85 protein-coding genes and 2 tRNA genes (1 of these 87 running past the window's edge) are annotated in these 115343 nt (G+C 28.9%); 53 read left to right on the plus strand and 34 right to left on the minus strand.

Annotation, left to right across the window (positions count from 1 at the left end; genetic code table 11):
• The first annotated feature begins 72 nt into the window (after window positions 1–72).
• The 5 genes from VS182_RS05780 to VS182_RS05800 all read left to right on the plus strand — a co-directional run bounded on the left by VS182_RS05780 (window position 73) and on the right by VS182_RS05800 (window position 6255).
• Window positions 73–387, plus strand: coding sequence for a hypothetical protein (locus VS182_RS05780; protein ID WP_479488583.1), 315 nt, complete (start codon window positions 73–75; stop codon window positions 385–387).
• Between the two features lie 478 nt (window positions 388–865).
• A complete protein-coding gene (locus VS182_RS05785; RefSeq protein WP_479492458.1) occupies window positions 866–1042 on the plus strand; it encodes a hypothetical protein in 177 nt (58 codons plus the stop codon).
• A gap of 1826 nt (window positions 1043–2868) precedes the next feature.
• Window positions 2869–3903, plus strand: coding sequence for a hypothetical protein (locus tag VS182_RS05790; protein WP_479492459.1), 1035 nt, complete (start codon window positions 2869–2871; stop codon window positions 3901–3903).
• Window positions 3904–3948: 45 nt separating this feature from the next.
• Window positions 3949–4932: a BclA C-terminal domain-containing protein gene (locus tag VS182_RS05795; protein ID WP_479492460.1), complete on the plus strand. Its 984-nt coding sequence runs from the start codon at window positions 3949–3951 to the stop codon at window positions 4930–4932.
• A gap of 45 nt (window positions 4933–4977) precedes the next feature.
• Window positions 4978–6255 (plus strand): alpha-helical endospore appendage domain-containing protein, encoded by a 1278-nt coding sequence (locus VS182_RS05800; RefSeq protein ID WP_479492461.1) that lies wholly within the window; start codon window positions 4978–4980, stop codon window positions 6253–6255.
• 830 nt (window positions 6256–7085) lie between these two features.
• On the opposite strand, the gene VS182_RS05805 is transcribed toward VS182_RS05800, so the two are convergent.
• Window positions 7086–7400 (minus strand): EthD family reductase, encoded by a 315-nt coding sequence (locus VS182_RS05805; protein WP_479484238.1) that lies wholly within the window; start codon window positions 7398–7400, stop codon window positions 7086–7088.
• Window positions 7401–7598: 198 nt separating this feature from the next.
• On the opposite strand from VS182_RS05805, the gene lipB reads away from it, so the two are divergent.
• The 5 genes from lipB (at window position 7599) to VS182_RS05830 (ending at window position 14108) form a co-directional block, all read left to right on the plus strand.
• Window positions 7599–8252 (plus strand): lipoyl(octanoyl) transferase LipB, encoded by a 654-nt coding sequence (lipB, locus tag VS182_RS05810; protein ID WP_479492462.1) that lies wholly within the window; start codon window positions 7599–7601, stop codon window positions 8250–8252.
• Between the two features lie 49 nt (window positions 8253–8301).
• Window positions 8302–9066, plus strand: coding sequence for a ClpP family protease (locus VS182_RS05815; RefSeq protein WP_479484236.1), 765 nt, complete (start codon window positions 8302–8304; stop codon window positions 9064–9066).
• Complete coding sequence (locus VS182_RS05820; RefSeq protein ID WP_479484235.1) at window positions 9063–9269, plus strand: YlzJ-like family protein; 207 nt, start codon at window positions 9063–9065, stop codon at window positions 9267–9269. Before VS182_RS05815 ends, VS182_RS05820 begins: the two co-directional genes overlap by 4 nt.
• 111 nt (window positions 9270–9380) lie before the next feature.
• Window positions 9381–11672 carry a DNA translocase FtsK gene (locus VS182_RS05825; RefSeq protein ID WP_479492463.1) on the plus strand — a complete coding sequence of 764 codons (2292 nt, stop codon included), beginning with the start codon at window positions 9381–9383 and terminating at the stop codon, window positions 11670–11672.
• Between the two features lie 1293 nt (window positions 11673–12965).
• Complete coding sequence (locus VS182_RS05830) at window positions 12966–14108, plus strand: BMP family lipoprotein (protein WP_479488579.1); 1143 nt, start codon at window positions 12966–12968, stop codon at window positions 14106–14108.
• Window positions 14109–14560: 452 nt separating this feature from the next.
• On the opposite strand, the gene VS182_RS05835 is transcribed toward VS182_RS05830, so the two are convergent.
• Both VS182_RS05835 and VS182_RS05840 read right to left on the minus strand, forming a co-directional pair.
• On the minus strand, window positions 14561–16261 hold the full coding sequence (locus VS182_RS05835; protein ID WP_479492464.1) for a hypothetical protein: 1701 nt from the start codon (window positions 16259–16261) through the stop codon (window positions 14561–14563).
• A 737-nt stretch (window positions 16262–16998) separates the two neighbouring features.
• The gene (locus tag VS182_RS05840) at window positions 16999–17577 is read right to left on the minus strand and encodes a hypothetical protein (protein WP_479492465.1); all 579 of its coding nucleotides are present in this window, start codon (window positions 17575–17577) and stop codon (window positions 16999–17001) included.
• A gap of 939 nt (window positions 17578–18516) precedes the next feature.
• Here VS182_RS05840 and VS182_RS05845 point away from each other — a divergent pair.
• The 7 genes from VS182_RS05845 (at window position 18517) to VS182_RS05875 (ending at window position 23932) form a co-directional block, all read left to right on the plus strand.
• On the plus strand, window positions 18517–19263 hold the full coding sequence (locus VS182_RS05845) for a polysaccharide deacetylase family protein (RefSeq protein ID WP_479484230.1): 747 nt from the start codon (window positions 18517–18519) through the stop codon (window positions 19261–19263).
• A gap of 17 nt (window positions 19264–19280) precedes the next feature.
• Complete coding sequence (locus VS182_RS05850; protein WP_479488576.1) at window positions 19281–20159, plus strand: YitT family protein; 879 nt, start codon at window positions 19281–19283, stop codon at window positions 20157–20159.
• Between the two features lie 21 nt (window positions 20160–20180).
• Complete coding sequence (ruvC, locus tag VS182_RS05855; RefSeq protein WP_479484228.1) at window positions 20181–20708, plus strand: crossover junction endodeoxyribonuclease RuvC; 528 nt, start codon at window positions 20181–20183, stop codon at window positions 20706–20708.
• Complete coding sequence (ruvA, locus tag VS182_RS05860; protein ID WP_479484227.1) at window positions 20705–21271, plus strand: Holliday junction branch migration protein RuvA; 567 nt, start codon at window positions 20705–20707, stop codon at window positions 21269–21271. Before ruvC ends, ruvA begins: the two co-directional genes overlap by 4 nt.
• Before the next feature lie 23 nt (window positions 21272–21294).
• A complete protein-coding gene (ruvB, locus tag VS182_RS05865; protein WP_479492466.1) occupies window positions 21295–22308 on the plus strand; it encodes a Holliday junction branch migration DNA helicase RuvB in 1014 nt (337 codons plus the stop codon).
• 326 nt (window positions 22309–22634) lie between these two features.
• Window positions 22635–23003, plus strand: coding sequence for a preprotein translocase subunit YajC (yajC, locus tag VS182_RS05870; RefSeq protein ID WP_479484225.1), 369 nt, complete (start codon window positions 22635–22637; stop codon window positions 23001–23003).
• Window positions 23004–23065: 62 nt separating this feature from the next.
• Window positions 23066–23932, plus strand: coding sequence for an undecaprenyl-diphosphate phosphatase (locus tag VS182_RS05875; protein WP_479492467.1), 867 nt, complete (start codon window positions 23066–23068; stop codon window positions 23930–23932).
• A 646-nt stretch (window positions 23933–24578) separates the two neighbouring features.
• Here VS182_RS05875 and VS182_RS05880 read toward each other — a convergent pair.
• Window positions 24579–25850 carry a hypothetical protein gene (locus VS182_RS05880; RefSeq protein WP_479492468.1) on the minus strand — a complete coding sequence of 424 codons (1272 nt, stop codon included), beginning with the start codon at window positions 25848–25850 and terminating at the stop codon, window positions 24579–24581.
• Between the two features lie 1723 nt (window positions 25851–27573).
• Between VS182_RS05880 and VS182_RS05885 the strand changes: the two genes are divergently transcribed.
• A complete protein-coding gene (locus VS182_RS05885) occupies window positions 27574–28104 on the plus strand; it encodes a transposase family protein (protein ID WP_479492469.1) in 531 nt (176 codons plus the stop codon).
• A 904-nt stretch (window positions 28105–29008) separates the two neighbouring features.
• Here the strand turns inward: VS182_RS05885 and VS182_RS05890 are convergent.
• Complete coding sequence (locus VS182_RS05890) at window positions 29009–29851, minus strand: hypothetical protein (RefSeq protein WP_479484221.1); 843 nt, start codon at window positions 29849–29851, stop codon at window positions 29009–29011.
• Between the two features lie 1667 nt (window positions 29852–31518).
• A complete protein-coding gene (gene dusB / locus VS182_RS05895) occupies window positions 31519–32493 on the minus strand; it encodes a tRNA dihydrouridine synthase DusB (protein ID WP_479485159.1) in 975 nt (324 codons plus the stop codon).
• A gap of 1368 nt (window positions 32494–33861) precedes the next feature.
• Here dusB and VS182_RS05900 point away from each other — a divergent pair.
• The 4 genes from VS182_RS05900 to VS182_RS05915 all read left to right on the plus strand — a co-directional run bounded on the left by VS182_RS05900 (window position 33862) and on the right by VS182_RS05915 (window position 38777).
• The gene (locus VS182_RS05900) at window positions 33862–34932 is read left to right on the plus strand and encodes a BMP family lipoprotein (protein ID WP_479492470.1); all 1071 of its coding nucleotides are present in this window, start codon (window positions 33862–33864) and stop codon (window positions 34930–34932) included.
• 167 nt (window positions 34933–35099) lie between these two features.
• Window positions 35100–36680, plus strand: a complete 1581-nt coding sequence (locus VS182_RS05905) for an ABC transporter ATP-binding protein (RefSeq protein WP_479484219.1) — start codon at window positions 35100–35102, stop codon at window positions 36678–36680.
• A 95-nt stretch (window positions 36681–36775) separates the two neighbouring features.
• Window positions 36776–37840 carry an ABC transporter permease gene (locus VS182_RS05910; protein WP_479485158.1) on the plus strand — a complete coding sequence of 355 codons (1065 nt, stop codon included), beginning with the start codon at window positions 36776–36778 and terminating at the stop codon, window positions 37838–37840.
• Window positions 37833–38777, plus strand: a complete 945-nt coding sequence (locus VS182_RS05915) for an ABC transporter permease (protein WP_479484218.1) — start codon at window positions 37833–37835, stop codon at window positions 38775–38777. Before VS182_RS05910 ends, VS182_RS05915 begins: the two co-directional genes overlap by 8 nt.
• 207 nt (window positions 38778–38984) lie before the next feature.
• Here the strand turns inward: VS182_RS05915 and VS182_RS05920 are convergent, their stop codons facing one another.
• Complete coding sequence (locus tag VS182_RS05920) at window positions 38985–39320, minus strand: hypothetical protein (protein WP_479484217.1); 336 nt, start codon at window positions 39318–39320, stop codon at window positions 38985–38987.
• A 345-nt stretch (window positions 39321–39665) separates the two neighbouring features.
• Here VS182_RS05920 and VS182_RS05925 point away from each other — a divergent pair.
• The 9 genes from VS182_RS05925 (at window position 39666) to VS182_RS05965 (ending at window position 46998) form a co-directional block, all read left to right on the plus strand.
• Window positions 39666–39749 (plus strand) — tRNA-Leu (locus VS182_RS05925).
• Between the two features lie 11 nt (window positions 39750–39760).
• A tRNA-Pro gene (locus tag VS182_RS05930) sits at window positions 39761–39834 on the plus strand.
• Between the two features lie 154 nt (window positions 39835–39988).
• Window positions 39989–40531 carry a uracil-DNA glycosylase gene (locus tag VS182_RS05935; protein ID WP_479484216.1) on the plus strand — a complete coding sequence of 181 codons (543 nt, stop codon included), beginning with the start codon at window positions 39989–39991 and terminating at the stop codon, window positions 40529–40531.
• A 7-nt stretch (window positions 40532–40538) separates the two neighbouring features.
• Window positions 40539–40994: a ribonuclease HI gene (gene rnhA, locus VS182_RS05940; protein ID WP_479492471.1), complete on the plus strand. Its 456-nt coding sequence runs from the start codon at window positions 40539–40541 to the stop codon at window positions 40992–40994.
• A gap of 752 nt (window positions 40995–41746) precedes the next feature.
• Window positions 41747–43078, plus strand: coding sequence for a hypothetical protein (locus VS182_RS05945; protein ID WP_479492472.1), 1332 nt, complete (start codon window positions 41747–41749; stop codon window positions 43076–43078).
• A gap of 526 nt (window positions 43079–43604) precedes the next feature.
• Window positions 43605–43838 (plus strand): hypothetical protein, encoded by a 234-nt coding sequence (locus VS182_RS05950; RefSeq protein WP_479484213.1) that lies wholly within the window; start codon window positions 43605–43607, stop codon window positions 43836–43838.
• A gap of 86 nt (window positions 43839–43924) precedes the next feature.
• Window positions 43925–44593 carry an amidase domain-containing protein gene (locus tag VS182_RS05955; RefSeq protein WP_479492473.1) on the plus strand — a complete coding sequence of 223 codons (669 nt, stop codon included), beginning with the start codon at window positions 43925–43927 and terminating at the stop codon, window positions 44591–44593.
• The gene (locus tag VS182_RS05960; RefSeq protein ID WP_479484211.1) at window positions 44593–45024 is read left to right on the plus strand and encodes a disulfide oxidoreductase; all 432 of its coding nucleotides are present in this window, start codon (window positions 44593–44595) and stop codon (window positions 45022–45024) included. Before VS182_RS05955 ends, VS182_RS05960 begins: the two co-directional genes overlap by 1 nt.
• 675 nt (window positions 45025–45699) lie before the next feature.
• The gene (locus VS182_RS05965; RefSeq protein WP_479492474.1) at window positions 45700–46998 is read left to right on the plus strand and encodes a hypothetical protein; all 1299 of its coding nucleotides are present in this window, start codon (window positions 45700–45702) and stop codon (window positions 46996–46998) included.
• A 125-nt stretch (window positions 46999–47123) separates the two neighbouring features.
• Here VS182_RS05965 and VS182_RS05970 read toward each other — a convergent pair whose 3' ends face one another.
• Together VS182_RS05970 and VS182_RS05975 are read right to left on the minus strand one after the other, a co-directional pair.
• Entirely contained in the window at window positions 47124–47405 is a 282-nt protein-coding gene (locus tag VS182_RS05970; RefSeq protein WP_479484209.1) for a spore coat protein, read from the minus strand.
• A gap of 15 nt (window positions 47406–47420) precedes the next feature.
• Window positions 47421–47615: a hypothetical protein gene (locus tag VS182_RS05975; RefSeq protein ID WP_479484208.1), complete on the minus strand. Its 195-nt coding sequence runs from the start codon at window positions 47613–47615 to the stop codon at window positions 47421–47423.
• 368 nt (window positions 47616–47983) lie between these two features.
• Here VS182_RS05975 and VS182_RS05980 point away from each other — a divergent pair, with 368 nt between their 5' ends.
• From VS182_RS05980 to VS182_RS05995, 4 genes are all read left to right on the plus strand, one after another.
• Window positions 47984–48979 (plus strand): MBL fold metallo-hydrolase, encoded by a 996-nt coding sequence (locus VS182_RS05980; protein WP_479488567.1) that lies wholly within the window; start codon window positions 47984–47986, stop codon window positions 48977–48979.
• 477 nt (window positions 48980–49456) lie between these two features.
• On the plus strand, window positions 49457–49699 hold the full coding sequence (locus tag VS182_RS05985; RefSeq protein ID WP_479484206.1) for a DUF1450 domain-containing protein: 243 nt from the start codon (window positions 49457–49459) through the stop codon (window positions 49697–49699).
• A gap of 72 nt (window positions 49700–49771) precedes the next feature.
• Window positions 49772–50398 carry a superoxide dismutase gene (locus VS182_RS05990; protein WP_479484205.1) on the plus strand — a complete coding sequence of 209 codons (627 nt, stop codon included), beginning with the start codon at window positions 49772–49774 and terminating at the stop codon, window positions 50396–50398.
• A gap of 287 nt (window positions 50399–50685) precedes the next feature.
• On the plus strand, window positions 50686–51597 hold the full coding sequence (locus VS182_RS05995; protein ID WP_479484204.1) for a hypothetical protein: 912 nt from the start codon (window positions 50686–50688) through the stop codon (window positions 51595–51597).
• 444 nt (window positions 51598–52041) lie between these two features.
• Here the strand turns inward: VS182_RS05995 and VS182_RS06000 are convergent, their stop codons facing one another.
• The gene (locus VS182_RS06000) at window positions 52042–52785 is read right to left on the minus strand and encodes a YheC/YheD family protein (RefSeq protein ID WP_479484203.1); all 744 of its coding nucleotides are present in this window, start codon (window positions 52783–52785) and stop codon (window positions 52042–52044) included.
• 373 nt (window positions 52786–53158) lie between these two features.
• Between VS182_RS06000 and VS182_RS06005 the strand changes: the two genes are divergently transcribed.
• From VS182_RS06005 to VS182_RS06035, 7 genes are all read left to right on the plus strand, one after another.
• Window positions 53159–53275, plus strand: coding sequence for an alpha-helical endospore appendage domain-containing protein (locus VS182_RS06005; RefSeq protein WP_479484202.1), 117 nt, complete (start codon window positions 53159–53161; stop codon window positions 53273–53275).
• A 2374-nt stretch (window positions 53276–55649) separates the two neighbouring features.
• On the plus strand, window positions 55650–56840 hold the full coding sequence (locus VS182_RS06010; RefSeq protein ID WP_479484201.1) for an alpha-helical endospore appendage domain-containing protein: 1191 nt from the start codon (window positions 55650–55652) through the stop codon (window positions 56838–56840).
• Between the two features lie 32 nt (window positions 56841–56872).
• A complete protein-coding gene (locus tag VS182_RS06015) occupies window positions 56873–57835 on the plus strand; it encodes a hypothetical protein (RefSeq protein ID WP_479488565.1) in 963 nt (320 codons plus the stop codon).
• 551 nt (window positions 57836–58386) lie between these two features.
• Complete coding sequence (locus VS182_RS06020) at window positions 58387–59538, plus strand: alpha-helical endospore appendage domain-containing protein (RefSeq protein WP_479488564.1); 1152 nt, start codon at window positions 58387–58389, stop codon at window positions 59536–59538.
• A 256-nt stretch (window positions 59539–59794) separates the two neighbouring features.
• Window positions 59795–59935: a hypothetical protein gene (locus VS182_RS06025; RefSeq protein ID WP_479484197.1), complete on the plus strand. Its 141-nt coding sequence runs from the start codon at window positions 59795–59797 to the stop codon at window positions 59933–59935.
• 580 nt (window positions 59936–60515) lie between these two features.
• Window positions 60516–60647, plus strand: a complete 132-nt coding sequence (locus VS182_RS06030; protein ID WP_479484195.1) for a hypothetical protein — start codon at window positions 60516–60518, stop codon at window positions 60645–60647.
• Window positions 60648–61430: 783 nt separating this feature from the next.
• Window positions 61431–62093: a hypothetical protein gene (locus VS182_RS06035; protein ID WP_479488563.1), complete on the plus strand. Its 663-nt coding sequence runs from the start codon at window positions 61431–61433 to the stop codon at window positions 62091–62093.
• A 51-nt stretch (window positions 62094–62144) separates the two neighbouring features.
• Here VS182_RS06035 and VS182_RS06040 read toward each other — a convergent pair whose 3' ends face one another.
• Together VS182_RS06040 and VS182_RS06045 are read right to left on the minus strand one after the other, a co-directional pair.
• Window positions 62145–63884: a hypothetical protein gene (locus VS182_RS06040; RefSeq protein WP_479492475.1), complete on the minus strand. Its 1740-nt coding sequence runs from the start codon at window positions 63882–63884 to the stop codon at window positions 62145–62147.
• 985 nt (window positions 63885–64869) lie between these two features.
• On the minus strand, window positions 64870–64992 hold the full coding sequence (locus VS182_RS06045) for a hypothetical protein (RefSeq protein WP_479488561.1): 123 nt from the start codon (window positions 64990–64992) through the stop codon (window positions 64870–64872).
• A gap of 931 nt (window positions 64993–65923) precedes the next feature.
• Between VS182_RS06045 and VS182_RS06050 the strand changes: the two genes are divergently transcribed.
• From VS182_RS06050 to VS182_RS06060, 3 genes are all read left to right on the plus strand, one after another.
• On the plus strand, window positions 65924–67072 hold the full coding sequence (locus VS182_RS06050) for a hypothetical protein (protein ID WP_479492476.1): 1149 nt from the start codon (window positions 65924–65926) through the stop codon (window positions 67070–67072).
• Between the two features lie 115 nt (window positions 67073–67187).
• The gene (locus VS182_RS06055) at window positions 67188–70130 is read left to right on the plus strand and encodes a hypothetical protein (protein WP_479492477.1); all 2943 of its coding nucleotides are present in this window, start codon (window positions 67188–67190) and stop codon (window positions 70128–70130) included.
• A gap of 300 nt (window positions 70131–70430) precedes the next feature.
• Window positions 70431–70580 (plus strand): hypothetical protein, encoded by a 150-nt coding sequence (locus VS182_RS06060; protein ID WP_479489034.1) that lies wholly within the window; start codon window positions 70431–70433, stop codon window positions 70578–70580.
• On the opposite strand, the gene VS182_RS06065 is transcribed toward VS182_RS06060, so the two are convergent.
• Entirely contained in the window at window positions 70577–70909 is a 333-nt protein-coding gene (locus VS182_RS06065; RefSeq protein ID WP_479492478.1) for a hypothetical protein, read from the minus strand. The genes VS182_RS06060 and VS182_RS06065 overlap by 4 nt on opposite strands.
• Before the next feature lie 8 nt (window positions 70910–70917).
• Between VS182_RS06065 and VS182_RS06070 the strand changes: the two genes are divergently transcribed.
• Window positions 70918–71019, plus strand: coding sequence for a hypothetical protein (locus VS182_RS06070; RefSeq protein WP_479484189.1), 102 nt, complete (start codon window positions 70918–70920; stop codon window positions 71017–71019).
• Between the two features lie 563 nt (window positions 71020–71582).
• Here VS182_RS06070 and VS182_RS06075 read toward each other — a convergent pair.
• Window positions 71583–72467, minus strand: a complete 885-nt coding sequence (locus VS182_RS06075; protein ID WP_479489032.1) for a hypothetical protein — start codon at window positions 72465–72467, stop codon at window positions 71583–71585.
• Window positions 72468–73246: 779 nt separating this feature from the next.
• On the opposite strand from VS182_RS06075, the gene VS182_RS06080 reads away from it, so the two are divergent.
• The gene (locus VS182_RS06080) at window positions 73247–73393 is read left to right on the plus strand and encodes a hypothetical protein (protein ID WP_479492479.1); all 147 of its coding nucleotides are present in this window, start codon (window positions 73247–73249) and stop codon (window positions 73391–73393) included.
• Window positions 73394–74241: 848 nt separating this feature from the next.
• On the opposite strand, the gene VS182_RS06085 is transcribed toward VS182_RS06080, so the two are convergent.
• Entirely contained in the window at window positions 74242–75030 is a 789-nt protein-coding gene (locus tag VS182_RS06085; protein ID WP_479492480.1) for a hypothetical protein, read from the minus strand.
• Between the two features lie 133 nt (window positions 75031–75163).
• Window positions 75164–76051: a hypothetical protein gene (locus tag VS182_RS06090; RefSeq protein WP_479492481.1), complete on the minus strand. Its 888-nt coding sequence runs from the start codon at window positions 76049–76051 to the stop codon at window positions 75164–75166.
• Between the two features lie 471 nt (window positions 76052–76522).
• On the opposite strand from VS182_RS06090, the gene VS182_RS06095 reads away from it, so the two are divergent.
• Complete coding sequence (locus VS182_RS06095) at window positions 76523–76804, plus strand: hypothetical protein (protein WP_479492482.1); 282 nt, start codon at window positions 76523–76525, stop codon at window positions 76802–76804.
• Entirely contained in the window at window positions 76794–77438 is a 645-nt protein-coding gene (gene bla, locus VS182_RS06100) for a class A beta-lactamase (protein ID WP_479492483.1), read from the plus strand. The genes VS182_RS06095 and bla overlap by 11 nt, the downstream gene beginning before the upstream one ends.
• Window positions 77439–77475: 37 nt before the next feature.
• On the opposite strand, the gene VS182_RS06105 is transcribed toward bla, so the two are convergent.
• Entirely contained in the window at window positions 77476–78213 is a 738-nt protein-coding gene (locus tag VS182_RS06105) for a hypothetical protein (protein ID WP_479492484.1), read from the minus strand.
• Window positions 78214–79505: 1292 nt separating this feature from the next.
• Here VS182_RS06105 and VS182_RS06110 point away from each other — a divergent pair.
• On the plus strand, window positions 79506–81140 hold the full coding sequence (locus VS182_RS06110; RefSeq protein ID WP_479484183.1) for an oligosaccharide flippase family protein: 1635 nt from the start codon (window positions 79506–79508) through the stop codon (window positions 81138–81140).
• A 579-nt stretch (window positions 81141–81719) separates the two neighbouring features.
• Here the strand turns inward: VS182_RS06110 and VS182_RS06115 are convergent.
• The 4 genes from VS182_RS06115 to VS182_RS06130 form a co-directional block, all read right to left on the minus strand.
• Window positions 81720–81854: a hypothetical protein gene (locus VS182_RS06115; RefSeq protein WP_479492485.1), complete on the minus strand. Its 135-nt coding sequence runs from the start codon at window positions 81852–81854 to the stop codon at window positions 81720–81722.
• 602 nt (window positions 81855–82456) lie between these two features.
• On the minus strand, window positions 82457–83620 hold the full coding sequence (locus tag VS182_RS06120) for an alpha-helical endospore appendage domain-containing protein (RefSeq protein WP_479492486.1): 1164 nt from the start codon (window positions 83618–83620) through the stop codon (window positions 82457–82459).
• A 50-nt stretch (window positions 83621–83670) separates the two neighbouring features.
• The gene (locus VS182_RS06125) at window positions 83671–84648 is read right to left on the minus strand and encodes a hypothetical protein (RefSeq protein WP_479484180.1); all 978 of its coding nucleotides are present in this window, start codon (window positions 84646–84648) and stop codon (window positions 83671–83673) included.
• Between the two features lie 306 nt (window positions 84649–84954).
• Window positions 84955–85377, minus strand: coding sequence for a ferritin-like domain-containing protein (locus VS182_RS06130; RefSeq protein WP_479492487.1), 423 nt, complete (start codon window positions 85375–85377; stop codon window positions 84955–84957).
• 595 nt (window positions 85378–85972) lie between these two features.
• Between VS182_RS06130 and VS182_RS06135 the strand changes: the two genes are divergently transcribed.
• Entirely contained in the window at window positions 85973–86872 is a 900-nt protein-coding gene (locus VS182_RS06135) for a transposase family protein (protein ID WP_479492488.1), read from the plus strand.
• Window positions 86873–87378: 506 nt separating this feature from the next.
• Here VS182_RS06135 and VS182_RS06140 read toward each other — a convergent pair.
• The 11 genes from VS182_RS06140 to VS182_RS06190 form a co-directional block, all read right to left on the minus strand.
• Window positions 87379–88407 (minus strand): BclA C-terminal domain-containing protein, encoded by a 1029-nt coding sequence (locus VS182_RS06140; RefSeq protein ID WP_479492489.1) that lies wholly within the window; start codon window positions 88405–88407, stop codon window positions 87379–87381.
• A gap of 2379 nt (window positions 88408–90786) precedes the next feature.
• Entirely contained in the window at window positions 90787–90912 is a 126-nt protein-coding gene (locus VS182_RS06145) for a hypothetical protein (RefSeq protein ID WP_479484179.1), read from the minus strand.
• A gap of 652 nt (window positions 90913–91564) precedes the next feature.
• Complete coding sequence (locus VS182_RS06150) at window positions 91565–92077, minus strand: hypothetical protein (RefSeq protein ID WP_479492491.1); 513 nt, start codon at window positions 92075–92077, stop codon at window positions 91565–91567.
• A gap of 1190 nt (window positions 92078–93267) precedes the next feature.
• On the minus strand, window positions 93268–93507 hold the full coding sequence (locus VS182_RS06155) for a hypothetical protein (protein WP_479492492.1): 240 nt from the start codon (window positions 93505–93507) through the stop codon (window positions 93268–93270).
• A gap of 876 nt (window positions 93508–94383) precedes the next feature.
• Complete coding sequence (locus tag VS182_RS06160; RefSeq protein WP_479484176.1) at window positions 94384–95079, minus strand: hypothetical protein; 696 nt, start codon at window positions 95077–95079, stop codon at window positions 94384–94386.
• A 77-nt stretch (window positions 95080–95156) separates the two neighbouring features.
• Window positions 95157–95426, minus strand: coding sequence for a hypothetical protein (locus VS182_RS06165; RefSeq protein WP_479492493.1), 270 nt, complete (start codon window positions 95424–95426; stop codon window positions 95157–95159).
• A gap of 2380 nt (window positions 95427–97806) precedes the next feature.
• The gene (locus VS182_RS06170) at window positions 97807–100299 is read right to left on the minus strand and encodes a hypothetical protein (protein ID WP_479489020.1); all 2493 of its coding nucleotides are present in this window, start codon (window positions 100297–100299) and stop codon (window positions 97807–97809) included.
• A 1709-nt stretch (window positions 100300–102008) separates the two neighbouring features.
• Window positions 102009–103664, minus strand: coding sequence for an arginine--tRNA ligase (gene argS / locus VS182_RS06175; protein WP_479492494.1), 1656 nt, complete (start codon window positions 103662–103664; stop codon window positions 102009–102011).
• Between the two features lie 4 nt (window positions 103665–103668).
• Window positions 103669–104502, minus strand: a complete 834-nt coding sequence (gene speB, locus VS182_RS06180; RefSeq protein ID WP_479484172.1) for an agmatinase — start codon at window positions 104500–104502, stop codon at window positions 103669–103671.
• Window positions 104503–104546: 44 nt separating this feature from the next.
• Entirely contained in the window at window positions 104547–105419 is an 873-nt protein-coding gene (gene speE / locus VS182_RS06185) for a polyamine aminopropyltransferase (protein ID WP_479484171.1), read from the minus strand.
• A 794-nt stretch (window positions 105420–106213) separates the two neighbouring features.
• Window positions 106214–110587, minus strand: coding sequence for a hypothetical protein (locus VS182_RS06190; RefSeq protein ID WP_479492495.1), 4374 nt, complete (start codon window positions 110585–110587; stop codon window positions 106214–106216).
• A gap of 1994 nt (window positions 110588–112581) precedes the next feature.
• Here VS182_RS06190 and VS182_RS06195 point away from each other — a divergent pair.
• Entirely contained in the window at window positions 112582–112956 is a 375-nt protein-coding gene (locus VS182_RS06195; RefSeq protein WP_479492496.1) for a hypothetical protein, read from the plus strand.
• Between the two features lie 112 nt (window positions 112957–113068).
• Window positions 113069–113239, plus strand: coding sequence for a hypothetical protein (locus VS182_RS06200; RefSeq protein WP_479488608.1), 171 nt, complete (start codon window positions 113069–113071; stop codon window positions 113237–113239).
• Window positions 113240–113598: 359 nt separating this feature from the next.
• Here VS182_RS06200 and VS182_RS06205 read toward each other — a convergent pair whose 3' ends face one another.
• Window positions 113599–114711 carry a group II intron maturase-specific domain-containing protein gene (locus VS182_RS06205; protein WP_479484293.1) on the minus strand — a complete coding sequence of 371 codons (1113 nt, stop codon included), beginning with the start codon at window positions 114709–114711 and terminating at the stop codon, window positions 113599–113601.
• A gap of 113 nt (window positions 114712–114824) precedes the next feature.
• Window positions 114825–115343: the 3' end of an excinuclease ABC subunit UvrC gene (uvrC, locus tag VS182_RS06210; RefSeq protein WP_479484294.1), read on the minus strand. It continues 1284 nt past the right edge of the window; 519 of the gene's 1803 nt are visible here — the last part of the coding sequence; its start codon lies off the right edge, out of view — the gene reads right to left on this strand; its stop codon occupies window positions 114825–114827.

Consider the following 115343-nt stretch of genomic DNA (forward strand, 5'->3'; position numbering starts at 1 on the left):
CAAGGACATAATTAACTGAATTATGTCAAAAAAATATATTTTTTGATTGATTATTTGTATGCTTAAAAATCGATGTTTGACACAAATGCTAAAAAATTTTTTTATGTTATTGTTGGATTCAAAACCAGTCTCATTTTTTATCAACAAGGAATTCGTCAATCTCTAACTGCATTTGCTGCCCATATAAAAAAGTCAGATAATAATGTTTTTACCATCAAAAATGGTCGTTATAGGGTATATTGTTATGAGGAAACGCTTAATAACATTGATAATGCTGCTGTGCTTCTTTTCCTAGAAGATGGCAAAGGTTTTTATCCTGCTAAAATAAAGGCTTTTATTAGCACAGACATAACTTTTCGTAATGAACAAATACTAAATTATTATTAAAAAAGATGTTCAATTGAAACTTATTTTAGAACAGTAAAAGTTAATCTATCTTTCGATAGATATCAAGTTAGATCCACAAAGTCCTTGGATCTTTACTTTTCTTTGATTATGTTTTTTTCAATGTTGTGTGTATATAGGTGACGTAAATATTCTTAATAGCATAAATAAATATATAAAAGAAAAGAAATGCTGTTTTATGAAATATATATATGAACAATTTCAAGCGGGAATTTCTCTTAGCCAAATTCAAAAACAACTAAGATTTTCATAGAGAAACTGCGCCCGAAATTAATTTGCAATTTTTTACTTCATTTTCCGGCATGTGCAGTTTATTGTTAATCTTAATATTTTTTTAAAATTTTAAGATTAACAATAAATAAATAATAAATAAACAAAAAATGTTATTAGCACATGCAATCATGATCATTATGATCATAATATATCTTTATGCCGTATGTTAATATATTAATTAGATCAAGTGACGGCAAATGAATTTTTTTATAAATTATATATCTTCGCAAAAAAGGTGCGTGATAAAGTGTCGCAAGCGAATATTCCAAATATAACACCCGATATTACAGTTAATAGAAATGACGCCTTAAAAATAATGATTGCAGCTATCGCCATGAGTGAATTAGGACTTAGCCACGTTTAATTTTTTAATTAAACATATTCTGGATATATAAATATATATCTAGTGTTGAAAAATCTACATGGATGAAGCAAATGAACGATATATTAAAAATGTCCAAAATAAAACTTGTATATATTCTTTATGTGGCTAAGAATATATAAGTACTCCAAGTAATTTCATCGCATCCATGAGATTTAAAAATAACAAATAAATCTTTTAAATAAAAAATTAGCGTTCTTCGAAGTTAGAAGTTGTTAATATCAACTACATGGCCAAAAGAACAGGTTGTTTATTATCATTTGAATTATCTTGATTTTAAATCGCAATTAACTTAAATGATCTAATATAACCGGAAAGCCGTATGTATTGTAAAATGCTTGTACGGTTTGGGAGGGGCTATTGATTAGCTACCTCGTATTATTAATACCGAAGGTGAAGTGCGACACGTTATTGTATAATGCCTTATTTTAATTTATATAAATGATTTAAAATAAGTGACAAAAAACAATCTTTTAATTATATAATTTTAAAATTAAGTTAATTAAAGAGAACTAAAGTGTTTTAAATATAAATGCTTACTATAAAACCTGCCTATATTTAAATAGGAAGCCAGGTGCTTAGAGTAGAAAATTATCTAAGGTGAGGTAAACAAAGAAATTTCTTTCAAGTAAATGATTGTTAACTTAATTTTCACCTAGGAAAACAATTATATTATTTTACTGTCTTGAATTAATATATAGGGTTTGTTCGTGTATTTTGATTATTAATTAAGAATACTGGGTTAATTATAGCATTAGTGTTATAGATTTAAAAATAAAGGACAATCATATGGGCTAGTCTTGTTGAGCATGTCCAACGATTTATTATATTTATATAAAATAAATATAATAAAATATAAAGATAAGCATAAAATATTATCATTTTACTTGCTTGATTATTTCCACCTAAGGATATGGCAAAAACACTTTGGAACGTGGTAAATAGATTTGTCTATGAAAGTAACATCATCTGATGAAGGAAAGTATCTAAAAATACTCGACAAATCGATGTTATGAAAAAAACTTTTTATAAACGCCGTATGAAATGAAGTGCGACACGTTCTTAGCTAAATACTAAGCATATATATGAACTAAATGATTAATCTATTTTAATAAATAGAAAATTCAATGCCTGTTTGTACACATATATTGGTTGATAAAAACAATTGACTAAATATCTGAAAATAGTATAAAAAGCCAGGTAAAGATGTATAAAAGATATTTAAGGCAAGAATTTTATTAAGCAGCTATACCTTAATAATTATCAAAGAAATGAATATAAAGGTTTCGGCGACAGATAAATTTGTTAAATGCTAATTTCATTTGGTAATAACAGAGTATATGTTCAAATATACATCATTATCTAACCTATAGTTTCTGCCTAAAAATATCATAGATTACTTTAATCATTTGGAACGTGGAAAGCAAGATATATAATTATATCTTGGGAGAGTGCAAATCATCTAACCTAGAATTCACCTAAAAAATGCTGAGGAATAGATTTGCGATAATTTATGATATATTTTATGGTTTTTCATTTATAAAAAATTATAAAATGTATCTTAAATAACTTAATGCCATGTGAGGTGAAAATCTCATGCGTGGTATATGTGTAAAAAAATAATTTTTATAGTATGTTTTATAAAATTATAAAGATTAAATATACAAATAGTTTCCTGTATGGTGTAAAGCAAGAAATCATATTGCTATAAATTACAATATATTTTAGGTACTTTAGAGGGCATAACAAATCCTAATCCTCCGACAATACAAGATTTGATTGCCCTTAATAAAAGTATCAAAAATAACATGTCATATATCGCTTGTCAAGAAACTGCGTTGACTTCACAACTTGATATTGCACTAAAAGAACTAAATTCATTATCCTTTGGACCTACCGGACCAAAAGGTCCTCAAGGTACTCAAGGACCACCTGGACCCCATGGAGCACCAGGGAATATCGGACCTACTGGACCTATTGGTCCTACTGGACCTACCGGACCAATTGGTCCTACTGGACCTATTGGACCTATAGGGCCTACAGGATTTCAAGGTCCTCAAGGTTTCCAAGGACCACAAGGAGCCCAAAGCATGGGACCTACTGGTAACGCTGGAAATACAGGTGTACAAGGAAATACAGGACCAATTGGACCTACCGGGGCTATAGGACCAGCCATTTTGGCCCCCGGTACAACAGGACCTACGGGATCTACTGGACCGACAGGCTTTAGCATTACAGGACCTAGTGGACCGACAGGTATCACAGGTACCACAGGATCTACCGGACCAATTGGTCCTACTGGAATTACTGGTCCAGGAATTACCGGACCTACTGGTATGACAGGTATTACCGGAAATACAGGTAGCTTAGACTTTGGTCCGATCAATCTTTATAACTCTAATCTTAATCAAACGAATGTTCAAAATACAAGCAACAGTTTTCTAGACCTAGCATCTATAAGTTTAATAAATCCTACCTATTCACCAGCAATAGTCCTCTCGGCAGATCTTACTACGTTAACCCTTTTAAATGCTGGATACTACACCGTTTGGTTTACCTTTGGTTATATGAGATCATCCTCAATAGATATGCAAAATGTCAGTATGGGTATTATGCAATTGCTTGTAAATGGTGTACCTTACCCAGGTGGCACAATCTTTGGTTCAACATTAAATCCAGGATTCACAAATGCACCTTGCGGTATAGGGGTAACCAAAGTTTTAATCAATGCGAATGCAAATACAAATATAAATATTTTACCCCTTATAGGTTCATACACTGGTGCTTCAGGCACTACTCTTCCTTGCTCAACTTTCATAGTGTCTGTGCAACAAATAGGTTAATTTATATAATTTTATAAAGTTCTTAAAAAATAAGGATGGAAAATGATGAGTATATTAGTAGGACCCACAGGCCCGACAGGACCTACAGGTGATACCGGTGTGCCCGGAGGAGCCATAGGTATTACAGGCCCAACAGGTCAAAGTATGACTGGTATAATGGGTAATCAAGGTCCAAGTGGTATACAAGGACCAATAGGTATAACAGGCATAACAGGCCCAACAGGTATAACAGGTATAACAGGAATCACGGGCATATCTATAACAGGCCCAACAGGTACAATAGGTTTTACAGGAATAACAGGTCCCACGGGATTAACAGGCCCAACAGGAGAAACAGGTCCAGTTATATTTATATCTGGTATAACAGGCCCTACAGGGCCAACAGGTCCTACAGGTATAAATATAACGGGTTCGACAGGTATTACAGGATTCCAAGGTATAACAGGTACTACAGGGTTACAAGGCCCACAAGGTCCGCAAATCTCACCAGGACCATCGGGAATACAAGGAAATCAGGGCCCGATAGGACCTACAGCAAGTGCTGAAATTGCTTCTTTCAGAAGATTTGCATTAGCAAATGTAACTACATTTACAACACCAGTAAATTTCAATAGTCAGTTTAATACTAGTAGCAGTATATCATTGTTAAGTAATAATACTAATATTAGTATACAACCAGGTACCTATATATTTAATTTTGGCGGTCTGGTATGGGCACATGGTGGAAGTTCAGTAGTCGAAAATGAATCCGTTGTCTACCTATCATTAGTTTCAGGTAGCTTAAATACCTATGGTACGAATATCAACCAACCTTATGGTTTTGCTTCTACTTTAACACGTCAAAATACCTCATCAGCATCCTACCTATACGGAGGTATGCTGTATCAATCGGCAGAGTATATGATCCAAGTCACAGCCGCAGCTGTTATTCAAATGCGTTTGTATAACTCAGTAGCTACAACTGCTCCGCCGACAGTTGTTCCATATAGCCCTATTGATAGTTATATTACTATTAGAAAAATAAAATAAGCAACAAGTATACTAAAATTAGTAGTTAAGGAGATAATCAAAAAAATGTCACAAGCAAATATCCCTGGCATATCTCCACAAATTTCCCTTAATCAGTCAGATGTTTTAAATTTATTGCTTGCGTCCTCAGCAATGACTGAACTAGGACTGAGCCATCTATTAAATGCTGAAGCTGAAAAGGTGCAATATATTCTAGGAACACTGCCTGGTGTAACTAATGGTAAGCCGCCTTCTCTTCAAGACTTATTAGCTATAGATAGAAGTTTAAATGATATTTTAAGAATTACCTCTGTAAAATTGGAGTCTATAAATGAACAATTAAATTCTGTGATAGGTACAATTTCGCAACCAGGTGCCACAGGTCCAACAGGTCCAGCAGGTCCAATGGGACCTGCTACAGGTGATACTGGCCCAACAGGACCTACTGGTCTTTATATTACCGGCGATACTGGTATTACAGGAGTAACAGGTAATACAGGACTTACAGGTGCATATGGTGCTCTTGGTACTCAAGGCCCAACAGGCCCTACAGGACCCATAGGTTTATCTATAATAATGGGTAATACAGGGATAACCGGCAACACAGGTGCAACAGGTTATACAGGCGCAACTGGTGTTACAGGCCCTACAGGTATTATTTCGCTCAATCAAGGTAACACAGGTTTTGTTGGACCTACAGGTCCAACGGGTAATACAAGTCCAACAGGCCCAACAGGCCCTACAGGTGCAACCGGAATAACAGGTATAACTGGAAATACAGGCATAACGGGAGTAACAGGAATAACTGGTCCTACAGGTGCAACCGGACTAACGGGTATTCAAGGTGATACAGGACCTACAGGGGGATTTGTGCTAGGCGCAGGTTCTTTTGGTCTAATAGCTAACGCATCCCTTTCTTTGGCTGTCAATTTACCTTTACCCATCAATTCTTTCAACAACGTATATGGTGTGGGTATTTCATTAACCAGTACCGATACCATTACCATATCACCAGGTATTTACTCCATAGATTATGGAATGACAAATAATCCGCGTGGCCCTTCGCCTTTGCCAATATATGGTTGTCAACTATTAGCAAATGGTGAGGCTATAAATGGCAGTGCTATCTTTATGGCACCCCAAAATGACATCACTATAGGTCCTTTTCCGAATTTCTTTTGGTGGATTTACGGTAATGTTGTTATTAATCCCACCGTTACAACAAATATAAATATTGTACCTTTGATATCAAATTTAGATTTTCAAACAACAACCGCTGTCATATCTTTGGCTGTAACTAATATTCCTACTTTAGCTAGTATCAATATTTTGAAATTAGCTTAAAAAATATACCTTTGCTAAAAAAATAAAAAAATTTTATTATTTCTCAAGTTTGCAAGATCTTATAATTTTAAGGGTTTTCAAAAAATATAAGTTCCAGAGAAGAATGATATAGACAATTAGCATAGATGATTTTTATTTATTATTTTTAAAAATTTATCTAAAAATTAAAAAATAGTGTTTATATATCTAAAAGTATATAAACACTATTTTTTCTTTATACATATGTATTGTTAATAGTTATAATTTAATAGTTTTAAATTTCTTTGGAAACAATATTGAAGGCAACTTCTTTTATTTCTTTACAATATATTTTATTAAAATTAAAATATATTTGATGTATCTGATTTTTTATATTTTACCATTATTTACATAATTAAAATATAAAAATTACGGGATTTAAATACAAAAATAGCTATTATCATAGCTTTTAGTTCATTCGATTAGGTTCTTAAACGCGCTTTACGTTTTTGTTTGGACAATTTCTATAGTAAGGATGGATATATTAGGCATGGATATGTTAATAGAATTAAATGGATTTCTAAGTAAATCGATTGTGAAATAAGAAATAAGTTTTTTCTTTAAAAGAAATTGCTTTTTTTTTGCTTGCGTATTGATTGGGAATCGTTTTGGTGTTGTTTTGGTATTTATTTATCTTCTATATCTATTTTGTGAATTACAATGTATAATAATATTCTGTGATAAACATAAACACAAATATCTAGACATTGTATTTATGTTATTTATCGGTATTTAATTTTTTTTTTAGATGAAGATTTAATAATGAAAATATTTTTATTATTAATTTAAATTAAATTAGTTTATTATTATATTTACCATATCATTTCTCCTATAAAAATATCTACGTTATCGGCTAACATTTTTTGTAAGTCTATTTGCATCTCTTTGCCTTTTTCAGAATTCAATGCGGTTTCAAGTTTTTCTTTGTCTGGGAATAACATGATTGTTTGCATATAGTAACTATTTTTTTTTGTTTCGTCAGTCGAAGTAAGTCTTATAACTTCACAACCTAGAATATGTGGCATTTGTCTTACAATATTTAGATGTGTGCCAAAGTAATGTTCTTTGAAAACGTTTTCATCATGTGGTTGTGGGTATAGAGCTACTAATTTAGCTAATTTTTCCATCTTTGTATCATCCTTTTGTTTTTAACTTTTGTTTTTATCTTATTTTTTTGAAATTTATTTTTTGTGTTTTTATTGATTTTTTTGGTTTGTTTTTAGTCGATTTTTTCACTTATGTTTTATACTGGTTATAGTGTATTTTAACATATTTTAACTTTTATATGGTCAAATATGCGTATTTTTGTGTTTCGGGGGTTTAAGATGCAATTTATCGACTGGGATGTTGTTCCTTATAGGGAAGCTTGGGAACGTCAGCAGCTTTATGTTAAAGATATAATGGCAGGAAAGCGATCTTCTACGTTTGTGTTTACAGAGCATCCGCCAACGATTACTTTAGGTCGTGGTAGTAAGCTTGATCATTTATTGTTAAGTAAGGACGATTATCAAAAACGTGGGATTGATCTAGTTGATATTGATCGCGGTGGTGATGTTACATATCATGGACCGGGTCAGTTGATTGGTTATGCGTTTTTGATTTGGCCTTTACGTGATTTGAAAGTTTATCTTCGTATGATAGAAAATGTTTTATTGCAAGTTATGGATATATTAGGTGTTAAGGCTGTTTGTAAGCCACCGCATACAGGTATTTTTGTCGATGATGCTAAGGTTATTGCTATCGGTGTTAAGTTTAATCGGATACCCGATAAGCAAGCATATGTAACAAGTCATGGTTTTGCTTTTAATATTAATCCTGATTTGGATCCTTTTAAGTTTATTATTCCATGTGGGTTACAACAGTATGGTATTACCTCTTTAGCTCGTTTATTATCTTCTGTACCCTCATTAACTTTTATTAAGCAAAGCATAATTAAAGCTTGGAAGCAACAGTTTGTTTTTCTTCCTACCTGTCTATAATGTGAAGGGATCTTTTATTAGTGTAGACTATTAGTTGGGGGACTTGTAGATGGCGAATAAAGATACAGAGGCACCAACAAAAGATAAAGAAATGACTAAGGAAGAGGATTTAGGTGCTGTTACGAAACGTAATATTGTACAATCTTTGCAACAATTTGGTCAAACGCAGATTCCTCAGATGGAATCAAGTGTTTTTTGTTTAAATGTTATTGGGCAAATTGAGGGACATTTAGTAATGCCTCCACAAAACAAGACGACAAAATATGAACATGTTATTCCGCAAATTGTGGCTGTGGAGCAGAGTGATCGGGTTGAAGGAATGGTCGTTTTGTTAAATACAGTAGGAGGTGATGTTGAGGCTGGCTTAGCGATTGCGGAGATGATTGCTACGATGAGTAAACCGACTGTATCAATTGTTCTTGGTGGTGGACATAGTATTGGTGTTCCGATTGCTGTTGCTGCTCAAACATCATTTATTGCAGAAACAGCGACAATGACGATTCATCCTGTTCGTTTGACGGGGATGGTTGTTGGTGTGCCGCAGACGTTTGAATATTTAGAGAAAATGCAAGATCGTGTAACTCGTTTTATTACGCGCCATTCGAACACAACTGAAGAGTCTTTTCGTGAACTTATGTTTAAGACGGGTCAGTTAGCACGCGATATTGGGACAAATCTTATTGGACGAGATGCGGTAAAATATGGTCTAATTGATAAAGTGGGTGGTATATCTGATGCTTTATTGGACTTAAATAGCAAAATTGAAAGCAGACGAAATGCATCTAATAATATATCTGGGGGCTTACCACAATGATCCATTATTCAACGATACCTGCCGAAGTAACTTTTGCGGAAACAGATGACATGGCTGATTGTCAAACACTTTCTGTGGATGGTGTTTCTATGCTTGTTAGAGGATCTAATCCAGGTGAAGTAGAGATTATGCAATTACTTAGTATGGATCCACAGCATTATTTAAATCCTCGCTTTCAACCAGGCGAACGTTTTTCTTTGTGATTTCAAGTTTTTTGGGTTTAATTTATATTTTTTATAAATGGAAATATCCCATTTATAGCCTTTATTAAAAGAATCCAAAATGTTACAATTGTCAAAAACGGGGGTGATTCTTTGTCAAAGAAAAAAAAGAAAGAAAAGCCCCTACAGCCTCAGCAGGATATCTTGTTTTCTATTTATGGTATCTTAATGATGGCTTTTTTTCTTATTATGCTCGCTGGCTACGGTGCTGTAGGTCGTAACCTCTACTTCATCTCACGCCTTTTATTAGGGTCTTGGAATTTCTTACTTCCTCTCATCGGCATGCTTTTTTCTATACGTGTTTTTATGGCTAGATCATGGTCCAAAACATGGTCGATGCACTTCATAGGCGCGTCGATGATTCTTTTTTCTTTTGTTGTTGTTTCGCATATTATAAATGCGCAACATATGATGCCTATATCTAATCAAGAAATGCTTGATTATACATGGGAATTGTTATTTGAAGAATTACGTTTAAATCAGCGATTAGATGATACAGGTAGTGGGATGGTTGGTGCTTCTTCGTATGCCTTATTACGTTTTTTATTTGATACAGTAGGTGCGGTTGTTGTTTTAGTGACAATTGCGATGTGCGGTACTTTATTTATCCTTAGCTATTCTTCTAATAGTAGTCTTTGGGTGTTATTTAAACAAAAAATTACTCATTTAAGGGTAAGGTTTGTAACTTTCTTAATTGACGGAATTGATCGTTTTATTAAAACAGGTCTTGTATCGCCAAAAGAAATTACTTTCATTAAACAACAGACGGTACCAAAGCAACAGCATCAAGAACCTTTACAAAGGGTACGAGGCCATAAACCGAAGGAATTACCGGCTGTTGTTCCATTGATTCATGATTTTACAGCTGAGTTAGAACCTCCTCAGCCAGATGGTAATGATGGTATTTTAAATTGGCAATCTTCATCGGCTGTTTTTTATGACCAATATATATTACCTTCGCTCTCATTGTTAAATCGTACTGAAGTCGTTTCCTCAGAAGACAAAGAGTCCGTAGAAAAAGAAGCCAGTGTTTTAGTCGAAAAACTACTTAGTTTTGGTGTACGAGCTAAAGTTGTTTCTGTGCATCGTGGACCATCGATTACACGTTATGCTATTCAACCTGATGCTGGGATTAAAGTGAGTAAAATTGCTAATTTAAGTGATGATATGGCTTTAGCTTTAGCTGCAAAGAGTATTCGGATTGAAGCTCCTATACCGGGTGAAGCAGCTGTGGGAATTGAAGTTCCTAATAAGCAAGTATCGATGGTAGGCTTACGGGAGCTATTGGAGCATCGTTCTTTTAAAGATATGAAAGCTAAGTTGATGATTGCTTTAGGTCGAGATGTATCGGGGACACCTATGTTAGCTGACCTATCAAAAATGCCTCATTTGCTTGTTGCAGGAACAACGGGTTCTGGTAAAAGTGTGTGCATAAATGCTATTTTATTAAGTTTATTATATCGTGCTACACCTAGCGAACTTCGTTTAGTACTGATTGATCCTAAAATGGTTGAGCTTAGCATCTATAATGGTATACCACATCTATTAGCTCCTGTAGTGACTGATGTTAAGCAAGCAGCAGCGGCTTTAGAGCGTGTTGTGGATGAAATGGAGCGCCGTTATCGTTTGTTGCGCGAAATGTGTGTGAGAGATATCTATGGGTATAATGAGGCAATTAAAGAAGATGATCAAGCAGAGATTTTACCTTGGATTGTTGTCGTTGTAGATGAATTAGCTGATCTGATGATGATTGCACCTGCTGAAGTTGAAGGATCAATTGCGCGTTTAGCACAAAAAGCACGTGCAGCAGGTATTCATCTTATTTTAGCGACGCAGCGACCATCGGCTAATGTAATTACCGGACTAATTAAAGCTAATATTCCTACAAGAATTTCTTTTGCCGTTTCTTCATCTATTGATTCGCGGATTATCTTAGATAATACTGGTGCGGAGCGCTTATTAGGTAAAGGAGATTCATTGTATACACCTGTGGGTTCGCAAAAGCCGATTAGACTACAAGGTGCTTTTGTATGTGACAATGAAGTTAAAGCTGTTGTTGAACATGTTAGTGCTCAACAAGAGGTTAACTATGATGATTCTTTATTACCAGATTCTTTGCAGCAACAAGTAGAGATGAGTGAACAGCATCGTGTCGTTATTCATGATAAAGATCCAATGTATGACGAAGCGGTTAGTCTTGCATTAGAAATGGGTAGCATTTCAGCTAGCGCTTTACAACGTAGAATGCGTATCGGTTTTTCTCGCGCAGGCAGAATTATGGATATGTTGGAAGAAGAAGGTATTGTTGGTCCTTCTAAAGGCGGAGGTAAAGCTCGCCCTGTGCTTATTACCGCTAATGATTGGAAAAGAAAAGGCATTAGCTAACGTATGTATGTTAGTTTTTGTCTTTTTTTTAAGGTAAAAAAAGACAAAAGAAAAAAGAAAAGAAAAAAGAAAAGAAAAAAGAAAAGAAAAAAGAAAAGAAAAATACATAAAAAATGGTATATGAAAAAACAAAAATGTCACATGACAAAAACAAAAAATATAAATTATTAATAAGAATTAGAAAATGTTATTTCAAAGTTTTTGATATCGTATATTTTAAGATTTTATCAACAAAAATAGACATTCCTTAATCCCTTATGTTAAGTGTTAAAACAAAACATAACATGAGGGTAAAGAATGGCTATTAACTGTAGGTTAACACATAAAATGTACTTACCGGAAAATTCAGTAAACAACAGAAGGGAAATTATTGATTTAAAATATATTTTTTTGTAATGATTTTTTTTATATATTGTTTTTATATAGTTTTTTTAGTTTTTAAGGTTATGCAATTTAATTCTTATCTTATAATTTGAGTTTTTCGATTATTTAGGGTTTTATTTTTAGGATTAAAGATAAGGCGGACGTTTTATGATTTGCAAATTTAATTCTAAATTTTTAGAAAATAAAAAATTAGCATTTTTATGCTCAGATCTTTTTATTGTGTGTTTTGTGTGACAAGAAAGATGTTTTTAAATATTTTTTGAAAAATGACATGTTATTTTTCTTTTTTGGTTTCTATGGAATTATTTTTCGTAGTATTTATGATTAATTTTTTAATATACATATTTGGATTAATAAGTTACCATTGGTTTTCTTAAGTTCATCATCTTATGTATATATTATTTATACTGTTAACACTTATTTTTTTATATCAAGGGTCCCAGCAGTTATTTTTGGTTTAAAAAATAATATTTTTAGTTAATTAATTTTTTCTTAATTTTTCATTAAAGTTTATTTGAAAATAAATTCAGTTATTTAAGTGTATTTGCAGATTTAGGCTACTTGTTTACTATGACCTTAGCTATGTTCTTAGAGCTTGTCCACAATAACCCGTGGTAAATAGTTTTTAAGACTCTAATTTAATGCACGAAAAGCTATGATAATGTCTATTTTTGTGTTTAAATTACACCATTACTAATCTGCTATATTAATATTTATGTACAAGTCCTGAATAACTTTTTATGTACATCGAGCATATAAAGCAGAATACAGATAGAACACAAAACAGAATAAAAAAAGTTAAAAATAATTATTTTGTTATTTTGTTTGAAAAATAAAGAATGTTGTAATATTCTTATAATTAGCATTACTTAAGCTAGTTACTTAAAATCTAGGAGTTGTATATTTCTTATGAAACAGAAACCGAAAATGGGTAAAATGGGTTTTTTAAGTATACTTGTGCTACCTTTTATAATGATGGGCGCTGGGTGCGGCGGTGAAAAGACAGAGGATAGTTCAAAAGATACAAAAGAAACAACAGCTTCTCCTGTTGAAGATAGCTTAAAAGTTACATTGATAACTGATTCAGGAGGGCGTAATGATGAATCTTTCAATCAAGCAGCATATGAATATTTAACTAAAGAAAAAGAAAAGGGTTCTATTTCGCTCACGACCGTTGATTCTGGTAGTGAATCAACTTATAAATCTAATCTGGATAGTGGTGCAAGAAAATCTTACTTAACAGTTATTATGGGTTACAAGTTCGAAAGTGCATTAAAACAAGTAGCGCCAAAGTATAAAGATAAAGTATTTGCAATTATTGATAGCCCGATGGATAATAAACCACTAGAAAATGTAGCTGCTGTTGTCTTTAAAGATGAAGAAGGTGCTTTTTTAGCTGGTTCTCTAGCAGCTTTAACAACAGAATCAAACGTTGTTGGTTTTATTGGTGGAATGACTGTCCCGGTTATTGAAAGATATGAAGCTGGGTTTAAAGCGGGTGTTAAAGCTGTTTCGGAAATCTTAGATAAACAGATTGAAGTTAAAGTTAACTATCTTGAAACCTTTTCTGATCGTGCAAAAGGTTTAAGTAGCTCAGAGACCTTGTATAAAAGTGGCGTAGATGTTATTTATCATGCAGCTGGTTCATCTGGTAACGGGATTTTTGACGCTGCGAAAAAATGTGATAGCAGTAAAAAATGTTACGTTATTGGTACAGACCGTGATCAATTTTCTCTAGCACCGAAAAATGTGTTAGGCTCAGTCTTGAAAAAAGTTGGTTCAGTTACTGCTAATTTAGTTGATAAACTAAAAAATGGTAACAAAGAAATGATCGGTAAAGTAACTTCGTATGGTGTAAAAGATGAAGCACTCGATCTGAAAAAAGATTATGATAAAATATTAGATGCTGAGAAAACTAAAAAGATTGATGAATTCATGACAAAGTTAAAAACAGCGATAATTGAACAAAGCATTAATAATGTACCAAAAACAAAAGCAGAAGTAGCTAAATGGCATTTAGATAGTAGTGTAAAAGAATCTTTTAAGAAATAATTATAATAATAAATAATTCTAAAAATTTACTTTAAATAAAATTGAAGATTTTGATTTATAAATATTTTATTAATTAACTTAATTAAAGGAACTTAAGGAGTGGAGGATATTTTCTTCATAGAAAATATCCTGTTGCATTATTTTAATTATCATTATTTAAATAATGATAATTAAAATAATGATAATTATATAATTTTAGGATTTATCAATAAAAAATAAAAAATAAAAAATAAAAAATAAAAAATAAAAAATAAAAAATACATAATATTATTATTTTATATCTGTTTAAAATTTTGATTTTTTAATATTTATATATCTTAAAAAGATAGATTATATTTATAAATGCTTAAATTATATATTATAGGGATAATTTATGAAAAAAAATATTAGCCTGAATTCATGTTGGGGCTAATATTTTTTGTTTATTATGATTATTTAGATGTTAATTGATATTAATTTTTTTTATATAGATATAATTTTTCTATTGTAGTGTCTGTTATAGGTAATATTTTTAGTATCGTCTGCATATCTATCTGCATTTCGTATTTTCCATAAGAGAATTCATGACCTAATATTTCTATTTCTTTTTTGGAAATACTTTCTGATTTTTCTTTAGTAGATGGTTTGTCTTTCATAGTTGCTTCATAATTTTTGTGGGCTATAACCGCTTGTTTTGCTTCTGTATATAGTAGAGATGCTCTGTTAGTGTCTTGGATTATTTCAATATATTGATTTAAAATATTGTTTAGGTTTGCGGTGTGTTGAGATTTACCTATGATATTTACGTTTAAAAAATCAATAAATCCTGATAACATTGTTCCTAGTTGACTCATTTTTGCTTTTGCATCTGCTGATGCTTGCGATGTTACTTTTGCTTGGATTTTTTGATGTGTTGCATTACCACTACATAGACTATAGTTATTAAGGATTGCTCTAACTATATAACCATATGGATCCTCTAATCTGTTTTGGAATGTTTTGCTATGTAGACCAGCTTTAGAGATCTTTTGTTTGAATGTTGCTATACTAGCTTTTATTTGACTTATCAAGCTATTAGAAAGTTCACTTTCTTTATTTGTGGTGTACATTTCATCAAAAAACTTTAAAAGTGCGTTTGTTTTCTCAGTATCTGTTGGACATATAGATTTACCTAATGCTTTAATGTCTTCTGGTTTTTTTTTCAAAAGGGGCTTGTCTGTGTTGACTAGAGCACTTGTTACATTTTTTCTTGTGTCTTCGATTATTGTCTGCAAAGCATCCATAGGATCTTTATTTTTTATTGAATCTATTTTATTTAATGCATTAATATAGGTATTTAAATAGTCTTTTTTCTTCTTTTTGTCTTTAAAATCTAAATCCCATATAATACTGTCGCGTATATTTTCTAATATTTGTTTGAAATTATTTTTCATAAGTTCTAATCGTTTATCTTTAGGTTCTAATTGTTTATCTTTTGAGTTTGATTTTTTACCTTTAGTTTCTATTTTTTTACCTTTAGTTTCTAATTTTTTATCTTTAGCGATATTCATCTTAAGTTGCTCTAATTCCTGATTCCAATCGCCGGTTATTTTATTCCAATTAGATATTGTCTCTATTACCAGTACTAGTCTATCTAAATGTCTTATATTGTCATCTGCCTTTGTATTTATTGTTATTCCTGAAACTGGGGGATTTTGTGCTTTAGCATCAGATGCCGGAGTGGGTTTGGTTGTGGCTGGTTTTGATGTAGTAGCTTTCCCAGATTGAGCTTCTTCCGTGTCAGATTCAAATGGATTTTGGTTAGCTACGTTTTTATTAGTCGTATAAGAATTGGCATTACCTGTAACTGATGATTTTGTTGCTTGCTTATTTGAATCATGATTACTTTTGGTTGCAGATGTACTATCACTCGTAGAGGTTGGTTTTTTAGTTTTGAACCAAGGTTTCTTATCGTTTTTGGTTGTAGCTGGTTTTGATGTAGTAGCTTTTTCATATTGATCTTTTTTAATGTCATCTTTAAATGGATTTGTTTCATCTAAGTTTTCATTGGTTGGATTTGATTGTGTTTTTTCTTTTTTCCCCGCTGCTTCTGTTGTGTATAGAGGGTATAGTGATAATAATGTTAAACAAACAAAATATTTTATAAAAATAGTTGTTTTTTTCTTATTATACATCATTTCGCCTCCTTGGTTATTTTAAATTGGTATAATGGATAATATTTAGGATAATTGCCTTATGATTAATATATTGTTTAGATATTTGTATAACTATTTTTATTGATTTAAACATGCCTCCTATTTATAAATATTTACTATTTGTTATGATTATAACATATAATAAATATTATTAAGAGATTTAATTGCAAAAAAAGCAAAAAAATGTAAATTATTAATAAAAAATAGCATATGGTTTGATTGTAAATTACAATGTAGTTGATTATTGGGGATGATTATCAATGTCTGGTATATATATTTTTTAATAAATATATATACCAACTATTTAATTATTCTGATATTACTTATAATAAAACATATGTCGTAAATTGGGATACTAACCCCAATTTACGAAAAAATTTGACCAAATGGGATTTATTTGTTCATCCACAATTAATAGACATTCTTTATCTTCCTTGTTTTTTTGGTAACAACTACATTGTATGTGGTTTATCAATTTCTATTGTTGTTTTTAAAATCTTAAAATAAAACATATTTCAAATTTCGGCAATATATTTTCTCATTATTATGAATAATTTGTATTTTTTGCATGTCCAGCTATATAAAAAAATAATGTTTAAACTTATATTAAATAACCTTTTTAAGTTTGTTTTTAAAAATCAAAAATTATTTTCTTGTTTTTTCTATATTAATGGAATTTAAAAACAAAAATTTTTATTAGCATAGCTTTTAGGTTTTCAAACTCTTGTACATTGATTTTCTGGCAAGTTCTTTAATTCCTGGATATATTTATCCAATTCATTTATTTTTTTTGTAAAATAAATTGTTTTTAAGACAGGGTCTTTTAAGTCCCAATAAATTTTTTTGTTTCCTTTTGTATTTTTTTGGATTATTTCGGAAGTATGACCTAGCCATTGATTTGCATATTTGATTATCTTTGGTTTAATTTTTTGGATATATTTTGATTGTTCATTTTTATATAAATCGATATCTCTATTCATAATTTGATTTTTGGCATTTTCCCAGCAGGCTATTTTGTTGATTATTAAATAGATTTTAGCGCTTATTAAGCCATTTTGCGTTATCCATAAACTTTGGAATTTTTGTAAATTACTAAAATTTTTCTCTGGTATTTCTGCCAAGTATTTACTAGTAGAACCAGAGAGGCCATATAATTGATCTTCTAAATTTTTTAGTTCTTTATATTCTTTTAGTGATTGTAGATTTTGTTCGATATTAGTTGCATTTGCTATTGGGTATGATGTTATTATACATAGAAATAATAAGTTAATTATTAATATTAGTGGTTTTTTCATTTTTAACCCCATAATCTTTTAGATAATTTTATTTTTTCATATTATTCTCCATTTTATTATCATTTATCTTTATGCGAGTTTAATTTATTTTTTTATTAATAATTTATTTATTGATGAATATTTAAGATAAACTTGTGGTAAAGAGATGGATTTTTATTCAAATAAATCACATGATTTTGAATTACATTTTCATTAAAATCAATATATGAATTTTAATGAAAATGTTAAGTGTATATTGACAATTTTGGTGTATTTTTTTTATGTTTTACAGATTTGTTATTTATCTTGTCCAAAAATCTTGGTAAAGAGATTTAAATAATCTAATCTAAGGCATTAAAAGCTAATATCTTTTTTTGTGTTTGAATGGCATATAATAATTGTTAAATAGTTTTAAAATATCAAAAATAAAATATATTATTATCAGTATGTAATCTGTACACAAAAAGAAGCATTGAGAAGAACTAAAATGTAAAAAGATCAATTTAAGCAAATTTTAATTTAAATCCGAATATATTATCAAGAAATAAAGGGATTTGTACGCTGTTTGTTTTTGGTAAGTAATTTAAAATTATTAATAATATATATAATATGAAGATATTAGTTTTTATATATTAAGAACATAAAATGCATATTAAGAATATAAAATGCATATTAAGAATATAAAATACATTCTTTGATTTTAAGTTTTTTGAATAAAACTTTAAAAACAACAATAAATACCAATCGTGTTTGTTGGTTGTCTATAGTCAGTATTTCTTGTTATGTGTTTTTTATATTTAATTCTAAAAAATCATTATAGGAGTTAAGTATGTTAGGAGATATGTTACATGCTATTTATGTTAAAAAGCGTGTTAGGTAAAATCATTTTCCCCAATAATCTTCCTCCCATATATGTGACAAATTTAACCCATACTAAGATGTGTATGGAGGTGAAGGATTATGTGGAGGTGGCTAAGTTTATGTTTTTTGTGTTTTTTATTAGGTGTAGCGGTGGTTTTTTCAGCAATAATTGAAGATGATGGGAGGATTGATGAAGTTTTAGTTTTGCCTGATACATTGGTTCATAAGGATTTATATTTTAAAGGGCAGACTTCGCAACGTTTAGCAGCTCTTACGTTTGATGATGGTCCAGATGTTAAATATACAGGGCGTATTTTAGATATTTTGCGTCGCGAGCATGTTAAAGCAACTTTTTTTGTTGTAGGGGAGTTAGTTCAGAAGAATCCTCGTGTATTGCAGAGGATGTTGAAAGACGGTCATGTTGTTGGTAATCATTCTTGGAGTCATCCTTATTTGCCTTATTTAAATAACTATGATCTTAATCGTGAGATCTATCGTACGCAATGGATTATTAGGCATATAACAGGTAAGAAGCCTTGTTTGCTTAGACCGCCTTTTGGTGCGATGAGTAAGAAGTTAGTAAATAAGTTAAGTGATCACGGTTTTAAGATTATTCATTGGAGTATTGATACAAAAGATTGGTCTGGTCGATCTCATAATGCTATTATGAATATTGTTAGAAAACAAGTACATTCCGGGGCGATTATTCTGCAACATTCAGCGGGCGGTATGAATCATTTAGAAGGTACGATTGAGGCTTTACCGCAGATGATTCGTTTTTTGCGCCAAAATGGTTATCAACTTGTTACGATTGATCGGTTGTTGAATTTACCAGCTTATTGTTAAGGGTGATGCTAACGGTTATGAACGTTATTTTTTCACGAGATCGTTTGGTGTTGATAGGTCGATTTCTTTTTCGTTTGTTATTTGTGATTATCGGATCTATTTTAGCTTCTTGTGCTTTGAAGTTGTTTATGATGCCGAACTTTGTTATTGATGGCGGCATCGTTGGACTGGCTATTCTTTTTTCTCATATAACTCATTGGCCGATAGGTTTGTTACTTATATTGTTTAATATGCCATTTTTTGCTTATGGATATCGACAAATCGGTAAAACATTTTTTTGGTTTACGCTTATCGGCATTTCTTTTATGTCGGGTGGAACGTTTTTCTTTGATATGATGAATATTGAGCCTGTGACGCATAATGCGCTTTTAGCTGCTGTTTTTGGTGGTATTATTATTGGGATTGGTGTAGGATTAGTTTTACGTTATGGAGGTTCTTTAGACGGTATTGAAGTTTTAGCTATTTCGCTTACGCGTCATTTGCCTTTTTCTGTTGGTCAAATTATGATGTTAGCAAATTTATTTATTCTAGGTGCAGCGGGTTTTATTTTTGATTGGGACCGTGCAATGTATTCTTTGATCGCTTATTTTATTGCTTTTAAGACCATTGATGTGGTTATTGAAGGTCTTGATGAGACGAAATCTGTGTGGATTATTAGTGATGAAGGTGAACGGATTGCGGAGGCTATTTTGTTGGAATTAGGGCGTGGTGTAACTTTTTTACATGGACAAGGAGCTTATTCTGGTGATCAGAAAAAAGTTCTCTTTTGTATTATTACGCGTTTAGAACAAGCTAAATTGAAGAGTATTGTAGATAAGATTGATCGACATGCTTTTTTGGCGACAGGACATATTCATGAAGTTCTTGGGGGAAGTTTTAATAAGAAAATGATTTAGTAAATTGGAGGTGTTTGTATTTTGATAGGTGGAAACAAAACAATGGCAACGGAAGATTGTTATAATTATATATTAGGTTTTGATCCAGGGATTGCAAGGCTTGGTTATGGAATTATTCAGAAAAATGGTAATATTTATCGACCTGTTGTTTATGGTTGTTTAGAAACAGATAAAAAAGCTAAATTGTCAGAAAGGTTGTTTGTTTTAGCTAATGAGGTAAAGCGGATTTTGGATGATTATAAGCCTGCGATTGTTGTTATGGAAAAATTATTTTTTCAGAATAATGCTAAAACAGCCCTAGATATTGGGAAAATTTGGGGCATATTAGTTTTTTTATGTACTTCTTTTAAAATACCCATTCATGAGTATACACCTTTACAAGTAAAGATGGCGATTACTGGTTATGGACGTTCTAATAAATTGCAGATGCAAAATATGGTTACGCGTTTGTTAAATTTAGCCGAAATACCAAAACCTGATGATACGGCTGATGCGCTGGCTGTAGCTATTTGTGGAGCACATAATTTAAAGCAGGTTAATTGTATATGATTGATTTTGTACGAGGTGTTGTCGTTCGTTTGATTCCACAAGGTGTTGTATTAGAAGTAGGGGATATTGGTTATGAAGTACATATTATTTCATCTGAGATACCGATTGTTGGTCAGGAAAGCATTTTATATATTCATGAATTTGTTCGGGATGATCTTCGTATTTGGTATGGCTTTACGACTTGTTTAGCGCGTGATTTTTTTCGTCAGTTATTGCGTGTACAAGGTGTTGGTCCGAAAGCTGCTTTATCGATGCTTTCAAAGCGTTCAATTGCACAACTTGAACAAGCTATTACGAACAAAGATGCCCTCTTTTTTGAACAATTACCTGGTATTGGTCGTAAAATTGCTCAGCGTATTGTACTTGAGTTGCAGGATAAGTTGTTGAAAGTGCCACAGGAGAATCCTTTGCATGCAGAGGTTATTGATGCGTTGAGGTCATTAGGCTACAATAAATCTGAAGCTAAAGAAGCTCTGTTATCTGTTGATGCTGATGTTGTTCTAGATAGCAAAGATTATTTAAGGAGCACTTTGCAATATTTAGCACGGAAAATAGCAAAGTAGTAGATCATTAGTTATGAAATCATATGTTTGATTGGAGGGATAATTTGGACAATGTATTAACAACGAATGCCAAAACAGCGCATGATAGACCAAATCTGCGTCCGCAGTATTTAGGGGAGTACATAGGTCAGGAAAAGTTGAAAGATAATTTATCGATTTATATTGAAGCGGCTCTTAAGCGCCAAGAAGCACTTGATCATGTATTATTTCATGGACCACCTGGGCTAGGTAAGACGACTTTAGCTAAAATTGTTTCTAGTGAGTTAGGTGTGAATTTTCATCTTACGTCAGGACCTGCTTTAGAACGTACAGGTGATTTTGCCGCTTTATTAACTAATTTGCAAAAAAATGATGTTTTGTTTATTGATGAAATACATTGTATGCATCGTACGATAGCAGAAATTTTATATCCTGCTATGGAAGATTTTGCCTTAGATCTTATTTTAGGTAAAGGTGCAGGTGCTCGTTCCGTTCGTTTGGACTTGCCTCCTTTTACATTGGTTGGAGCTACGACACGTATGGGTATGTTGACACCCCCTTTTCGTGATCGTTTTGGTATTATATGCCGTCTTGAACCCTATAGCTTTCCTGAATTGAGCGATATTATTCAGCGAAGTGCAAATTTATTACAAGTACCTGTAAATGAAGAGGGTATTTTAGTAATTGCTAAACGTTCGCGAGGGACACCGCGGATTGCTAATCGTTTGTTAAAGCGGGTGCGTGATTTTGCGCAGGTAAAAAAGCATGATATATTAGACGCCGTTTTGGCTGAACAGGCTTTAGATCAGATGCAAGTCGATCCGCTTGGTTTAGAAACATTGGATCGTAGTTTGTTGCTTATGGTGCGTGATCGTTTTTCAGGTGGACCTGTAGGTATTTCAGCTCTAGCTGCTGCTTTAGGTGAGGAAGTTTTTACGCTTGAAGAAGTATGCGAACCATATTTGTTGCAGATTGGGTTGTTAGAAAGGACTTTAAGGGGACGACGTCTAACAAATGAAGGTATGTCCTATTTAGAGCAGTTACCTCGGTATAGTTAGATAAAAGGATCATAAAAAAATTCTGTTTACTATTTTCTTACTATTTTATAAATTTGTCCGGTATGTTAAAGTAGACAATATAGATTGTGAAATATGATTATGAATCTGTTTGGGCTTTTTAAGTTACATAAGAAGATTATAATATTTTTATTTTTTGTTAAATGTATGCTAAAGTGTGCATTTATAGTATAATTGTTCGGTATTATCTTTCTTGTTTAGGATTTTTTGGTTTTTTTATTGATTCTAATTATCACATTTTTTTGTTTTCAATGAAGTTATGAATTATTTCGTATAGGTTTGTTCTTAAGAGGAAAGGATATGGGGATATGCAATCACAAGATGGATCATTTTCTATCTATGTAGGTGTTTTTTTAATTCTATTTTTAGTTTTTATGTATTTTACAACGATTCGACCTCAAAAACAAAGACAAAAAGAGCGTATTAAAATGTTAAGCGCTTTGAAGAAAGGTGATCGTGTAGTTACCTTTGGTGGACTTCATGCGTTTACAGATGATATTACAGATGAGACAGTTACTTTAAACGCTAATGGTACACGACTTGTTTTTGATCGTGATGCGATTAGGGATATTGTCCAGACTGAGGAAAAGACGAAAGAGGAAAAAAAGAAGATTAAAGCAGACGATAAAAAGTCTGATGTTAAAGCAGAGGAAGATACAAATAAAGCGGGGGCTTAGTTTCAGCTAGAAAGTTTATTTCTTTCTAGCTTTTTATTTTAGATAAAATCAGGGGGAAAGTTATGTTAATAGAATTGTGGATAGGTTTTATATTAGGTATGGTCGAAGGCTTAACCGAATTTATACCTGTTTCATCCACAGGCCATCTGATTATTGTTGGGGAAAATTTGCTTCATTTCAAAGGCAAATTAGCTGAGAGTATGGAAATATTTATTCAGTTAGGCGCTATTTTGGCTATTTTTTTTGTTTACTGGCAAAGAATATGGGACATCGTAAATCGTTTCTTTTTGTTATTTATTAAACAAAAATCAGTGTCTGAAAATACCAAGAATAAACAAGGCAATAAGATAAATGTTTTTCATATTTTATTGGCATTTATTCCTTCCGCTTTGCTAGGATTAATCTTTATTAAAGACATCAAAAGTAATTTTGGCACTTCGTATGTTATCGTAGGTTTAATAGCCGGGTCCATTTTTATGCTTTTAGCTGAATTATGGAAATTTCTTCGCGAATGTAAGTTGCAAAGAGTTAGTGTAGAGAAAGAAGAAGATGTTTTAGATGACATTAAATATTCACAAGCATTAGGCATTGGTATATTTCAATGTTTATCCTTATTCCCTGGTTTTTCTCGTTCAGGTGCTACTATTTCAGGAGGTCTTTTTGTTGGTATGGACTATAAAAAAGCTGCTGCTTTTTCTTTTATTATAGCTATTCCAACGATTTTAGGTGCTACTACATTAGATTTGATCAAAAATTGGTATCTTTTTAAGATAGAACATATATCGTTATTTGCTTCTGGTTTTCTCTTTTCTTTTATCTTTGCCTTAGTTACAATTAGGTTTTTCTTAAAATTACTTCCTTCAACGAAGCTATGGCCTTTTGCTATATATCGCCTGGCACTTGCTTTGGTATGTTATTTATACACTTAAAAATTAAACGACTGATTGTATTCAAAATATTTATATTTAAATTTTTTTAAATATAAATATTTTGAAAATAATTGGGTATTGAAATAAAGATATAAATCAAAGTTTGTTAGAAAATAATATATTGTTAATATTATATTTTGTACATTATTTTATATCAATGACTATAAGGGTAATTTTTTAATTTATCTTGATAGTCATTGATATTTTTTATTTACAGATATGAATATATATTAATATGCTAATATTTAAATTAAGAATTTTTTCTTAATGTTATTTTAAACTTACTATGAATATATTATTTATAATATATTCATAGTTTTTAGAGATAATTGCAGTATTAATGACTATTTGCCATAACTATTCCCAGAGACATACCCAAAGATATGTTTGGTTTTTTTATATCTGAATCCATTTAGTTGTGACCCCTTAATTGATTTTTAGCAGTAGTTTTAGCAGTTGGTATAGCAAAATTTGTGTAGTAGACACGGTTTGATTTTTAGACAGATTTAGAAATTTATAAGCAAATTTATGTATAATATTTAATTTTATTCTTATAAATAATAAATAAACTATAATGAGATGTTATTCATATAAATTTTAATTATTTTATTATATAAATTAAAATGATTAATTATTCATAGTGTTATTAAATTTTTTCTTGATTTTTTTCATAGTATTTATCGAAATTTCCATCTAATTCTTTTATTTGTTCTTCTAGTAACTTAATAGCTTTTTTTATTTCTGATGGGGATTTATATTCTTCTAGCCAGCTCTGTGTTTCTCTAATAAATACTGGTGCTAATTCCTGTATTATTTCTTCTAAATCTTTTAAATCTTCTGATCTTGCTTTTTCTTTAATCTGATTGTTTATTTTTAAGTATTTGTTTATATAATCTTTTATTTTATTTAAAGCTTCCTGCAGTTTATATCCATGATGTGTTTTTTCGTATAATGTTTTTTTGTCTAATGAAAGATTGCGACCTAATTGTTCATCCAATTGGTTTTTATAATATTCTATGTCAATTAATCCCTTGTGCAGTTCAGATTCAAGAAGTTTTTGTTCATCTGATTTTTGGTAATCTAATGAAAGATTTTGATCTGAGTTTTCATCCGATGTTTTTATTTTTGTATGTGGTTTGTAATTGTAATCTTGATATAATATATTTACAAAATGATCACAGTTATTATACCAATCATTAACTTCTGTTTTTAATTTAAACATTTCTTTTATTATTTTTTCTGAATAATTAGGTTCTTTTGTCTGTGTTTTATTTTCTGATAATTTGTTTGTTTGTTCTTGCATGCGTTGGTAGAAAATACCATATACTATTATATATCTTTTTATATATTTATCATATTTTATAATATTATTCATTTTTAAAAAATGATATTGTTCCAAGATTTTTTCTTTATATGATGCTATGGCATTATATAAACAGCTATAAGCTTCTTCTATTGTTTTCGAATTAGCATTATTGTAACAATCAGATTCAGGGTATAGTTTATTTAGTTTTTGATTTTCTAAATTTTTTATCAAGGTTTCAAGGGTATTGGTAGGTGTATTAATCTGTGTTTCTTCTATAGATGGGAGCGTTTCATTTGTTTTCGATTTACCAGCACTTTCTGTAGGCGCATTATATTCTGCATAATCTATGTCATTATTATATTTATGAATGGTTTTTAGGTGTTTATTTCCTATATTTATTAAATCATCTAATGTGTATATGTAATGTTTAACATTTTTTTTATTTATTTTCTTTTTTTTAGGTGAATTATCTAAATCTGATAGTTTTTTGCTCCTTAACTTGTTTTTATAATTATCTAAAATAGGGGTTAAGGTTTCAGAAATAACGAGATATATATCATCATTTATATTTTTTTTAGCTATATCTTTTAGTTCGATTTTTATATATTCCAATGTATTTAGCTTATTATCTAAGTCATTTGGGGAGGGTTCATTTATCTTTATATTATTTTCTTTTATTACTAGGGTATATTTATCAATTAGTGTGTTTAAATCAGTTATGAGTTGTGAATAAATTTTTAGTTCGTTTGCATAATTTTCTAAATCTTCTTTTTTATTATTTTCTTTGTTAAGATTAACCCATTCTTTTTCTTTAGGATTATACTTTTTTTGGAATTTATCATATGATTTTTCGAAAAAATTTTTATTTATTTTCTGAGGATTTTCTATTATTTTTTTTATATTAACTTTTTTTTTTGATTTATTGTTTTTATATTATCTATTTTTTGTTTATATATGTTTAGATTAATGCTTAAGTCGTATGTGCAACGAGATATGGTATTTTTAAGTTCAGTTATTTGTTTTTGGCTATATTGCTTATTAGTTTTTGTCAGATCACAGGTTATCGCTGGGGATACAATTTTTTTTATTGAGCTTTCGTTTTCGGTATATGAGATTATGTTTATATTTATATATATTAAAATTGATATTAGACATACTATTGGTTTTTTTATATTAGTTTTTTGAAGGTTTTTTTTCATCATTTTATCTTTTCTTTACATTTATTTTTTAAATCACGTTTATGTGTAAGCATCTCAGAAATTGACCCATTTAGAAATTCATAAAAAATCATAAATTTAATTTTTATATTCTTAGATTTGTTTAAAAAATATCATGATTTTTATATCACCACCTTCTTTTTTATTAATACATATTATAATGATATATTTTACACAAGTCTACTTATTAGGATATAATTTTTAGATGTGTGGCTGTATGGTTTTTATAATAGACTTACCCAAAAATTTTAATATTGCTGATTATTAATTATCTAATTTAATGAACTAATATCAATGATCATAGCTATTAGTTCATTAAATTAGTCTCTCGACATGGTTTTTGTCAATGAGTATTTTTTTATATTTTAATGTTAATTATTATTATGTTGATAAATAATGCTGATTTAATTGTTTTTTACTCGATTCATAATGTTTTTTAAAATATTTTAAGAATCATTAAATAGATATACTGTATTATTTTAAACGCAGATTCTTGCAGCTTATTGGACTTGTCCAAGAATACTAATATATCCGATTAGTGCAGATTATTTGTAGTTATTGTCAATTTTAAAATTTTATTAAAAAAGCTTAAAATAAACAATAAAGCTGCCTTTGATATATTGTTTAAGATATATAAATACTAATTTTTTAATTATTTGAATATTGATAATTATATATCGAAATTCATACATTTTATTAATAGTTTTAAGTTTATGCTAAAAAATCGGTTTATATAAAATAATTTTATATCTTTATAATATTTTTGAATTTAATATTGTAATATATATCAAAAAAAAATCACAATATCAATATAACATTGTGATTTTTTTTTGATATATACTACTATAAAATTTGATATTTAAAAGAGAGGATTAAGCATATATGTATAAATCTAAAGTTAAATACTTAAATATGGAATATTCCAAAATAGCATCATTTTATGAAGGTAAATTCATGTCTGCTATCGGTGTAGATAAAATCATCTTTGAAAAATAGTTAATAGAGTTAGAAAAATAGATTTAAAGACCAAAAGAAAGGATGGGAGGCCAAAGATACTCGACCCTGAAAATCAAGTATACTTATTTTTTCATAATTTTTTTCTCGGGCTTAAAAATAGAATGATTGCACAAATTTTTGGTATTAGTAAAATTGCGGTTAATAACATCATACAAAAGATACAAGGTATCGCCAAGAAAGTATTATCCAAAAGATATCCTTCAAATCAGAGCCCATATTTTTCATCTCTCATATTTGGTTTGTGTATATTCGATTGTACTGAATTGCGCATAGAAAGACCAAAAAAAGATAATAAAAAATATGAATCCAGAAGAAAAAGTATCCAACAACGAAGTCTTTCCGTGCAATTTGTGCTGAAACAGCTTCTATATGGCTACACAAATTTCGCACCTGGTAGTTTACATGATTTTAAGCTTTTTAAAGATTCTTACATTCCATGGTTATCTGAATATGCGAACTTAATCGTTGATTTAGGCTTTCAGAGCTTACAAAAGCTATTTCTATACTTGATTTTACCATATAAAAGAAGTAAGTTAAAGAATTTGACCCCAAAACAAAAGGAATATAATCAAAAAATTTCTCGTAAAAAATCATTAGTAGAAAGAGTTATCGGCTGGGTAAAAAGATTATAAGATTATTTCTAATATATATCGCAATAATCCTAAAAAATTTCCAGAACAATTTGATTTAATATGCGCAATGTTTAATGCTCGCCTATGTATTAGTTAGGTTTTTAATAGAATTTCATTGTTTATAACTTTAAAAATGACAAATTAAACCTATTAATAAAATCCCTAAAACAAAAATCTTCGTTTTTTTATATTTTAAAACTATTGATGGGATTTAAAAACAAAAATAGCTATTACCATAGCTTGTAGTACCTTTGATTAGACCCTTAAACTTCCTTCACATTGATTCTTGTACAAGTCCATTGTTTATTTTGTCGTTTCTGGCTATTTTGTTTTCGTTTAGAAACTGTAATAAGCATAATTAGTATTTTTTATCATTTTTTTGATACATCTTAGCGTTAAATATTTAACAACTTCTGATTTTAATGGGCTTATCCAAAAAGATTAATATAGCGGATTAATAATGAGCTAATTTAATGCACTAATAACCATTATCATAGTTTTTAGTGCATTTGATTAGGTTCTTAAACGCTATTTATGCTGTTGTTTTGGATAAGCTCTATTTATATTGGCTAATTTATTTTTATAAATATTACTTTTATTTATCTTGAGATTATATTAAATATTTATATATTATTTTTTGTGATTTATATTTATGGATAAATAACCTTTTTTAGATGTTTATTTTTTTTGATATTTATAAACATATGAATATTTATATTTATTTTTAAAATCAAAGGTTAATTAGCGTAGCGATATTTTAAGGGACTTGTCCAGAAATTTTAAATATTCCATTAGTTACTGGGTAATTCGAACCCTAAAATAGCCGCTATTATAAGCTTTTAGTGGTTTCTGTTAGGTTTTACAACTCGCTTTTATATGGGTTTTTGGACAAGCTCAAGCTTGTTTAGTTTTGCTTATATCTCAGTGAATCGAGATATGACCATTTTTTATATCTTAACCCTTCATAACTTCCTATGTTATGACATCTTATTTTTAAGTTATTAATTTCATCATCTTTTTTATCTATTTCTGAAATAGAAAGGTCATGTATGATGCTGTCTTTAAAGATAATTTCTTTTAAATCGGATATGTATATATTTTTTTGTTCTGTCTGATGTTTTTCGATCACATTTTCATCATATTGTATTTCTATTTTATCGATGTCATGTAAAAATTTTATATCTAGCACAAGAGGATTGTATATAAAAAAAGGCAATCTTCTTACTAAGTATTGTAAATCTAAAAAAGCATCTCTGTTTTGAATTCTAGTAATCGGATCTGCATTCGGAGATATACGCTGGCTATTTATAATTTCGTTTGCAAATGTTAGTATTCTCGATTTTAATTTATTTATGAGTATTTTTTTGTTTTTAATCATATCTTCGTATTTTTTATTTTTTGTTTCATATGTATTTTGATATGATTTATATATTTTGCTTTCTTTTGATAAAAAAATGTCTCTTTTAAAATTATATTCAGCTTCTTCTAAAATATTAAGTATGTGAATTACCTGGCCACGTACAATGCAGTTATATGTAACGAAAGGGAAGATGAGTACTCGATTGAATCCACCAAATTGATTGTAATGATATTTTGCTATATTTTGACTTTGATATCCACAACCTGCTTTAATTTCATTTGCTTTGTAGTCATTAGCATAAATTTGTGTGTTTAATATATGGTTTATTGCTATAATAGAGTATAATAATATTCGGAGATTTAATCTTTTTTTAATTATTTTTGCCATTTTATTTTTCCTCGCATTCTTATAATTTTTATTAATTTATTCAACGTAATAATTTGTTGATAAACATATTATATCACAATTAAATTAGATGATAAACATTATCATCAAAATAATTCGTACAATGTCAAGATAGCGAAAAGTTATTTTATGTTTTTTTATTAATAATACATTATTTGTTTTTTAAATATATATATTTGTCAAGCCTGCTAGAAGTATAGATGCATTTCTTTTATAATAAAAAAACTATAAGGTATAGTTTTTTTATTATAAATTTTTATTTATAATTTAAATTATAAGCTTTTTTTAGATATATTTTTTATAAGTATTTCATTATTTAGTCTCTTCATAATCTAATTTGATATGTATTATCAATAGAGTGGATATGTGAGTTTTTAGAAATATAATTTTTATATGGATAAATCACCCTGCTTTTGCTATTATTTATGTTAATAAATTTATCATAATATATATATTATGATAAATTTAAGAATTTTTTTATAGATATATAGTTAAATAATTAAGTTATTATTAATTATTATGCAAACAGATGGTGAATTGTGATATCTTTTAAAAAAATCTAAATTTTATCTTTATTTGCATAGATATAAATTTGGAACAACAAAATATTTAGATACATACTTAATATTACAGTTAATTATAGAAATTCAATTTATATAAAACGAATATAAACCGATGGTGGCAAAATTTTGAAATTATTATGTAAATATTGAATTTATTTTATTCTTTGTTAAAAAAGTGAGATTAGATCTAAGATTCCTCTTCCTGTGAATTTAAAAAGTTACCATAAATCTTTGAATACACTTTAAAAGGATAAATATGGTAGGAGAAGTCTTAAGGTTGGATTTTGTGGGGCGATCATTTATAACGATAATTTTATTCTCATAAATAATATAAATTTATAACTTTGCATTTATTTATAATTTATTAACTTTATGCTTAATTATTATTTTATAAAAAATATATTTTTTATAAAATAATAATATTTAAACTTAGATTATCATCACTTTTTTAGGTCAATTTTCAAAAAAATAAAATTTTTGTTCTTATTGCAATTATCCTAATCTATCAGAATTTATAAAATATTAAGTATTTAGCATTTAGCATAGAGGTTATGATAAAAATTGAATTATCAGAAATATAAAAAAAGGTAACAAAATGTAAGCATTTACTTAAAACGAACTAAAATATTAACAAAGGGGGGCTCACCCGTCCCGAAATAAAGATGGACATATTTGAACAAACTTTATTTTGGGACTTTTGAATTATAAATTATATTCTATTAGGTTCTTAAACTCTTTTTATTTTTTTTTTAGACAAGTTCTTTTATTTTCTTTAACTTTTTTTAGATTAAGTTGGGTATATTCAAAATAGTTATTAAATTTAGATTAGATAATATTGTGGATGATTTTAACTTTCGATTAATTAATTAAAAAGACAGAAAAATATGAGCTTGTCCAATACCCATGGTACAGAGTTTTTAAGAATCTAATTTAATGCACAAAAGCTATGATAATGGCTATTTTTATGCATGAAATTAGAACATTACTCATCGGCTCTATTAATATGTCTGGATAAGTCCATCATGGGAAATTTTTATAATGATATATAAAAAATCATTTACTAATTATAATTAGTAAATGATTTTTTTAATTAGCATAATTATTTGCTAATTCATTAAAAATTGTTTCCATATCTTTTTTGGTATTTTGTTTAAAAATTAAATCTCGGTATTTAGAAGCATTAGGTATATTTTTCAAGTACCAGCCAGCATGTTTTCTCATTTCACGTATGCCAACAATTTCTCCTTTTAAATTAACTAATTTTTCTAAGTGGAGGAGAATGATCTTAATTCTTTCGCTGATTGATGGGGAAGGTATAATTATGTTTTCTTTTAAGTATGTGACTACTTGTTTTAAAAGCCATGGATTTCCCAAAGCTGCGCGACCAATCATAATACCATCGCAGCCTGTTTGTTCCATAATTGCTTTAGCATCTTGAGGTGAATTAATATCTCCATTTCCAATTAATGGGATTTTAAGTGCTTTTTTAACTTCACCTATAATATCCCAGTTAGCTTTGCCACGATACATTTGTACACGGGTCCGACCATGGATAGCTATTGCTTTTGCACCACCACTTTCGGCAGCAAGAGCATTTTCGATGGCATATAGGTGTTTTTCATCCCAACCTATGCGCATTTTAACTGTAACAGGTTTTTTTACGGCTTTAACAATGGATAAAACGATCTGTTCAATTTTTTTGGCATCTAGAAGCAACTTAGCTCCAGCGTCGCATTTTATAACTTTAGGTACGGGACAACCCATATTAATATCAATGATATCGGCATCTGTTTGTTTATCAATATAACAGGCGGCTTCAACTAATGTTTCAATTTCTCCACCCATTAATTGTAGACTTAGAGGGCGTTCTTTTGGATCAACAGCCATCATTTTTTTCGTTCTTTCATTGCCATATATAACTGCGCGATCATTAACCATTTCAGCACAGACCATAGAAACACCAAATTTTTTTGCAATAGATCGAAAAGCAATATTACAAATACCCGCCATAGGTGCTAAAATCACAGGATTAGCTAATTTAAGAGTTCCTATTTGCAAAATTTAACACCTTTCTTCCTTGTTTAGAGCTTTAGGTTAGCCAATTTTCAAATCTTTGATAGCTAAAGTATTACATATTATATCAAATAATATGACTTGGTTCCTAAGTATTTTTACAGACGTAATTTATGAACGATAATTCCCTTTTTGTGTTTAATGTCATTGAGATTAAACACAAAAAGCAAACCGTGATATATCGAGTTTCTTTAAGTGCCAAGTGCCGAAAAGTGCATTAAAAAATTGCAAATTAATTTTTGGTGCAGTTTCCCTATGCAACTCTTAGTTGTTTTGGAATTTGGCTAAGAGCAACGCCTGTTTGAGATTGTTAATATATATATTTAATAAAACATCATTTCTTTTATATATATATTTATATATTTATACCATTAAGAATATTTACTTCATCTATATATACACATAACATTGAAACAAACAATATCAAAAAAAAGTAAAGATACAAGGACTTTGTGGATCTAACTTAATATCTATCAAGAGATAGATTAACTTTTACTGTTCTAAAATAAGTTTGGATTGACCATCTTTTTTCATAATAATTTAGTATTTTTTATTACTAATTAATATTTGTTTATTACTAAAATGTTATATTTTTGCTAATAAAAGCTCTCATTTCACCAAGTCTTAATTAATGATACTGAGCTTGGCCAAAAAACCATAGATTTTCAGAACCTAATTAAACATACAAAGGATATGGGGAATGGCTATTGGTGTGTTTAAATTACATCATTACTAATTCGCTATATTAATATCTAATGGTAATACCTCTTAAATTTTGACCCTAGTATTAATTGGCTTAGAATAAACATATTTACATATTCATAAATGCAAGGGGTATAAAAAAATATCCCGATATGTTAAAATCAAGTTAAAGATAATTTCATTTACTACTATTTTTTGTTTTCTATAAAAATTTTTCAGGCTTATTTATTTTAATACTATTTTTTTATCTTTTGCTGTTTTTAGAATGACTAATTCAATTATATAGCATGATTTGATTTTATTATTTCTTTTACTATCTAAGTTTTTTTCTTTATGTTTTCATTTATGTTTTCATTATGTTTTAATTTATTGGTATCTTGCAATGGATATCTAAAATGTTTTGAGTTTACGAATACTTGTGAATTTCCCATTTTTTAATTAGCTATTTTTCTTTCTTTTTTATGCGATTTTACTTTTCTTTAATTTTACTTTATGTTTTGATCTTATTTATTTTTAGTTTTATTATGGTTTTTTTCTTATTTTGTTTTATTTTTCTTATTTTTAGGTTGTTCATTGTTTTTTATCTGTTGTTTTGTGTTCTTTTTTTGGATTTAATTTGTTTGATTTTTGCTTTGTTTTTATTACTCCTTTGTTATGTTTGGTTTTTTTATGAATTTAAGTATAAAAGGAAGTAGTGCTGTGATTAAAAGCAAAAAATATAAGTTTACCTTAACTTTATCAATGATTTTGTGTTTGGGATTGGTTGGGTGTGATCAATCTGTCATGAAAAGAACACCTTTTGTAGTTAATGTTGGATTAGCTTCGCTTATGGGTTTTAATGATTTATCTTTTGATCGACTTGTGATGCATAAGTTGCTTTCTTTCCAGAAAGATAGTCGTATTAATTTGCGTTTGATTGATTCAGCTTACGATCGTGATTTGCGTGCAAATTTTTCGCGTTTGATTGATGATACAGAATATATTTTCGCTATGGGGGATCGTTCTGTCGATTTGGTTCAACAAAAGGCTGTGGAACGACCTGATCGGTTTTTTATCTTTTTTAATGGTGATTTTAAGCCCCGTAATAATATTGCGGTGCACAATTTCGCATATGGTCAGTCAGCTTTTTTAGCAGGTGTTTTAGCTGCTGGGACGACGAAAAATGATCGTGTTGCTATGATTCGTGCTATGTCTTTAGGTCATATTAATCTTTACAAAGATGCTTTTATCGCTGGTGTTGAGGCTGCATCAAAGAAATTGAATAAAAAAATTGTTGTACAAGATGTTTTGGTTGAAACTTTTAGTGAAGCATCAAAGGTTTATTTGCAAGCATCTCTTTTGTATAGAAATATGTTTGATGTTATTTATCCTTTGGCTGGAGGAGCTAATACAGGTGTTTTTCAAGCAGCTTTGGATTGCAAAAAAATAAGTAAGTGTTTTTTTATAGCTAATGATAGCGATCCTATAGATATGGCTCCACATAATATGATTGGGGTAGTTAAGAAAAATCCTGATCGTGTTTTAGATTATTTGATTGATAATATTGTAAAAGGTGAAAAAAGTAGTTTTGGTAAGAAAACGGTACATGGTCTTTCTGAAGGTGCGGTTAGTTTTGAACCTTCATATCGTGGGGCATTAAGTTCATATGAATCACGTAAACTTGATGAACTTTTAGCCTATTTTAAGCAGAAAATTATCGATAATGAACTAACTGTCCCGGGTTGATCTTAAACGGGGTGTAATATTTTCTATCGAAGCATTATTGTAGTTATTTCTTGTTACTTGAAAACGTAAAAGAATTCTGATAATATGTTCCGCGGAAGTTTACTTCTTGTATATCGTATTTGGTGCCTGTTTTTTCTGTTAAGTCATGATTTGAAAGGTGTTTATTGATGAAACCGGTTTATGCTGTTGAGATGAAGAATATTACAAAACGTTTTGGTAAAGTCACGGCTAATAAAGATATAAGGCTAAAAATAAAAAAAGGGACTATACATGCACTTTTGGGAGAGAATGGTTCTGGTAAAACGACTTTATCTAATATTCTTTTTGGTATTTATAAACCTGATAGTGGTGACATTTTAATTAATGGTCATAAAGCTCATATCTATAGTCCTGCTATAGCCACGTCCCTTGGTATTGGTATGGTTCATCAACATATGACTTTGGTTCATGCTTTTACGGTAACAGAAAACATTATTTTGGGTAGAGAATCCTTTGGCAAACGGGAAAATCAGCTAAAGAAAAAAATCAAAAAAACATTAGGTTGGTATTCAATTGAAGAAGCTCAAAAAAAAGTTTTATCTTTGAGCGAGAAATACAATCTTTTGGTTGACCCTAGTGCAGTCATTGACGATGTTTCTGCTGAAATGAAACAGAGGGTAGGTATTTTAAAGGCCCTCTATTTTGGCGCGGATATATTGATTTTAGATGAACCGACAGCTATGTTGTCCCCGAATGCCATTAAAAGTTTTTTAAAGATTATCCGAAATATAGCGGATTCTGGTAAATCTATTATCTTTATCACGCATAAGTTAAATGAAATTATCCAAATATGTGAAGAAGTTACTGTTTTATGCAAAGGTAGAACCATACAAACTGTTTCTACAGTACACTCTTCGCCCCAGCAATTAGCGAAAATGATGATGGGACAAGAGCAATTGCCGATTAAGATGTCTAAGAAGAAGTTTGAACATAATAAGACAATTTTACAAGTTAAAGATGTCCATATGATTAATCAAAAGCAAGTACCTTGTTTAAAGGGTTGTAGCTTAAAGATTAAGACAGGGGAAATCTTAGGTGTTTTAGGTGTAGAGGGTAATGGTCAAATGGAACTTGTCGATGCAATTACTGGTATGCAGCGTGTTAATAGTGGTCATATTTTTTTGCAGGATAATGAGATTACGAATTATTCGGTTAAAGATATTAAAGATGCTGGTGTAGGTTATATACCAGGAGATAGGCAAAAAGAAGGCTTAATATTAGATGGTGACATTAGAGAGAATTTGATTCTTTCTTCTGAAGATAAAGCACCTTTTGTTAATGAATACGGTTTTTTCCGAGAAATGACGATAGAAGATCATGCTAAATGTTTGGTCGAGCGTTATCGCATAAAGGCATCTTCGCTTAGTTTGCCGGTGAGAATGCTTTCTGGAGGCAATCAACAAAAAATTGTTATTGCGCGTGAAATGGATCGTGATCCCATGTTGTTGATCGCAGTGCAGCCTACACGTGGTCTAGATGCGGTAGCTTCGTCGTTTATTCATACGAAAATTATCGAGCATCGTGATCGTGAACGGGCCATCTTATTAGTCTCTTTTGAGTTAGAAGAAATAATGTTGCTTAGTGATCGGATAGCTATTATGGTCGGTGGTAATATCGTTAGCATTGTTGATCCAAAGAAGACGAGTGAGGAAGAGATAGGGCTTTTGATTTCGGGATTATATACAAAAGAAAAAAGGATAGCACATTAGGATATTTATAGATATTTTTTGTTCTTTTAATTAGAAAGATACAAAATATTAAGCTAAACTGAATATATATAGAGAGGTGGAGAATACATATTTTGGTGCGTCGTTTACAGAAATATAGCAATATTTTTACGGCATTGCTCTCTATCTTGTTGGGTTTGCTTATAGGTGCTATCGTGATGCTTATCAGTAATCACAATCCTTTAACTGTTTATAGTAATCTGCTAAGTGATTCTCTTTTAACCCCGCTTGGCATCGGTGAATCTTTGTGTTACATAGCTCCTTTGATTTTAACAGGATTGTCTGTTGCATTATGTTTTCGACTAGGTCTGTTTAATATTGGTGTCGAAGGACAGTTTATTATTGGACAACTTTTTGCTTACATTGTCGCTTCTTCAGTCAAAGGTCCTTCTTGGCTTATTATGACATTAGCTATTATATCAGGTATAGCTGCAGGTTCTCTCTGGGGATTACTCTTAGGTTTGCTTAAAACTATAAGAGGTGTGCATGAAGTTATTTCAAGTATTATGTTAAACTTTGTTGCGCTTTATCTGAGTAATTTCATTATTCGACGTTTTTTAGTAGAAGCGGGTTCATCTGCTGCCGACGATCTAGAAGTGAATCTCCGCTTAGGTTTAATTGCGCCTTTTTTTGGTGACGAAGCTTCTCGTGTGCATTTGGGCTTGTTTTTTGCTTTCATAGCTGCTGTCATTATATATTTCTTTCTTTATAAAACACGCTGGGGTTATCAGTTTAAAGTTGTAGGACAAAATCGATATGCTGCTAAGTACGCTGGTATTAATAGCAATTATATTATTTTGATGGCTACACTTATTAGTGGAGGATTAGCTGGACTAGCCGGCTCATCTGAAGTTTTAGGGATGAATTACCGTGTTTCTGTTCTATCATCTTTTGAAAATATTGGTTTTGATGGTATAGCTGTTGCTTTCTTAGGTGCTTGTGCGCCTTTTGGTATTATCTTGTCTGCTAGTCTTTTTGGGATTTTAAAAAAGGGATCAGCAAGTTTGCAATTTGATGGTATACCAACTACTTTGATCAGTATTTTGATTGCCATCATTTTATATTCTGTCGTTACCAATTTACCATTGCGTCTTTTCGGGCGTTGGCTGAAATCAACGAAGGGAGGGGCGAAAATTGAGTAATTTTTTATTACTTTTGCCATCGATTATAAGTAATGTTTTCCTTTACGCAACCCCTTTGATTATTGCAGCAATTGGGGCATTGTTTTCAGAACGCTCTGGTGTGGTTAACATTGGTTTAGAAGGTTTAATGACTATGGGAGCTTTTGTTGCTGCTATTACAACATTTAAAACCCATAATCCCTTCTTTGGCTTAATTATGGCAGCTATGGTAAGTGGTCTTTTAGCTTTTTTTCATGCTTTTACCTCAATTACGCTTAAAGCTGATCAAATCATCAGTGGGGTAGTGATTAATCTTATAGGAACAGGTCTGGCGATATATATGGCCGTTGCGATGTTTGATACAGCGCAAACCCCCTCCTTAGGTGAGCACGCTTTTAGCACAATTTATGCTTTACCTATTTTAGGCTCCTTACCATATATAGGTGATATATTTAAAGCTAAAGCAGTTGTATATATAGCTTTTATCATTGTTTCCTTAGCTTTCTTCTTCCTTTATAAAACAGCTTGGGGTCTACGCTTACGTTCTGTTGGTGAAAATCCATATGCATCTGCTAACGCAGGTATAAATGTAATTAATATGAGGTACACAGGTGTTGTTATTAGTGGTATTATGGCCGGTATAAGCGGTGCGTGCTTATCAACAGCTATAGGGAGTAATTTTGGCATTACAACCGTTGCTGGACAAGGATTTATTGCACTAGCGGTCTTGATTTTTGGTAAATGGAATCCACTAGGTGTTTTAGGGGCAAGTTTGTTCTTTGGTTTTTCTATTTCCATATCTACTTGGGGTCCAATTTTTAATTGGGGTGACTATGTACCAAGTGAATTAGTAGCAATGTTACCTTATCTACTTACAATTTTAATTTTGGCCGGATTAATAGGTGGTGTAAGTGCACCCCAAGCTATTGGTATTCCATATATTAAAGAGAAGCGCTAAAAAATTAGCGCTTGATTAATTATTAATACTGAAAATAGCAAATCAAATAATAAAATGTTAAAAAATAATAAAATGTTAAAAAAAATCACATAAAGATTAATTATACAAGATGAAACAAAAAACACTTAATGAGCAGCTGGAAAATAGGCTGCTCATTAAGTTTGTGTTTTTTGGTCATCGGTGTTAAAATTGATTTTGTGTTTTGTTTTACATTTCTGTAGATGTGAGATAAATCATGCTTTGCTGTGGTGATAAACCGTTTTGACGTAATTTGTGGTACTCTTCATACTTCGTTGGTTGGATGTCTTCGATCATTAATCTTGTTTCTGGCGGCGATGTTGTTTCATTCGCTTTGATTTCTTTAGCGATATATTTGTTCGATGGTAGTGTAGTTACCTCTTTGCCTGTGATCGTTATGGAGATGTTAGGGTTAGGATAGCTGTTTTTGATGCCCAGGCCAGTCTGGATGTTTGGGACAAAGACTGAGAGGGTCATGACAAGCATACCAATAAACCATTGTTGAAAACGAGACAGGTTTACCACGAGGGTCCACCTCCAAAAAATATTCTATCATAAATTTACAGGAGCGACAATATATTGCTTTATGTATATTTAATATCAAAGGTGTTATAATGTTTGATTCACAAGCATATAGTGTATAATGTTTGTAATTAGGTACATCAGTTGCTTGTTTTTAAATAGGGCGCTGTTTTTTGGAAAAAAGTGTGGCAATGATGTGGGATTTATCATATAATTAATATTGTGTGAGTTGATTTTTACTTGGTGGCATTGCAATAAAAACTTTCTGGACTTTGTTGGAAAATTTGATTTAAAATGTTGACTTTGTTACTTAGATGATATATACTTTAAAATGTTGCTTGTGAGGGAGCCGAAGTGGCGGAACTGGTAGACGCGCACGACTCAAAATCGTGTTCCCCCGTTGGAGTGTGGGTTCGATTCCCACTTTCGGCATCTGTTATTGCCGGGATGTGGCTCAGCTTGGTAGAGCACCTGGTTTGGGACCAGGGGGTCGCAGGTTCAAATCCTGTCATCCCGATATTTTTTAGATAGCCACTTTTTGTTTTCCCCCTATTAGGGGTTGAGAACAAGGAGTGGTTTTTCTGTTTAAGTATTAAAATTTCTATGCTCCTGATATTATATATATGATCTTTTTGTGGTTTAAGTTCTAGGTAAATTATAGGAGGATTTTTTTGAAAACATTACAGCAAAGATATCATAACTGTACTGGGTGTTCTTTAGCGCTTAAACGACAAAATGTTGTTTTAGGTGAAGGTAACCTTAATGCCAAACTAATGTTGGTAGGTGAGGGGCCTGGTGCTGATGAGGACCGTTTAGGTCGTCCTTTTGTGGGTAGGGCTGGTAAATTACTCGATAAACTTTTACAAGATGCTGATATATGTCGTGATGACATATATATTTCCAATGTTGTGAAATGTCGGCCTGTTAATAATCGGAATCCTTTACCAGATGAAATTGCTGCTTGCTTACCTATTTTAAGGGAACAATTTTGCATTATTAAACCTTGGTTGATTGTTACCTTGGGGGCTGTTGCAACCCAAGCTTTGCTTGATGAAAAGATGCGTATTAGTAATGTTCGTGGTCAGTGGTTTAAGCGCAAAGAAACATATTTTTTACCGACTTACCATCCAGCCTACTTATTGCGCAATCCTGCGGCGAAAGTATTAGCGGCACAAGATTGGCTTAAAGTGGCGGATAAATTGGATAAAGGATGATTAGATAATGGAAAGAGACGAACAATTTTGCATTGAAGTATATACTGATGGGGCTTGCTCAGGTAACCCTGGTCCGGGTGGCTGGGCAGCTGTAATTCTTTATCCCCAAGGTCCTGTAGAATTATTAGGTAACGAAGTAATGACAACAAATAATCGGATGGAATTAATTGCTGTGATTGAAGCATTGCGTAAGTTGCGCAAAGAAAAAAGTCACATAAAAGTTTATTCTGATAGTGCATATATTGTTAATTGCTTGCGTAAAACTTGGTACAAGCGCTGGAAAGTCAATGGTTGGAAAACAGTCACAGGTAAGCCTGTAGAAAACAAAGATTTATGGGTAACTTTGCTTGATTTAGCTTGTCATAATGTTGAATTTATTAAAATAAAAGGTCATAGTAATGTTAAATGGAACAATCGTTGTGATGCATTAGCAAGAACAGCAGCGTCCAATGTTCGTACATAGATTTTTGTAATCGGTTACTTTTGCGTTTATCTTAACAAATGGTATTTATCTTAAAAAAATATATCATTTATTATGTTTTTTATAGTCTTTAAAATGAAAATAAATTTTACAGAGTATAAAAAACTAAAACTAAAAAACAATGCCTTTTATATATTAAAAAATATAAAAGGCATTGTTTTTAATATATATTATTAATAACTTTAAATACATCTCAAATCAAAAAAACGTAAGAAAAATTATTTTATTCATTATATTTTTGAATTTCGATTAAAATATCTTTATGTCTTTATATTATTAATATAAATTAAATACAAAATAACTTTTAGTGCATTAGATTAGAGGGGCTCGTCTAGTCATAAAATATCAGAATAATAGCGCAAATAACAAAAGGTAACAAAATTTTTGAATTTCGATTAAAATATCTTTATGTCTTTATATTATTAATATAAATTAAATACAAAATAACTTTTAGTGCATTAGATTAGAGGGGCTCGTCTAGTCATAAAATATCAGAATAATAGCGCAAATAACAAAAGGTAACAAAATGTATGAATTAGTTATAAAAAATAAACAAAAGTGCCAAAGAATAAAAAAGGAATTTTATGGTTTTATCCATAATAAAGGCTCTTATGAAATTTATATTATTTATTATAGGGGTATTTTAACATATATTGGTATATTAATGTTAAAATGTTTATAAGGTTTATGTCTTTGAAAAATCAAATGATATAAACTAGGAAGGAGCTTTATTTATGAAAAAAAAATATGGATTTCTATCTGTTATGATTTTCGCATTTTTCATATCTTTTAATAATTCAAATGCTAGTTTCAGGACAGAGTTTGGAAAAGGATTAAAGAATATAAAAGGAGGGATCAATAAAAAGTTAAATACTGGGATAGATAATCTAAAAGGTATGATGCCTAATAGAAGTGGTTCTTATGATTTAAATAAAACATGGAATGAAGGGATAGCAAATTCAGGTGCAATTGATAGATATTCATTAATAAATACAGATATAGGAAATATAGCATTAGCTAAAAGGAGAAACAAATCAACATCTCAAAGTCCCAAAGAAATTCGTAAAGAAGAAATTCGTAAAGAAGAAATTCGTAAAGAAGAAATTCGTAAAGAAGAAATTCGTAAAGAAGAAATTCGTAAAGAAGAAATTCGTAAAGAAGAAATTCGTAAAGAAGAAATTCGTAAAGAAGAAATTCGTAAAGAAGAAATTCGCAAAGAAGAAATTCGTAAAGAAAAAATTCGTAAAGAAGAAATTCGTAAAGAAGAAATTCGTAAAGAAGAAATTCGTAAAGAAAAAATTCGTAAAGAAGAAATTCGTAAAGAAAAAATTCGTAAAGAAGAAATTCGTAAAGAAGAAATTCGTAAAGAAGAAATTCGTAAAGAAGAAATTCGTAAAGAAGAAATTCGTAAAGAAGAAATTCGTAAAGAAGAAATTCGTAAAGAAGAAATTCGTAAAGAAGAAATTCGTAAAGAAGAAATTCGTAAAGAAGAAATTCGTAAAGAAAAAATTCGTAAAGAAGAAATTCGTAAAGAAGAAATTCGTAAAGAAGAAATTCGTAAAGAAAAAATTCGTAAAGAAGAAATTCGTAAAGAAAAAATTCGTAAAGAAAAAATGCGTAAATACGAAAAAGAACTAAAGCTGTTGGAGGATAGGATGAAAAATGTTACACAAAAACTAACCCAAAGTGTAGAGGAGCAGAAAAAGAGAAATCTTCAAACAACTGACTTGGACAACCCACCCATTAATTCAAAGAATAATATAGAAAATGCTATAGATATAAAAAAACTAACCCAAAGTGTAGGGGAGCAGAAAAAGAGAAATCTTCAAACAACTGACTTGGACAACCCACCCATTAATTCAAAGAATAATATAGAAAATGCTATAGATATAAAAAAACTAACCCAAAGTGTAGGGGAGCAGAAAAAGAGAAATCTTCAAACAACTGACTTGGACAACCCACCCATTAATTCAAAGAATAATATAGAAAATGCTATAGATATAAAAAAACTAACCCAAAGTGGAGAGGAGCAGAAAAAAGGAAATCTTCAAACAACTAGCTTGTAAGAAAAAGTTAAATCAGATAAAAATAGTTTTTCTAGAGTGGTTTTTGATTCAAATTTATAGTTTATTTATGAGTGAGAAGAACTTTTAGATCAGAAATCTTATTTATCAGTTTAAAATTAATTTTAACGGGAGAATTAAAAACAAGAAGCGTTTAAGATAAATATAGAGAAGAGCTTAGTAGTATCAATGATAATTGTATGTTTGTGATAAGTTATTTTTAATTTTCAGATAAGAATTTGTGAATATTTTTAAGTTATCTTTCTTATCTTTTAATCATAAAAAATTTGATTAGGTTTCTTTGTATTAAATATTTCTTTAATAATTTTATTATCGATGATTATTAAAGAAATATTTTTCTTTAGAATATAATTTTCCTTTTTTATTTTATCATTTTGTACTTATTAAAATAAAAATGCATATAGATGTTAAAGTTTTGTTTTATGAAAATAATACATATTTTTAAAGATTTTTTTAGATTTTTTATGTAATTAATTGGCTATTTAATATAAAATTACAAGGGAATTAGGTGTTGATTTTGAAAAAGTATGTCCATGATGAAATTGTAAATTTTATTTATAATGTTTTTTTGAAACAGATGCAGCAAGCTTTATTATTAGGTACATCCATATGTATACCCGCTAGCGTTGAAGGTAAAGAATGTTTGCGAAAGGAAGAACAACGGATTAGTAAATTGCGTTTTTTTGATTATAAAAAAAAATGCTTATTAAGCATCAGTTTATTATTTATAGTTTTAATATAGAAGAGCGAGAAAAATATTTTTATGATGTTTTTATTTCCTATTTAATTAAACTTTTTTATTCATTTCATCATTTTAGGTGGGAGGAAGTGTTCGAAGAACATCGGCGTATTTTTTTGAAAAAATCATTATCCATAAAATTGCTTTCAACTGAAAATTTTTTGTTACCTGTTTATACATCAAAATCATCGAAGACATTCTTAGCTGCTATTTTGCCATTAAAGCCAAGGAAACAAAAACGTGTATTTAAAAAATCGACATATGAAGTTTTGAAGGGTATTTCTTATGCTGAAAAACATTGGAATTTTCCTAATGAAGTTTTTGCGATGCCTAAAGGAAGTGATTTATGTGCTTGTTTTGTTTCTCAATGCTTATATGAAGCGGGCTTGTTTATGATGGGGAAAGAAGATTTAGATCCTAATAAAGGTTGGTGGTATATCCAGAAAAACAATAATATTTTATGGAGTTATAGTTGGTCATTAGCACATAGTTTATATTGGTATTTAAGACAGCACCCTCTTTTTAGTTTAACAAGTGATTTGCATCAACTAGGCTTAGGGGATATCATTTTCTATGATTGGCAAGGTAATGGTGTTTGGAAACATGTTGCCTTTGTTACGGCTAAAAATCCCTTGGGTGAACCTTTAGTACATGCTCAAAGCGTTAACAGTCGCTATCGTGACTGGCGTTATTTAAATTCGTATTTATGGACAGAACAGACAAGGTATGCTTTTTTAACAACAGGTGGTGATATATAGTGGATGATAATACTAAAATTTATGTTGTTCAAAGTGCAAAAAAAAGTATTAGTAATGATTTCTATGATATATTAAAAAATTATTTTTACCAATATGGTCTTTATTTTGCCTGGTTAATTGTTCTTATTACAGTTTTTACCAGCTTATATTTGAATGAAATTACTGATCTAGAAACACAAAATACCAGTTGTTATTGGATCCAAAGAATGTGTTTAGTCCCCTTAGTAGTTCTTTTAGGTAAAGCTTCCTTTGATGATCAACGTCATATTATCAAATATGCTGTTCCTTTCGCTGTCATAGGTGTACTAGCAGCTACTTATAATATGAGCAAAGAAAATGATTTTTTTTCGACCATGACAATTTTTGCTTTACCGATCGTACTCATTTTCCTATTTTTTGCCCATGATAAGAATAATGTTTCAAGTGATTAAAAGGAAAATTCCATTGTAGTTAAAATTAAGTTATTATTATTTTTTTTTTTTACATATTGGATTGTTTTTATTTATCTATCTTTTACAACAACATCTTTGATCTATATGTGTAATTATTATGATTTAAATATAAATAATTTACTGGTTTATAGTGAATAATTTATATATATTAACAAGCTAAGCATAAAAAGTTTGGCTTGTTAATATTAATATCATTTGGACTATAGAACTTGCTTGGCAGTATTAATATGGCCGATTATTAATGATTTAATTTAAATACTAAAATAACCATTATCATAACGTTTAGTGACTTTATTTAGGTTTTTAAACGCTCTTTAGATTAAATTTTTGGTAAAGCTAATAGTAAATGGATAAATTATAAAATATTGATATTATATTTTTATCTTTTTTAAAAAATTTATTATAATTTACCTTTTTATTTTTATATAAAAAAATCAATTTATATATTTATGTTAATAATTAAATATATTTTTTTATATAAAAATATATTTAATTATTAATAGATAATAAAAGTCTGTATTTAGGTATTGAGAAATCAAGGCAAATAATTTTATGGAATTTAATTAGTTTTTTAGGATGTATTTTCATAATATTTGGCTAATTTAAGAGGTATAGCACTAAGAAGTATTTGTCATATAAAAGGAGGGATTGATTATGAAACGAAAAATTAAAAAGTTCAGCTTTTTTATAATGACTATCAATATATCATGTGGTTTATTTTTATCGCCAATATCTAATGCTATAAGTGTTTATTCAAAGGAAGCTAATGAGATATTTCAACAAAAAAGAAAAGACAACGGGAAATTTAATGTACACAATGATTTTGTTATGCATATGTTTTTTTTAGCATCATCGATGCAAATTTCTATAGGGGTTACAAGTTTATTGAACAAATTTTTTCCTAGTTTGTTTAGTGTATCTTCAAATCCAATTTTAGGTTCAAATATGAATATAATCCGAGGAGATTTTAATCAATCTGCAACATCATTACAGTCATCAGTATCTGCAAATAGTCGATCTTTATCATCTTCTTCGACTGGTACAGTTATGTCTAATTTATCGTCTGCGGATTCTTTTAATGCTTCTAATGAAGTAAATAGTGTCTGGTTTTCTGATAATGTTGATACAGTATCGATAGATGGAGCAGGAGCTATTTATACAGATAGTATTAATGAACCTGTAGTGGTTCGGCCAATTAGGCAGGAGCTTGTCCCTGCTTTAAATGTTAATGATCCTGATTTAGCAGATGAACTTTTACCTACACCAGATGAAGAGGCATTTGAACCATATGATTTGAAAATTAAATCTAATATTAATAAGTCTAGATCTTATGATATTGAATTGAATGAAGCTGTCGATCGTGTTGCCTCGTTTGAGCATCGATTAGCTAATGCTAAATCTGCAAAAGAACAACAGTTGATTCATCTTACTATGAATACAGATGAGTCTTTTATTGATATGGAATCGGCTAAGTCATATTTTGAACAAATTTCAGATGAGAATCAAAGTTATTATACAAATTATGCTGATGCTGATTATGCTGTGGAAGAAGCGAAAATTAAATTAGCTGAATTGCAAGATAAAAACGGGATATCTAATCAGGAAAATATTAAACAAGCCCAAGCGAAACTTTATGACGCTGAAGATGAATTAGATATTGCAGAAAGAAATTTTATGCAATCGGAAGTAGATAGGCTAGAGGCCCAGATTAATGTTTTTGAAAGTAGACTTAAATGGATGCAACATGATCTTGAGCTAGTTTCTTTTCGTTCTTCGGGGAAGGAATTAACTGAGATAGAATCATTCAGATATAATAGGAAGATTTTGGTAAGGGATCGAACATTAGTTGATATAGATAATATTAAGGAACTTTTGCTTGAGGCTAAAGCAAAACAGCATGCATCTAACTTAAAGTTAGATGGAGTAAAAGCTGCACGTTCTTTGTTAAGTTGATTTCTAAAAAACATTACAAATAATGTGTGTTTAATTTTATATTAAATATATTATTTATAAACGCTAAAGGCAGGCTATCACGGCCTGCCTAGAGAATATTATGACTTTAGATAGCTATACTTTTATTAATAAGGAAATTCGGCTCGCATTTTGGTCAATTTTGCCTTTTTTTGTTCTAATTGATCTGGCGGAGCACCTTCGATCGGATACATATTCTGATCATGTAATTGTTTAAAAATTTGTTGTTGTGCCTGATGGATCTCTTGGATCATTTTCATGTTAAAATTAGAAAGGTCTTCACAGCTTGCTTCAGTAGCTGCAGTACTATAGTTATTCATTAAATATTTCTCAGTTGTTAAAATATCTTGTAGGCAATCTTTTTCGGTGAAATTATTTTTTTTTGGCATCATTTATCCCCTTGTTTAGCCTTTGGATTTTTCGATTAGATCTAGTAAATGTTCACAATGTTTTTGATGCATTTGTCCCACCTTGTTCAATAAATCCATGGTTTTTTCTGTGGAACATATCTGGGCATTTTGCGCACATTTTTTAGCTGCTAAAAGTTCCCAACTTATTTCATCACTTAAATATTGAAGATCTTTTTGTGATAGTCGCATGGTATTTCTCCTTTTACCTTTTTATAAAAAGAAATATAATAAAATTCAAATTCACAGTCATTTCATACTATTATTGGCAGTTCATATTGTAATATGAACAAAAGAAATTTTAATCATACTAAAAATATATTTATTTTTATATTTTTATTTAATATTCATTAAATATCTATTTAAAATATATATTTAACAAACATTTTTGATAAAAATAATTTACCAAAAATCGTAATGATAAATAAAAACGTTGCTGCTTAGCTTTTGTTTTTTTGACCATTCATATACAGGAGAAAGTGTTAATAATAAAGTGTTAATAATAAAGTGTTAATAATAAAGTTTGAATGTTATATATTTTAAAACATGGGGTGTATGTAATGGAATCGGAAATCGTACCTGTGTTGTTACCTTTACCCTTGCCTTTGCCTTTGGTTTTTTCATATGTTATATATGGGGATAAAGGTATAACTATTTTGGATACAGGTGTTAACACAAAGCAAAGTTTAGCAGCATGGGAAATCGCGCGTCAAAAACTGGATTTTTCATGGTCTGATGTTGAAAAAATTGTTATTACTCATTATCATCCTGATCATTATGGTCTAGCGGGTTGGATGCAAGAAAAAAGCGGTGCTCCTGTATATATCAAAGAGCAAAGTTTTCAGCAAGCGATGCAATTTTTTACGAGTGATATATCAACTTTGTTATTGCCTTGGTTTAAAAAACATGGTTTATCGGATGAGTTTCTTGAGAAAATACCAAATCATATGAATAGTTTCATACGTCTTGTAGAGCCTCAGCCTAAACCAACATTTTTTACCAGTAATATGTTTACAATGGGTAACCGAAGATATGAGCTTATTCACACACCAGGTCACGCTGAAGGTCATGTTAGTTTTTTTCATCGTGAAACAGGTTTGTTATTGGCTGGGGATGCTATTTTAAAACCCATATCTCCTAATATAAGTATTTGGCCTTTTGGTGATCTTAATCCGCTCAAAAGTTATTTGCAAACATTGAGTGTTTTGTTTGCTTTACCTGTTAAAAAAGTTTTAGCCTCACACGGGGAGATATTTAACAATTTACAAGAACGTATTTTAGAATTAAAATATCATCATTGTGATCGTTTACAAAAAGTACATGCTTTATTAAAAACTAAAGACATGTTTTCTTATGCTATTTGCCGACAAATATTCCCTAAAATCTTAGAATTTAATTCTTTGCGCTTTGCTCTAGCAGAAACGATTTCTCATTTGGAATATTTATTTTTGGCAGGTATAATTGGACGATATGAAGATGGACCTTATTTTTATAAAGGTTTCAATGAAGATCACATTGAGGAAATAGTTTCTAATGATATGATTTTAAATCATTAAAAACATAGGTTGTCGATGATTGTCAAGTGGTTAATTTTTTATTTTATGTTGTTATTTATCGTATTCAATGGTCTATTTTTTGCGTATATATATTTTAAGAGACTTTAAATTTAAGGTATTAAATGGCATTATAAAGGATCATTTTTATATTTCGTTATTTGTTTTATTATCCTATTTTAATTCGTTTTTTTATTTTGGATTTATTTTATATTTTCGACTTGATTTAAATTTTTTATTTATAAAAGATAAAAATATATAATAAAATATAAAGATATAAATATGTTTATAATTAATGTTTTTTCATACTTTTTATCGTATTTTTTTGTGCATGTTCTTTATTTTTTTTATATGAAATTTTTCAGATGTTAATTAATTAAAATGCGTTTATTTTAAATAATATATAAAATCAAAAATATTATAAAGAAGTTAGTTGTTATAAATTATGTGATTATGATTAATAGATATAGGAGGTGTACTTTGCGACCTTTATTAGAGTTCTGTTCCAATAATTTATCGCAGGAACTACAGGTAGTAAAAGATAAGTTGGAGAAACAAAATATGTGGGATGTTTTAGAATATGGTTGTTTAGGTAATTGTACTTTATGTCGAAAATCACACTTTGTGCTTTTGGACGGTGAAATAGTTTCTTCTGAAACAGTTGATGATTTAGAGGCAACATTAGCTAAGTTAGGCAATTGCTCGTCGTCTAAAGAAAGCTAGTTTTTTGGTTTGTTGATGCATTAATAATGTTATACAATGTGTATTATTCAATTGAAACTGGGGGATTTTCCTATGACGAGTATAACCAAATATGAATTACCTGCTTTGAATTATGATTTCAAAGCTCTTGAACCTCATATTGATGCTTTAACAATGGAAATACATCATGGTCGGCATCACGCTACATATGTAAGCAACTTAAATGCTGCTTTAGATGATATCGATGTTGAGGATAAAAAGATAGAAGAGTTACTTATGAATATTGATGCTTTACCTGACCATGTGCGACCTGCCGTTAGGGACAATGGAGGTGGACATGCTAATCATTCTTTGTTTTGGCAAACTATAAATCCGCAGGGTGGAGGAAATCCTAGCGGAGAATTAGCTACAGCTATTGATCAAAAGTTTGGCAGTTATGAGAAATTTCAGGTAAAATTTACGGAAACAGCCTTGAAAAGGTTTGGCAGTGGCTGGGCCTGGCTGGTGTGGAATGGTAAGGAATTACAAGTATTTAGTACACCAAATCAAGACAGCCCATTTATGCAAGGTTTAATTCCTTTAATGGGTTTGGATGTTTGGGAGCATGCTTATTATTTACATTATCAGAATAAACGTGCTGAATATATTAAAGCTTTTTGGAATGTTATATATTGGCCGGAAGCAGAAGCACGTTTTATGAAATTTAAGCATCGCAAGTAGAAGCTTGTTTTTATGAAATTTAAGCATCTCAAGCAGAAGCACGTTTTATGAAATTTAAGCATCGCAATTAAAAAATAATTCACTTTACCGTCATTATATACTTTTAGTTTTAATAGTATATAATGACGGTAATTGTTTTTTATTCTAAAAATCAAAACTGTCTAATTATTTAAATAATCTTTTATTTTTTAAACAGTTTAATTTTTTTAAAAATATTTGATAAATGTTTTTAAAAAACAATGAAATTTGTTGGTGTTTTTAAAATACATCTTAAAAAGGGGGTTTCTATGCGTTTAGTTACTTATGCTATTAAGCAAAGGCCGCTGATGATATCATCAATTTTGAAACCACCCGGACGTTTAGGTTGGTTATATAAAGATCAAGTGATTGATGCTGAATTATCTTGCCATTTACCTAATATTAAAAATAAGTTAGCAGATATTATGAAACCATCTAATCCTGTTTGGCCAACTTCGATAGAGCAATATCTCAGTTTAACACCTTTTGCACGTTCTTCATGGTTAAATGTTTTAGATGAATATGATGAAGATTGGTCGAAGCATAAAGTTGAAGGTGAGCCTATTGCTTTAAGTTTAGATGATGTTGAATTATATCCACCATTACATATCAAACGTTTACGTTGGCAATATACATCACAAGAAGAAGTTAAAGATACTGTTTTACCTTATCCTATTTTAGCTAATAATGTTCATATAACAGAGGATATGGAAAATATCAAAACTAACTTAGGGATTGCCTCTGTCATAGCTAGTGCGGGGAAGACAGCGCCTATTAATACTTTAGCTGGTTATGTCCTTTTTGTTTCTTTTGGCACAGAACATAGTCAACCATATTCTTTATGTTTAGGTTCAACTTTGTTAACAGATGCCTCAATGCCTTTAGAAATTTCTTGGGAAGTTATCGTTGATGAAAAAGAAGTAGCTAAAGGCGTTTTAGATTTAACTGAATTAATATCTTCGCTTCACAAAGTACGTCAAGCAGCATGGGTATCACGTCAAGCAGAACTTGGTGATGCTATTGCTTTTAGGGTACAATCTTTTTCGTTGAATAAGGATGAACAGATAATTTTTCAAGCTAATGAATTTGGTAGCGTAAAACCAAAATTCACATACCAAGGAGATATACAAGCTATTCCGTTTGAAAACAATATGGATGAATATGATGAAATTTTGACATAATTAAATTTAAATAATAAAAAACAAATAATAACCTATTATATAGTAAAATAGGACTGCTATTTGTTTTTTATTACACAATTTGTTTTTTATTACACATTGTTTTTTATTACACATTGTTTTTTATTACAATTTGTTTTTTATTACAATTTGTTTTTTATTACACATTGTTTTTTATTACACAATCATCCAAATATATAATTAACTAAATACATAATTATTAAAAATTTTGTATTTAGTTAATTTATTTAGCATTTAAATCAATAAAAAGCAATAGATATAATTTTATAATTTATTATAAAAAATAATATTTTAATAAAAGATAATAAAAACTCAATTATTGTCAATGATCGGTTATTTAGTTCTTTGGGTCAGAAGTAGGATATTTTATTTTGGGTTAGCATTATCATGGTTTATGGTCTATGATATTGTGAATACCATTTTTAGTTAAATATAAAATCGACGGTATTGATAAAATCGTTTAAGCATCTTTTGGTTAGGTAATTCTCCAAAGGGAGAAATACGTGGCCTTGTGTTGATTTCAATAATCCATGGCTTGTAGGTGCTGTCCCATCCAATATCAAAGCCAAGTTCGTTTAACCAAGGATATTTTTGTTTGAAAATTTGTGCGCTTGTTTCAATAATCTTTTTTGTGTTTTTTAATATGTCAACATAATCTTTGTGAGTAATGTTTTGTGCTCGAAATAAAGGTTCAAGTAAATGCATTTTACCACCGCGGGAACGATTGGTAACAATACGACCTAAACGAGCAATCCTACCTGCATAACCTGTTACCTTCATCTTGCCATACGCATTTGTTTGTACCATAAATCTACTGTCAAAAGGTCTTCCTAAGAATTTTAACAAGTCTACGCCTTTTTGTACAACATAGCTTTCTTTAGGTTCTAATCCCATTAACCAATTAACAAGATTAGGTTCTGTAAATTCTTTATTTTTGTTTATGCCGTATGAAATTATATAATTATCTTCTGCTTTTTTAACGCGGAAGATATTACGACCGCCTGTACCATATTCCGGTTTAATGAAGGTTGAGGAGGAGTTTTTAATTAAGTTTAGACTTTGAGTTTTATTTTTTAAAGGATAAATTGTTAGCGAGTGGTCGTTAAGTTCTTTAATATGGGTAATTAGTTGCGATTTATGTATCTTACTGGCAAGCGGCTTATACTTCATACATGTATTCCTACTTTCAAGCTTTATATAAACAGTATCTATATAAAGTATGATGCGGGAAAATTAACGTTTGTGTAAATGTTTAAATTAGACAAAGGTCTATGAAAAAACAGTTTTTTATCAAATAAAATTTGCTAAATAACTTTAAAATGTTATTTTGTTAAATTTGGTATGCGTTTAATTTAGGCTAATGCTATAAATATATCCATTTATGTTGGTAACAATTTGTTAATGGAACATATTATGTTCCTATATAGAATTTTTATATTAAATAATCGATGCTTCAAATTATCATAAAAAATAATTGTACATATCCTCTATAAGAATTTAATATCCTATAGTATTTAACAAGAAAATAAAGGGGAATGGTTAAATGTCACAACCCAATATACCTAATATTACAGCTTCAATTAATATCGATAGAAGTGATGCTTTAAATTTACTAGTCGCTTCTATAGCGATGGAAGAACTAGGGCTTAGTCACGTTTAACTTTATAATTTTTTAAGTAAAGATTAGTTCTTTGATCACGAATGAACTAATAATTTTTAAATTAAAATGGATGAATATATGAACGATATCTTAAAAATGCTCACATTTAAAAGCTTGAACTTAGTTTTTATGTGATTAAGGCTAAGTTTGTGATCCAAGTAAATTAAACATCGCATCCATTAAATTTTTAGTTACATCAAAATTTATAAAGCAAGCGAGTTCCTTGGTAATCAGAGGATGATAAAATCATCTACAAGGTGAACAGGAATAGGTTTTAGGGATATATATTTAGTTTATAATGTGAGATTACAAATAATTAAAAAAATTAACCTATTAACCGGAAAGCCGTATGTATTGTAAAATGCCCGTACGGTTTGGGAGGGGCAAAGTAAAGCTACCTCGTATTTTAAATGCTGAAGGTGAAGTGCGACACGTTACTGTTAAAACCAAAAGATGCATCTAACATCTTTTTTTAAAACAGTCTTTTTATTAACCGTAAACAATTAAACATAGTCATACAAACACCTAGCAATAATCATAACACCAAAAAACATAAAATGATAAAAACCATAAATAAGTTTCAAATGTTAAACAAGCTTAGTAAATCTTCATAGCACTAAAACAAAAATATAAAAAACGAACAAAAATATAAAAACCACTATATAAAAAATACTTAGGTTATAAAAAGAACTCAAACATTAAAAATGGTTTAGTGCCATAGCCTTCAATTCCTGTCTGCATAATAAACTGATTTGCTATTGTTTCATTATTAAATATATTTTTAATATTATGGATACTATAAAATAAAAATGAAAATGCATAATTATATAAAACAGTTTATTTATGTAGAAAGCCAGGATATAAACGTTTAAAACGTTTATTAATAGAAGCGTAAAAAGTAACACAGGGCGAGGATAAAGACGAAGAAGTGGTTTAAGTTGAGGAGTATTTACTAACTTATTTTCACCTAAGTTAGTAATAATAATTTATTATTTAACACTTAGTTGTTTGCTACTTAACTTATAACTTACGCCTAAATGTTAAGAGGAACGAATAATGTTTGGGAACGTGGATAATAGATATTTATATTTATCTATTAAAGCAACATCATGTTATTTCGGAAGATATTTTTAAATATCAGAAAAAGAGATGTTATAAAAATATTGCTAAGTATTTTTATCAACGCCGTATGAAATGAAGGGTGACACGTTTCTGTATAAAATAAAAATGCAGGCATATATTAAAATATAAAAGTATGTTAAATATATTATTAATATTATGAACTAAATAATTAATCTAGCATTTAGCTAGCTCTCAAAAACCTGTTTGCATACAAAATTCATTATTTGATAAACTTTTTATTTTATCATTTATATTATTGTTGTATTGTTCTTTAATAAAAAACATATTCAATAAACATAATTTCCAAAAAAATATTCAATTGTGGTTTTCGATCAAATTTAAAAAATAAAAAATATGTTTATCAAATGTAAATGAGTAACTGGATCTTTGTTATGTAAAAAGCCAGGTAAAGGTAGTGTACTACCAGAGCTATATATATCTAAGGTAAGGATATGATAATAATCCACACTATTATCATCGACGAAGAAACGGGCGTAAAGGTTGGCGTTTTTTAGAGGAACGTTGTGATTATATTTTTCATTTTGAAAAGCAATCTATAGTTAAGTTATATTTTATTTCAGGTATATTAAATTATGAATAAGCTAATATATTTTAATATACAACGATAATAAATTATAAATAATATATTTTACAATATTGTTTATTATGGATAAAAACTATCATGAATTTTAATTAATAGTCCCAAATTTTTATTAATAATTATACTTCTTATTATATCTTATTATATATAGAGGAAATTCTCGTAGGTAATTAGCACCAGCTACGGATCAAAAGTTCATTCATTATGAGTAATGTCAGGGAAAAGTTTATATAAACAGAAAATAATTTATAATTATTTTAAACATTAATATTGTTTTTGATCGTGGGTATTTTTAATAGCAATTATTGATTTAAATTATTATTAGTTTTTATAATATTTTTTATATAAATGATTCATTGTTTAAATATACTTTTCTATAATAGTTCTTCAAACCTATAGTTTCTACCTAAGGATATGTGTGATAAATTATTTGGAACGTGGAAAGTGATTAATATTTTAATAAATTAATTAATATTTCGATAAATTAATTAAGATTTTAATCATGAGAGCGGGAAGCACGTTACTGATGATTCATTTGAAAAAATGTTGAGGGATAGTTTCCCTATTATGTTAAATAATAAAACGCTATGTGAGATTAAAGTCTCATGCATAGTGTAATTGCAACTTAAAAATAATAGGTTTTTTAGGTCTATGTTTTTAGATGCAGCTAGTTTCATGTGCGGTGTGGGGCATATTATATGCCATAAATTACAGTATATTTTAGGAACGTTAGCTGGAGCCCCAAGTATATCTCCTCCTTCCCCAGAGGATTTATTAAAAGTTAATAAAAATTTGCAAAATACACTTAGAATAATATCGTGTCAGGAATCTATTATGACCGATAAACTAGGTCGTTTGTTATGCGAATTAACTGACTTATCCGTAGGACCAACAGGTCCAACAGGTCCAACAGGTTTAACTGGACCCGTTGGTGTAACTGGGCCCGTTGGTGTAACTGGGGCAACGGGAGTGACTGGTGTTATGAGTGTCAAAGGGGCCACAGGGGATACAGGAGACACAGGTGATACGGGAGACACAGGGGCCACAGGGGATATAGGGTTTCAAGGTAATCAAGGTCCAAAAGGTTTGGATATAATCGGACCAATAGGTCTAAGGGGCTTAACGGGAGACACAGGCCCAAGAGGTGATGTTGGACCAACGGGATATACAGGTCCGACTAATTTTGGTATAACAGGCCCAAGAGGTGATGTTGGACCAACAGGAGATACAGGTTTAATAGGGATCGCCGGCCCAAGAGGACCAATTGGTTTAACTTCTAATATAGTCGGACCCATTGGACCAACTGGACCAACTGGCCCGATAGGGATTACAGGTCAAATGGGATTACAAGGTCCAAAAGGACCAATAACGTCACATGTAGCTGGAAGTTTTATACAAAACTATCCAGCGATGGTTAATGACACACCGAATGGGTTATTTAGATTTTTTGATGTTAATATCACCAAGAGTAATACGGGTGATATTAAATTAACAGACCCAAATACTATTATGATAAATGCTGGTTCATATCTTGTTTTTTATGAGACAAATCTTTTTGCTGAATCAGGACCTGCAACAAATTTTAATATGAATTTTATACAATTATTAGTTAATGATGAAATTTTTCCAGGTGGTACAATTTATAGCGCAATGCCAATGGAAGGTAATACGGGAACAATGACTTTTGTAGGTAATAAGGTGCTTGTTCACGTTGCTAATCCATCAAAGTTGCAATGGGCAGGAAAACTTGGCCAATATAACGGATTGTCATTAAATAACGAATTGTCATTAAATAACGAATTTTATGGATTTATTAATATCAACGTACATAAAATAGGCTAAAAAGGCCTGATTTAGAAAGGATTTTAATTGTCATGACAACAATAGGACCCACAGGTCCTACGGGCCCAACTGGGCCCACAGGGCCACCAGGTGGATTAAAGGGTAGCAAAGGTCCAACAGGTATGCCAGGTGCCAATATAATTGGTCCAAAAGGTGCTATCGGTAATACGGGAGCAACTGGTGCACCCGGCTTAAGAGGTATAACTGGTCTAACAGGTCCAAAAGGTATAATGGGTTTAGCTGGTTCTTCAATAAAAGGATCTATAGGTCCTACAGGACCGCGTGGTCCGCGTGGCCCAAGAGGTTATACGGGTCCTGAAGGTATTACAGGTATTGCTCTAACAGGTACAATTGGCCCAAGAGGTCATATGGGTCCAACAGGTCCAACAGGTGCTGATAATATAGGACCTATAGGACCAAAAGGAAAAGATTCTATTGGTCCCACAGGACCTATAGGCTCTATCGGTCCCCCAGGACCCCGTGGACTTACAGGACCAACAGGCCCGACCGGTTCTATACCTTTAGCATCAGCAGCATGTTTTTGTATGATTGCAGACGAGGCAATTGATTTTCCGCAAAATTCACCAAATCTTTTTTGTTTCCGTCAGATTGAAATAATCGGATCAGATATTCATTTATCTGGACCATATACTATATCTTTGGTGCCTGGTGAGTACATTGTTTCATATTCTGCTACATTAGCATCAATTGACCCTAAAACAGGTTTTGCAGGATTTCGTTTGAGTTTAAATAGTCAACCTTTAAAACAAAATAATGTCGATACAGCAGCAATTGTGAATCGACAGGCAAATAAACAAGCTGTTCCTGGTTGTCAATATATTTATCATGAAACATTGATTACGATAGATTTTCCGTCTATATTAAATGTTGAATATTTCGGTGGCATATTATTGTCTACATATGATCGTGAAGCAAAGATGGTCATACCTTATTGCCCTAATATAGCATGTATTACAATTTACAAAATTTCATAAATGAAAGATAAATTTTTTTCATATTAAGGGGTGTTATGGTATGTCGCAACCAAACATACCAGCTATATCACTGCAAACGTCAGTGGATCAATCAGATTCATTAAATCTTGTGCTTGCTTCTATTGCCATGAGCGAATTAGGACTTAGCCACATTTGCTGGTGATGGTTATTTGGAATTAATTGCTATAAAGGAAGAATGAGGTAAATAACTATCCTAAAATGTCCAAATATAAGTTACTCTTTTGTATATATGTGGTTTATACAAAAAAATAAAGTACTAAATTAGGGTAAAAGTTACTTCCTTTAGGCTAAATTTATAATAATTAATCATCGGATTATTTTATAAATTTTTATAAAATAATAGCATCTTCATAAGTAGTCAGAGGTTACGAAAAGCAACTACAAGGCGAAGGAAGATAGTTATATCTAAGGATTAGCAATATATTATAACAGATGAGAGATCTAAATATTAAATATTCTTAAGATATAATGGAAAGCCGTATGTATTGTAAAATGCTCTTACGGTTTGGAAGGGGCACATTAAGCTACCTTTGATTTTAAATGCTGAAGCTGAAAAAATTCAATATGTTTTAGGGACAATACCTGGTACCTCACCGCCTAATCCACCAACACTAAAGGAACTTTTGGCAATAAATAATAGTGTGAGAGAAGTAATTAAAAGTGCTACGGAGAAAAGTTCATCTTTATATGATCAAACTATATATGTACTAGATACACCTTCTGACAAAGGTCCAACTGGTCCAACTGGTCCAACAGGAGCTATAGGACCATCCACAGGAGCACAAGGTGCAATTGGTGATACAGGAATGACCGGCTTAAGTATCACGGGAGCACAAGGTGCAAAAGGCGTAAAAGGTGCAAAAGGTATTGCAGGGGAGAAGGGCGCTTTTGGCCCAATAGGTCCTACTGGGAATGTCGGTATTAATGGTTTGCCTATAACAGGACCGACAGGTGCAATGGGAGAAAAAGGCTTAACCGGTAATATTGGTCCTTTAGGCCCAATAGGTCCCCAAAATCCACGCGCAATTACTGGACCTAGAGGTATGATTGGTATGACTGGACCTAGAGGACCAAGAGGAGAAAGTATTACAGGTCCACAAGGACCTATGGGTAAAGCTATTGCCGGACCAATAGGCCCTACCGGTATAATGGGACCACCAGGTCCGCGAGGTAATATAGGAAATATCGGCTCAGAAGGTATATTAAGTGCAGGTTCTTTTGGCTTTATACCTACATCGTCAATTCTCCTAGCTTCCGATCAACCTATCCCTCTAAATTCATTTAATCATGTCAACGTAGATAATGGTGGTATAGGCTTAATAGCAGCCGATACTATATTCTTAGAACAAGGCTTTTATTTAGTCGACTACGGTATAACAGGTAATTCATTAGATGATAAGGCTAATATTTTAGCATGTCAGTTGCTTTTAAATGATGCACCTATACAAGGTAGTTTCATTTGGGGCAGTTCACAAAACATAGATGGCAGCTTTAATAGCGCTAACTTGTGTTTATTTAATAGAATTTGCCTAAAAGTTGTTAAAACATCTTTCTTACAAATTGTGCCTAAAATATCACCTTTAGATTTTTCAAACACAAGCGCTAAACAAGAAGGTATTGTTTTACATGCTTTGCCTCATTTACCAACTTTAGCTATCATCACTTTGTTAAAGATAAATTAAAGTAGTTTTTTATATAACTTAAATTGAAATATCAGCTTTAATAGCGCTAACTTGGTTTTAATTAGTTTTATTTTAAATAATTTAAATTTTATAATAAGTCATCGTAAAACCAAAAAAAGACCAATATATAAATATTCTGGTCTTTTTTTGGTTTTACCTTTAAATAAAATATTAATATAGCCTAATAATATAGTTTAAATTTAAAAATAAAAATTATCATTCATTTAATGCGTTCTATGATTTTTTTAAACTATCTTTGAAGTCTTTCATTGCAATTTTTGCTGAAACAGCTGTTATTCGCTACACCAATTTTGCACCCGGGAGTGTACATATGATTTTAAGCTTTTTAAAGATTCGTACATTCCATGGTTATCTAAATATTCGACTTTATTGGTAGAAAGAGTTATAGGCTGGTTAACCAGAACAATTTGATTTAATATGCGCGATGTTTAATGATCACCTATCTTTAGAGAAATTCCAAGAAGTTAAAGAAGATAAAAAAGCAAGCTAAATAGAAAAATTAAAAATTCCGACAATTTACATATGTATTAGTTAGGTGCTTTTAATAGAATGTCATTTTTTATAACTGAAAAAATGACAAATTAAACCTATTAATAAAATATCTAAAACAAAAATCTTCTTTTTTTTATATTTTAACACTATTTATGGAATTTAAACACAAAAATAGCTTTTATAATGGTGTTTAGTACCTTTGATTAGACCCTTAGGCTCCCTTCGCATTGATTTTTGGACAAGTCCATTAAATTAACTCCTCTTATAAAAACCAAAAGATTAAATATTGCATTTAATATATAATAATTAAAAATATTAAATCAAATATCAAATATCAAAGATTTTAAAACCGCATATGGTCAATATGATTTAGGAAAAGGTCTTATTGTCAAGCATGATGGTAGTTTCTTATAACGGATTTATATGGGATTCTTAGATTATTAGAACACTAAGGACAAGTAGTTTTGTCTATTACAGGTGAACAAGGCATACAAGGTTACACAGGGCCCCGAGGAATAACAGGCGCTATGGGTAATGTTATATTTGTCCAAGGATTACTGGTGGGGAAAAAGCACTACTTTCACTTGCTAAAATAGCTGCTTGTACACCCAAACTTCTTAGTACTCGACTAGATAACAAATAACCTGGATTTAGAGACGAAAGAACATGTTCGAAAAGTCCTAAAATCTTATCCTAGGGATTTGATTTTTATATCCCATGATTATTATTTTTTAGAGGAAATCGTAATTTATTATGTTGTGAATATTGAGAATTTTAAATAGAATATCTGGAATTTTCAACTATGGACAAAAAAGAGTTAGTGCTTCTATTATGGACAAAAAAGAGTTAGTGCTTCTATAGACACTCTGATTTCTGATTTAGCTAATTTTAAAGTATTATCTTTTGTTTTATTATTTGGTTATTTTGCTTTATCGTGTTTTTTTGTTGATTTTAATATTCATAGCTAACGATTGTTCAAAAGAACTAGGTGGTTGAGGAGGAAGGTCATGAATAGATTTAGCTATATAAATATAGATAAAGTTTGAGGGAGATATTAAGGCTGACTATTGCGAATGCAAAGAGCGAATAATAAAAGATTTTATTATATAATATTTAAGATATAATATATATTATATATTGATATTTTTAATATTTGATACAGTATTTATTTTTCACTTGACAAATAAATTGATCAGAAATATAGTATAATTATACTTAAAGACTTTTATGGAAATATTAATATAGACGATCATAGATTTTAGCGCATTAAATTAGTTTCTTAACACGGGTTTTTGGACAATATAATACATAGTATTTGAGTCAAAACTAAGGTCGAATTTATTAAGATATAATAAAATAATAAAGGAGGAAATTCGCCAATGGATACATCCTTAGGTAAAATTAATTTGAGAAAAACCACAATAGCTGCCTTCTTTATGTGTTTTACATTGGTTGGTACCAATAATATAGTTTTACCACAGATCGCAACAGCTAAATCTCAAAATACCAAGACCGTATACGGTCAGTATGATTTAGGAAATGGTGTTATTGTCAAGCATGATGGTAGTTTCTCGTATGGTGGAGTTAATAATAGTTTTTACTATAAGAAGTCTATTTTCAAGCATGATGGTAGTTTCTCATATGGTGGAGTTAATAATAGTTTTTACTATAAGAAGTCTATCGAGAATAAGCCTAAGCTATATTTGTATCATCATACAAATGAAAACAATGAAAAAAGCGACATTATGTATGATGGACAAATAATACACTTTGAAAATCAAGGCGCTAATATAGAAAAAATAAAATTCATTCCCTCAGCAGGTAATAGTGGCAATGTAAATGATGTTATTATTACAACTTTTGATGGACGGGAAATACACGTTTTTCCTCCAGCATCAAAATCCCCTGATTTACAGGGAATACATGTTTTTCCTCCAGCATCAAAATTAGAATCAAATAATCATGAGCAGTCGAATATATTCTTAATCCTTTGGTCTTATGTAGTTTCTAAGAACAAAAATACACAGCAGGTAACAAAATAGTTATTTTGTTACCTGAGAAGACAGTAATTCGCTATTTTTAGGGCTTGTCATTTATGAACTTATCGCTTTATTATACTTATCAAGTATGGAGCCTGCCGATATATTTCCATATCTGTTGTTAGAATCAGCCCAATTCGGTTTAGCCAAATCTGGTATTGTAAAAGGTCTAGTTGTAACAGGTCTAGTCGTCGTAGATCTTATACGTTCTACATTTGGTGTATTTTTAGACATGCTTTCTATCTTTTGGTATTGATCTGTTTTTTCGGCAGCGGTTTTTCCTATCGCACCCCCGATATCTGAACCTATTTTGCGTCCTTTTGGGCCAAATACCCTAGCTCCTACCACACCTCCTACAAATCTTCCTGCTCCCTCGGCTGCATAAGGAATTCCTTGTGGGATGGCTGTTGAAGGACTACTACTAGGCTGGGAAGATTGCGAAGATATTGAACACAATTTATCGTCGCGTTTGCATCTGGGTTTATTTACCCTATTGATCTGAGGCATTTTTTTAGGGGCTAGAAAATTTGTTATGCCACCTAATAGCTCCCAAAACATCAGCCACTTTTGGAAATTGGGCATATTATTATGATAGCCCGCATCTCCATACTCGCCTTTTCTATCATATTCTTTTTGTGCATATTCTTTATTTCCAATGACAAAAGTTTTTGTATTTTCAATAGCTTTTGTTATATTTTCATCTAAAAGAAAATTTAAAAAGTTATCGTTTAAATATATTTTTTTATCGTAAACAAATCGAATTTGATCATTAAAGAATTTGCACAATTCTTGAAATATTTTTTCATATGAATCTTCAATTATTTTTTGAAAATCAGCTGCATCCTTTTGGGTATACTTATTGCTTCTTTCAATTTTATTTTTAAATTCATAAAAATCACGATGATTTAAAGGTTGAGATAAATATTTATTGCAATTAAACATCCAGTTATAAAAAATGTTCAATTTATTTAAAATATCATTCGTGACAACGTCGTCTTTTTGCAAAACAGGTCGCTCGAAATTAAGATTAAAATAATAGGCGTTAAGATAAAATTGACTAATAAAGTCATTCTTACTTACTAAATACGAAAGTGTATTAGCCATTTCTTCATAAATATAGTTAAACCCATATTTATTTAGCCGATTCTGGAGCTTTTGTTTTACTTGTTCTGGATTCAAATCTAAGATTTGAATCCAGCCTTCTCTGGATAAATTGAAATAGTTAGTAAGTTCTGTTTTATACTGATTATAGAAAGCATCATATAATTGTATTAGTTTGGCATTATACTGATTATTATCATGGTTATTGGTATTAAACATATTTTGTAATGTCTGATAATAATCTAATATTACCGCTTTATTATTTGGATTATCTAAAAATTGTAATAATAATCTATAAAATTTCGTCTCCGAACGACGAGGCTCAGCAAGCTGACTATTATTTTGATTGTTGTTGTTAGAACCATTTTTTGTAGTACTATTAATACTTTCTTTATATTCAATATTTTTATTTTCGACGTTCACCATGGCTTCATCTAAATTAGAACCTAACAGATTAAACCATTCTGTATTAATCATACCTGTAATACCTGAACCAGAAGCATTCGTCGTTACTTTGTACAAACTTTCAAAATGTTTTTTTAAATTATTCAAAGCTTCTTCTTTTTCTTTTTGTGATTTATTAAAGCTATCATAGTAATTTTTAAATATATTTAATGAACTTTGATCTTTAGAATGAAAAAATTCAGATAACAAATCATAAAACAAACCTGATTTTTGATTTGAAACTTGCACATTCTTATTCTGATTATTTTGGGCATAGGCAGGGTTTATATAAAAAGCGGTAGAAAATATCAAAATATTAGCTGATATATAAATTTTAAAATAACTAGTTTTAGATTTAATTTTTTATATCCCCCAGCGACGAAGTATTTTGTAATTTATATTAAATTTAATTAAAAATAAATCAATTGATTAATTAAACATCTGTTATAAGAAGAGTATAGCATGTATTAATTTTGTTTATCTATGATAATTAAATGGTAATTTCGTTATATAGTTTTATTAATTCAATAAAATTTTAATTCATATCCAAAACAAAAAGACCAGAACTATCCTACTCTGGCCTTTTTGTTTTATTATGATTTTTAAAATATTATAAAACTTGTATAATATTAAGAAAAATTCCATTACTTGGGCTGCCTCAATAAGTCGTTTATCCTTGGACAAGGATTAATTCACCTTACTAAACTATGTTTGAAAGGAAGATAAAAAATATCAATAGATAATTGTTTATATCCCAAGCTTGTCCAAAAAACTATGTAAAAGCGCGTTTCAAAACCTAAATAATCCACACTGATTTAGTCTAAATAAGACCTTACTTGCCAAAAAAAATAGGCCATAATTTTTGACTTTCCAAAATTAACTTGAAAAGTTCATTATAATCTAAGTTTGGACATTATTTCTTTATACAAAAGAATGTTTTTATTTTTAGAGTAATTTATCATCCTTATGTTTAATTACTCTAAAAAGAGAATTTATATATTTGTATTTTTTCAATAAATTTAATTATATTTATGGATGGCCAAAAAACAAACCTAGCTTTTTTAGGGTTTTACCATATTTATCCTTTTTAATTGTATTTGCATATTTAGGCTACCTATTTAAATTGATAACAGCAGGACCTTAGTACTGCTCTTAATCCTTTTTTTGCACGTGATAAAATAAGCTTCACAGATATATGCTTAGGAATATCTAAATATGATATTATCTCTTCCAATTATGAAATGAATATATCAATCATATCCTCTATTCGATCAGCTTCTTTTTTAGGCTGATATTTACGTAATCCCTTTAGGAGATTACCATTAAATGTATGTATACAATAAATTGCTACAAACATTTGTAAAATTAATTATCTATCTAAAGCTTTGCTGGATCTGACTTGGTATCCTTGTAAGGCAAGATAATTTTTAGCTTTTCTAAAATAGGTTTCGATTTACCATCTTTTCAAATAATAATTTAGAATTTCTTTATTACTTAGCTCCATATCTGTGCAAATAAAATCTTTTACTTTAGATATATCTTGACCTTCCTTAACGCAAATAAGGACAACTTTGTTTGATTTTTAATGCCTAATAGAAAAAATCAAACCAAAGATAATCAAATATACCAATCAATGTCGAAGCTGATATAATAATTCCTAAATCAGGGGAAAAAACAATCTATTGGGATCTAAAAGATAAAATATTAAAAAATATGTATTCTGAAAGAGAAATCGATTAAATTACAATCTTATTGTAAAAATTTAAAAAATAAACGGTACATGCCGGAAAATGCATTAAAAAATTGTAAATTAATTTTGAGCGCAGTTTTATGAAACTTAGTTGTTTTTGAATTTGGCTAAAAGAAACAACTTCTTGAGCTTTTTCATATATATATTTAATAAAACAGCTTTTTTTTGCTTTTCTATATATTTAGACCATTAAGCAGATGTCCGTTGCCTATATATACACATAACATTGAAAAAACAATATCAACGAAAAGTAACGATCCCTTATTTTTCAGCAAATTCGAATAAAAATACAAAAATATTTGGGTTATTTTTATTAAAATCATAGATTTGAATTGATATAAAAATATAATTTGTTATGGCATTTAATTTATTTATATGATATTATGTGCAACAGTGTATTATCATATGTATATGTATTCAAATAGTTACATAATAAAACTTTTTTAGATATTTATTATTAATCAGATTGTCTACTATCTTTAAGTTTAATTAATAATTATAAATTGAATATAAATCCACTTTTAAAGGAGTTAATATTTTGCTAAAGACTCAAAGTATACATAATAGATTGCTTGAATATAAAATATGGCGTAATATCTTAATTTGTGCTGCCATAGGAATGTCGAGCATACCCTTAATACCATTATCACAAGCTACTCCAATTACCAAAAAAATAACCACAGGTATTTGCTTGACTAATAAAGAAAAAAAAGAATTAATCAACTTACGTAAAAAATTACACGCAAAAACAGATCGCGAAAGTCTCAATTTGGCATCAACGCCTAGAAACCAATATTCAAAAATACAAAGAGATATATTTGAAAATAAACAGCTTGATAACATGGAACAAATTATAAGCGCTAAATTAAAATGGCTCATTGAAAAGTTATTAGAAAACACCTCTTGTTACAACGAAAACTTATACGACTTAAAGCTAAATGTTATTAACTTAGCGAATAAATTGATTAAAAATAACATACCGAAAAAAAAATATGCTGAAACAATTAAAAAAATTGACCAATTTATTTTTAATCATAAAAACCAAATTATAATGCCTGACCTATTAGAAAGACTCCGAAGGGAAAATAAAGATAGTAAAATAACAAAATCTAAATTAGAAGAATTACATAATGGGCTTCAGGAACTATCACCTGATATCGCAACAACATTAATAAACAATATAAACGAAAACAAAGATATTTCAGAAGAAACAGCCAGCTTAGTAACTAACTACGGCATTATAAGCTCCGGACTAGCTTTGTTGATTAATCTTTTCAAACAACTTTCACAAGATAGCCTCGACAAAATGTTACTTAAAAATCCAAATATTAAAAATATAATCTGGTTAGCAGAAGAATGGCTTAAATCCCCAGATGAAGAATTATTCATAAAAATAATGCCTGAATTAAACGACATGGCCTTGAGTTTAAAAGATGAAATAATCGAAGCTGTAAAAGAAGAGGAAAAAATGAATGATACCGCACAAAAATCAAAAAATCTAAATTACTGTATTGGAACCGGAGGGGCAATGATGGCATTAGGAACTATTTTGGGTAATAGTAGTGTAGCAAATGTTATACTGGGAGGCTCAATAATAGCGTCAAACCCTATATTACTGCCTGCATTATTTGTTTTTATAGTTATAGTAGGTGCTACTATGATAGCGACATGCAACATGATGAAATAATCAGTTTAAATACAAATATTAGCATGAATAATCAAAAAATTATTTTAAAATAATAAAATCTAAAGATAACTAAAAAGATATCTTAATACATACAATATTGAAAGGAATTTCATTTATGTTGAATAAAAATAAGCTACATATGAAAAAAGATAATACCAAACTAAAACAGCTTTGGCGTTCCTCTTCTATAGGTATTTTATCCCTAGCTTGCTCTTTATACCCACTAACTTTAAATAAAATCCAAGCAAATACCATCCACAAAAAAAACATGGATATTGATACTAAAAACTTAGTTGAAAAAACTAATACTTGTCTAAGTGAGGAAGAATATCTAAAACTAAAAAATTGGCAAAAAGAACTCCATGCTTTGACTGATTCATCAGAAAGTTTATCTTTAGCCCCAATACATAGAAAAAACTTTTCTGATTACCAAAAAATGTTATTTAATGAAAAAAAATTATCAGAAATAATAAGCGCAAAACTTAAATGGTTCGTGGAAAAATTTATGATATCATCCACATGTGATCAAAAAATATTTTTAAACTTTAAAACCAAAATTTATGCTTTAATAAATAATTGGTTGGAGAATAATATAGACGAACATAATTATCAATATGTTTATAATGAAATAGACGATTTAGTATTAGATTATCAAAAAAATAGCTTCTTTCCTCAATTTATAAAAACAATCGAAACCCAATATACTGCCTCCTTAAAAAATGAACTGCCAGATTTAAAAACACAATTACAAACCCTATCTCCAGATATTTCAAGCCCCTATGTATCGAATTCTGGAATGATAAGTACAAAAATGTATAACTTAGTAGACAAATTACTAAAATCACCCAAAAACAACCTAGATGATGAAGACAAAAATGCCTTGGCTATATTAGTAAAAGAATGGATTAAAAATAACGATGAAGCATCATTTATCGAATTAATACCCATATTAGATGACTTTGAGAAATCAATTGAATCTTTTCATAAAATTGATAACAAAACAAAAAGAAAAACATCTAAAGATATAGATCGGGATAATATTATATCCAAAAATAGTTATTATCAAGAAACAAAGCAAAACTCTAATATTACAAAAATAAAAAAACAAAAGAAACCGATTACAGATTATAAAAACAAAACACTAACAAATGAAGAAATAGCACAATTAACACATTGGAAAGAAACATTTTACAATAACGCCATTTCATCGCATAGTATACGCTTAGCAGACAAACCTTCTAGTTACCTTTCGCAATACGATTTAAAAATTTATAATAAGTTAGATAAAAATGAAATAATAAGCGCTCGTCTTAATTGGTTAATTCAGCAATTAATAAACGATGAGTCATGTGTTGATGATGCAGAAAACCTCTGTAAATCTTTTAAAGAGATGCTCATAAAAGAAAGTATAGAATGGTATGAATTATTAAACAATAATTCCCAAAACCAAGAAGCCCTCGATCAAATAGCTCAAAATAAAGAACCAGAACTAGACAAAATAATTTTAAAATATAAAACCGAGATGACACAAAGATTATTAAAAACCCTGCGCCAAGAAAATACACCTTTCGAAACAAATGAACATGAATTAAAAAATTTACAAACAAAACTACTTTCCTTATCCTCTAATATTGCAAAAGAATTAGCCAATGAAACATTGCCAAACTTATCCGATTACCATCGAAAAAAATATAACTCAATAACAGATATCGGCCTTATAAATGCAAAATTACACTTATTTATTTCTAAAATATCATTGTTAAAACAAACAACAATTGCTAGCAATGAAAAAGTTCAAGAAATTGTCCTATTAGCTAGGGAATGGATGAAAAAAACGAATAAAAAAACATTAGTAAATATAATGCCTAAGTTAGATGATATAATCACAAACCTTATTTCAATGATTAATTCAGAAAATGATGATATACCTAATAGATTATCATCAAAAATATATAAATTATATATGAAGTCTTCTAATACAAGTCTATCTTTATCACCATACAACCGATCTAGCTTCTCCGGTCGCCAAGCAGTACATTTCAGCATGGTAACATGGTCCGGTTTTATAAGCGCTAAATTACACTGGTTAATGCTCGAGTTGAAAAAATTAACAGAAAAAAATATTGATTTATTATTCGTTCAAACACAACCCAAATTCTATTTAGATTTTAAAAAATTACGTACACAAGTAATGCAATTTTCAAGTGAATGGTTAAATGATAACAAACCAAAATCAGAAGATACGTTGAAAGAAGTAGAATCTTTCATTGAACATTATCGTAAAGATATACTTCTACCTGATTTTATTGAAACATCAAAAGAAAAATATGATCCAAAAACAAATATAAATGAAATGTTATCATTAAGAGTAAATTTGGAAAAGAAAATAGGAGAAATAGGGTTACATTTGGCTTCAACAGACAAACACGACTTATTTGAAAGTATAGTAAGTGATTTCATTAAAAACGTCGACTTAATAAATGCTAGAATCTTCTCTCTATTAATATCTATGGAAGCAAGTTTTTTCAAAAAAATATGGGAAAACAATTGGGATACCTTGTTTTTGAAAACCGAAAACCCAATATCATTCGAAGAATTTTTTTATGAAATACACAAAAAAAGTGATACATCTCCCGAATTTCAAAAACAGTTAAATGAACAGCTAAATAAACATCTTGAAAATAATTTCAAAGAACTAATCTTAATAGCAAAAGAATGGCTTTATGATGAAAATCCATCGTCAGAAAAAGAAACATTGTTTATTAACTTCATTGAAATATTGGATAAAAAAATTATAAGAGGTACTGAATATAACGAATCATTAAAAAGAGAAAAGAAAAGCAACAACTCTTATGAACAAAATGTTAGTAATACACAGAATTATAGTAATACACAGAATTATAGTAATACACAGAATTATAGTAATACACAGAAAAACATCGAAGAAAAATTACAAGAATCAAAACTAGCAACCCAACTACCACAAAATATGCCTGAAAATAAAAAACAAGAACCCATATCACCTAAAATACCCAATCCTGATAACTCTAAAAAATAGTACGAGCTTGTCCAATAACCCATGTTAAATAGTGTTTAAGAACCTAATTTAATGCACAAAAAGCTATGATAATAGCTATTTTTGTGTTTAAATTACACCATTACTAATTGGCTATATTAATATTTCTGGACAAGTCCTACTAATAAAATCTATCCATATACAAATAATCATTCTATAATAAAAATATATTTAGCAAAACTAAAATATTACTTACCTTCATAGTAAGTAATATTTTTTTATAAATACAATTGAACAGGTGTTGTTGCTATATAACCAAAAGATCCTGCTCCAAGAGCATATGTGCTAAAAGAAGCAGTTGGTCCGACATTTCCTGTATTACCTGTAACTCCTGTTATAACTTTTGGGCCTATTATACTTAAACCAGTTACTCCTGTTATGGCGATGCCATCGACTCCAGCAGGTCCGGCTGGTCCTTTTGATCTTTTTTAGGACCTAGGACCAGTAGCTTTGGTAACGGGCCCTTTTAGGCCTGTTGTGACTATAGGACCCTGTAAAACTTGTATACCGGTACTTACGGCAACAGAAACACCATCGGTCCCGATTGGACATGTTGCCCCTGTAGCTGGACCTACTGGACAAGTTAAACCCATTGGACCAGTTGCACCTTGCCTAGAAAATGTATTAACCTCATAATTTTTTTGCGTAATTAAAGAAGCACTCTTACTTACTGCATTTTGTAAAATAGAAGTTACACTCTTACCTACATATAACAAATAATTAGCAGAAGGTGGTGGATTATTATTACTAACACCTGACAAAATACTATTTGCGTTATCAAAATAGAAAATCAGATATTAAAGCTTTCTGGAAAATTATTTATTGGCCTGAAGTTGAAGCTAGGTTCTCTCACTTAAAAAACAATTCCTAAAAAAAATACAAAAATATATTTTGTTAAAATATTAATATTAAATTTATTTTTATATTATTGCATTGGAACGCTCAATGTACCTTGTGACGGTTTATATTACCAAGTCTAATTAAATAAACCGGCAAACCAATCCAATGCTTGTACTGATACTATACCTATCGGAAATGAGTTAATTTTTGTTAGTGTTTTTGCATTTGTTTCTTCTAATTTTGTTTTGTGTACTGCTGCTACTACACCTATCGGAAATGGGATAATGTTCGTTAGTGTTTATACAGCTTGCTGTGGTATTTCAATATTTCTTGCTAATACTGGCTCAGTAAAACATGCATAACTGCTAGCCATTAAACAACCTAGTATAGATAGTTTAAGCAAATGATATTTTTTTGTATTAATTTTCGAAATAACTTGATGTCAACTCTATAATATATTTTTTATTATTTCGTTTGGTATTTTCTATGAAAAAAACATAAATACATAAAAAAAACATAATTTATTATATCATAATTATCTGTATAAAATAACCAAAACATTTTAATAAGTTCATATGCTTTGGTTATTTTTTGCTATTTTTTATTATCAATTAGAGAATTCTCTGTATCATCAGCTGTATCAAATCTTTCTTGGATAATTTCTGACCATTCTTTAAGCTCGAATTCGAATAATAATGTTTTTAATCGATTAATAATAAAAGGAATATATAATACAGGTGCCAAAATATAAAATAAATGTACAAAAGAGTTACTTTGATCTTGGTAAAAATCTATTAAGTAATGGATTTTATCTATCATTTTAGATAAAATATTATCCATATATCGATAACCTTCACGAAAAAGAGGTATAAAAAAACTATAAATAATAAATAAATAGATCAAAATACGATTTTCATTCTTAATTTTAGCTTCATTCAAAGATTCAAGCCAAATGCTTTCGCGTTTTTTTTGTACTTTGATTAAAATACACCATAAAAAGTTAATACTACTCAATAGTAAAAAACTTTTAAATTCTTCAATAAACAAACCACTAATCAGATAAAACACAACTAACAAAAATACTAAAATATAGCAAATAAAAAAATTTAATTCTGAAATTCCGTTCCTACTATGTGCAACTTCATATCTATACTTGAAGTTCTCATATACTTTAAACCAGCTATCAAAAACTAATTGTTTATTTTCTTTATCTTTTAGAGTCCTCATCAACAAAGCTCTTACATTGTTAATTAAAAAAACAACAAAGAAAATAACCGCTAAAATTTCCAAAGCATTATCTGGCCAAGTGTAAATATCTTTTAAATCTGGATTTAAAATCTTTGGAATTAATTCCACTATATAAGGTATAGTCATATTACCAAATATAAGAGTCGTTAGAAAAAAGCAACAATTAGTGTAGAGAAAAATCCGAAACAAACGTATGCTTATTTTTGGATCTTGTAAAAATTGAGTCTTCATTTTGATAATTCATCGTTCAGTAGCTTATACATAGATACCTCGATACTCCTTATTAGGATCAAAATTAAATCAAAGGCATACCAACATTACATATTTTTGATTTGCATTGAAGGAATTAATAAAAATTTTAATCTTGGGGCAATGACTAATAAAAGAAAAACAAAATTGCTATGTTAATATCAAAATTATTGCTAATATTACAATAAAAATCAGCCAAAAATTGTAACAATCCGTTATTACCATACTTATGCCGTTCATTTACCATTGGGATTAAAAAACTATAAATTATTAACAATAATACTAAAGTTTGATTATTATATCTTAAAATATAGATATTCTAAGATAATCCCCAATAATAACAAAATCTAGAGCAAAATACTTTAATTTTCTTATTTAGTTGTTAACTCTAATACTCATCTAGAAACTAATGGTAAAATTTTGAAATAATTAATACAACGCTTGTTAAATGTTTGTTTTTTATATATGACTTATCCAGAAACGTTAAATATCTAATTAGTCGCGGTGTAATTTAAAACCCAAAATAGCTGTTATTATAAGCTTTTAGTTTTTTCCATTAGATTTGTCAACTCGCTTTTACATGGGTTTTTGGGCAAGCTAATCATAAAACAAGAATGTAAATGCAAATGGCGTCTAAACCATAAGAGCATGAATTAAAAAACAAATTAATAATAAAACGCTTGCTAAGTTTATTTTCATTACGCTCTAAATTATTAATATAATCAAAATCATTATCTGGATCATCTGAAGAAAAAGAAACATTGGATATTTTTTCTGAACCATCTACATCATCATTATATAATTATTCGGAATTTTCTCCATCTGAAAAATATAATTTTCCTTCCCCATCCTTATCTATGTTAGCTATTGTAATAAAAGAACAATCCTTGAATGGACCATTTGGATAAAGGCACTTGTCCCATAACTTGCTTAGTTTTAATATCTACTACATCACTAAAAATAAATCCTTTCTTCACACCTTCACCTAATTTTTTGACCATTGTGCAAATGATTCAGGCGGTAATCCAGGGTTATTAATGCTAATACGAGAACCCCTTGTATGTTCCAAAGTCCGCAACCATTGTCTTCTAAATGTTTAGCATCTACACTTAGATTTTTTAATCCTGTTCTTGGATAAATTAGTTATTTTAAGACTTTTTGTTTACTGCATTTCCTGAGCTTTAAGTTACTGTACTTGAATTTTTGATTTTCCAAAATCAACTTAAAAAGTTTATTATAATCTAAAAATGAATATAGAATACGGGTAAAAAAATATAACATAATCTTAAAATCTCATGTTAAAGGTGGATTATGTTATTTTCATCAAGATCTGTCGAACCGTGAATAGCAAAGATTATTTTATATAAAATATTACTAATATAGTTATAAAATTTAGTACGAAGGGGTACTAACAAACTATAAATAGCCAATAAATATATAAGAATAAGATTTTCAAGATTAACCTTAGATTGATCTAAAGTAAAAATCCATATATTCCCAAGTTTTATCAAAGACTAATTGTTGATTTTCTTTTTTGTCTAACCTTAAAAAAACTCTTAACTTGTTGATTAACAAAAGTAAAATTAAGCTAAAAACTAAAATCTTCGATGCATCATCATTTCAATGATGCATCGAAGAGCATATTAAATAACAAATGCATATCTATTATAATAGAATATAAACAAATATATTTATTAATAAAAAATAATATTTTTTATATAGCCAATCGCATTTAGAAATTAAAATAGTAATAATATTAAGTTTTTTTTATTTGCGATGATTGCGATGATATTGAAGGAATTAATAATAATTTCAATCTCGGGGCAACTACTAATAAGAAAAAAACAACAAGTAATATATTAATATCAAGATTATTACTAATTTTAGCATAAAAATCAGCTAAAAGTCGTAACAATCTATTATCAATATATTGATGCCATTCATTTACCATTGGGATTAAAAAACTATAAATTATTAGCAATAAAAATAAAGTTTGATTATTATATCGTGACATATAGCTATTTGAATATAGACCCCAATTTATCTCACGTTTTTTTTGTATCTTAATTAAACAACACCATATTAAATTAAATATACTTAATATGGTGAAAAGCATAGGTCCAATTTCCATAAAAAAAGCAATTAATAAATATATAATCATCAATATATGAGATAAGATATAACCAATAGAAAAATTAAACCTAGATATACCATGTTTTTCATATGCTTTTACATACAGTTGTTTAAAAATATCATATACCTGTGTCCATTTATTAGATGTCATCTTTATACCGCCAAAAATAGTTAATCGATCAACATTTTTTGAATCATTTTCTTCGTCTAACTTGAAAATATATTCACACAAAGCAGAATTTACTAAAATAAGATAGCTGATCGAAAATATATATTTAAACTTATCTATTATATAGTATAAAAAAGACATTGGAGATATATATAAACTGCCTAGGATAGCTAAAAAGAAAAAACAATTAGTAGTATATATAAAAAATTGAAATGACCATAAAACTTCTTCAGTTTCTTCCATAGGTACTTCTGATTTACCACTAATTACATCCGGTACTTCTGATTTACCACTAATTACATCATATTTAACAAAACCATCCCCCTTTTCTTAAGATTTAGTATTCATTATAATTCAATAAATAATAAATGCTTTTTCAACATACCGGACTACACGCTGAAGAAGTAGGCATAGAACTACATATAATAAATCCTCCTAAATAACAAAATAGGGAGCAAAATTTTTTGACCTTCCCATTCAATTTTAAATTTTTACACCTGTTAACACAATTATTACTGATTGTTTGTTTTTTGTATTTCATAGAAGGAATATAACCACAGATAGCTTCTACAGCATAAAAGCAGGTACTACAAATCAAATTACTTATAAAACGCTTATCACGTTGCTTTCTATACTGCCCTTCTGTATCATCGGAATCATAATTATTCATTAATCTGGAATTTGTCCCATCTGAAAAATATATTTTTTCTTCACCATCTTTATTTACGTTAGCTATTGCGATAAAAGAACCATCTTTGAAGGGACCATTTGGATAAATCACTTCGCCAATAATTTGTTTCGTTTTAATATCTACCACATCACTAATCATAAATCCTTTTTTCATACCTTCTCCTAATTTTCTGACCATTTGTGTAAGGGATTCAGACGACAACCATTCTCTAGACATGCTAATACGAAACCCTCTGGTATGTTCTAAAGTACGTTTGATCTCAAAACCATCATTTAATAAAATATTTTCTAAAGATTTTAATTTTCCAGTATCTATACTTAGATTTTTTTGGATCCTTTCTTTGGTTAAAGTATTTATCCTAATCCCTTTGACAAAACGATCTGATTCCAAACATTTTTTGTTTTCGGCATTATTCCCTATATCTTCGGCAACATTAGAATAACTTTTAACATTTAAATCACTATTATCAACATTTCTTGGTATAGCCTGACCATATGCTTGGTATAAAGACAAAAAATAAATAGAGGCACAACTAACCAGAGAAATTACTGTTTTAAAAAATTTATTAAACAAAACAAAAACCCCTTTTGAGGCAGATTTTGAAAGTTATAAGCTATTGAACTTGTCCAGAATTGAACTTGTCCAGAAATGTTAAATATCCCATTATTCATGGGATATTTCGAACACCAAAATAGCCATTATTATAAGCTTTTAGTGTTTTATGTTAGATTTTGCAGCTCTCTTTTACATGGGTTTTTGGACAAGACCATTAAAAAATTAAATAGCTGTATTCTTTCGCCATGATTATTATCCTACAATCAATATTTTGTGTCGAACAAAGTTTTATATCAAAAAAACTATGTAGGTTCAAATAATGCTAATTATCAAACTATATCTTTTAAATATTACTATATAATCTTATAAATCATGTTTTATTATTTTTAATTTTTTCAAAAAGACCGCCCCTCTTTATATATGTAGTCATAAGTTTTACATCAATGGTCTTTTCCAAGAATCCATATGAAGTGATTCTATAATTATATTATGAAAAATTATTATTTAAGATATTTATTATTTTTAATTATTATTGCCAATTGTATTTTTATCACAGGTTGTTCTAAGAATACTCAAACAAATTTTCAAATTAACTCAATACATAACGATTTAGCAGAGCTTGAGTCTTCATCTGGTGGACATATTGGTGTATTCGTAATAAATACAGCGGATAATACCCATTTGGAATATCGCTCTAGAGAAAATTTTCCCTTCCAGAGTACTTTTAAAGTCATGGGTGTTGCAGCAATACTAAAAAAACATGGCATCTAGCAATTTACTTCAGGAAAAAATTATGTATACAGAGCAAGATTTGGTGAATTGGTCGCCTATTACCAAAAAGAATTTGTCTGAAGGCATGAGCATTTCTGAGTTGTGCGCAGCTACAATGATGTTCAGTGACAATACTGCAATAAATCTTCTTATGAAAAAATTAGGCGGAACTAATGCTGTTACTGCTTTTGCTCGTTCCATTGGTGATGATAAATTTCAATTAAATAATTGGGAACCTGAATTAAATTCAAATCCCAATGATCTGCGTGATACTTCTACGCCAGAATCTATGGGAAATAGCTTGCAGAAATTAACATTGGGTAATGTCTTAGAGCCAACACAGCGAGAACAATTGATTTATTGGTTAAAAGCTAATACAACAGGAGATTCACGAATCAGAGCCGGAGTTCCAAAAAATTGGATAGTAGGTGATAGAACTGGAACGAGTAGCTCTTATGGCGTCACAAATGATATCGCTATCCTATGGCCGCCTGAAGCACCTCCTATAGTTATAGCTATCTATTTTTACACAAAGGATACAAATGCTAAGAAGAATTATGACGATGTTATTTTAGAAGTCACTAGAATAATAATAAGTTCATTAAATTTAACTTATAAATCTGAAGATAAATAATTTTCATTAAATTTAACTGATAATTTTGTTTTGGGATTTAAAGGTTGTTTGGATTTGGCAATGATGATAAAGCTGCGGGCATCTGAGCTTGAGCTCTATTAAGTTCATTTATATATAAATTACCCCTGTGTATATAATCATCTTGCCTTAGCCTATACTCATTAAAATACCCCCTTGGATTTCGGACAAAACGACCTGCATCTGACCATCCATTCATAAATCTAGGATTACTTGGGAGGCTAAGAATATCAGCAGCCGGCTGAAAACTATTTATTATAGGATTTGATATTTCTTTAGATGCAAATTTTTGATACGGGGGTGGTTTCGATACACTACGTATCTCTTCTAAAGTAAGAGAAGGCATATAGGGCCCTTCTGAAGTGGCAGGAAACTTCTTTCTTAAAATTAAAGATGAATTTTTATAAAACTCCTGTGAAGCTGTATAGCTAATAGGTTTTAAACGATCTAATCCATCTGCATCTATAGCAGCCTGTTCATAGCTAGGAGGAGGACCATTTTTAGGCGGTATATTATTATGAACTGATCTCTTATAGCTGGGCAGCAGTTCTGGCAGGTTTTGGGGTGAACCAATTCTCGCTTGATGTACTGTTAAACTTGGCGAGTGGGATGATATATCACCAGGTACGAATGCAGACCTAGGAGGTGACGGCGCTCGCCTAAACCAACTACCAATACCAAAAACGGCGTTAGACCCAGGAGCATTTAAAAACCACGATGAAAGTATAATGACAGACATGATATATTTTTTCTTCATATAAAGGCTCCCATGTTTTGTGTTATTAATATATTTTTTTGTGTTATTAATATATTTTTTTGTGTTATTAATATATTTTTTTGTGTTATTAATATATTTTCGATTGCTATATTTAAGTATTTTCGCCTTGTTCTAGCTATTAGTTTCGAAGGATAAGATCTTTTTTACTGCACCCCCCTTCCTGATGTTAATGGTTGTTACCTAGATCTGATTATAATTCATTAACTCAAACTATTTCTTATTTAACATTAAGAAAACATATTGACATTATAGTCTGAAAAAACTAAATTTGTCAAAAGTTTAAACTTACTGGCTATAAATATAAAATAATATTTATAAATTAATGTTTTTAAATCGATTAAAACATATCGATATTACAAGTATTAAGATTAAAATCTTAAATAGCCAAAAACCAGTCACGGTTTTTGGCTATTATTGTTTTTGACTATTATTTATGAAACAAAAAATTAGCTTCTATATTTACTTCTACTCACAATACGTTTTCGGCTGTAATACCAAGCTAACGAAGACAAATGTTCTGTATATAATAACTTTTATCATATTAAATCTATATGATTATTTTTTCATTATTAAGAAAAAGATAATCAGACATCTTTTAATTGAATAAATCAGTAACAAATTTTTTCATATCTGAAATAAAAGCTTTACTCTTTAGTTTTTTATCTATCATTTATCAAAGTCCATTCTTGGGATAAAATTTTGTTATACTTCTTTTACGCTGCTTTAAAATATTGTATTTGCTTTTTTGATACGGTATGATAGGCATACAAGTGATAGAATTTTAAATGTTGAAAATCATGATCATCTAACAATGTATATCTTTCTAATATTTAAGTGAGATGTAGCTCTTCCTGATATTAGGATAGGTGTAAAGAGCAAAATCATATAAAATACTAGGTGCATACAGAAAAACAAAAATATTGGATTCTTGGCATCTAGTATTGTTTTTTACCCCTTTTTCATTGCTTGTTAAAGAAAAAATTGTCTAACTCTTTCTACAGGTATATTTTTTGTCGTAGTAAGAGAACAAGCGAAGGAAATATTTTAGCATACTGCATATCTTTTTTTAACGTTTAAAATATAACATATTTATTTCCTATTTTCCTAGTTCATATAAAGTTTAATATAGCAAAAACACAACAATGATATTTAATATTGTTGTGTTTTTGCTATATTTTTGATATTAAAGATATAAACACTTTTTTTATTCAGCTTACCTTAAAAACAAATCGGTTTTATAGGAATAAAATTAGTCTAATAGGAGCTTGTATATGTCATCAAATGAACTAAAATCAAACGAAGAATCGCGTTTACAGATTCGAAAAAAGAATTCTTTGTTTCTCCGCAACTCGACAATTTTAGCGTGGGTAGGATTAAGTAACAAGTTAGTGGAAAATATAATTCTGATCTATTTTGTACCACATTTACTGGGTATGGAGGGTTTAGGTTTACATCGTAAGTTATCACCTATCTTTATCATTTTAACAGCAATTATAGGTATTGGTTTAATACCTTCTTTAGCTAAGTATGTAGCTAATATAAAGGGGAAATATGATCAACATATTAAAATTCATCATGCATTATCTGTTACCTTAGGACTAGGAATTTTAGGCGCAATGATTGCTTTGATTTTTATAACTGTTTTTGGAATTATGAAAAGATATAGTTATGAATTATTACCATTTGCTTGCTTATGCCTTATAACTATCCTGATTACGCCTATTTTATATATTTATCGTGGATATTTCCAAGGTATAAACATAGCTATATTTGCTAGATCACAACTTATTGAGCAAATAATACGCTTGATAACATCGCTTGGCTTAACATATACCTTATATTACATGTATGGAACAGAGGTAGCTGTTATTGGCCTGATTTTTAGCACTATCTTAGGTGAAATAATTAGTTTATTTTATTTACATTCTAAATTCCAAAGATACAATAAACAATATAATTGGTCGTTAAAACAAGCCTTTTTTTCTCTTAAAATAAAAAAAATCAAAGAAAAAAAGAATTTTTATAAAGAAATAGGTAAAATGTCTTTACCCATAAGTGTTGTGATTACATTAAAGAGGATATCATATTTTATAGAACCATTTATAATAGAGCAAATGTTATTGTTATCCTTGTTTAGTATGTATCAAACTAATACCATCAATGGGTTAATTTCAGCCACATCATTAACATTAATGACACCGGCTTTAATCATATCATCTGCTATTTATACATCTTTAATACCTGCTATAAGTGAAGTACAGATTCTTAAAGAAAAGGTAAAATTAATTAAACAAGCTTTAAGATTAGCATTTATCTTAGGATTACCTATATTTATTATCATAGCAGCGTTATCTGAACCTATCGCTATGTTTTTATACCCTAATAAAGATATTGAACATATGAGCTTATTATTAAAAATCATGGCTTTACCTTATGGCTTTGCATACTACCTATCTAATCCTCTTACAGCAGTTTTACAAGCACTAGGTAAAGCCAATTTAACCTTACGTAATTGGCTCATAGGAATTATATTGAAAATAGTTTTAATCTGTTTATTTATAGGATATCTAAAACTCAGCCTTATAGGTGCAGCAATAGCTTTATCTTCATTCATGGTATTTGTGTTTGGTTTACACTTAATAGATACATTAAAAAATATACCTAAATTTAAAATAAACATACTTAAAATAAGATCCATTATATTTATTTCTATTTTAACATACATAATAACTCATATAAGTGGACTTATAATAAATCAAGCCCCATGGATTCCCTTAGGGATACAGTTATTAATAATAATATTTATTAGTATGTTTCTATACTTAAAATTTTTATTTAAAACTAAACTAGTGTCCAAAGAAGAAATAAATGTAATACTAGGTGTATTTATATCTAAAAAGAATTAAAATAAAATATACTTTTATATATTAAATATGACAATTAACCCCGCATAAGTATTTAATATATCTACAAAGACATTAGTAAAGTACAATAATCAATAATTTCCATCCACGGTAGCTTGCTTTATAAAAATGAATGAATTTCTTTCTAATTTATAATTTGCAAATCGAAATTTTTTATATAATTTTTACTATTTTTCAACGCATCTTTAAAATCTCTTTGAAACATATTTTAAAATAGTTTTGTATCAGACTCTATATAACTAATTAAATGTGAATAATTTTTAAAATTTATAGAACCAACATAAGAAAACAATGTCTGTAAATATTCTGTTTTTTTTGAAGAATCATAATAATTTTTAAATTCAGGATCATTTTGTTTAAAGAGGTCCAATAAATCATTAAAAAAATCAAACAATAATTTTTCATAACAGGTGTATCTTTAGTAACTATATCCTTAAATTTTGATAAATGCATTTTTAAATTAGTTTTAATAATTGAAGATGCTTTAGTTGCAATGGTATTAGCACATAAATCATGTTCTTTACAAAAATTAGCATCGTCGTAAAAACTTTGAATTTTAGATCATACATCCTCTAATCTGAATATATCTTTATCAATTTTAGATTTTTCAATCAAATTATCTATATATTTCAAACGCAAATTCCCTGTCATCTTCTTTAAACGATCAGATGATAACTTATTATTTGCCCCTGGCATTAGAAGATAATCATCATTATTAACTAGCTCTTGAAGAAAATTGCGATAATATTAGAAAACTGTTTAGATAGTTAGTATAACGAAGAAACTACTCTTTTCAATATTACATCTTTCTTGAAGTTGAAATACGTGAATTTATGTAAAGATTGAAATCGTGTACATTACTCGGTCTATACAGAAAAACAACAATATTTTATTTTTGGAATCTAGTGTTGTTTTTCTGTCACTTTTTTATGGTCTTTAAAGATGAAAGTTGTCTAACTTTTTCTACTATTTTCAAGAAAGCTCTTTTATATACTGTGCATATATTTTTTTCAAAGAAAGATTGTAACATATGGCATATCTCTTTTAACTTTTAACTTTTAACTTTTAACTTTTAACTTTTAACTTTTAACTTTTAACATATTTATTTCCTATTTTAATAATTCATATAAATATAATAGCGCAAACACAACAATGATATTTAATATTGTTGTGTTTGCGCTATTATCTGCCAGTGATCTTTTACAAGAAATTTTTGATGATATTCCTTATTAAATTTAAAAATATTAAAAATAGATAAAATTATTTATATATTTATCGATAATTCTATATTTTCTGAACTAAGCAATTTTAGTAACAGTCAAATTAGCTAAAGTAGGCGTATAACCTCCGCTCAAAGCTAAGTTAACAACAGCTGTATCTGTTTGAAAATCTAAAGGTGATATTTTAGGTATTAGTTGTATAGTCGTTGTTATTGTGGCTGGTAATAATACGGCTCCATATATCCATTCAGCAATATTGCTATTAAAACTACCACTATTATCTTGCGGGCTACTGAATATAAAGCTTCCTAATAAAGGTTGACCATTGGTTAATAATTGACACGCTGCAATATGATATGTTTGACTTACTGCGTTGCTTATTATACCAAAATCAATGGTATACATACCGGGGGATACCGTAATTGTGTCTGGTGCTGTTAAGGAAATACCGGTGCCATATATGTTGTTTGTAAAAGAATCTAATGGTATAGGTTGATCTATGGGAAATTGAATAGGTGCTGTTGCTATATAACCAAAGGATCCTGCTCCAAGGACAAAGTTGGAAGGTGTTGGTCCAATATTTCCCGTAATTCCCGTAATTCCTGTAATTCCTGTTACACCTGTGGGACCTGTTGGACCTGTTGCTGTTGTGGTACCTATTGGACCTTGTGCTCCGGTAAGACCCATTGGCCCCATAGGTCCTTGAAAACCTTGTATACCAGTACGTCCTGTAACAGACATACCATCTGGTCCAGTCGGACCTGTTGGCCCCGTTGGCCCCATAGGGCCATATAATCCTTGATAACCCACCGGTCCCATATTACCAGCAGGGCCTGTTGGACCAGTAATTGACAAACCTGTAATTCCTGTTGGACCGGTTGGTCCTGTAGCTGGTCCAACCGGTCCTGTTACACCAATTGGCCCTGTTGGACCTTGAACAGAAAATGTATTAAGCGCATAATTTGTTTGTGTCCTTAACGCAGCACTCTTACAACCTGCATTTTTTAAAATAGATGTTATACTTTTACCTATAGCTAACAAATCATTAACAGTAGGTGGCGGATTATTATTACTCACACCTGACAAAGTACCTAATACATACTGCATCTTCTCAGCTTCAGCATTCAACAAATGACTCAAACCTAACTCATTTAAAGCCGTTGAAGCTAACAATAAACTTAAAACACTTTCTTGATCAACTGATATTTGCGGAGATATTCCTGGTATATTTGCTTGTGACATCTTTTAATATCTCCTTCTATTATGAATTTTCTGAATAAAGACACAAAAACTTAGCTTATCTTTCTTATCAGCATATAACTAGCTACAGGACTAAATGGTAACACAGTTTGAATATTAGGATTATTGACAGAGATTAAATTTCTATCATATGAAAAAACCAATAGTATATCCTGCGGTGATGAAAAAATACATGTGTACTCTGCATTAACCCATTGCGCGCCCTTACACGCAGCCCCAGCGGAACCAGAATATAAACTAATAAAATATACACAACTAGGTAACAAATTAAACTTCTGATCTTTACCTATAGCAACTACTCCAAGTGGTGATGTATAGACGCTAGTAAAGCTCATATTAGTTATACCCCCAGCGCTAATTAAATAGCCACCTGGTTGTAATTTGATTTTTGTTGGATCTGCTACTAATAAAGAAATACTAGTACTGTTATTTATTTGATAATTAAATTGAGCATTATTACTACCACTAATAACAGTAAACTGAGTACTATTTGTCATGATTTGTGCAAAGTAGGCAACTTCGTTTGATAGGTAAGGTGCGCCAGTGGCACCAGTTGGCCCAGTTGCTCCTTTTAAACCAATAGAGCCTAAAAATCCTTGGGGACCTGTTAAGCCAATAACCGCGGATCCTTGTGGTCCTGTTGGGCCTGTTATACTTAAACCAGCAGTACCTGTTGGGCCTGGTGGACCTTGTAATCCTTGGACAAATATGATATTACCCATATTACCTGTTAGACCTTGGATCCCGGTTGGCCCAGTTGCCCCTGTATCACCTTGTACTCCCTGTACGCCTGTTATGGACAACCCTATTGGTCCTTCTGGTCCTACTAACCCCATGGCTCCTGTGGTTCCTTGTGCGCCTTGGGGCCCTTGCGCACCTGTTGGTCCTTGCAGGCCTGTTACACCTAAACTATCTTCCCCAGGAGGACCAATTATACCTTGTGGGCCACCTGGATAACCTGTTGGTCCTGTTGGTCCTGTTGGTCCTGTAGGCCCTATTAAAATACCCATGCTATATGGGGCTTGTCCAGAAATATTAATATAGCCGATTAGTAATGGTGTAATTTAAACACAAAAATAGCCATTATCATAGTTTTTTATGCATTAAATTCGGTTCTTAAAAACTATTTAACATGGGTTATTGGACAAGCTCAGGGAAGTTTGTGGATTTGTTTATCTGTTTTAAAATTAAAGATTTTATTTAAAATTAAAAAATATCTCATGAATTTAGGTGAGATATTTTTTAATTTTTATTTTGTTTTTTATTTTGTTTTTTATTTTAATTTATATTTTATCGTTATATTAATTAGTGATTTTTTAGAAACCTTTCCCCGCTAGCAGCATACGCATACTATCGCGATGTCTGGATTCATCAGCCAAAAATTCTTCTAACTTAAATTTAAGCTCAAAATCTTGTGATTCAGAGGCTTGTTTAATACGATGTTGGTATCTTGTAATTGTTTCTTCTTCCATTTTTTGCATTGTTTCTAGCATAGTACGCGCACAATCTGTATGTTTTATTTTATCAGTTTCAAACTGAGGTTCTTCGCCTAATAATTTGATTTTTTCCGCTAAATATTGTGCGTGTCCCATTTCTTCTTGCGATTCTGTTAAAAAAAGTGGTTTTAAAGTAAGTGCGCCTATACCTGTAATAACAGATGCGCAATACATGTAGTAATGAACATCTGTTAACTCTGCTTTAAGGTCTTCTTGCAGACCTTTAATGAGGTCTTTATTCATAAATTAAAAACTCCTTTTTTGATTTTTATGGCGATACACAATCCTGAGTTATATTAATCGTATTTCATAATGTAAAGATGTGTTTATGAATCAATTATAACCCATTAATGTAAATTGAAACTACGATGGCTATTTTTTGATAATTTTATTAAATATTAATGTAATATAGTAATATAATTATTATTATTCTTAAGATTAAATAAAAAGATAATAAATATTACTTAGGACTTGTCCAAGAATACTAATATATCCGATTAGTGCAGATTATTGGTAGTTATTGTCAATTTTAAAATTTTATTAAAAAAGCTTAAAATAAATAAAGCGACCTTTTATATATTTTTCAAGATATATAAATACTAATGTTTTAATTGTTTGAATATTAATAAAATATATCAAAATTAATATATTTTATTAATGGTTTTAAGTTTGTGACAAAAAAACTAAGTTTATATAAAATCATTTTATCTATTTCTATATTTTTAAATTTAACATTATAGTTTATGTCTAAAAAAACACAATGTCAACATAACATTGTGTTTTTTTTATATATATACTACTATAAAATTTGATATCTAAAAGAGAGGATTGAGCATATATGTATGAATCTAAAGTTAAATACTTAAATATGGAATATTCCAAAATAGCAGCATTTGATGAAGATAAATTTATGTCTGCTGTCGGCGTAGATAAAATAATCTTCAAAAAAATAGTTAATAGAGTTAGAAAAATAGATTTAAAGACCAAAAAAAGGGCTGGGAGGCACAATATCCTTGACCCCGAAAATCAAGTATACTTATTTTTTCATAATTTTTTTCTTGGGCTTACTAATAGAATAATTGCGCAAATTTTTAGTATTAGTAAAAGCACTGTTAATAACATCATAAAAAAGATACAAGGTATCGCCAAGAAAGTATTATCTAAAAGATATCCTACAAATCAGAGTCCATATTTTTCATCTATCATATTTGGTATGTTTATCTTCGATTGTACTGAAGTTCGCATAGAAAGACCAAAAAAAGATAATAAAAAATATGAATCCGGTAGAAAAAAGTACCCTACAATGAAGTCTTTCCTTGCAATTTGTGCTGAAACAGCTGTTATTGGCTACACCAATTTTTCACCCGGGAGTGTACATGATTTCAAGCTTTTTAAAGATTCGTACATTCCATGGTTATCTAAATATGCGACTTTAATCGCTGATTTAGGCTTTCAGGGCTTACAAAAGCTATTTCTATACGTTATTTTACCATATAAAAGAAGTAAGTTGAAGGATTTGACCCCAGAACAAAAGGAGTATAATCAAAAAATTTCTCGTAAAAGATCATTGGTAGAAAGGGTTATAGGTTGGTTAAAAAGATTTAAGATTATTTCTAATAGATATCGTAATAATCCTAAAAAATTTCCAGAACAATTTGATTTAATATGCGCAATGTTTAATGCTCACCTAGCTTTAGGGAAATTCCAAGAAGTTAAAGAAGATAAAAAAGCAAGCTAATTAGTAAAATTCAAAATTCCGACAATTTACATATGTATTAATTAGGTGCTTTTAATAGAATTTCATTGTTTATAACTACAAAAATGACAAATTAAACCTATTAATAAAATATCTAAAACAAAAATCTTCGTTTTTTTATATTTTAACACTATTCATGGAATTTAAACACAAAAATAACCTTTATCATGGCTTTTAGTACTTTTGATTAGACCATTAAACACCCTTCACATTGATTTCTGGACAAGTCCATGGCTCCTTTTATACTATGGACTTGACCATAAATATTAATATAGTTATTATTAATGACATAATTTAAAATTAGCTGATTTTTTATTAAAGATATATTAAACTTTATGTGTTGCAAATTAATTTTTGGCGAAGTTTTCCTATCCCATCTTTTTTCATAATAATTTAGTATTTGTTCATTACTCAATTATATATGTGATAATAAGAGCTCCAGTTTTATCAGAATCAAAAACTTAATCTTCTTCCCATATAATTAAAAATTATCCTATTTGTTGAACTGAAAGAATTGCATTAAAATATCTAGATGCTATATATGTGCTTAAAAGTGTTTGGATTCGTAAGGTGGTATTTGCTGCGATATTTATTAACATTTTTTGTGAAGCTTTACCGTTTGTGCGATTATAAACAGAGTTAGCATGGTAGGTAGCATATAGTGTGCTCCCAGGAAGTGGTGTGTTGTTTATTAAGATTTGAAACATACCAAAGTTAAGATTGGCAATATTTGTTGTTTGGGAAATAAGGTAACCTACGGTATACCAGACAAGATATACTCCTGGTTTTGTAAACGTTAAAGTTGTTAAATCAGCTGACATTGTCATACCTGTTGTATATGTTGTATTTAAAAGATTATTTTCAGCTAAATATACATATCCTTGGGCATTTGTGATGGGTCCGTTATCTGGTGTGTTTACATCATAATTCCAACAAGAACCATAGACATTGAATACAGCAAAAGAAGTACCAGTTGCTCCTGTTGTTCCTGTTGTTCCTGTTGGCCCAGTATCACCTGTGGGTCCTTGTTGGCCTCTTGGGCCATCAACGGTTATGCCTGTTACGCCTGTTGGTCCTGTTATTCCTGTAATATTTGCGCCTGCTGGTCCTGTTGGTCCTGTTATTCCTTGTGCTCCTACAGGGCTTAGTCCTGTATTACCTTGTGGGCCAGGTGGTCCTTGTGGACCCGTTATACCTGTGTTTCCTTGTAGTCCTTGTGGGCCCTGAGGTCCTGTAAATGAAGCACCTTGTGGCCCTTGTGGTCCTATTAAACCTTGCGGACCTTGTGGCCCTTGTGGTCCAATATCACCGGTTTCACCTGTTGGACCCATTAGACCTGTTGGGCCTGTTGCTCCCGTTGGACCCCTTGATCCAATAGGTCCTTGTGGTCCTATTGGACCTGTTATACCTGTTGGCCCTGTTGGCCCTGTTGGCCCGATAGAAAGTGTATTTAATTCATCTAAAACATAACCTAAATTCGATCCAATTGCTTGTTCTTGTCTAACAATAGCGTCCATGTTTGTTTGGATATTTTTATTAATAGCAATTAATTCATTAATCGTCGGTGGATTAGGATTAGTTACACCTGGTAAAGTACCGAGTAGATATTGTAGTTTATAGCAAGTTTATTGCAACACACCATACAGGAAACTATTAGCATATACTGCTTATGTACTAAGCAAGAGACTTTCATCTCACTTAGCACAAAGTAACTTAAAGTTACCGAAAACCTATCCCTAAACAGTTTGTATCCTAGGTAAGATGATTTTCACTCACACAATAGTGGTAAATGTGTTTCTATTTTAATTATTTTTTATTTATATCTATTTTTACTGTAAATGCAAATCATTAATAAAAACCATTCTTTATATCTATTTTTTTATATTTTTTATAGTTTTCATTAATTTCAATCATCACCACTATTGTTTTCCACGTTCCAAATGATTTAAACATCTTTTATTATCAATAGGCATTTTTTGTTAAATAAGATAAAATTATATAAATTGTTCGTTATTAATTTAAATAAATAAAATTTATATAATATTGTTCCTAAATGAAAGTTAGTACTTAACAATATCCATCTTATTTTAAACCCTTGCCTTTAATAACATATACTTTTCCTATTGAACCGGCTCTTTACATTGTTCATTTTACATAAAAATGCAAACAGTTAACAGGAGGTATAAAATAATATACCTTAATCATTTAGTTCAAAGCTAAAATTAAGTTTTTTAATTAATAGCTAGGCTATTTAATATTATTTTTATATAAATATCTATTACAAATATCTATTAAGAATATATATACAAATATCTATTAAGGATATATATAAAAATAATATTAAAGGAAGAACGTGTCGCCCTTCATTTCATATGGCGTTTTTTAATAACATCTATTTGTTAAGTATGTTTAAATACTTTCTTACATAAGATGGTGTTGCTTTCTTAGTTTATTTTAATTTTTATTAATTTTTTTATTTATTATTTTTAATTAACTTATTTATTGATTTTTATTTATTAAGTTATTAAATTCAAATAAACTAATTACCACGTTTCAAAGTGTAATTTATCTTGTCATCCTTAGGCAGAGTTAGGTATTTAGTAAATAAAATTTTTCTATTTTTCTATATACTAGTCAGTAACTTGGTGAAAATAAGTTACAAACATATACCGTTTTTAGCCTCTTCGCATAATAGCTTGCCCTAGATGATATTTGTTTTTTTATTTATACCTGGCTTTTAACATTATCCCTGCTCTTGCAAAAAAGCAAAAATTATATTTAACGGAATTTTTAAGTTCATGCTGTACTTGCAAAAAAATTCATCTTTAGAACAAAACAATGATTTTATTTTTTTGTTCTTAAAACTAAGGTAGAACCTAAAAACAATGTCTTTATTTTTTTGTTTTTAAAAATACAGTAAATATGCTAACAGGTATATTGTTACACTTTAATTCTTTTTTATTATTTATAATATTTAAATATTATCCATTTTTATTGTCATTTCATTTTTTTGATTAACGATTATTTTGATATTAGGCTAATATTTAAACAAATGATATCTTTTTTAAAAAATCTCAATTATCAGTATTTTTTCTTTCTGATTTTTTTATTTTTTTGTTTTTTATTTTTTCATTATTGCTTTTTCTATTGTCTTTTGATTTTATATAAATACTATAAATAATAAAACGATTGGTTTCGTATTACTTATACTTATCCAATAACGTGTCGCCCTTCACCTTCGGTATTTAAAATACAAGGTAGTTTTTGACCCCTTATAAACCGCACGAGCATTTTACAATACATACGGCTTTAAGCTAGTAAAGATTTTTTATATTCGATGTTTCTTAATCTCACATTAAATCGATTTCGATAAATCATCTTAGCTAACTATTCCCTATAGCCTTGTAGTTGTTGTTATCAACCGCTAACATTTAGAGAATTCGTTTTTAATCATTTTTTGTAATATCTTGATGTTTTTTAACCTATTGGATGCGATATATACATGTGATATATCTTGTTTTTACTGTACACTCTTAGCCACATAAAGGGTATATATGCAAGAAATATTTTCGAACATTTCCATGATATCGTTCAATCGCTTCATCCAATAAGATTTTCATTTATTTTAACTGTACTTGCCAAAAAGCAAAAATTATGTTCTAATTTTTTTGGATATGTACAGTTATAACTATTTTTCATATTACAAACTAATGTGGCTAAGTCCTAATTCTTCCATCGCTAAAGCAGCAATCATTAGTTTAATTGAATCCTGACGATCTATATTAATTACTGGTGTAATATTCGGAATGTTTGGATAAGACACTATACCACTCTTTTCTTTGATTTTGAGTAAATTAGGTACATTTAAATAATTTGATCTATACCCTAAGTTCTAATCACTCCATAGCAATATCAGCGATTATTAGGACATCAGAACGATTAATATTAATCAGAGATGTCATATCTGGTACATTATGCGACACTTTATCGTATATCTTTTTTGTCTTAAATAAACCCTTCATTAAATACTAGACACAAGTCCCTGTAAAATTCAATTCCCTTGCCCTAAAATTGCATTACCATTGAAAAACACACTTGAAATCACCGGTTTTAGTAATCAAAACCTTTCTATAGATATAGATAAATTTCATATCCATACAACAGAATATTATTATTATGATTATTATTGACAAGCATAAAGGTCTATTTATTATTCCGTGATTATCACATGAAAAACACACTTGAAACCACCGGTTTTAGTAATCAAAACCTTGCTATAGATAAATTTCATATCCATAAGAAAGAATATTATTATTATGATTATTATTGACAAGCATAAAGGTCTATTTATTATTCCGTGATTATCACATTACTTATAAAATTTAAATTTATTTTTTAGAATTTTTTTATAATCAAAATATTTGATATGATGCCTCGCGAAGAAAAGCAAAAATTATGGAATCAAAATTAAATCATAGCTAAAACTAATCTATTTAATTCACTAAAAACTATAATAATAGTTACGCATATTTTTAAAATACAAAAAATAAAATATATTGGGATTTAAACCAAAACATATCATAAAAAAATAAATCTGAATTTATTAGTAATATTATGTATAAATCAAAAAATATAACAGGTATTATTTTTTGATTTTAATCTTTAAATTAAATTTTAAAAATAATAATAAATAACCATATCACTAACCAATGCGAAGTTTGAACTAGGGGTAGATTCTATCGCACTTGGTGAAATAGTAGGACTTTTGACAGGGAAAGCTTTTGTTTTTGGTTTATAATCTTTAATTTTTTCACTCAATAGCTTAAAAGAATTATTTATAAAATTAAAAATTTTTCGCTTTAAAGATACTGATGATCCTTCTGCATTAGCTACTGAAGTTGTTGACTTTAAATCAGATTTTGATGAGTAATTACGAAGTTTATCAATTCTAGAAAAATTCCCTCTAGAAATACTCGCCATTGAGCTATTCGATGGATTTTTTGAAATTTCTTGAATTACATGCGATAAATGCATTTTTATAACAACTGGACTTGAAGTTCTAGTGGTCGTTGATGATATTTTGGTAGTTTTTCCAGCATTAGATAAATTTAAGTTAGAAAAAGCTATTATAATAGTTATACTTATAAATATTTTTTTAGAATTTTTCATATATAATTTAGATTTCATTTCCCTGTTATCGCCTTAAGTAAGATTTATTTTAAATAAAGCTTTTATTTAAATTTTCTAATCTAAAAATAGTTGATTTGACCGAATTAAAACCATTGTACATAGATAATATATTTATTAATCCGGTTATTAAACCAACAGATATGTCGAAACTAGCAGATTGGAAATTAAAATCTTGTGTACTTAGAATTAATTTATTTATTTATTTCAACTAAGCCTTTTCTTGTATTTTCAACCATCGATATAATTTGATTTATATCATTAATGGAATCTTTTTCTTGTTCTTTTATAGTAGAAAAAAATTTTTCGTTATAATCATCTACATATTTTATTAAATAATTTATGTATTCTATTGATTGTTCTGTATTTCAAGCCATTGCATCCGAAATATTATTTAATTTATCCTTTTCATATTCTGGTAGTTGTGAAATTTTTCCATGTGTGATATTTTCTAGTAATTCTTGTCTTTTGAAAAAATAAGATTTTAAATTTTCTCGGTTATGCCGCCTATAATCAGGGTCTAAATTTATATAGAAATTAATATTATATAATAAAATTTTATATATTTTATTTGGTGTATCTCCAAATATAGAGAACTCAGAACAAATATAATTGTATAAATGCACAGGTACATTTTCTAGATCTTTATTTAATTTTTAAATTAAAGAATAGAATTTTTTTGCATTTATTGGTCTTTTTTATTGATATTTTCAATATTTTTGCTGGTGTTTACGATTGTTAAAATACCTTGTATTATTGAAGACATAGGAATTTGTTCCAATAAAAAATCCAAAAATATTTTTCCGGGCTTAATTTTACTTTCTTCATTTAGTTTAAAAAATGTTTTCCATGGATTCTCATCTTCTTTATTAGAAATTTGTTTATCATTTTCTGTTTTTAAGTCTTGTTCAATATCTTATTCATTTATTTTCAAGTCTTTTTCTACTTTTATAAGATGATTTAACGAAACGAAAGATAGTAAATATTTCAAAAACTCCTGTTTTTTATCATGATAGAGTTTTTTTATAATTCTTTGTATGTAAACAAAAGGTTGTTTCGTATTCAAAACAATATAATCAAAGACCTCTGCAAACTTTATAAATTCTTCTGGCTATAAAAGCGATTTTAGGTCTGTTTTTTGAAATAAATTCGCTCTTTCTTTCTGATAATCATCATTATTATTTATATCGCTATTTATCATATAAATTTATTTTCCCATTCTTATGCTTAGCATCATTATTATTATTTTTATTTAATATTTGTGATAAATTCATGTAGGCGGAATAAATATCGGTCATCAATATGTTTTGAAACTCATTTTCAAACCTGGCAAGCGTTTTTTCTAAATTATCAATACCTAATATTTTCTCTAATTCCCTAACAGAAACAACTTTATGGTATCTATTTAGATAACCTATCAAAGAATTCAATAAATATTTATTATCTATAAAATTTTAATTCAGAAAATTATGCAGTATATTTCTAATTATATCCTTATATTTTTCAGTAATTTCATCATTCGGATATATTAGATATATAATGTTTAAAATAATTAGCTATATCAAAGAAAAGCTTTTTTGTATCTTCAAAAGTTTCATTAACTTTATCTGATATATGAACTATCCCAGATTTATTTTTAGAACTTTGTTTCTTTTTTATAAATTCATCAAATATTTTTTTATGACTATCTAAATGGTCTTTAAATGCCTTTTTTATATCTTTAGATACAAAGTCTGTTATCTCATCTTCTTCTAGACCATATATATTTGTTGTATTTCTTTCTTCTCATTACTATTACGCCATAACGCATTATCTTTGGTATAAATTATGCTTTCATATTTGTAAAGCAAAGACAAATTATATTTTTTTCTAAAAATATAATAAATTTGTCCCAAATATTTTCATCATGATAGTTATAAAAATCTGAATCTATAAAGTTTTGGATTTCATCCCTAAATTTATTTTCATTTAAATAAATTATTTGAATATTATTTTTGATTTCATATGAAATATCTTTGATTACTTTAAAATCCCAATAATAGTCCAAATCCTTAATACTTAATTTATTCTCTTTTTTACCTTAAAAATAGTGAGCAAATATTTCTTGAATTGATCAAAATATCTTTTATGCATAATGATTTTTGTGTCAAATTGATAGCTACTACTATAATAAATGTTTAGATTATTCATCAAAATTAAGATAAATTCATCAAACAATAACTCTATAGCTATATTTAATTCCAAATTATGAACCAAATCTCTTACATTGTTACGTTTAAATGTAATTGATTTTTATAATCATAGAATTAAATGTTAGGACATGCACCGTATGCACATTTATTGAAACTAAATTTATCATCTAATTTCTGATCATGGATTGATATTTTTGTTAAAGATATCCTAATATAAGTAAAAAAATGCAACATTTGAAATAAAACTTTGGTATCATCTATATTCGTAATTTTATTAGTTATCCGAAAGTCCTTTAAGATTTTTTGAATTGTTTTTCTAAATTTATCTTTTGGCTTTGATAAAACCTCATCAAATTGACTGCTATATTTTCTCTGCCAAATATAGCTGATTTTTGTTCTGTAAACAACATCAATATTTAATTTTTTCATCAAGAAAGATATGAATTTTTGCCAAATCATATTACTACCTTTGTTATAAACGAAATCATATGCTTCAAAGAAATCTTTCATCGCACTTATAACAGATTCATTGTTAAATGATTGGTTTGGAATATTGTTTGCAATATCGAAATTTTCTATGATTTGTTTTGTGTTTTGAATTATATCATCAATTGTCTTTCCTGAATTGAGTAGATCTTCTAATATACGCCTATAATCAACTAAATCATTATTTTGAATCTTATGACTTGTTTCTAAAAAACTACGAAATAAAATGACAATTTGATCTAGATAATCAATCCTATTTGGTTTTTTTAATAGATTAATTATGTCTGGATCGGGATTATTTAAAAAACTTAAAAAGAGATGCAAAAATTCAAAATCACCAACATTTTCTATGCTTTGCTAGAAACTCTGATTTTCTCCAAGTATCTTAGACATCTCACCACTTAATAATTTATCATCTTTTCTCCAAGTATCTTAGACATCTCACCACTTAATAATTTATCATCTAAAAAACCCTTGCGGTCGTCTTTATTTACAGTCACATATGTTTCTACCTCATCAAGAATTTTTTGATCCGTTAATTTATGAATTAAAAGTACTTTTTGATGATCATCTTTTGTATATATTTGTTCTTCATCTATTTTACTAATAATCAAACGTAGTTTTTCTATATGATCTGAGTAGCCTTGATTTGTTTTAAGAAGTTTCCTCATACTATCAATATACTATCAATTTTATCTTTTATTTTATATAAGATTTTATTTGAAACCATATCATCATTATCATAATTGATCATATGTGGAGATGAAATTAGCTTGTTTAACTTAGTATAATAATCAAGCAGATGACTATATCTTCCTTCAATTTTAGGTCATACTTCGGATTTTAATTTATGATTTTGCAATAACTTAAGCTTAGATATTTCTCCTATAATTTTTTGTTTGCATTGCTCTAAACTTTCTTTGTTCAAAAAACTGTTAATTATTTTTCTATATTTATTGTAATTTGGTCTTGCAAATTTTTTAGCAAAAGAACTAAAAAAACACCTATCATAAACAATTGATTCTCCGTTAAGCTTTTGAAGAACAATTTATATTTTCTGGTTTACTAATAAATTGCAAAAAATCTTGCCAGAAATCTAAGCTATCAATTTGAAAAGAAGGTCTTTTTTGTTCTATATCTTCAACAACATCATCATCATTGATAGAATTAAGATCTTGTAATTTCTTCTTCCATTTTTCTTTAATTGATTATTTGAAATCCTCTAAAAGGTCGCTATTTACATCAATACTAAATACATCCAAAGCAAAATCATGATCAATAAAAAGTTTTTTATACGAATCACCGATAACATCTTTTCACGTATTTTGATCCGATACTGTTAAGATATATTTCTCAGATGACAGCTTTTTTTGCAACATTCTTGTTTTTAAGATTAAAGATCTGCAAATCAAATTTTGGGATAATACAGTGGCGTACTTGCTACTTTTTTGTATTATCTTTAATTTTTTTATACATTTTGTTACCTATCAAAACATTCGAACAATTTAAATCTTGTGAATTGCATTATTGCTCCAAAAGAAATAACGTAATTACCTTGAACTAGGCCGAAAATCAATGCTACGTGTGTTTAAGAGCCTAATCAAAAGTACTAAAAGCTATGATAATAACTATTTTTATTTAAATCCCACCTATAGTGTTAAAATATACAAAAATGAAGATTTTTACTTTAGTAATTTTATTGATAGGTTTAATTTGATATTTTTGTATTTATAAACAATGAAATTCTATTAAAGTACCCAACTAATACATATACAAATTATCATAATTTTTAATTTTACAATTTAGCTTGCTTTTTTATCTTCTTTAACTTTTTGGAATTTGCCTAAAGCTAAGTGTGCATTGAACATGGCACATATTAAATCAAATTTTTATAGGAATTTTTTAGTCTTATTACGACATATATGAGAAATAATCTTAAATATTTTTAACCAACCTATACCTCTTTCTACCAATGATCTTTTACGAGAACTTTTTTGATTATGTTCTTGAGTTAAATTATTTAAATTACTTCCTTTAAGTATTTAACTTTAGATTTATAAATAGAACTTGTCCAGAAATATTAATATAGCCGATTAGTAATGGTGTAATTTAAACACCAAAATAGCCATTATCATAGTTTTTTGTGCATTGAATTAGAGTCTTAAACACTATTTAACATGGTTTATTTGACAAGCTCATATATGTTTAATCCTCTATTTTAAATATCAAATTCTATAGTAATATATATCAAAAAAGATTAAAATATAAAATTTTAATCTTTTTTGATATATTTATATATTTATATATTTATATATTTATATATTTATATTAAAATCTAAAAATATTAGAAAAAGATAATTTTATAAGAACTTATTTTTGGTATAAATTTAGAACTATTAATAAAAAATATTTATTTTAATAAGAAAGTATTAAAATATAAATACTTGCAATATTAGTATTTACAAGTCTTAAAAAATATATGAAAGGCATATTTATTGTTAATTTTAAGATTTTTTACAAAGTTTTAAAATTAACAATAAATACTAATATATCCGATTAGTACGGATTATTAGTATTTATTGACAAATCCATAAGCGAAAAAAATTTTCATTGTAATCATCTACATATTTTATTAAATAATTTATGTATTCTATTGTTTATTCTGTTTTTACAGACATTTAATACAAAATATTATTTAATTTATTCATATTCTAATAATTGTTACATTTTTATTGTAATATTTTTGAGCAATTCTTGTCTGTTGAAAAAATAAAATTTTAATTTTTTCAGAAATTCTGCCTATAATAAGGTTCTGAAATTATATATAAATTGATATTATCTAATAAGTTTTTATATATTTTATTTGGTTTATCTACACTAGAGAACTCAGCACAAAAATATATGTTAATATATTTAAATATAATCATAAATCAAATTAATAGTGATAATTTTTTCTTTATATATATTACAAGTGACCAAAATATGATCATAATATCTTTTAAAAAATATAAAAAAGATTTATCTTTAAAAATAATATTTAAATATAATAAATCAATAACTGTTGCCTTTTAATAAAAAATCTTTAAACCTAAGTTTAGCGTCTTTTAAATTTTTACCCAATAATTGTTTCCATGGATTTAAATATTCTTGTAAGGTAACAAGAGCTTTTTTCTGTAAATTATAAACAAATTGTTCTACTTGGAATTTATCTTCAGGTCCATATTTATCATCAAACATCAATCTATGAATAATATCTTTTAATACACGCATTTCAAATTGATTAATAACCAAACCGTTACTGAGGGCAAAATCCTGTATCGTTGCCAACTTATTTTCCATTTCATCTTTTATGAATACATAATCCTTATGATTTAAAATTTCATGGTCAATAATATCAGGAATTTCTTTATTAAGGTCACGTAATGAATAAAAATTAGTTATAAAATGATGATTATTCGATATAGCTGTCAGTAAATTTTTATAAAATAACTTTAACTTATGCGTTGATTTTCCATAAAGGTCCTCATCGGGGAGGTTATGTATAGCATTAATAACATTTTGTTGCCCCTCATGTTTATACCGACCCAAGAGTTGGTGTAATTCATCATTGTTAATAAAACGCAAATCATCTAGTTCAAAAATACATTGTTGAAGATCAAAAAAAACAATTTCTTTTAATCTTAATAATTTTTGGAAAATTTTATTATATTCTTCTTCGCCATAGACATTAAATTTTTTTATCTTGTTAATTGTATTATCTAATATAACTTCTAATTCATTTTTAATAGGTTTATTTATTTTAGCCAAAGCAGACTTAACCGCTGTAAATTTATCTATAATTTTCTGATTAAAATCACGTGAAATAATTTTTCCATTAACAAAAGGAGGTAATTCAATATCAGAAATTAAGTAATAACTCTCAAATAAAAAACGATACTTACTGAAAAACAATAAGATTTTAGTAGAAATTCCTTTATTAGATGTATTTTCAATCTCTTTTTGAATGAGTTGTTTTCCATGTTCAAAATTTTTGCCTAAAAGTTTCTTTAATTTAGATTTATTAATTTTTAAAACCTGCAAACCATCAAATACACGCAAAACATTTTTATCAGACGTGTATATATTTAAAAGAGCTATTTCTTGTATATAATGAATCAATTCGTCTATTTTAGCCAAATCATCCGAATCATATTTATTATATTTAAGTATTTTATCTTTAATTGCCTGTAAATCTAGCCTATATTCTGAAAAAAGATCTTCATTTATATTCAATACATCTAATGAAATAGTTTGAATTTGTGCCAAAAGACCATTAGGGTCTTTTATCATATATAGCTTAGGTGATTTCAACCGCAAAGATGAATAATAATTATGAAAAATAGGATTATTTTCATCGAAAAAAAAGGATATTTTTTTATAAAATTCTCTATCTTGAACCGAAGCTAATTTTATTGCATCTTGAACTATCTGTTTTGCATGTTTAAGATTCTGGCCTAAAAGTAGCTTTAATTTATCCATATTTATAGGTGATAATATCATCCCATTAATCGGCACAAAAACTTTATTCCTATAAAACGATTCATCTATATCTGAAATTGCCGCTTTTTTTAAAGAAATCTTTAAAGACTCTATTTTAGCAGCATCCTCAGCTTCATATTTATTATATTTAGAAATTTTTTGCTGAATATCAAATATAGCTTGTTGGTTTTTCTCTAAAATGGAATTTCTAATTTTAAATGCTATCGCACATATATCATGTATCTTTTGTAGAATATATTTACTATTCTCAACAAAATCAGTTTTATAATCATCTATATTAGATTCCAAAGGCTTAGGGGTCTCAAAATCTAAAATCTCATAATAATTCCTAATCAATGAATCTTGTTCATGAAAAAACAAAGCAAATTTTTTAACCAACTCATGCTTAGACATTTCTATACTTTCTATGGCATTTTCAAAAAACTGCTTACCATAAGAAATATTTTGGCCTAAAAATCTCTGTAAAGTATGATCAACAAAAAAAATGTTATCATCTAATGCATTAATATATAACTTTAAATCAAATAGCGCTGATGCCTGTAATTGTTGAATAAAAACAGATATCTTAGAAAAATCAGTAACTTCATATTTACCTTCCGTCATAATTTTATCCTTAATATTATTTAACAATAATAGGTTTTTCGATAAAATATCTGCATTCATTTTTTCGGCTATTAACTGAATAAAATTTAATTCTAATAAAATATCTTCTGAACTATGATAATTATCAATCAAAGGAGGTGGACTCAAATTTTGAGCTTTATAATATTTCTGTACCAAAGGACCTTCTTCATAAAGAAGAGATAAAATTTTTTCATATAACTCTAAATCAGGATTATAAAATTCCGTATTATCATCAATAAAAAAAGCTAAATCACTTGATAAAAAAGTCTTTTTATTAATATCTGCAATATCAGAAATTTCATCTGATTTGAAACTTAATCCTACATTGATAGATATAAAATTTAAAAATAACAACGCACATAATTTTTGAACTTTATTCATCATATCATCCTCTTTAACCATAGCAATAATTTTTAAAAAATATTTCTTTATCTTTGTTTTTTATATACTTTGCAAATTTTTTAATTGATTTTTTCACATCTAAAGGATAAATAATAATAGCTGTTTTTAATGAATCAATAAAATGAAGGCCTTTTGTTAAGCTTATTTAGATTATCTCTTTTGAAGTATAACAATAATGTGTTAAAACATATTCTTTTGTATCCAAAATTGGTAAAATAACTATAGTATCTCAAGACGCAACAATTCTGCTTTCTTCTTTATAACGCACGTTTGACTTCTAATAGGATAGCTTCAAACATCTTTATTTAATATAAAATTAATAATAGAATGACCCTATAAACTTCTTTTATCTAGATTAGAATAATGGGAACCTGAGCCTTGTACAGCATGTTTAGCTAATGATAATGACTTTGTGTCTTTTGACATACTGTGAGCTTGTACAATAACCCATGTTAAAGAGTGTTTAAGAACCTAATTTAATGAACAAAAAGCTATGATAATTGCTATTTTTGTTCATTAAATTACATCATTACTAATCAGCTATATTAATATTTCTGTATAAGTCCTGTATCGTCAATTATCAGAAAGTAAGGTTGATTTCCTATCTTAGCTTTCTGCATACTTTCTTTGAAAGAAATATCTTTTATCGCTTTAATAAGTCTTTTTTAATACCATTTAAAATTAGTCATCATATGACTAATTGTTTGGCAACACCTATTATAAAAGCTATTTTTATGAATATAGGACAAAATTACGTTAAATTTTTGAGACAACATACCATTCATAATATGTAAAAGATGATTAAAAACAGGTTTTGTATTTGTGATAACGCTTACATTTTACACAGTGTCTTTAGGAATGTCTATTTTTTTTTTGTAAAATCTTAAAATATAATATATTGTAAACTTTGAAAATACAATAAAATTTTATATTTTTTTATTAATTATTTATATTTTTTCTTTTTTGTTTTTTGCATATACATTAATATAAAAAATTATCATAATAATACCAATTTATCAATAAAATATAGCATTTTTTATTATTAAATAATGGTAATAATAGATAAGTTTACAAAATCCATACTTTGGCACTAATTAATAAAATATACTTGGCACTAATTAATAAATAAAATATAACTATTATTTATTAATTAGTGAGTGCATAATTAATAAATATAATTTCATCAGTATAAAATAAATTAAAAATGTTATAATAAATAAATAGTTAATAAATCATATAAAAAACTAATTTATTAACTATTTATTTTAAATATTAAAAAATAATAAAAGAAAAAATCAGAACCATGTAATAAAAAATACATATGTTCTGATTTTTTTTAATACTGATTTTTTTTAATACTGATTTTTTTTAATACTGATTTTTTTTAATACTGATTTTTTTTAATACTGATTTTTTTTAATACTGATTTTTTTTAATACTGATTTTTTTAATATAGATTATAGGTTGCTGTTATGAAAATATTAAATAATAATATATGCTATTCTAATGAAAATAAAATTTGAATTTAAAATTAATCTGTTAAAATTAATCTGTTAAAATTAATCTGCATAAAATAATTTTATATTTTTGAATGATATTGAATTTTTTTATTGCTTTTTTATGCTTGTTTTATCAATTATTAATAATTGATAAAAAATCACACAAAAAATATTTTGATTCTATTAGATTTACATCTTTTCCGGTGCATTTACACCAAGTAACGATAATCCATTGCGTAATACTTGTCCAACAACCATATATAGAGACAATCTTGCACAGGCTATATCTGTATTTTCACCTATGACACGCGCTTTACCATAGTAACGATGCAATAAATTAGCTAATCCTTGAAGATAAACCGCTATTCGCTGTGGTGCACGTAAACGTGCTGCTTCTGCTATTTCTTCACCAAAAAAGGCTAATTCGAGCATCAAATCTTCTTCAAGCGAATCATCGAGCTGGTTTAAAATCTCTTGTGTAATTTTATGCGTGTATTTTTCTAGCTCTTTTGCTACTTCTCTTTGTAAACTGCAAATACGCGCATGCGCATATTGCAAATAATAAACGGGATTTTCTTGTGTTTTAGCGCAAGCAAGATTTAAATCTAGATCCAAATGAGCTGATGGATTTCGCCAAATAAAGAAAAAACGAGCCGCATCAACACCAATTTCGTTTAAAAGGTCTCTTAAAGGAAAAGTATTGCCTTGACGTTTGGATAATTTAACAGGCTCTGTACCACGAAACAAACGTACCATTTGTGTCAGTAAAAATTCTAATTTGCTTACAGGATGCCCAAATGCTAACAACGAAGCATGTAGTCTTTTTAAATAACCATGGTGATCACTACCAAAAATATTAATTAATTTGGTAAAAGAGCGCTGTAATTTATCATGGTGATAAGCCATATCCGGTAACAAATATGTATGAGAACCATCTTTCTTAATCAACACACGATCCTTACTATCACCTAAAAGCGAAGACTTAAACCATTTAGCACCCTCTTTATCTTCTAAATATCCAACTAACTCAAGATGTTGTAATGTTTGAGTAATTCTTTCTGCTAATGAACTTTCTTTATAAAAATTATCTAAATGCACACGATACGCTTTTAAATCATCTTTAATCGCTTGCAAAAAATAATCGCAACCAAATGATTGTAAAAGAGCAAGCTGTTCCCTATAAGGCTTGAAAAGTAATGCATTCCCTTGATCATGAAAAAGTGTTAAAGCAGCTTCCTGTACATCCGGTCCAAGGTAACCACCTTCGACGATTTCAGGATCTTCACCACAAGCTCTTTTGTAATGATATAAAAGTGATTTAGATAAAAGATCAATCTGATTACCAGCATCATTCACGTAATACTCTGTCGATACATCATAACCAACAGCACGTAAAATACGAGCTAAAGAATCTCCTACAGCTGCCCCTCGAGCATGTCCAAGGTGAAGCTTACCCGTAGGATTAGCACTGCAAAATTCTAATAAAATCCTCTGACCATGCCCTATATCAGAATGACCATATCGGTCCCCTTCTTGTTGAATCTTAGTAATAACTTGCAACAATGCTTCTTTAGCAAAGCGCATATTGATAAAACCAGGACCTGCGATAGAAAAATGGCAAAATTTAATCTTATGAGCTAATTTTTCAATCAAATCTTGCGCAATCATTAAAGGTTTCATTTTAAGTTGCTTTGCTAATTGTAAAGCAATTGAAGTGGATAAATGACCATGATTAGCATCTTTAGGACGCTCAAATACAACCTTAACATCATTAATATCCATTTTCTTTAATATATCTTCAATTGCCTCAGCAATATCTTTAATCGCTAAAGCACTATGTTCCACATATTCATCCCTTTCCAGGAAGTCCCAGGATCATTTCTCGAAATATTTTAGCAGCTAAAACTTCCGTTTGTCTTGTAACATCTAATGAAGGAGCTATTTCCACTAAATCAGCTCCTATGAAAAAATGATTACTTCTTGCTAAACGATGCAAAAAACGCAAAAGCTCGTTAATCGTCAAACCCCCCGGTTCGGGTGTACCTGTACCTGCCACAAAAGCAGGGTCTAAAACATCAATATCCAATGTTAAATAAATAGGTCGACCTACGGGTAATTGAGCAAAAAATTCATCCATTAATTCATCAACTGTCTTTTGACCTAATAAAGGATATTGCTTAATATGTGACTTCTTAGCGTAGATTTCTTCTTCCAATGTAAAAGAACGAATACCAAATTGATACAAATTTGTAGGACCAATCTTCTCCACAACTCTACGCATTACCGTCGCGTGCGATAAAGTTTCATCCATATATTTGTCACATAAATCAGCATGCGCATCAAGTTGAAGCACAATTAAATCAGGATAAGCATGATAGAACGCTTCTATCAATGGTAAACTCACCAAATGCTCTCCCCCGATTGAAAAAAGCCAATTCTTATGAGCTAATTTTTCCTCAGCAAACCTATGAATCATAGACAAGCATCGCTCTACATTACCAAAAGGTAAAGCAAGATCGCCAGCATTTTCATAAACAATATCTTGCAATTGTTTTTTTAAATATGGACTATATTCCTCTATAGCGTCTAAGGAACGCCAAACAGCTTGAGGTCCCTCTCGCGCACCACCTCGATATGATACAGTGGCATCCATCGGCAATCCAACAACAACAATGTTTGACAATGAGATCTCCTCATTTTTTATTTATTAATTTTAATTTTTTATTGCTACTTTTTACTATCAGACTTTATATTTTCTTCTGCTAACATACAAGGCGGTATAGCAAAAGCAGCTCGGTGAATCTCTGGTGTATAATATCTTGTAGACCAATTTAACAAACGTTGCTCATGCAGAGCTAAAGGATCATATTTTTTTGAACCAATGGCAAAACTCCAAACTCCACAAGGATAGAGCGGTGTCATAGCTAAATAAATCTGGCTATACTTAAATAAAGGTCGAAGATAGTTTCGTACCCGCGAACATGTATTTAAACGATTGATCAACCAAGGTGAATCTGTTTGTGCGACCATGATACCATCATTATGTAGAGCATCAGCAATATTTTGATAAAAATCTTTGGTAAATAAGGTTAAACTAGGCGCATCTTCTACACTATCATCTGTAGAATCAACAATGATTACATCATACGCTTCCTTATTCTCCTTAACATGCAAAAAACCATCACCAATACAAACACGACAACGTGGATCATCTAAACTGCTTGCTAAATAAGGAAAATGGCGTCGTGAACTCTCAATAACCGCTTCATCAATTTCTGCTAACACAACTTCTTCAACCGTCTTATGACGCAATACCTCACGTACTACACCCCCATCACCACCACCTACTACTAAAACACGTTTAGGATTAGGATGTGTAAACATAGCAATATGCGTGATCATTTCATGGTAAACAAACTCATCAAATTCAGAAAGCATCCACAAACCATCTAAAAGCATAGCCTTACCAAAATGCTTCGTCCGAATAATTTCCAAATATTGATAAGGAGTTTGTGTTTGTTCCAAAATCTCCTCAACACTATACAGTGATCCAAAATGTTTATTATGAAATTCATGATACCAAAGTCCAAATTTTGTCAATTAAATATACCCCTTCCATCTGGTTGAAAATATGAAAAAACGCGAATCCATCAAACATCTTATCATAAAAAAAAATCCCCATGAAGGAATGAACCAAATAATATAGCACAATAAACCAAAACCGACCACTAAAACGATATTAGACTTTTGGCAAAACCTATATTACGTACATACGCGGTGATTTTTGAGAAAATTTATATTAATTCTTATTTTTTAATCGTATACATATATCATCATAAACAACATATATCTAAAAACAAAAATTAACTAAAAAAATAACAATATTATGAATATATTGATTTATAATTCGTCGAACTTTCCCAAGAACCAAAGATAGTTTAAGAACCTAATCAAAAGTACTAAAAGCTATGATAATGACTGTTTTTGTGTTTAAATTCCATAAATAGTATTAAAGTATAAAAAAGCTAAGGTTTTTATAGAAAGTATTTTATAAATAAGTTAAATTTTCCATTGTTGAGTTTAGAAACAATTAAATTCTAATAAGCGTACCTAAGCATGGTTTCAAAGAGATGACCGTTAATATTATTACCGATCATCTCTTTGTTTTAGGCGATGTGAATGATAAACAACTCATAGAATATTTTTGGACAATTCCATAATATATTGGACTTATCCTCGAACTTAAGATAAGAAAATTAATGCAAATAATTGTTATTTATGTAATTTAAAATTTTATCAAAAAAAATATGTTTATATTCTTGAATTGAAATATAATACCTCAAAAAATACCAATATTAAATTCCATTGTTGTTTTTTGAGGTATGCTTAATTTTTTATAAAGGTTCTAAATCTGGTATTGAAGACAATTTAAGTAATATATTTTCTGTATCTTTAAAAGAATTATTAATATCATATTTAGATTCAATAACGTCTAATCCTCTAGAATAATTAGATTGAATATCTTTAACATCGCTCAATACTTTTTGTGATAATTTTATTAAATCTTCTGATTTAAGCTTTATTTTTTCAACTATTAAAATAAATCTCGTTAAATCTTCATGAAAAAAAATTATATTTTTATCTAATTTCATAGCTAAATCTAAATGGAAGTTAAATCGTCTAATAAATTCATGTTTAAAAACATTCCACTCTTCAATTAAAACTCTGGTTTGTTCACGGTTATAAAAATGCTTAGATTTTGATTTAACATAATCTATTTTTTTATTAATAATAAAGCCGAAAAAATTATATAGAAATTGATTTAATTCTTTAAATAGATTGTTTCTTGCTAGTTCGCGCCTTATATGAATAATATATGAATTCATATAATCAATCGAATCTAAATTTTTAATTATAAATTCATCACGAGAAATATATCCAGTAGCGAGTTTTAATGACTCAGAAAGATTCTTAGCTAATGGTATAATAAGTTTGTTTTTATCTTCAAAATCACCATTACGTAATAAACTCATATTAAACTCAGAAAACTTTGATAAAGCTTGACGAAAATCATCAATATATCTACGAACTACCGTCGATTGATTATTGGAGGATTGAAATAGAAAATCCATTTCTGATCTGAGCGAATTGTTCCATTTATCTAAATTTGCTTTCATAAAAAATTTAGCTTGATCAGCAGTAACCTCTACTCCTTCCATTATCTGATACGGTCTCGATTTAGAATTACCCCCCTTGCCAGAATATAAAGATGAAGTTGTCTGTGATGATTCTGGTTCTAATGTAGTTTTTGTTTGTAATGTTTCTGCTTGAGATGTTGATGATACTGCTTCTAATATACTCGTTTGTTCTGATGATGGAGCTATTAAAGCTTGGGATGTCGATGGTTCTGCTTCTAATGTAGGTCTTGTTTGTCCGGATGATGGAGTTGTTGCTGCTTTTTTTAATGGTGGTTCAGAACTTGACGAAGATTCTAAAGATATACCTCTTTGTAAATAATGATATTTGAGTGAAAAATCATCCCATTCTCTTTGAATGCTATGAAAATGTCGATTAAGCAAAAATAAATCTTTAATAAATCCTTGATAAAAATCCACGTATATCACATTTAAAACTGATCTAAAATCCTTTGTTTCTTTTTTTAATGATTTTATCATATTATTTAAAGTATCACTAGCAGATCTATATAGCAGTTCAAATTTTTCATATTCTTTCTTCACCCCTTCATATACCCCTAAATTTGTTTCTATTTCTTTTGATTTTTTTGTCAAGGTCAAAATAAGATCATTATTCATTACCAAAAACTGGGACTCAATATTTTTATATTTTGCATTCGCAGAATAAATGTCTTTTAAAATACCCTTAGTACGTGGTAGTTGTGATAAGTATCGCATACGATGATTAAAATATGAAATTGAATTGATTGGTCTAATATATCTCCTTGATAATAGATTAATTTTTACTAAAAATATATGTATATTATTTTGGATATAGCTGTGATAATTTGAAATTTCTGTATGCAAACTTGAAAATATTTGCTTAGCCATTAAACCTTCAGATTCTTCTTTTTCTAAAGATAAATGCCTTTCAAGATAATAAATATGCCTCTTTATCGCAATATATTCTTCCTTAGCTTTTTGATAAATTATCTGCAAAAATTCCGCTTTTGGCTTAATCAAAATATTTGGTGAATGCATTTTATGTTCCTGGAATTTTATTTCTTCTTTCATAACCATATCTGTAACTTTAGAAATCTTTTCTTTTTGTATTTCTAAATCATTTCTATACATATTGATTTTATTAATATTATATTTAACTAAATTCTTTTCTAAGTACGCTGACGTATCTTCTGACTGTGAACTTTTTCTTTTTATCGATGATGATGGATAACATAAATCTTCAGCTCCCCTTTTACATCTATTAGGCCGCGTCAGCGAAATCTCTGACAATACATCTTCTTTATTCAATTTTTTCATATGATTTGGTATAACCCATGGTTTTAATGTCTTAGACATTTTAGGCCATATCTGATCTTTATAATGATCCGCAACAGCAATTCCCACTTGTGCTTTCTTGAAAATATTGCTCTTAATATTAGATGTAATCTTAGTAGGTATAGGCATATTCATAAAAATACTTGTAAGAGAATCCCAAAATAGTCCATTTTTTATCTTTTCCTGTAATATTTCAAAAAAAGACGGTATACTTGATTTCATCTTTTCTTCTAAAATATAATCAGCATAATTAATATTAAGATAAAAGAAATCACTATAAATACCTAACAAAGATCCACGTATGATATCAGAAATTCGTTTCTTAAAATCATCTCGCTTATAACCTAAAAGATAGATCAATTCATCTTCATTACTAATAAGTTTCTTTGTTGATGGATCAATAGCTATTTCAATCTCGGGATTCCTGTTTTTTGGATTAGGTTGTAAAATAGGATCTATATATAACTTATATTTTGGACTAACCTTATCATAAATAAATTTCCATATCTCTTTTGCCAAAGGTCTCCTTTTATCATACATTTCGGCATCACGATCATTACCACGTTTAGCACCTATGTTATAAAATTCATCCAAAAAACCTTTCAATTCTTCAGCATTATTAACTAAATGTCGAAATTCTTCGTAAAATTGTGTATGTTCAATTATCGTATAACCTGATTTACCTAAAGAATCATCTTCGGAATCATCCGAATATTCGATCAAATTATCAGCAGCTAACTTACTAAAAAACTCTATCCGATCAGAAATTCTAACTTTTGCTTCAGCAAAATCACGCGCTAAAAGATGTGCCAATTCCTCTTTGAATCCAATAAAAAAATGATCCTGTCCAAACTTATCTTTCAAAAAAACTAATAATTTATCTAAAAATGCTGACCTAATATTATTACCTATATGATAACTTATCTTAGACAACGAAGAATTTGCCTTATAGATCTTTTTATTGTATTCATCTGAATTTTTCACAGGTGTATATGAAGATGAATGCAAATAACTCATAAAAACACTTGTTCTTTCTGCTACAGAAATATTTGAATTTAGAGAATTTAGACTATCTTGCATAATAGTATATTCTTCAGTAGATATAAATCCTTGTTTCTTTTGTTCATCTAGAGCTATGGTCATGTTATGTAATCTTTGTTTCAAAAGTTTCTGATAATCTTCTGTAAAATGTTTATTCTGCATAAGCGGTAACTGCCAATTAAAACTATCATAGTATTCTTTTGTTTCTTCGGAATATTCATTTAAATATTCGCCTATATAATTATAAAGTTCTCTTTTATTATCATATAAATCATTCTTCTCAGAAGTAGCTTCCTCCAATACTGTTGATCCATCCTCAGATAAAATTATCTGCTTAAATTTAGCTTGTTCAAAATTAAAACCATCTTTTTTAAAATGATTAAAAATAAGCACAAAAATATCTTCTAAAACAAACTTGCGAGCTTCCTCTAATATCCCAAAATCGTCATTTGTATAAGGTAAATTATTCAAATTGATATTGCCAAATTCATATTTGCTATCTTCGAAATATTCTAATTTATCTAAAATAGCCCCTATATCTTTTGAAAATTTATCATAATCTGGTGATAGAAACTGATTTTCTATAATATGCCCAGATATATACCTATATATCTCATTAATTGGCTTTATAACACGAAATGCAATATCTTCCCAATCTTTAAAAATATCTCCAGGAACTGCAAAATTTAAATTAGATAAGCGCTTATAATCATCAACCATTTCCTTACTATCTTTTGTTAAAAATTTAGAATCTAATTTATCTAATGATTCATCAGTTTTTATAACACCTGTTTCTTCCTCACCATTACTAACCCCTTTGGGTAATATAATAGGGCGCTTAAAACTCTTATGATCAGCTAAACCTCGTTTAGCCCTAATATAACCATTAGGTTCCGATTCGGAAATAATATATGGTTTTTCTGTTAACACATCCGTATTCTGATTTTCATCAACTTTTTCCTTACTATAACTCATCATTGAGGATATCAATGGTTCAATCTTTGTATCATTAATTTTACTAATGTTAAATTTATTATCTGAAGATGATATTAAATGAATACTACTATCTATCAAATCATCCTCACTCATATCCCCTACATCATTCGCAAAAGATGTACTAATCCCTATAAAACTATCTGAAAAAAATAAATGAGATGTAAATAAAACCAATGTTAAAAATAATTTTTCTGATTTTTTTAAATAAAATATTGACATAAATTAATATTCTCCTATATATTTGGGTTAATGAGGGATTAAATAATAAAAAAATAATAATTTGAATAATATTATCTTAATTTTTAAATATAAATTAAATGAAAATAATTTTAAATGAAATAAAATTTACTTGCGCACCAAAACTAAAAAACCATATAAACGCAAACTTTGTAAAATATATACGTATCAAAACCAAAAAAAATGATTTGAAATTATTTTTTTTCCTAAGATAAAAGTCTGGTTATAGGAAAATCACATGAGATCTTATCATATAGATTTAATAAAAAAATTATATAATATATAAATTTGAATAATCATAATTAATTTTAAAATTATAGTTAATTATTATTATAATTGGTTTTTAATACAAAAAATAAAGTTTGTCAATAAATAATGTAAATCTATACCCCGAAATCTTTTCACCAAAAAAATACTAATGAACATATATCTTTCAATAATCTTATCAAATCATTATTACTATCAGAACCAAAAAATTATTATAAAAAATCATTTAAAAATTTAACATCAGATGACGGTTACTGATTAGAAGCCGGAAAATGATCTGATGATTTTTCTAAAAGAAATATCAATATCGGATAAATAAATATTTTTATAGATAATTTTAATTCTTTACCTTAGATAATCTGGCTAATAATAATGTCCCCTGTGATTCTTCTATTATTTAATCTTCTATCGATGAATTAATTATCAGATAAATTGCTGACAACAGGCGAAATGCCCCATTATAATAATTCAATAAATTAAAACTTTATTGAATATGCGTGCTATTTTTTCTTATCTTTAATACTATAGCAACCTATGTATAAGAGTAATAAATTTTTATATAAAAATAATTTCCGCAAAACGTGTTAAAAAATATATATAGATCACAAAACAAGAAATATGAAACTAATGTAAATATATTAAATTAAAATTTATATAAAAAAGCTTTTATTAAAATAGCAGAAAAAATAAATTTCATAATAAATTGATTTTATCAAACTATCCCCTTATATATCAAAAAGTATATATAAAAAATTGATTTATTGTTACAATACCATAAAAAATAATCTTCGTCAACAGGATTGTCCTAAAATTACAATAGAAAAAACTAGAAAATAACAAAAAATATTACTATAATTTTATTTATATAAATAAAATTATAGTAATGAATCGGTCTATCCATTTATATAATAAGTTTAAATTACGATAGAAAAAACAATATATCAATACAATTGTGTGATTTTATTATATATATTAATATCGAAATAGAATATAAACACAAAAATATTCTATAATAGATTTTAGACATTATATTAGATTCTTAAAATCCCTTTATATCGGTTTGTAACCAAGCTCAATATAGGTATTTTGATAATTAAATCTAAATAATCATTTATCCTTAACTGTACATGCACCAAAGAAAAAAATGTAAATTTTTAATAAAAAAATAAAATGTTATTGTATTTCCAAAGTTTGCAATATATTAGATTTTAAGATTTTAAGATTTTAAGATTTTAAGATTTTAAAAACAAAAATAGAAATTCCTCTATACCCTGTGTAAAATGTAAATGTTCAAATAAAACACAATGGGATGAAAAAACACTTAATGTAGCCATAAAAAATGTTTCTTATGAAGATTTTATCCGTCAAGCTAAGAGCAAAAATAAACCTTAATTTATAATCATTGATGATACTGTGAGCTTATTCAATAAACCATTTTAAATAGTGTTTAAATTAAAAAATTACTAATCGGCTATATTAATAATTCTGGACCAGCCCTCTATGCCATAAGACAAAGCCATCATCATCAGCTGAATACCCTATAAAAGAAGCGGGTTATCATTATTCTAATCTAGATAAAAGAAGTGTATATGGTCATTCTATTATTCAAAATATGTTACATACAAATTTTTTAAGCTATTCTATAGAAGTTAAACGTGCTAATAAAACAGAAATCAATAAAATGGATACTGCTTGCTATATCATATCTAGTGCGCCCAGATCATAAAGCATATGTTTGCGTAGATTCTTGGTATATTTCAAAAAAGATCATCGAAACAAGCTTAAAAAAAGTATTTCATTTTATAGGTGAATTAAAAATCGATATTGTTATTTGTCCTTTAGGCATTAAAAATCCAATCAAAATATTTTTAAAGTTTATAAAAAATACAAATATAAAAGTTGTTACCATTAAAAAAAAAATATATCGCGTTTACAGATATGAAGGTAACCTTAATTTTATCGACAATGCGTTTTTCCTTATTTGCGTTAAGGAAGGTCAAGATATATCTAAAGCAAAAGCTTTTATTTGCACAGATATGGAGCTAAGTAATGAAGAAATTCTAAATTATTATTCGAAAAGATAGGAAATCGAAACATATTTTAGAACAGCTAAAAATTATCTTTTTTTTACAAGGATACCAAGTCAGATCCATAAAAGCTTTAGATAGCTACTTAATTTTAAAAATTTTTGTAGCAATGTATTATATAGATACATGTAATGGTAATCTCCTAAAGAGATTACGTAAATATCAGGCTAAAAAAGAAGCTAATAGAATAGAAGATATGATTGATATATTCATTCCATCCTTGAAAGATATCATATTTAAATATTACTACTATATCTGTGAAGCTTATTTTATCACGTGACAAAAAAGTATTGAGAGTAGCACTAAGGTACTCCTGTTATCAATTTAAAGAGGTAGCCTAAATCTGCCAATAAAATTAAAAAGGATAAATATGGTAACAAACCTAAAACGTTTAGGTTTGTTTTTTGAACATTTATAAATATAATTAAATTTATTATAATAATATAAATATATAAATTATTTTTTAGATTAATTAAACATACGGCTGCTAAATTAATCTAAAAATAAAAACGATCTTTTGTTTAAAAAAATAATATTAAAACTTAGATTATAATAAAATTTTTAAGTTAATTTTAGAAAATAAAACATTATGGCATATTTTTTTTGGCAAGTACAGTTATTTATTAAAAAATATATTAACTACTCATATAAATATAAAAATGCGTTTTCTAATTTTACCATCAGATGGTAATTAGGCAGCTTAATATAAGATGTATGCCTAATTTGATAATCATTGTATAATCCTAATGTTTGATATAAATACTTTTTTGATGTAAGTTTTTTAGCAGCATATTTGTCATATATATTATTAAGATGTTTACGTAATTTTTGTTCAACAAAATAAGCAATATAGCTGAAGCAAGGATTGGCGTTACACATTCTAAAGTAGTCCACAAAAACACGCAAATGATGATTGAGCTTTTTTATAAGATAAGATACAGGCACTTTTTTATTTTTAAGAAAAAATAAACGTAGTTTTTGTAAAAAAAGTGTTTGTGTTGCTGGTGTAATTAAAACATGATATTCATCATATTTGGCTTTATAAACAGAAGTTATATTGATGTCTGCAAATAAAAATGAACCATTATATTGCTGTTTAAATTTATGACTTATTTTATCATTTTTTATTGATGGAAAATCAACTCCTTTATAATCTAGCTCTCTAAATTGGGAAAGTTTTTCGATCACCAATGGTTTTAGCTTTATCCATTGATCTGCAGAAGTTAAAATGACAGCTTCATATCCAGAACGTACATAGAAAAGATTTGGTATCTTTTGATGAAGATCCTCGTCAAAATAATGGATTAATATATTTATTAAAAAAGCAAATAACAAATTATTATAAAATTTCTTTTTAAAATGCAAAATTTTCATCAAAAGATAAATAAGACAAGGATCGTTTATCTTTTGATGAAAGTATTTTAAAATATTATTATTATCTAAACTGTGTATCCAAGGTTTAAAATTAATCACTAACCCATGTCTTTTATTTTTTGCAAGATTAGTTTTCAAAATATCTATCGCTTGGGGTGGCCAACAACGTATCCTACTCCCATACGAAGCAGACGAAAAGATTGGTTCCCACAAAGGTTCTAAAATCAAACGCAAAGCCATTTGTACAATTTTATCTTCCTCACTGACAAGACCTACCTTGGGGCAATATTTACCTTTCTTCAATTTGTTTTGCAACAATAAAAGATCAATTCTAGAAATATTGTCAGCAAACTTGACTAAATTATAAGCTGCTAACATAGTTTTAAAATCTAATAATAAATCAAATAAATTGGTTACAAGTCCTCGTTGATCAAAAACTAACCTTTTATAATATGAATGGAAAATATTATCTTTTGATTTATTTATAATTATTATACACCATCTCCTTTTTCGCTTTTGATAGACTCATTTGATATTAATTTTTCTTTTAACAACAAAGCCAGGGAACGATTTATACCTAAAGATTGATACTTTTCAATAGATGCTTGATGCATTTCTTCTAATGAAGCAAAATTATTTTGTAATATTCGACGTCGTTTTGGACCAATACCTGGTATATCATCGAGGATCGAACGTGTCGTTTGTTTGCGTAATGTCTTGCGGTGGTATGTATTAACAAATCGATGTACTTCAGCTTGGAATCCTTGTAAAAGGGCAAAAAGTTCCGGATAATGCGCTAAGTTCAAATCCAAGATGGGATTTTTCGAAACTAAGCCGTCTGTTTGATGTTTATCATTTTTTCTTAATCCTACAATAGGAATATCCAGCCCTAGAGCATCAGAAACAACACTTTCTGCTGCTGATACATGACCTTTACCTCCATCTACAACAATAAGCTCAGGCAAACGCGACTCTTCCTTCAATAAACGATGGTATCTGCGTTGGATCAT

Source organism: Pasteuria ramosa (genome assembly GCF_056496785.1).

What these genes read in the sequence shown, in the direction of transcription:
- VS182_RS05780 (WP_479488583.1), top strand. Translation starts at nt 73, where the DNA reads ATGTTTGACACAAATGCTAAAAAATTTTTTTATGTTATTGTTGGATTC.
- VS182_RS05790 (WP_479492459.1), top strand. Translation starts at nt 2,869, where the DNA reads ATGTCATATATCGCTTGTCAAGAAACTGCGTTGACTTCACAACTTGAT.
- VS182_RS05795 (WP_479492460.1), top strand. Translation starts at nt 3,949, where the DNA reads ATGAGTATATTAGTAGGACCCACAGGCCCGACAGGACCTACAGGTGAT.
- VS182_RS05800 (WP_479492461.1), top strand. Translation starts at nt 4,978, where the DNA reads ATGTCACAAGCAAATATCCCTGGCATATCTCCACAAATTTCCCTTAAT.
- VS182_RS05805 (WP_479484238.1), bottom strand. Translation starts at nt 7,400, where the DNA reads ATGGAAAAATTAGCTAAATTAGTAGCTCTATACCCACAACCACATGAT.
- lipB (WP_479492462.1), top strand. Translation starts at nt 7,599, where the DNA reads ATGCAATTTATCGACTGGGATGTTGTTCCTTATAGGGAAGCTTGGGAA.
- VS182_RS05815 (WP_479484236.1), top strand. Translation starts at nt 8,302, where the DNA reads ATGGCGAATAAAGATACAGAGGCACCAACAAAAGATAAAGAAATGACT.
- VS182_RS05820 (WP_479484235.1), top strand. Translation starts at nt 9,063, where the DNA reads ATGATCCATTATTCAACGATACCTGCCGAAGTAACTTTTGCGGAAACA.
- VS182_RS05830 (WP_479488579.1), top strand. Translation starts at nt 12,966, where the DNA reads ATGAAACAGAAACCGAAAATGGGTAAAATGGGTTTTTTAAGTATACTT.
- VS182_RS05835 (WP_479492464.1), bottom strand. Translation starts at nt 16,261, where the DNA reads ATGTATAATAAGAAAAAAACAACTATTTTTATAAAATATTTTGTTTGT.
- VS182_RS05840 (WP_479492465.1), bottom strand. Translation starts at nt 17,577, where the DNA reads ATGAAAAAACCACTAATATTAATAATTAACTTATTATTTCTATGTATA.
- VS182_RS05845 (WP_479484230.1), top strand. Translation starts at nt 18,517, where the DNA reads ATGTGGAGGTGGCTAAGTTTATGTTTTTTGTGTTTTTTATTAGGTGTA.
- VS182_RS05850 (WP_479488576.1), top strand. Translation starts at nt 19,281, where the DNA reads ATGAACGTTATTTTTTCACGAGATCGTTTGGTGTTGATAGGTCGATTT.
- ruvA (WP_479484227.1), top strand. Translation starts at nt 20,705, where the DNA reads ATGATTGATTTTGTACGAGGTGTTGTCGTTCGTTTGATTCCACAAGGT.
- ruvB (WP_479492466.1), top strand. Translation starts at nt 21,295, where the DNA reads ATGTTTGATTGGAGGGATAATTTGGACAATGTATTAACAACGAATGCC.
- yajC (WP_479484225.1), top strand. Translation starts at nt 22,635, where the DNA reads ATGCAATCACAAGATGGATCATTTTCTATCTATGTAGGTGTTTTTTTA.
- VS182_RS05875 (WP_479492467.1), top strand. Translation starts at nt 23,066, where the DNA reads ATGTTAATAGAATTGTGGATAGGTTTTATATTAGGTATGGTCGAAGGC.
- VS182_RS05885 (WP_479492469.1), top strand. Translation starts at nt 27,574, where the DNA reads ATGATTGCACAAATTTTTGGTATTAGTAAAATTGCGGTTAATAACATC.
- VS182_RS05890 (WP_479484221.1), bottom strand. Translation starts at nt 29,851, where the DNA reads ATGGCAAAAATAATTAAAAAAAGATTAAATCTCCGAATATTATTATAC.
- VS182_RS05900 (WP_479492470.1), top strand. Translation starts at nt 33,862, where the DNA reads ATGTTTGGTTTTTTTATGAATTTAAGTATAAAAGGAAGTAGTGCTGTG.
- VS182_RS05905 (WP_479484219.1), top strand. Translation starts at nt 35,100, where the DNA reads ATGAAACCGGTTTATGCTGTTGAGATGAAGAATATTACAAAACGTTTT.
- rnhA (WP_479492471.1), top strand. Translation starts at nt 40,539, where the DNA reads ATGGAAAGAGACGAACAATTTTGCATTGAAGTATATACTGATGGGGCT.
- VS182_RS05945 (WP_479492472.1), top strand. Translation starts at nt 41,747, where the DNA reads ATGAAAAAAAAATATGGATTTCTATCTGTTATGATTTTCGCATTTTTC.
- VS182_RS05965 (WP_479492474.1), top strand. Translation starts at nt 45,700, where the DNA reads ATGAAACGAAAAATTAAAAAGTTCAGCTTTTTTATAATGACTATCAAT.
- VS182_RS05970 (WP_479484209.1), bottom strand. Translation starts at nt 47,405, where the DNA reads ATGCCAAAAAAAAATAATTTCACCGAAAAAGATTGCCTACAAGATATT.
- VS182_RS05975 (WP_479484208.1), bottom strand. Translation starts at nt 47,615, where the DNA reads ATGCGACTATCACAAAAAGATCTTCAATATTTAAGTGATGAAATAAGT.
- VS182_RS05980 (WP_479488567.1), top strand. Translation starts at nt 47,984, where the DNA reads ATGGAATCGGAAATCGTACCTGTGTTGTTACCTTTACCCTTGCCTTTG.
- VS182_RS05990 (WP_479484205.1), top strand. Translation starts at nt 49,772, where the DNA reads ATGACGAGTATAACCAAATATGAATTACCTGCTTTGAATTATGATTTC.
- VS182_RS05995 (WP_479484204.1), top strand. Translation starts at nt 50,686, where the DNA reads ATGCGTTTAGTTACTTATGCTATTAAGCAAAGGCCGCTGATGATATCA.
- VS182_RS06000 (WP_479484203.1), bottom strand. Translation starts at nt 52,785, where the DNA reads ATGAAGTATAAGCCGCTTGCCAGTAAGATACATAAATCGCAACTAATT.
- VS182_RS06005 (WP_479484202.1), top strand. Translation starts at nt 53,159, where the DNA reads ATGTCACAACCCAATATACCTAATATTACAGCTTCAATTAATATCGAT.
- VS182_RS06010 (WP_479484201.1), top strand. Translation starts at nt 55,650, where the DNA reads ATGTTTTTAGATGCAGCTAGTTTCATGTGCGGTGTGGGGCATATTATA.
- VS182_RS06015 (WP_479488565.1), top strand. Translation starts at nt 56,873, where the DNA reads ATGACAACAATAGGACCCACAGGTCCTACGGGCCCAACTGGGCCCACA.
- VS182_RS06035 (WP_479488563.1), top strand. Translation starts at nt 61,431, where the DNA reads ATGGATACATCCTTAGGTAAAATTAATTTGAGAAAAACCACAATAGCT.
- VS182_RS06045 (WP_479488561.1), bottom strand. Translation starts at nt 64,992, where the DNA reads ATGTTTGTAGCAATTTATTGTATACATACATTTAATGGTAATCTCCTA.
- VS182_RS06055 (WP_479492477.1), top strand. Translation starts at nt 67,188, where the DNA reads ATGTTGAATAAAAATAAGCTACATATGAAAAAAGATAATACCAAACTA.
- VS182_RS06075 (WP_479489032.1), bottom strand. Translation starts at nt 72,467, where the DNA reads ATGAAGACTCAATTTTTACAAGATCCAAAAATAAGCATACGTTTGTTT.
- VS182_RS06085 (WP_479492480.1), bottom strand. Translation starts at nt 75,030, where the DNA reads ATGGAAGAAACTGAAGAAGTTTTATGGTCATTTCAATTTTTTATATAT.
- VS182_RS06095 (WP_479492482.1), top strand. Translation starts at nt 76,523, where the DNA reads ATGAAAAATTATTATTTAAGATATTTATTATTTTTAATTATTATTGCC.
- bla (WP_479492483.1), top strand. Translation starts at nt 76,794, where the DNA reads ATGGCATCTAGCAATTTACTTCAGGAAAAAATTATGTATACAGAGCAA.
- VS182_RS06105 (WP_479492484.1), bottom strand. Translation starts at nt 78,213, where the DNA reads ATGAAGAAAAAATATATCATGTCTGTCATTATACTTTCATCGTGGTTT.
- VS182_RS06110 (WP_479484183.1), top strand. Translation starts at nt 79,506, where the DNA reads ATGTCATCAAATGAACTAAAATCAAACGAAGAATCGCGTTTACAGATT.
- VS182_RS06115 (WP_479492485.1), bottom strand. Translation starts at nt 81,854, where the DNA reads ATGCCAGGGGCAAATAATAAGTTATCATCTGATCGTTTAAAGAAGATG.
- VS182_RS06120 (WP_479492486.1), bottom strand. Translation starts at nt 83,620, where the DNA reads ATGTCACAAGCAAATATACCAGGAATATCTCCGCAAATATCAGTTGAT.
- VS182_RS06125 (WP_479484180.1), bottom strand. Translation starts at nt 84,648, where the DNA reads ATGGGTATTTTAATAGGGCCTACAGGACCAACAGGACCAACAGGACCA.
- VS182_RS06130 (WP_479492487.1), bottom strand. Translation starts at nt 85,377, where the DNA reads ATGAATAAAGACCTCATTAAAGGTCTGCAAGAAGACCTTAAAGCAGAG.
- VS182_RS06135 (WP_479492488.1), top strand. Translation starts at nt 85,973, where the DNA reads ATGTATGAATCTAAAGTTAAATACTTAAATATGGAATATTCCAAAATA.
- VS182_RS06140 (WP_479492489.1), bottom strand. Translation starts at nt 88,407, where the DNA reads ATGGACGCTATTGTTAGACAAGAACAAGCAATTGGATCGAATTTAGGT.
- VS182_RS06145 (WP_479484179.1), bottom strand. Translation starts at nt 90,912, where the DNA reads ATGAAGGGTTTATTTAAGACAAAAAAGATATACGATAAAGTGTCGCAT.
- VS182_RS06150 (WP_479492491.1), bottom strand. Translation starts at nt 92,077, where the DNA reads ATGAAATCTAAATTATATATGAAAAATTCTAAAAAAATATTTATAAGT.
- VS182_RS06165 (WP_479492493.1), bottom strand. Translation starts at nt 95,426, where the DNA reads ATGAGGAAACTTCTTAAAACAAATCAAGGCTACTCAGATCATATAGAA.
- VS182_RS06170 (WP_479489020.1), bottom strand. Translation starts at nt 100,299, where the DNA reads ATGAATAAAGTTCAAAAATTATGTGCGTTGTTATTTTTAAATTTTATA.
- VS182_RS06190 (WP_479492495.1), bottom strand. Translation starts at nt 110,587, where the DNA reads ATGTCAATATTTTATTTAAAAAAATCAGAAAAATTATTTTTAACATTG.
- VS182_RS06200 (WP_479488608.1), top strand. Translation starts at nt 113,069, where the DNA reads ATGTATTATATAGATACATGTAATGGTAATCTCCTAAAGAGATTACGT.
- VS182_RS06205 (WP_479484293.1), bottom strand. Translation starts at nt 114,711, where the DNA reads ATGTTAGCAGCTTATAATTTAGTCAAGTTTGCTGACAATATTTCTAGA.